The 115,343-nt window shown below is 40.1% G+C and carries 105 protein-coding genes and 3 pseudogenes (1 of these 108 only partly in view); 65 read left to right on the plus strand and 43 right to left on the minus strand.

Annotation, left to right across the window (positions count from 1 at the left end):
- Positions 1-43: 43 nt before the first annotated feature.
- From rutC to rutA, 3 genes are read right to left on the minus strand one after another with little or no spacing between them, the layout of a single operon-like run.
- Positions 44-424 (minus strand): pyrimidine utilization protein C, encoded by a 381-nt coding sequence (gene rutC, locus I2F31_RS07835; protein ID WP_195768773.1) that lies wholly within the window; start codon positions 422-424, stop codon positions 44-46.
- Positions 425-462: 38 nt separating this feature from the next.
- Entirely contained in the window at positions 463-1,185 is a 723-nt protein-coding gene (gene rutB, locus I2F31_RS07840) for a pyrimidine utilization protein B (RefSeq protein WP_195768772.1), read from the minus strand.
- Positions 1,182-2,300 carry a pyrimidine utilization protein A gene (rutA, locus tag I2F31_RS07845; RefSeq protein WP_195773706.1) on the minus strand — a complete coding sequence of 373 codons (1,119 nt, stop codon included), beginning with the start codon at positions 2,298-2,300 and terminating at the stop codon, positions 1,182-1,184. Before rutA ends, rutB begins: the two co-directional genes overlap by 4 nt.
- 266 nt (positions 2,301-2,566) lie before the next feature.
- Here rutA and I2F31_RS07850 point away from each other — a divergent pair, with 266 nt between their 5' ends.
- Together I2F31_RS07850 and I2F31_RS07855 are read left to right on the plus strand one after the other, a co-directional pair.
- The gene (locus I2F31_RS07850) at positions 2,567-3,199 is read left to right on the plus strand and encodes a TetR family transcriptional regulator C-terminal domain-containing protein (RefSeq protein WP_195768770.1); all 633 of its coding nucleotides are present in this window, start codon (positions 2,567-2,569) and stop codon (positions 3,197-3,199) included.
- A gap of 80 nt (positions 3,200-3,279) precedes the next feature.
- The gene (locus I2F31_RS07855) at positions 3,280-3,888 is read left to right on the plus strand and encodes a LysE family translocator (protein ID WP_195773708.1); all 609 of its coding nucleotides are present in this window, start codon (positions 3,280-3,282) and stop codon (positions 3,886-3,888) included.
- A gap of 98 nt (positions 3,889-3,986) precedes the next feature.
- On the opposite strand, the gene rutD is transcribed toward I2F31_RS07855, so the two are convergent.
- Complete coding sequence (gene rutD, locus I2F31_RS07860; RefSeq protein ID WP_195773710.1) at positions 3,987-4,760, minus strand: pyrimidine utilization protein D; 774 nt, start codon at positions 4,758-4,760, stop codon at positions 3,987-3,989.
- Positions 4,761-4,967: 207 nt separating this feature from the next.
- Between rutD and I2F31_RS07865 the strand changes: the two genes are divergently transcribed.
- The 4 genes from I2F31_RS07865 (at position 4,968) to elbB (ending at position 10,112) form a co-directional block, all read left to right on the plus strand.
- The gene (locus tag I2F31_RS07865; RefSeq protein WP_195768767.1) at positions 4,968-6,443 is read left to right on the plus strand and encodes a SulP family inorganic anion transporter; all 1,476 of its coding nucleotides are present in this window, start codon (positions 4,968-4,970) and stop codon (positions 6,441-6,443) included.
- A gap of 59 nt (positions 6,444-6,502) precedes the next feature.
- The gene (gene pgaB, locus I2F31_RS07870) at positions 6,503-8,503 is read left to right on the plus strand and encodes a poly-beta-1,6-N-acetyl-D-glucosamine N-deacetylase PgaB (RefSeq protein ID WP_195773712.1); all 2,001 of its coding nucleotides are present in this window, start codon (positions 6,503-6,505) and stop codon (positions 8,501-8,503) included.
- Positions 8,504-8,565: 62 nt separating this feature from the next.
- Positions 8,566-9,390 (plus strand): AraC family transcriptional regulator, encoded by an 825-nt coding sequence (locus I2F31_RS07875; protein ID WP_195773714.1) that lies wholly within the window; start codon positions 8,566-8,568, stop codon positions 9,388-9,390.
- An 80-nt stretch (positions 9,391-9,470) separates the two neighbouring features.
- Entirely contained in the window at positions 9,471-10,112 is a 642-nt protein-coding gene (gene elbB, locus I2F31_RS07880) for an isoprenoid biosynthesis glyoxalase ElbB (protein WP_195773716.1), read from the plus strand.
- Here elbB and adhP read toward each other — a convergent pair.
- From adhP to I2F31_RS07890, 3 genes and pseudogenes are all read right to left on the minus strand, one after another.
- Positions 10,036-10,932: pseudogene (adhP, locus tag I2F31_RS07885) on the minus strand (alcohol dehydrogenase AdhP); the annotation flags it as partial. The gene elbB and the pseudogene adhP overlap by 77 nt on opposite strands.
- A 25-nt stretch (positions 10,933-10,957) precedes the next feature.
- Positions 10,958-11,086 (minus strand): hypothetical protein, encoded by a 129-nt coding sequence (locus I2F31_RS13400; protein ID WP_266096543.1) that lies wholly within the window; start codon positions 11,084-11,086, stop codon positions 10,958-10,960.
- Between the two features lie 351 nt (positions 11,087-11,437).
- Positions 11,438-11,707, minus strand: coding sequence for a hypothetical protein (locus I2F31_RS07890; protein WP_195768762.1), 270 nt, complete (start codon positions 11,705-11,707; stop codon positions 11,438-11,440).
- A gap of 220 nt (positions 11,708-11,927) precedes the next feature.
- Here I2F31_RS07890 and I2F31_RS07895 point away from each other — a divergent pair, with 220 nt between their 5' ends.
- Both I2F31_RS07895 and I2F31_RS07900 read left to right on the plus strand, forming a co-directional pair.
- Entirely contained in the window at positions 11,928-12,353 is a 426-nt protein-coding gene (locus I2F31_RS07895) for a BLUF domain-containing protein (protein WP_195768761.1), read from the plus strand.
- A gap of 122 nt (positions 12,354-12,475) precedes the next feature.
- A complete protein-coding gene (locus I2F31_RS07900; protein WP_195768760.1) occupies positions 12,476-12,904 on the plus strand; it encodes a BLUF domain-containing protein in 429 nt (142 codons plus the stop codon).
- A 106-nt stretch (positions 12,905-13,010) separates the two neighbouring features.
- On the opposite strand, the gene I2F31_RS07905 is transcribed toward I2F31_RS07900, so the two are convergent.
- Positions 13,011-13,868, minus strand: a complete 858-nt coding sequence (locus I2F31_RS07905) for an SDR family oxidoreductase (protein ID WP_195768759.1) — start codon at positions 13,866-13,868, stop codon at positions 13,011-13,013.
- Between the two features lie 111 nt (positions 13,869-13,979).
- On the opposite strand from I2F31_RS07905, the gene I2F31_RS07910 reads away from it, so the two are divergent.
- The 5 genes from I2F31_RS07910 to I2F31_RS07930 all read left to right on the plus strand — a co-directional run bounded on the left by I2F31_RS07910 (position 13,980) and on the right by I2F31_RS07930 (position 17,515).
- Complete coding sequence (locus I2F31_RS07910; RefSeq protein WP_195768758.1) at positions 13,980-14,345, plus strand: winged helix-turn-helix transcriptional regulator; 366 nt, start codon at positions 13,980-13,982, stop codon at positions 14,343-14,345.
- A 302-nt stretch (positions 14,346-14,647) separates the two neighbouring features.
- The gene (locus I2F31_RS07915; RefSeq protein ID WP_195768757.1) at positions 14,648-15,436 is read left to right on the plus strand and encodes a transporter substrate-binding domain-containing protein; all 789 of its coding nucleotides are present in this window, start codon (positions 14,648-14,650) and stop codon (positions 15,434-15,436) included.
- A gap of 36 nt (positions 15,437-15,472) precedes the next feature.
- On the plus strand, positions 15,473-16,144 hold the full coding sequence (locus tag I2F31_RS07920) for an amino acid ABC transporter permease (RefSeq protein WP_195768756.1): 672 nt from the start codon (positions 15,473-15,475) through the stop codon (positions 16,142-16,144).
- Complete coding sequence (locus tag I2F31_RS07925) at positions 16,141-16,806, plus strand: amino acid ABC transporter permease (RefSeq protein WP_228285088.1); 666 nt, start codon at positions 16,141-16,143, stop codon at positions 16,804-16,806. The genes I2F31_RS07920 and I2F31_RS07925 overlap by 4 nt, the downstream gene beginning before the upstream one ends.
- Positions 16,784-17,515 carry an amino acid ABC transporter ATP-binding protein gene (locus I2F31_RS07930; protein WP_195773720.1) on the plus strand — a complete coding sequence of 244 codons (732 nt, stop codon included), beginning with the start codon at positions 16,784-16,786 and terminating at the stop codon, positions 17,513-17,515. Before I2F31_RS07925 ends, I2F31_RS07930 begins: the two co-directional genes overlap by 23 nt.
- A gap of 35 nt (positions 17,516-17,550) precedes the next feature.
- Here the strand turns inward: I2F31_RS07930 and I2F31_RS07935 are convergent, their stop codons facing one another.
- The gene (locus tag I2F31_RS07935; protein WP_195773721.1) at positions 17,551-18,438 is read right to left on the minus strand and encodes a LysR family transcriptional regulator; all 888 of its coding nucleotides are present in this window, start codon (positions 18,436-18,438) and stop codon (positions 17,551-17,553) included.
- 107 nt (positions 18,439-18,545) lie between these two features.
- Between I2F31_RS07935 and I2F31_RS07940 the strand changes: the two genes are divergently transcribed.
- The 9 genes from I2F31_RS07940 to urtE all read left to right on the plus strand — a co-directional run bounded on the left by I2F31_RS07940 (position 18,546) and on the right by urtE (position 29,039).
- A complete protein-coding gene (locus I2F31_RS07940) occupies positions 18,546-19,466 on the plus strand; it encodes an alpha/beta hydrolase (RefSeq protein WP_195768753.1) in 921 nt (306 codons plus the stop codon).
- A gap of 30 nt (positions 19,467-19,496) precedes the next feature.
- Positions 19,497-20,444 (plus strand): alpha/beta hydrolase, encoded by a 948-nt coding sequence (locus tag I2F31_RS07945; RefSeq protein WP_195768752.1) that lies wholly within the window; start codon positions 19,497-19,499, stop codon positions 20,442-20,444.
- Positions 20,445-20,610: 166 nt separating this feature from the next.
- Positions 20,611-21,543, plus strand: coding sequence for a dihydrodipicolinate synthase family protein (locus I2F31_RS07950; RefSeq protein ID WP_195768751.1), 933 nt, complete (start codon positions 20,611-20,613; stop codon positions 21,541-21,543).
- Between the two features lie 88 nt (positions 21,544-21,631).
- Positions 21,632-23,209, plus strand: coding sequence for an aldehyde dehydrogenase (NADP(+)) (locus I2F31_RS07955; RefSeq protein WP_195773723.1), 1,578 nt, complete (start codon positions 21,632-21,634; stop codon positions 23,207-23,209).
- Positions 23,210-23,415: 206 nt separating this feature from the next.
- Positions 23,416-24,717 carry an urea ABC transporter substrate-binding protein gene (urtA, locus tag I2F31_RS07960; RefSeq protein ID WP_195768749.1) on the plus strand — a complete coding sequence of 434 codons (1,302 nt, stop codon included), beginning with the start codon at positions 23,416-23,418 and terminating at the stop codon, positions 24,715-24,717.
- A gap of 82 nt (positions 24,718-24,799) precedes the next feature.
- Positions 24,800-26,434: an urea ABC transporter permease subunit UrtB gene (gene urtB, locus I2F31_RS07965; protein WP_195768748.1), complete on the plus strand. Its 1,635-nt coding sequence runs from the start codon at positions 24,800-24,802 to the stop codon at positions 26,432-26,434.
- A 3-nt stretch (positions 26,435-26,437) separates the two neighbouring features.
- The gene (gene urtC, locus I2F31_RS07970) at positions 26,438-27,508 is read left to right on the plus strand and encodes an urea ABC transporter permease subunit UrtC (protein ID WP_195768747.1); all 1,071 of its coding nucleotides are present in this window, start codon (positions 26,438-26,440) and stop codon (positions 27,506-27,508) included.
- A complete protein-coding gene (urtD, locus tag I2F31_RS07975) occupies positions 27,508-28,332 on the plus strand; it encodes an urea ABC transporter ATP-binding protein UrtD (RefSeq protein WP_195768746.1) in 825 nt (274 codons plus the stop codon). The genes urtC and urtD overlap by 1 nt, the downstream gene beginning before the upstream one ends.
- An 8-nt stretch (positions 28,333-28,340) precedes the next feature.
- Positions 28,341-29,039, plus strand: a complete 699-nt coding sequence (gene urtE / locus I2F31_RS07980; RefSeq protein ID WP_195768745.1) for an urea ABC transporter ATP-binding subunit UrtE — start codon at positions 28,341-28,343, stop codon at positions 29,037-29,039.
- Positions 29,040-29,102: 63 nt separating this feature from the next.
- Here the strand turns inward: urtE and I2F31_RS07985 are convergent, their stop codons facing one another.
- Together I2F31_RS07985 and I2F31_RS07990 are read right to left on the minus strand one after the other, a co-directional pair.
- On the minus strand, positions 29,103-30,137 hold the full coding sequence (locus I2F31_RS07985; protein ID WP_213014834.1) for an AraC family transcriptional regulator: 1,035 nt from the start codon (positions 30,135-30,137) through the stop codon (positions 29,103-29,105).
- Positions 30,138-30,183: 46 nt separating this feature from the next.
- Positions 30,184-31,014: an oxidoreductase gene (locus I2F31_RS07990; protein ID WP_195768744.1), complete on the minus strand. Its 831-nt coding sequence runs from the start codon at positions 31,012-31,014 to the stop codon at positions 30,184-30,186.
- 461 nt (positions 31,015-31,475) lie between these two features.
- Here I2F31_RS07990 and I2F31_RS07995 point away from each other — a divergent pair, with 461 nt between their 5' ends.
- The 7 genes and pseudogenes from I2F31_RS07995 (at position 31,476) to I2F31_RS08030 (ending at position 39,049) form a co-directional block, all read left to right on the plus strand.
- On the plus strand, positions 31,476-32,330 hold the full coding sequence (locus tag I2F31_RS07995; protein ID WP_195768743.1) for a MurR/RpiR family transcriptional regulator: 855 nt from the start codon (positions 31,476-31,478) through the stop codon (positions 32,328-32,330).
- 9 nt (positions 32,331-32,339) lie between these two features.
- Positions 32,340-33,644 (plus strand): Zn-dependent hydrolase, encoded by a 1,305-nt coding sequence (locus tag I2F31_RS08000; protein WP_195768742.1) that lies wholly within the window; start codon positions 32,340-32,342, stop codon positions 33,642-33,644.
- A gap of 62 nt (positions 33,645-33,706) precedes the next feature.
- Positions 33,707-34,510 carry an ABC transporter ATP-binding protein gene (locus tag I2F31_RS08005; RefSeq protein WP_213014835.1) on the plus strand — a complete coding sequence of 268 codons (804 nt, stop codon included), beginning with the start codon at positions 33,707-33,709 and terminating at the stop codon, positions 34,508-34,510.
- On the plus strand, positions 34,507-35,268 hold the full coding sequence (locus I2F31_RS08010) for an ABC transporter permease (protein WP_195768741.1): 762 nt from the start codon (positions 34,507-34,509) through the stop codon (positions 35,266-35,268). The genes I2F31_RS08005 and I2F31_RS08010 overlap by 4 nt, the downstream gene beginning before the upstream one ends.
- Positions 35,253-36,236 carry an ABC transporter substrate-binding protein gene (locus I2F31_RS08015; protein ID WP_195768740.1) on the plus strand — a complete coding sequence of 328 codons (984 nt, stop codon included), beginning with the start codon at positions 35,253-35,255 and terminating at the stop codon, positions 36,234-36,236. Before I2F31_RS08010 ends, I2F31_RS08015 begins: the two co-directional genes overlap by 16 nt.
- 209 nt (positions 36,237-36,445) lie before the next feature.
- Positions 36,446-37,650, plus strand: a pseudogene (locus tag I2F31_RS08025) (amidase).
- A 49-nt stretch (positions 37,651-37,699) separates the two neighbouring features.
- A complete protein-coding gene (locus I2F31_RS08030; protein WP_213014836.1) occupies positions 37,700-39,049 on the plus strand; it encodes an amidase family protein in 1,350 nt (449 codons plus the stop codon).
- Positions 39,050-39,061: 12 nt separating this feature from the next.
- On the opposite strand, the gene I2F31_RS08035 is transcribed toward I2F31_RS08030, so the two are convergent.
- Positions 39,062-39,787, minus strand: coding sequence for a class II aldolase and adducin N-terminal domain-containing protein (locus I2F31_RS08035; protein WP_195773727.1), 726 nt, complete (start codon positions 39,785-39,787; stop codon positions 39,062-39,064).
- Between the two features lie 178 nt (positions 39,788-39,965).
- Here I2F31_RS08035 and I2F31_RS08040 point away from each other — a divergent pair, with 178 nt between their 5' ends.
- Positions 39,966-40,835 (plus strand): ABC transporter substrate-binding protein, encoded by an 870-nt coding sequence (locus I2F31_RS08040; RefSeq protein ID WP_195768737.1) that lies wholly within the window; start codon positions 39,966-39,968, stop codon positions 40,833-40,835.
- An 80-nt stretch (positions 40,836-40,915) separates the two neighbouring features.
- The gene (locus I2F31_RS08045) at positions 40,916-41,866 is read left to right on the plus strand and encodes an NAD(P)-dependent oxidoreductase (RefSeq protein WP_195768736.1); all 951 of its coding nucleotides are present in this window, start codon (positions 40,916-40,918) and stop codon (positions 41,864-41,866) included.
- A 195-nt stretch (positions 41,867-42,061) separates the two neighbouring features.
- Here the strand turns inward: I2F31_RS08045 and I2F31_RS08050 are convergent, their stop codons facing one another.
- Complete coding sequence (locus I2F31_RS08050) at positions 42,062-43,783, minus strand: thiamine pyrophosphate-dependent enzyme (protein WP_195768735.1); 1,722 nt, start codon at positions 43,781-43,783, stop codon at positions 42,062-42,064.
- Positions 43,784-43,955: 172 nt separating this feature from the next.
- Complete coding sequence (locus tag I2F31_RS08055) at positions 43,956-45,254, minus strand: flavin-containing monooxygenase (RefSeq protein WP_195768734.1); 1,299 nt, start codon at positions 45,252-45,254, stop codon at positions 43,956-43,958.
- A gap of 240 nt (positions 45,255-45,494) precedes the next feature.
- Between I2F31_RS08055 and I2F31_RS08060 the strand changes: the two genes are divergently transcribed.
- The 6 genes from I2F31_RS08060 (at position 45,495) to I2F31_RS08085 (ending at position 50,974) form a co-directional block, all read left to right on the plus strand.
- Entirely contained in the window at positions 45,495-45,908 is a 414-nt protein-coding gene (locus tag I2F31_RS08060) for a RidA family protein (protein ID WP_195768733.1), read from the plus strand.
- Between the two features lie 15 nt (positions 45,909-45,923).
- On the plus strand, positions 45,924-46,598 hold the full coding sequence (locus I2F31_RS08065) for a DUF1028 domain-containing protein (protein ID WP_195768732.1): 675 nt from the start codon (positions 45,924-45,926) through the stop codon (positions 46,596-46,598).
- 28 nt (positions 46,599-46,626) lie between these two features.
- The gene (locus tag I2F31_RS08070) at positions 46,627-47,595 is read left to right on the plus strand and encodes a LysR family transcriptional regulator (protein WP_195768731.1); all 969 of its coding nucleotides are present in this window, start codon (positions 46,627-46,629) and stop codon (positions 47,593-47,595) included.
- Positions 47,595-48,737 carry an acetylornithine deacetylase gene (gene argE, locus I2F31_RS08075; RefSeq protein ID WP_195768730.1) on the plus strand — a complete coding sequence of 381 codons (1,143 nt, stop codon included), beginning with the start codon at positions 47,595-47,597 and terminating at the stop codon, positions 48,735-48,737. The genes I2F31_RS08070 and argE overlap by 1 nt, the downstream gene beginning before the upstream one ends.
- A 64-nt stretch (positions 48,738-48,801) precedes the next feature.
- Positions 48,802-50,436 carry a hypothetical protein gene (locus I2F31_RS08080; RefSeq protein WP_213014837.1) on the plus strand — a complete coding sequence of 545 codons (1,635 nt, stop codon included), beginning with the start codon at positions 48,802-48,804 and terminating at the stop codon, positions 50,434-50,436.
- Positions 50,437-50,662: 226 nt separating this feature from the next.
- On the plus strand, positions 50,663-50,974 hold the full coding sequence (locus I2F31_RS08085) for a cupin domain-containing protein (RefSeq protein ID WP_195768729.1): 312 nt from the start codon (positions 50,663-50,665) through the stop codon (positions 50,972-50,974).
- 3 nt (positions 50,975-50,977) lie between these two features.
- Here the strand turns inward: I2F31_RS08085 and I2F31_RS08090 are convergent, their stop codons facing one another.
- The gene (locus tag I2F31_RS08090) at positions 50,978-51,409 is read right to left on the minus strand and encodes a GFA family protein (RefSeq protein ID WP_195773800.1); all 432 of its coding nucleotides are present in this window, start codon (positions 51,407-51,409) and stop codon (positions 50,978-50,980) included.
- A gap of 339 nt (positions 51,410-51,748) precedes the next feature.
- Between I2F31_RS08090 and I2F31_RS08095 the strand changes: the two genes are divergently transcribed.
- From I2F31_RS08095 to I2F31_RS08120, 6 genes are all read left to right on the plus strand, one after another.
- Positions 51,749-52,414, plus strand: a complete 666-nt coding sequence (locus tag I2F31_RS08095; protein ID WP_195768728.1) for a paraquat-inducible protein A — start codon at positions 51,749-51,751, stop codon at positions 52,412-52,414.
- Entirely contained in the window at positions 52,411-53,178 is a 768-nt protein-coding gene (locus I2F31_RS08100) for a paraquat-inducible protein A (protein ID WP_195768727.1), read from the plus strand. The genes I2F31_RS08095 and I2F31_RS08100 overlap by 4 nt, the downstream gene beginning before the upstream one ends.
- Position 53,179: 1 nt before the next feature.
- Positions 53,180-54,841 carry a PqiB family protein gene (locus I2F31_RS08105; protein ID WP_195768726.1) on the plus strand — a complete coding sequence of 554 codons (1,662 nt, stop codon included), beginning with the start codon at positions 53,180-53,182 and terminating at the stop codon, positions 54,839-54,841.
- The gene (locus I2F31_RS08110) at positions 54,831-55,532 is read left to right on the plus strand and encodes a PqiC family protein (protein WP_195768725.1); all 702 of its coding nucleotides are present in this window, start codon (positions 54,831-54,833) and stop codon (positions 55,530-55,532) included. Before I2F31_RS08105 ends, I2F31_RS08110 begins: the two co-directional genes overlap by 11 nt.
- A 293-nt stretch (positions 55,533-55,825) precedes the next feature.
- Positions 55,826-57,910 (plus strand): OPT family oligopeptide transporter, encoded by a 2,085-nt coding sequence (locus I2F31_RS08115; protein WP_195768724.1) that lies wholly within the window; start codon positions 55,826-55,828, stop codon positions 57,908-57,910.
- Between the two features lie 434 nt (positions 57,911-58,344).
- Positions 58,345-59,880: an alpha/beta hydrolase gene (locus I2F31_RS08120; protein ID WP_213014838.1), complete on the plus strand. Its 1,536-nt coding sequence runs from the start codon at positions 58,345-58,347 to the stop codon at positions 59,878-59,880.
- Positions 59,881-60,311: 431 nt separating this feature from the next.
- Here the strand turns inward: I2F31_RS08120 and glmS are convergent, their stop codons facing one another.
- The 8 genes from glmS to I2F31_RS08165 all read right to left on the minus strand — a co-directional run bounded on the left by glmS (position 60,312) and on the right by I2F31_RS08165 (position 68,686).
- Entirely contained in the window at positions 60,312-62,153 is a 1,842-nt protein-coding gene (gene glmS, locus I2F31_RS08130) for a glutamine--fructose-6-phosphate transaminase (isomerizing) (protein ID WP_195768715.1), read from the minus strand.
- A gap of 26 nt (positions 62,154-62,179) precedes the next feature.
- A complete protein-coding gene (glmU, locus tag I2F31_RS08135) occupies positions 62,180-63,541 on the minus strand; it encodes a bifunctional UDP-N-acetylglucosamine diphosphorylase/glucosamine-1-phosphate N-acetyltransferase GlmU (protein ID WP_195768714.1) in 1,362 nt (453 codons plus the stop codon).
- 25 nt (positions 63,542-63,566) lie between these two features.
- Positions 63,567-64,079, minus strand: coding sequence for a phosphatidylglycerophosphatase A family protein (locus tag I2F31_RS08140; protein ID WP_195773729.1), 513 nt, complete (start codon positions 64,077-64,079; stop codon positions 63,567-63,569).
- Positions 64,057-64,980, minus strand: coding sequence for a thiamine-phosphate kinase (gene thiL, locus I2F31_RS08145; RefSeq protein ID WP_195768712.1), 924 nt, complete (start codon positions 64,978-64,980; stop codon positions 64,057-64,059). The genes I2F31_RS08140 and thiL overlap by 23 nt, the downstream gene beginning before the upstream one ends.
- Positions 64,981-65,000: 20 nt before the next feature.
- The gene (nusB, locus tag I2F31_RS08150; protein WP_195768711.1) at positions 65,001-65,444 is read right to left on the minus strand and encodes a transcription antitermination factor NusB; all 444 of its coding nucleotides are present in this window, start codon (positions 65,442-65,444) and stop codon (positions 65,001-65,003) included.
- A gap of 3 nt (positions 65,445-65,447) precedes the next feature.
- Positions 65,448-65,918, minus strand: a complete 471-nt coding sequence (gene ribH, locus I2F31_RS08155) for a 6,7-dimethyl-8-ribityllumazine synthase (RefSeq protein ID WP_092746576.1) — start codon at positions 65,916-65,918, stop codon at positions 65,448-65,450.
- A 9-nt stretch (positions 65,919-65,927) separates the two neighbouring features.
- Positions 65,928-67,049, minus strand: coding sequence for a bifunctional 3,4-dihydroxy-2-butanone-4-phosphate synthase/GTP cyclohydrolase II (gene ribBA, locus I2F31_RS08160; protein WP_195768835.1), 1,122 nt, complete (start codon positions 67,047-67,049; stop codon positions 65,928-65,930).
- A gap of 407 nt (positions 67,050-67,456) precedes the next feature.
- A complete protein-coding gene (locus I2F31_RS08165; protein WP_195768710.1) occupies positions 67,457-68,686 on the minus strand; it encodes a hypothetical protein in 1,230 nt (409 codons plus the stop codon).
- A gap of 270 nt (positions 68,687-68,956) precedes the next feature.
- Here I2F31_RS08165 and serB point away from each other — a divergent pair.
- The 3 genes and pseudogenes from serB to I2F31_RS08180 form a co-directional block, all read left to right on the plus strand.
- Positions 68,957-69,856, plus strand: a pseudogene (gene serB, locus I2F31_RS08170) (phosphoserine phosphatase SerB); the annotation flags it as partial.
- 401 nt (positions 69,857-70,257) lie between these two features.
- Positions 70,258-70,575, plus strand: a complete 318-nt coding sequence (aciT, locus tag I2F31_RS08175) for an AciT family ciprofloxacin tolerance protein (RefSeq protein ID WP_195768708.1) — start codon at positions 70,258-70,260, stop codon at positions 70,573-70,575.
- A 164-nt stretch (positions 70,576-70,739) separates the two neighbouring features.
- The gene (locus I2F31_RS08180; RefSeq protein WP_195768707.1) at positions 70,740-71,219 is read left to right on the plus strand and encodes an SCP-2 sterol transfer family protein; all 480 of its coding nucleotides are present in this window, start codon (positions 70,740-70,742) and stop codon (positions 71,217-71,219) included.
- 7 nt (positions 71,220-71,226) lie between these two features.
- Here I2F31_RS08180 and dtd read toward each other — a convergent pair whose 3' ends face one another.
- A complete protein-coding gene (gene dtd, locus I2F31_RS08185) occupies positions 71,227-71,670 on the minus strand; it encodes a D-aminoacyl-tRNA deacylase (RefSeq protein WP_195768706.1) in 444 nt (147 codons plus the stop codon).
- A 135-nt stretch (positions 71,671-71,805) separates the two neighbouring features.
- Here dtd and pncB point away from each other — a divergent pair, with 135 nt between their 5' ends.
- The 8 genes from pncB to I2F31_RS08225 all read left to right on the plus strand — a co-directional run bounded on the left by pncB (position 71,806) and on the right by I2F31_RS08225 (position 79,502).
- Positions 71,806-73,011, plus strand: coding sequence for a nicotinate phosphoribosyltransferase (gene pncB / locus I2F31_RS08190; protein ID WP_195773731.1), 1,206 nt, complete (start codon positions 71,806-71,808; stop codon positions 73,009-73,011).
- A gap of 72 nt (positions 73,012-73,083) precedes the next feature.
- Positions 73,084-73,932 carry a sulfurtransferase gene (locus tag I2F31_RS08195; protein WP_195773732.1) on the plus strand — a complete coding sequence of 283 codons (849 nt, stop codon included), beginning with the start codon at positions 73,084-73,086 and terminating at the stop codon, positions 73,930-73,932.
- Complete coding sequence (gene asd / locus I2F31_RS08200; protein WP_195768703.1) at positions 73,929-74,780, plus strand: archaetidylserine decarboxylase; 852 nt, start codon at positions 73,929-73,931, stop codon at positions 74,778-74,780. Before I2F31_RS08195 ends, asd begins: the two co-directional genes overlap by 4 nt.
- A gap of 241 nt (positions 74,781-75,021) precedes the next feature.
- Positions 75,022-75,327, plus strand: a complete 306-nt coding sequence (locus I2F31_RS08205; RefSeq protein WP_195768834.1) for an ArsR/SmtB family transcription factor — start codon at positions 75,022-75,024, stop codon at positions 75,325-75,327.
- Positions 75,328-75,364: 37 nt separating this feature from the next.
- Positions 75,365-76,435, plus strand: coding sequence for an alkene reductase (locus I2F31_RS08210; RefSeq protein WP_195768702.1), 1,071 nt, complete (start codon positions 75,365-75,367; stop codon positions 76,433-76,435).
- A 157-nt stretch (positions 76,436-76,592) separates the two neighbouring features.
- Positions 76,593-77,447 (plus strand): DMT family transporter, encoded by an 855-nt coding sequence (locus I2F31_RS08215; protein WP_195768701.1) that lies wholly within the window; start codon positions 76,593-76,595, stop codon positions 77,445-77,447.
- A 67-nt stretch (positions 77,448-77,514) separates the two neighbouring features.
- Entirely contained in the window at positions 77,515-78,801 is a 1,287-nt protein-coding gene (locus I2F31_RS08220) for a 3-deoxy-D-manno-octulosonic acid transferase (protein WP_195773802.1), read from the plus strand.
- Positions 78,798-79,502, plus strand: a complete 705-nt coding sequence (locus I2F31_RS08225; RefSeq protein ID WP_195768699.1) for a 16S rRNA (uracil(1498)-N(3))-methyltransferase — start codon at positions 78,798-78,800, stop codon at positions 79,500-79,502. The genes I2F31_RS08220 and I2F31_RS08225 overlap by 4 nt, the downstream gene beginning before the upstream one ends.
- Here the strand turns inward: I2F31_RS08225 and I2F31_RS08230 are convergent.
- Both I2F31_RS08230 and I2F31_RS08235 read right to left on the minus strand, forming a co-directional pair.
- Positions 79,475-80,398: a mechanosensitive ion channel family protein gene (locus tag I2F31_RS08230; RefSeq protein ID WP_195768833.1), complete on the minus strand. Its 924-nt coding sequence runs from the start codon at positions 80,396-80,398 to the stop codon at positions 79,475-79,477. The genes I2F31_RS08225 and I2F31_RS08230 overlap by 28 nt on opposite strands.
- A 194-nt stretch (positions 80,399-80,592) precedes the next feature.
- On the minus strand, positions 80,593-81,993 hold the full coding sequence (locus I2F31_RS08235) for an amino acid permease (RefSeq protein ID WP_195768698.1): 1,401 nt from the start codon (positions 81,991-81,993) through the stop codon (positions 80,593-80,595).
- A 343-nt stretch (positions 81,994-82,336) separates the two neighbouring features.
- Here I2F31_RS08235 and I2F31_RS08240 point away from each other — a divergent pair, with 343 nt between their 5' ends.
- A complete protein-coding gene (locus tag I2F31_RS08240; protein WP_195768697.1) occupies positions 82,337-82,987 on the plus strand; it encodes a response regulator in 651 nt (216 codons plus the stop codon).
- 7 nt (positions 82,988-82,994) lie between these two features.
- On the opposite strand, the gene I2F31_RS08245 is transcribed toward I2F31_RS08240, so the two are convergent.
- The 7 genes from I2F31_RS08245 to phoB all read right to left on the minus strand — a co-directional run bounded on the left by I2F31_RS08245 (position 82,995) and on the right by phoB (position 93,757).
- On the minus strand, positions 82,995-86,477 hold the full coding sequence (locus tag I2F31_RS08245; protein ID WP_195768696.1) for a PAS domain-containing hybrid sensor histidine kinase/response regulator: 3,483 nt from the start codon (positions 86,475-86,477) through the stop codon (positions 82,995-82,997).
- 131 nt (positions 86,478-86,608) lie between these two features.
- Positions 86,609-87,685 (minus strand): omptin family outer membrane protease, encoded by a 1,077-nt coding sequence (locus I2F31_RS08250; protein ID WP_195768695.1) that lies wholly within the window; start codon positions 87,683-87,685, stop codon positions 86,609-86,611.
- Positions 87,686-87,842: 157 nt separating this feature from the next.
- A complete protein-coding gene (locus I2F31_RS08255) occupies positions 87,843-89,246 on the minus strand; it encodes a surface lipoprotein assembly modifier (RefSeq protein ID WP_213014839.1) in 1,404 nt (467 codons plus the stop codon).
- Positions 89,247-89,329: 83 nt separating this feature from the next.
- Positions 89,330-90,799: a Slam-dependent surface lipoprotein gene (locus tag I2F31_RS13505; protein ID WP_195773736.1), complete on the minus strand. Its 1,470-nt coding sequence runs from the start codon at positions 90,797-90,799 to the stop codon at positions 89,330-89,332.
- A gap of 503 nt (positions 90,800-91,302) precedes the next feature.
- The gene (locus I2F31_RS08265) at positions 91,303-91,653 is read right to left on the minus strand and encodes a hypothetical protein (RefSeq protein ID WP_195773737.1); all 351 of its coding nucleotides are present in this window, start codon (positions 91,651-91,653) and stop codon (positions 91,303-91,305) included.
- A gap of 20 nt (positions 91,654-91,673) precedes the next feature.
- On the minus strand, positions 91,674-93,038 hold the full coding sequence (phoR, locus tag I2F31_RS08270) for a phosphate regulon sensor histidine kinase PhoR (protein ID WP_195773738.1): 1,365 nt from the start codon (positions 93,036-93,038) through the stop codon (positions 91,674-91,676).
- An 11-nt stretch (positions 93,039-93,049) separates the two neighbouring features.
- On the minus strand, positions 93,050-93,757 hold the full coding sequence (gene phoB, locus I2F31_RS08275) for a phosphate regulon transcriptional regulator PhoB (protein ID WP_195773739.1): 708 nt from the start codon (positions 93,755-93,757) through the stop codon (positions 93,050-93,052).
- 257 nt (positions 93,758-94,014) lie between these two features.
- Here phoB and I2F31_RS08280 point away from each other — a divergent pair, with 257 nt between their 5' ends.
- Positions 94,015-94,485 (plus strand): GAF domain-containing protein, encoded by a 471-nt coding sequence (locus I2F31_RS08280; RefSeq protein WP_195768689.1) that lies wholly within the window; start codon positions 94,015-94,017, stop codon positions 94,483-94,485.
- Between the two features lie 23 nt (positions 94,486-94,508).
- On the opposite strand, the gene I2F31_RS08285 is transcribed toward I2F31_RS08280, so the two are convergent.
- The 4 genes from I2F31_RS08285 to I2F31_RS08300 all read right to left on the minus strand — a co-directional run bounded on the left by I2F31_RS08285 (position 94,509) and on the right by I2F31_RS08300 (position 99,058).
- The gene (locus tag I2F31_RS08285; protein WP_195773740.1) at positions 94,509-95,873 is read right to left on the minus strand and encodes an MATE family efflux transporter; all 1,365 of its coding nucleotides are present in this window, start codon (positions 95,871-95,873) and stop codon (positions 94,509-94,511) included.
- Between the two features lie 28 nt (positions 95,874-95,901).
- Positions 95,902-97,059 carry a methionine aminotransferase gene (locus tag I2F31_RS08290; protein WP_195773741.1) on the minus strand — a complete coding sequence of 386 codons (1,158 nt, stop codon included), beginning with the start codon at positions 97,057-97,059 and terminating at the stop codon, positions 95,902-95,904.
- A 101-nt stretch (positions 97,060-97,160) separates the two neighbouring features.
- Entirely contained in the window at positions 97,161-98,471 is a 1,311-nt protein-coding gene (locus I2F31_RS08295) for a DUF445 domain-containing protein (protein WP_195773742.1), read from the minus strand.
- 23 nt (positions 98,472-98,494) lie between these two features.
- Positions 98,495-99,058: a CC0125/CC1285 family lipoprotein gene (locus I2F31_RS08300; protein WP_195768685.1), complete on the minus strand. Its 564-nt coding sequence runs from the start codon at positions 99,056-99,058 to the stop codon at positions 98,495-98,497.
- A gap of 398 nt (positions 99,059-99,456) precedes the next feature.
- Between I2F31_RS08300 and gshA the strand changes: the two genes are divergently transcribed.
- The 5 genes from gshA (at position 99,457) to parE (ending at position 104,375) form a co-directional block, all read left to right on the plus strand.
- Complete coding sequence (gene gshA / locus I2F31_RS08305) at positions 99,457-101,037, plus strand: glutamate--cysteine ligase (protein ID WP_195768684.1); 1,581 nt, start codon at positions 99,457-99,459, stop codon at positions 101,035-101,037.
- A 19-nt stretch (positions 101,038-101,056) separates the two neighbouring features.
- The gene (locus tag I2F31_RS08310; protein WP_195768683.1) at positions 101,057-101,548 is read left to right on the plus strand and encodes a disulfide bond formation protein B; all 492 of its coding nucleotides are present in this window, start codon (positions 101,057-101,059) and stop codon (positions 101,546-101,548) included.
- Between the two features lie 118 nt (positions 101,549-101,666).
- Positions 101,667-101,825, plus strand: coding sequence for a hypothetical protein (locus I2F31_RS08315; RefSeq protein ID WP_195773743.1), 159 nt, complete (start codon positions 101,667-101,669; stop codon positions 101,823-101,825).
- A gap of 48 nt (positions 101,826-101,873) precedes the next feature.
- Positions 101,874-102,491, plus strand: a complete 618-nt coding sequence (locus I2F31_RS08320; RefSeq protein WP_213014840.1) for a YqiA/YcfP family alpha/beta fold hydrolase — start codon at positions 101,874-101,876, stop codon at positions 102,489-102,491.
- Between the two features lie 3 nt (positions 102,492-102,494).
- Positions 102,495-104,375, plus strand: a complete 1,881-nt coding sequence (parE, locus tag I2F31_RS08325) for a DNA topoisomerase IV subunit B (RefSeq protein WP_195773745.1) — start codon at positions 102,495-102,497, stop codon at positions 104,373-104,375.
- Between the two features lie 71 nt (positions 104,376-104,446).
- Here parE and I2F31_RS08330 read toward each other — a convergent pair whose 3' ends face one another.
- The 6 genes from I2F31_RS08330 to alc form a co-directional block, all read right to left on the minus strand.
- On the minus strand, positions 104,447-105,271 hold the full coding sequence (locus tag I2F31_RS08330; RefSeq protein ID WP_213014841.1) for a carbohydrate ABC transporter permease: 825 nt from the start codon (positions 105,269-105,271) through the stop codon (positions 104,447-104,449).
- Positions 105,271-106,176 (minus strand): carbohydrate ABC transporter permease, encoded by a 906-nt coding sequence (locus tag I2F31_RS08335; RefSeq protein ID WP_195768679.1) that lies wholly within the window; start codon positions 106,174-106,176, stop codon positions 105,271-105,273. Before I2F31_RS08335 ends, I2F31_RS08330 begins: the two co-directional genes overlap by 1 nt.
- Before the next feature lie 12 nt (positions 106,177-106,188).
- The gene (locus I2F31_RS08340; protein WP_195768678.1) at positions 106,189-107,457 is read right to left on the minus strand and encodes an ABC transporter substrate-binding protein; all 1,269 of its coding nucleotides are present in this window, start codon (positions 107,455-107,457) and stop codon (positions 106,189-106,191) included.
- Entirely contained in the window at positions 107,454-108,572 is a 1,119-nt protein-coding gene (locus tag I2F31_RS08345; protein WP_195768677.1) for an ABC transporter ATP-binding protein, read from the minus strand. Before I2F31_RS08345 ends, I2F31_RS08340 begins: the two co-directional genes overlap by 4 nt.
- A gap of 377 nt (positions 108,573-108,949) precedes the next feature.
- Entirely contained in the window at positions 108,950-109,447 is a 498-nt protein-coding gene (locus tag I2F31_RS08350) for an ureidoglycolate lyase (RefSeq protein ID WP_195768676.1), read from the minus strand.
- Between the two features lie 12 nt (positions 109,448-109,459).
- Entirely contained in the window at positions 109,460-110,467 is a 1,008-nt protein-coding gene (alc, locus tag I2F31_RS08355) for an allantoicase (protein ID WP_195768675.1), read from the minus strand.
- A gap of 163 nt (positions 110,468-110,630) precedes the next feature.
- Here alc and hpxO point away from each other — a divergent pair, with 163 nt between their 5' ends.
- The 4 genes from hpxO to I2F31_RS08375 all read left to right on the plus strand — a co-directional run.
- Positions 110,631-111,788 carry an FAD-dependent urate hydroxylase HpxO gene (hpxO, locus tag I2F31_RS08360; RefSeq protein WP_195768674.1) on the plus strand — a complete coding sequence of 386 codons (1,158 nt, stop codon included), beginning with the start codon at positions 110,631-110,633 and terminating at the stop codon, positions 111,786-111,788.
- Between the two features lie 310 nt (positions 111,789-112,098).
- The gene (locus I2F31_RS08365) at positions 112,099-113,214 is read left to right on the plus strand and encodes a BMP family ABC transporter substrate-binding protein (RefSeq protein ID WP_195773749.1); all 1,116 of its coding nucleotides are present in this window, start codon (positions 112,099-112,101) and stop codon (positions 113,212-113,214) included.
- A gap of 312 nt (positions 113,215-113,526) precedes the next feature.
- Positions 113,527-115,131: an ABC transporter ATP-binding protein gene (locus tag I2F31_RS08370; protein WP_195768672.1), complete on the plus strand. Its 1,605-nt coding sequence runs from the start codon at positions 113,527-113,529 to the stop codon at positions 115,129-115,131.
- A 35-nt stretch (positions 115,132-115,166) separates the two neighbouring features.
- Positions 115,167-115,343 carry the 5' end (the start) of an ABC transporter permease gene (locus I2F31_RS08375; RefSeq protein WP_195768671.1) on the plus strand. It continues 912 nt past the right edge of the window, so the window shows 177 of its 1,089 coding nt (coding positions 1-177); the start codon lies at positions 115,167-115,169; the stop codon falls past the right edge of the window.

Here is a 115,343-nt window from a genome sequence, read left to right on the forward strand (position 1 = left end):
GTTGAGTGCTACTGTATATACTATTTTTAATAAAAATAATCGTTTATAGGTGTGCAATGGATGAGATTTCAATGAGTGCATCAGGTTTTACCAGCCCACACTGAATGCAGTAGCGTGCAGGTTTGTCACCGGGGAAGTATTCGGCATAGACCGCATTCACAGCTGCATAATCAGCCCAGTCTTTAATAAAGATTGAATTGAACGTGACATCATCCATCGTGCCACCTGCAGTTTCAATCACGGTTTTAATGGTGGTGAGTACGTGGTGTGTTTGAGCGGTTGCATCGCCCACGTGAACCACTTCTGCATTTTGATCCAGTGGCAGTGTGCCAGATACATATACAATGTTGTCTGCTTGCGTGGCAGGTACATAGGGTGCAAGTGGTTTGCCTGTACCTTCTGGTAAAATAATTTTCTTTGGCATGATGTTGTTATCCTTTTTAAATGCGTTGAATGATCAGCTTATGCCTTTTTTGTAAAGGTTTCGACAAAGTTTTGGGTATCGGAGACCCAACCAAAAAAGGTTTTAACATTAAACAATGTGGCATCGTGTGCGGACTTAGGGCCTGCTTGGTAGCATGCATCATCTAGTAGTACACCAAAGTATTCTAAGAAGAAGCCATCTCTGAGTGTAGATTCGACACAGACGTTGGTGGCAATGCCGGTAAACACTAAATTGCGAATACCCTGAGCACGTAAAATGCTGTCAAATTGAGTATTGAAAAAACCGCTGTAGCGTGGCTTTGGTACAACAATATCTTGTGGTTGTGGTTTTAATTGGTCAACCAATTCATAGTCCCAACCGCCTTTTGCAAGCAATGTCCCTTGTAACTCTGGGCGTTTACGCATGGTTTTGAGGGCGTTTGATTTGTGAAAGTTCGGTGAGCCTGCACCCCCTGCTTCTACGTATTGGTTGTCCCAGCCATTTTTAAAGAAAATGACTTGAATACCTGCTTCATGGGCAGCATCAATTGCCTGTTGAATCTTTTCAATCACAGGCTGTGTGGTAGAGACATCAAAGCCTGCTAAATCTAAGTAACCGCCAATGGTGGAGTAGGCATTTTGCATATCAACCACAATCAGTGCAGTTTGTTTTGGGTCTAAACGAATTGACTCAGGTTCTGCGTGAAGTACGGGGCTTGTTTCTGCGGTGAAGTCGGCAGAAATGATGGTTTTTTCGCTCATGCAGTCACATCCTCTTTAATATTTTTGACTTGGCTTGGTACGGGGCTATCTACATCAATACGGCTTTTCATGAGGGGTTGGATTTTTTCACCAAAGTCATTTACGCCTTGGACAAAATCATCAAAAGTCAGCAAGATACCCTCTGTGCCTTTGACTTCGGAAATTTCATCGAGCATGCCTGCGACTTTCTCAAATGAACCAACCAGTGTCCCCATGTTAATATTTACAGGTGAAACACTTGAAGTCATGCTTCTGACATTGGTGTCTGCACCTGAAGTTTTATCTTTTGCCCCTTGGTCTTGTAACCATGCAATGGCATCTAGGTCTGCACCTTCGTTATAACTGGTCCATTTTTCCATCGCTTCTTCATCTGTTTCGGCTGTAATCACCATGAACAATGCCAGTGTCGCTACATTACGGCCAGTTTGGTCTGTATATACTTTTAGGCGGTCATTGATTGGCGCAAATGCCGTAGGGGTATTGAATCCTTTACCAAAAACAAAGTTGTAGGTGGCATATTTTGCAGAGAATTCTAAACCTGCATCTGACTGACCTGCACAGATAATACTTAACTCTTTTGATGGTGTGGGCTTGACTTGGCAGTCATCCATTTTGAAGAATTCACCTTTAAAGTCAGATGATCCTGTGCCCCAAAGGTCTTTGAGTACTTGTACGTATTCTGAAAGGTATTGGTAGCGTTTGCCAAAGAATTCATCACCCGGCCACATGCCCATTTGGCTGTATTCTGGGCGTTGCCAGCCTGTGACCACATTTAAGCCAAAGCGGCCATTTGAAATAGAATCAAGTGTCGTTGCCATACGTGCCACAATGGCAGGAGGCATCACTAAAGTAGCCGATGTGGCAAAAATTTTAATTTTAGAGGTGACTGCTGCTAGGCCAGACATGAGGGTAAAACTTTCTAAGTTGTAGTCCCAAAATTCGGTTTCACCGCCAAAGCCCCGCAGTTTAATCATAGATAATGCAAAGTCGAAGCCGTATTTCTCGGCACTTAGTACAATTTCTTTATTAAGTTCAAATGTTGGTTTGTATTGAGGCGAATTTTTTGAAATTAGCCAGCCATTGTTTCCGATCGGACAAAAAACACCTACTTGCATGTGACACCTCATTTGTTATGTGGTTTGAGTTTTAATATTTTTATTAATGCATAATGTATGCCAATATATTTTTGTGAATAAAAGCAATAGTTTATTTTATTTTTTAAAATTTATTAGTTGGACTAAGTAGTCTAATAAATGCACTTAAATAAAACATGCACTATTTTTTGCACAGATTTTATGCAAAAAGTGCTACTGTGTGGCAAGGTTGCACCGAGGCAACCAAAGTATCTATGGTAAATAAAGAAATGGTTGTGTGAGTAAACATGAGTCGTGGTAAAAAAACTGATTTAATCGAATCTAAAGAACAACATATTGTTTTGGCAGCATTGTCGGTGTTCTCGCAATATGGCTTGCAAGGTGCAAGCATGGAAAAAATTGCAGAAGTGGCAGGTGTGTCTAAGTCAAACCTATTTTATTATTTTAAAAATAAAGAGCATCTCTATATAGAAGTGTTGTCTTATGTATTGACGGAATGGTTAGAGCCACTGAATTATTTTTCTGAACAAAGTGACCCTCGGCAGGTGTTAGAAAGCTATATTGAATTGAAATATGAAATGTCTAAGAAGAATCCGCAAGCTTCTCGTTTATATGCATTAGAAATGATTCAAGGCTCGCCGTACTTAATGAAAGTACTAAAAACGGCTTTAAAACCATTGGTCATGAAAAAAGTACAGATTATTGAATACTGGATTGCACAAAAGAAAATTAAACCTGTGTCGCCGATTCATCTTATTTTTCATATTTGGGCGGTGACACAACACTATGCAGATTTTGCGACCCAAGTACAGGTGGTCACAGGTAAAACACTGAGTAATAAAGCCTTTAAGCAAGAGGCAATTGCCACGACAAAACAGCTACTATTGGGCAGTGTTTTATTGTTTGATGCCGAGCATTGAAATAGATGTAACAAACACGCATTTGAAAAAGGCACAAAAAAAATTATGCTATGTACTGATAATAACCAAGAGTATTTTTTATGATTTCTTTGAGTGTCGTTTTCAGTATTTGTTTGGCTTTATTGCTTGGTGCAATGAGTCCAGGACCTACATTCATTGCGGTTGTGCAAAACGCTGTGATTAAGTCTAGAAAACACGGTGTTGGTACGGCTATGGGGGCGATGCTTTTTGGTCTTTTCGCTGTGATAGGCTTGCAGGCCATTTTACTTGCTGTGCCATCTCTTTATATTTTACTGAAAGTTTTTGGTGGTTTATACCTTATTTGGTTAGCAATTAAGGTATTTAAAGGTGCAAATAAAGCGGTTTCATTTGCAGATAATGACCCGAAGACAGGTTCTATGTTTACGTGTTTTCAACAGGGCATATTTACGCAACTCAGTAACCCTAAAACAGCAGTTATTATGGCCAGTATCTTTACTGCTTTACTGCCTAAAACATTAACGATGGGTTATATTATTTTAATTCCAGTGTTATGTTTTATGATTGATTTTGCTTGGTATGCTGTCGTCTCAATGTTATTTTCGTCGAAAAAACCTAGAGAAATATACTTGAGATTTAAGACAGTATTTGATTATTTGTCATCAGGGATTTTATGTTTTTTAGGCATAAAACTTTTAATCAAAAACTAAATTACAAATAAGCATGTTGAGTGAAAATATGGTGGTTAGCACGATTTTACAGACAGACCGCTAGCTCTAACCACCATGACATGGAATATGGGTGAAGCTTAGTCGACTAAAAATTGTTGTAGACAGGTATTGATTTGCTCAGTTTCTGTGACAGTCGAGGCATGAGCACCGGTTTTAAATAACTTAAATTGACTGTGAGCAATGGCTTTAGACAAGGCAAGTCCACGTTGCCACGGCACTAAAAAGTCATCTTCGTTGCTAATAATTAAGCATGGCATAGTGACATACTTAACGGATTGTAGTGGCTCGTAGCTTTTTAAAGCGTTGACACGGGTTTTGATATTGGCTTCGGTACAGGCATGTTCAATCATGTGCTGTTCTTGTTGTTTAAGCTGTTGGTCATGTGCTGAAATCCACGCAGGTGGATACAAAAACAAGGCTTGAGCTTGAATATATGCGGCTGTTCCTGCATGCTCTAGGAGTGTTAATCGTGTTGTAAAACAGCGTAGGGTGTGTGGGTCGAGCTGTTCCCACGGGTTAATCATAATCATTTTTTCAATGCATTTTGGTGCGATTTTTGCCAACTCCATACCAATAAATGCACCGAGTGCATGACCAATAAAGTAGCATTGGTCGATGTGTGCAGTTTGCATGATCTGATGTAATTCAGTGGCCATGTCTGTCAGGCTGTAGCCATTGGGTAGGTCTGCACTGTTGCTAGTAATGCCAATGTGGTCATAGGTGAGTACATGAAAATGTTGGCTGAGGGCTTCAATTTGTGGCTTCCAAAATTGAGCATGGCCGCCTAAACCTGAGCTCAACACAACGGTTTTGGCATGGGTGTTTTGACTTGGATAAATTGTATATGTCATGGTTAAATCAAAAAATAAAAAAGGTGTTATTCTTTTAAAAGCAAAAATTATACCCATTAACAATCGCACTACAGCAACGGTTATAGATTAAGTAAATTTTAATGGCTTTATGGCAGTATAAATACTGCACATATTCGATGATGTTATTTTTATTTAAACCTTTAATTTTTAAAATCTTTTATTGTCTTTATAACAACATGGTTTTTTATGTTACTCAGTTATCAAAAACAGTGGTTTGGTCATGTCCGTAAAGACATTTTAGCAGGGCTTGTGGTTGGGCTTGCTTTAATTCCAGAAGCCATTTCTTTTTCAGTCATTGCAGGTGTTGACCCAAGTGTGGGGCTATACGCAGCCTTTTCTATGGCTGTTGTGATTGCATTTGTGGGAGGGCGTCCCGCCATGATCTCGGCGGCCACAGGGGCAATGGCATTGCTCATGGTCACGTTGGTGAAAGAACATGGTTTACAGTATTTATTTGCCACCACCATTTTAACGGGTTTGCTACAAATTACCATTGGTAAAATTCGTTTGGCTCGACTGATGCGTTTTGTACCGAAGCCTGTAGTGATTGGCTTTGTGAATGCTTTGGCGATTGTGACATTTATGGCACAGCTACCACACTTAATACATGTGCCTTATGCGGTGTATGGTTTGGTGGTGTTGGGGCTTTTGATTATTTATGCGTTTCCTAAAATTCCCAAAGTGGGGCAGATGTTACCCCCTTCGCTGGTTTGTATTATTGTCCTGACGTTACTGACCATCTTTTTAGGGCTGTCGGTTAAAACAGTGGGTGATATGGGGCATTTGCCACAGAGCTTACCTGTTTTTCTCATGCCTGATATTCCATTTACATGGCAAACCCTTGGCATTATTTTTCCTTATGCGATTGCCATGGCTTTTGTAGGTTTGCTTGAGTCAGTGATGACGGCTAAGTTGATTGACCAAATTACCCATACTGAAAGTAATAAACACCAAGAATGTATCGGGCAGGGCATTGCCAATATTGTCACAGGCTTTTTAGGAGGCATGGCAGGCTGTGCCATTATTGGTCAGTCAATGATTAATGTGAAGTCGGGTGCAAGAGGTCGATTATCTACATTTGTGGCAGGTGCATTTTTACTGGTATTGGTGCTGTTTTTAACGGGGTGGTTAAAAGTCATTCCTATGGCTGCATTGGTGGCTGTGATGATTGTGGTGTGTATACATACCTTTGATTGGCAGTCGATCACACAATTTAAAAACCAACCTACAAGTAATAATGTGGTGATGATTGTGACAGTCGCCGTGGTACTGCTGAGTCATAACTTAGCTTTAGGTGTATTAGCAGGTGTACTGGTGTCAGCTTTGTGTTTGGTGGCACAACTTGAACAAAGTATTCAGGTGAAAGCACTGCCCATCTTGGAGCAAACCCAAACGTATCAAGTGACAGGACAGCTATTTTTTAGTTCGTCTGACATATTTCTTAAAGCCTTTGATTTTAATATAGAAGCTGTTCATCATGTCGTGATTGACTTAACAGCAGCAGATGTGTGGGATATTAACGCAGTAGAAGCATTAGATTTGGTGGCACAGCAATATCAGTACCGTCAAATCACGTGTACTGTGGTGGGATTAAATGAAAGAAGTTTAATGATGATGCAGCGTTACGGTCGTGACAACACCCTTGTTGAATCTCACGGGTGAGTGAAGCGGTATGATATTGATAGACATTGTAATGGGCCAATTGGTTGTATAGGAAAGATATGCTAAGCCACATTTTAAAAAAAACACGTCGCAGTTGTATTGCTATGGCAATACTGGCCACAAGTGCTGCCCTGCATGCACAAACGCCGTCAAATACGGCAGATCCTTTAACAGTCATTGGTTACCATGAGGTCACGAATGCTGCAAATGATGCTGTGATACCCATGTATGCAGTGACCACCACGAACTTTGAAGCACAAATCAACTATTTGAAAAATAATGGTTTCCATTTTATTTCTACCGACCAGTTGATTAAAGCACATGCAGGTCAAATCACATTGCCACCTAAGCCTGTGCTACTAACAGTCGATGATGGCTATGAGTCGTTTTATAGCAACATTTACCCCTTTGTAAAAGCCAATAAAATTCCAATTGTATTGGCGATAGTCGGTTCTTGGGTCGATACACCAAGTAACCAAGAAGTACATTTTGGTGATAGCGAAGTGGCACGTAATAAAATTTTAACGTGGGCACAAATTAAAGAAATGAGTGACAGTGGCTATGTCGAAATTGCCAGCCACAGTTATGACTTGCATCATGGTGTATTGGGTAATCCGCAAGGTAACTCACAACCTGCGGCCACAACACGCATATATAATCCAACGACTAAAGGTTATGAAAATGACCAGCAGTATGCACAGCGTATTTTTCAGGATTTGAAAAAGAACAATGATCGCATGAAAGCCAATGGCATACCGTCCCCACGTGTGATGGTTTGGCCGTATGGTCGTTATAATGCACAAACGGTGGCTGTTGCAAAGAAACTTGGCATGCCAATTACCGTGAGTTTGGACGATGGCCCTGTGTTTGTAAATCAGCCACTGAGTGCAATCAACCGTATTTTAATTGAAAGCAAAATGACGGTCGATGATTTGGGTAAAGAGATTTATAACCGTCAGCACGACTTAGGTGATAACTACCGTGCACAAAAAATTATGCATGTCGATCTTGACTATATTTATGACAAAGACGAAAAACAAGAAGAAAAAAATCTTGGTTTGCTGTTAGACCGTATTCAGCAAATGAATGTCAATACCGTGTATCTACAAGCATTCTCAGATACAGACGCCAATGGTTCAGCCGACATGGTGTATTTCCCGAATCGTTATATTCCAATGCGTCAAGACCTGTTTAACCGTGTCGCATGGCAAATTGAAAAACGTACACAGGTAAAACGCGTTTATGCATGGATGCCACTTTTAGCATGGGAGCTACCGAAAACTAACCCTGTGTCTAAAGACCTGGTGAAAACTGAGCAACCAAAAGCCAGTGATCATTTAAATATGGGTTACATTCGTTTGTCGCCGTATTCTGCACCTGCTCGTAAAGTGATTGAAGGTATTTTTGAAGATCTGGGTAAATCTGCGACATTTGATGGGGTATTATTCCATGATGACACCACGTTGTCAGACTATGAAGATGCGAGCCCTGAAGCATTAAAAGCCTATGCCAAAGCAGGGTTATCTACCAACCTAGAAGCAGTTCGACATGATGACCAGCAATTACAAAAGTGGACCGCATTTAAGACCAAAACTATTGATGACTTTGCAATGCAAGTGGCCAAAGATGTTAGACAATATCAGCCTGCATTATTAACAGCACGTAATATGTATGCTCAAGTGGTACTCAGCCCGTATGCAGAAAATTGGTATTCGCAGTCGTTAGAGCAATCACTCAACCGTTATGACTTTACGGCCATTATGGCCATGCCATATATGGAACAAGCCAAAGATAAAGATCAGTTCTATACAGATATTGTGAATCGTTTAAAGCAGTATCCAAATGGTTTACGTAAAGCGGTGGTCGAGTTGCAAGCCGTGAATTGGCGTAAAGACAATGCCCCAATTCCATCACAAGAGTTGGCTGATACCATTACTTCTTTATACAATCAGGGTGTAATTCATGTGGGTTATTATCCAGATGATCCAATTAAAGGCCACCCAGACCCTGCCGTTTTGCGTAAGGTCTTTGACTTGAAGCCAAACCGTGTTCAGCAATAATCTTTAAAGCAGTAGAACAAGCGAGGGAATCCTCGCTTGTTTTTTTATAGGAGTAGGCTATTGTGAAAGCAGAGCTTATAAGTTTAGCCAAGCATGTCTTGGAAAATTCTTTCGCCGTAGATCCCCCATTTTCTATTTACTCAGCACATCAGGTTCAAATTATTCAGAATGTGCCAATTTTGAAGCCATTACTTATTTTTGTTCTCAGCGGTTTGAAAGCATTTGGAAAACATGGCGACATTCAGTGCTTGGCGGGTGAATTTATTCTATTATCTGCAAGTACACAGATGGATATGCGAAACATTCCGCATCAAGAAGAATATTTTGCAGTACTGATTGATTGTGAATATGCAGACTTTCATGACTTACCACAAGGTTTTGGTGTGCCTAAACCCTATGTGAAAGGAGAAGTTGATCCTGCTTTAGCACTTGCTCTCAAACAGTTTATAGAAATTTCTTCTGTTGCACCTTTAGTAGTAACATCAGATCGAAAAAAAGAACTTTTAAAGCTCATTTATCACGCAGGTTATTCTGATATCTCTAATCTTTATAAGCACTTAACCATCAGTGAAAAAGTACAATCCTTGTTGTGTGAAAATAGATTACAAGATTATACGGCAGAGCAGATTGCATCATCATTATTTATGAGTGTGTCTACACTAAGACGAAAGCTGAAAAGAGAATCTGATTGTCTGTCTGAAATAAAACATCGGGTACGTTTAGCACATGGCTTACACTTAATTCAGACCACGCATTGGAGTATTGGTCATATCGCGAGTGAATGTGGTTATGTATCCGCCTCTAGATTTACTGAACAATTTAAACATCGCTTTGGTATGACCCCACGAGCCATTCGGAAAACAAAATTGCATGTTGAGAGCGAATAGTTGACGTTTAAACGTATAAATATTTCTGCTTAAAGCCACTATAGTTATATTTTAAATGTTAGAAAGTTTGGTCTATGACAATGAAGAAAATCGCAGTGGTTTTATCGGGTTGTGGTTATTTAGATGGGGCAGAAATCAGAGAGTCTGTTTTAACATTATTGGCTTTAGATACTGAACAAGTGACCTATAGTATTTTTGCTCCTGACCAGCAACAACATCATACAGTGAATCATTTTACACAAGATGTAAATGCTTTAGAGTCTAGAAATGTTTTACAAGAGGCGAGCCGAATCGCACGAGGAAAAATTCTTCCACTTACAGAATTAGATAGTACGCTTTTTGATGCACTGATTATTCCAGGTGGTTTTGGTGTTGCTAAAAACTTATCTAATTTTGCTTTTCATGGAGCAGATGGGCAGGTAAATACGCATATGGTTGAAATTCTTAAATCATTTCAATCCAGTAAAAAACCAATTGGGGCAATTTGTATTGCACCCGTTTTATTGGCCTTGGTTTTTGGTCATTTAAATCCAAAAATTACATTGGGGTCAGCTGTAAATATTGCCCAAGAGATTGAAAAAACTGGGGCAATACACCAAGTATGTGAAACAGTCAGTTGTGTGGCAGATGAAGAGCAGTTATTTGTTACAACGCCTGCATATATGGACGATGAAGCAAACTTGACTGACGTATTTCAAGGTCAATCACCATACGGCCTGTAATTTTACCTTGTTCCATTTCAGTAAAAATCGCATTAATGTCTTTCAGTGGGCGCTTAGTGACTTTAGGCACAACTTTACCTTCAGCGGCAAATTGGAAGGCCTCTTTTAAATCTTCACGTGTGCCGACTAAAGAACCCACCACTTGAATACCATCAAGCACTAAACGTGGAATATTTAAGTCCATAGACTCAGGCGGTAAACCAACAGCAACCAAACGCCCACCTGCACGTAGACAATCTACTGCAGCGTTAAATGCAGAGCGAGCTACAGCAGTGACAACCGCAGCATGAGCACCTCCGCATTTTTCTTGCATGATTTTGGCGGCATCTTCTTGTATTGGGTTAATGACTAAATCTGCACCCATAGATTTTGCCAATTCAAGTTGTGACTCATTGACATCTATAGCAACTACTTTGGCATTAAAGACATTTTTTGCATATTGTAATGCTAAGTTACCCAAGCCACCTAAGCCGTAAATGGCAATCCATTGACCGGGTTTAATCTCAGAGACCTTAACGGCTTTATAGGTTGTTACCCCTGCACATGTGATACTGCTTGCAGCAGCAGGGTCTAAATTGTCTGGTACTTTTACTGCATAGTCAGCAACGACAATACATTCTTGTGCCATGCCACCGTCGACAGAGTAGCCTGCATTTTTCACATTTCGGCAGAGTGTTTCATTGCCACTATTGCAGTATTCACAGTGGCCACAACCTTGAAAAAACCATGCCACACTGGCGCGATCACCGACTTTAAGTGAAGTTACACCTGAGTATACTTCTTTGACAATACCAATGCCTTCATGCCCTAAAGTTGTGCCTGTGACATCACCAAAATGTCCTTCTTTAACGTGTAAGTCGGTATGGCATACCCCGCAACTCCATACTTAAAAGTGCTTCACCGTACTGTAAAGGACGTAGTTTTTTATCTTGAATGTCTACACCATGATCTTTTTTCACAACTGCTGCTTTCATGAGTTTGCTCCAATTTACGTGTAATAAATTAACCCTGTTGCCGGTGCTATTTTGTTTTGTCTATGCATTTTAAATCTTTGTTGGCAACAGCTTTATATTACTCCCCTTACTTAAAAAATGAGGGTGTTTTTTTAATTTTTTAAGCTATTTTTAAGGCGTGAAAAATGGTATAATTAGCATATTGAATCCCGTGATTTTTAGTCGGGATTTTATTGTTATATGTTTGTTTTTTAATAAAAATATAAATTAAATATAGAGTGTATTAAAAGCCTTTGGGGTTTACCTAAAAATGATTACTTTTATTGTTGTGCTATGCATATTGTGAGGGATGTGTCAGAAGCAAAAAAATGCTTATATATTTGGTGACTGTGTTTTTAGATCTAAGGATTTATTGGTTTGAGTGACGGTAAAGGATTGGTCATTTATTAATATTTTCTGGTTCACTTGAGCTGTATCTAATAGCGGATACAGTTGAATATCAATTAATAGGTCATTTTCAGTATCGATCCAAATCCGATTTGTATAAACCTGACCCTGATGATCTGTGAAAGACTCTTCAATGCACTGTAGTTGCAACAGGTTAAGGTTTTCTGATTGTAAAAAGATAGATGAGTTGAACATCAAGTACCTAATAATTAAAGATATGAAGGCAGATTCTATTATTTCATTGGGGTACTGACAAAATGAATATTCTATTTTTTGTTACAAGTGGGCAATATTTGTAAGCCATGGCTTACAAATATTGCTTATTTTTCAAGCTTGTGGTTTGATTGTTGAGTAAGATGCTTTCAACTTTTTGTAAATTTAAACATACTCTACAAATCTGATCTGGATGATTAATGTGAAATTGCATTTTTTATGTTATTCGAGCATTCGTACAGGAAATCATGAAAATTTATTGGATGAAATTTCTGATATTTTAACAGTGGCACATACATTTAATAAAAAGCATCGGATCACAGGGGTATTATATTATTCACAAGGACAATTTTTTCAATATATTGAAGGTCTTGAGCAAGTCATTGAAGACCTATTCGACCATATTGCCGTAGATTCAAGGCATCACTATATTCACTATTACGGTACATTTCCAACAAGCGAGCGTCGCTTTAAAGATTGGTCTATGAAATACGTTCAAGACAACTCCCAAGTAAGTATGCTTTTTGAGCAACGAAAAAAATCCCTAATCCTCTTTGATCATTTAAGTGAAAATAGCCTCATGAAATTGATAGATGATTTAATGAATACTGATGAAACGACTCGCTAATCAAATATTATTCGGTATATTTGATGGCAGAAAAATAATGGTATTTGATTGCTTATTACACCTTTTTTATAGGGGTTACGACACAAGTGAAAATTAAATATTGTTATTTTGGCTTGGTAAAGTTGAATGAAAAAGAGACATTAATTGATCATTTATTTTCTATTCAGAGACTGATTTTAAAGTTTTCACAGCAATACGAAATTAATGGTGTTTTTTACTATGCGCACCAATCTTTTTTTCATTGCCTTGAAGGCGATGCAGATGTCATTGATATTCTGCTCTCAAAGTTAGAACAATTACAAATACTGTATTCCTGTAAGCATGTAAATGCAGTAGACACCGTGAGTTACAGTTCATGGAGTATGCGATATGTTACGAAAGACTCTGAAATATTTGAATTCTTAAAAGCAAGAAATTTAAATAAGTTTCAGCCACTAGCGCTTGATTCAAGCGATCGTGAAAAGCTCGTGACAGTGATTGAAGCTCAGTATACAACTAATAAAGTAAAATCCAAAAAAGGTTATAAAGTCAGAGGCTATAAAGCGTATTAACATGATTTTTAATATGTATGCCCTAAGTGTTCAAGCAACAAAGCCCTTTATTGAGTTAAGTTTATAAAGGGCTTTGTTTAAATAGTCACTCGTGAAATTGAATGAGTTAAGCTGTTTTGAGTTGTGTGATGAGTTGTTCTGGCGACATTGTTTCATGTCCAATCAGGGTGCTTAAATCATCTGATTCACTATACATGCCACCAAAGGTTGCTTGTACATCTGCATCTACAATCACATCAACTAAACCTTGTGGTAATCCAGCCTCACTGAGCGCATGGCTATAGTCTGTTGCTGTTAAGTTAATGTATTCGACAGTGGTGTTATATACCGTACTGATGGTTTGCGCCAATTCACTTAAAGTAAAAGCAGCTGATCCCGCAAGTTCATAGGTTGGGTTGTTTGATGGTGCATTGATTAATACATTGGCTGCAGCTTGTGCATAGTCTTGGCGTGAAGCCGCCCTAATTCTACCAATGCCTGCTGCACCATAAAGTTTTCCTTCAGAAACGATATGTGCAAGGTTGCCTAAATAGTTTTCGATGTACCAGTTATTACGTAGAAAAGCATATGCTAGCCCACTGTTTTGAATGATTTCTTCAGTGGCTTTGTGTTCAGTGGCTAAGCCAAGTGCACTGGTATCTGCATGTAATAGACTGGTATAGGCAACATACGGTACAGATGCTTTTACAGCGGCACTTATCACAGCCTGATGTTGTGGCACACGTTGCCCAACTTCACTGCCTGAAATCAGTAATAGGCGATCTACCCCTTCTAACGCAGGCTGTAAAGTCTCTATTTGGTTATAGTCAAATAGACGTACTTCAATGCCTTGGTCTGCAAAGTGTTCGGCTTTATGTGTATCACGCACTAAAGCAATAATATTTTTTGTAGGAATCTGTTGGCTTAAAGCCTGAATAACCAAAGTGCCGAGTTGACCTGTTGCACCTGTAACTGCAATTTTCATATAAACCTCTTGTGAAATGATGGGGTATTTACTGCACAAGATTTATGCTATGCTATTTACTAACTAAATGTAAGTACTTACCTAAAAGTAAGTATTGTAAAAAGGTAAATTATGTCAGCAACGCCATTAAAAGGTTATGTATTGTCAAGCCAATGTCCCTCTCGGCAGATTTTAGAGCACTTGACCAGTAAATGGTCGGTACTGATTTTACGTTGCCTAAGTCAACATCATGTATTGCGATTTAGTCAGTTGAAGCATCATATTGATGGCGTGAGTGAAAAAATGCTGTCACAAACTTTAAGAATGTTAGAGCAAGATGACTTTATTACACGTAAAGTCTATGCAGAAATTCCACCAAAAGTAGAATACCGCCTGACTGAGCTTGGGCAACAAGCGGCAGAAAAAATAGACCATTTGGTGTTTTGGATTGAAGAGAATCTTGAGGATATTTTAGCAAGTCGTCAGCAAGCACCATAAAAGTGACAGATTTTGTGTTGGTGTTGGTATATAGCACTCAAATAGATATATTTTAGCCATGAGAATGTATTGAGTGCTATTTTAGTGCGTTGAGGTGAGTCGTAATGGCTCCTTTTTTAGATTCATTTAAATTGCTTTATAAAAAGACGATGGAATCTCATCATCATTGCGTTCTATTTTTAATGATAAAAATAAATATCAATAATTTATTGTTTGTGTCTGCTGGGTTTTAAGGTCATGGCATGCTTATTGCTTACTAGTGAATATCTCTTTTTTCACTGTCACATACGCTTGGGGTCATTATGCTTAAACCTTCTTCTTTGTTGTTAGCACTTTCCGTTCTCACATCTGTGGCAGTGGTTCCAACATTTGCCAATGCCGATGCACTTGCAGATATTAAAAAGTCTGGTGTGATTAAAGTTGCGATTCCACAAGACTATCCGCCGTTTGGTTCGGTGAGTAAAGACTTACAAGCACAAGGTTACGACATTGATGTTGCAAAACTTATTGCCCAATCTTTAGGGGTGAAATTGGTGTTAGTCCCTGTGACCAGTGCAAACCGTATTCCATTTTTAACCACGAAAAAAGTAGACCTTGTGATTTCAAGTTTGGGTAAAACACCTGAGCGTGAGCAAGTGATTGACTTTGTGGGCCCATATGCACCGTTTTACTTAGGGGTTTTTGGACAAAAAAATGAATCTGTAAAATCTTTGGCTGAGCTTGCAGGTAAAACAGTTGGTGTGACTCGTGGTGCGATTGAAGATATTGAGCTGACTAAACTTGCACCTGCATCAACCACCATTAAACGCTTTGAAGACAATAACTCAACCATTTCATCGTTTTATTCAGGTCAGGTGAACTTAATTGCAACAGGTAACGTGGTTGCGGGTACACTCAGCAAAAACTTTACTAAAAAACCACTAGATACCAAATTTATTATTAAAAACTCGCCGTGTTACATTGGTTTAAATAAAGGTGAACCTGAGTTACACAATAAAATTAATGCCATTATTAGTACTGCAAAAAGCAACGGTCAGCTGAACCGCATTTCTGTGCAATGGTTGAATGCACCACTACCAAAACAGTTTTAATGATCGCATTGTGACCAATATGTAGAAGAGGGTGTAATGGCGTATCAGTTTGATTTTTCGAGTGTATTGCCTTATAGCGATATGATTGTTGCAGGTTTAGGTCGCACACTTGTGCTCACGGTCGTGGGTACGGTGTTTGGTTTGGCCTTAGGTATTTTTGCAGGGGCATGTCGTGCATGGAAAGTACAGCCATTGAGTGCAATTTTTCGTGTGTATGTTGAACTGATTCGTAATACACCTTTTTTAGTACAGTTGTTTTTCATCTTTTTTGGTTTACCTGCCGTTGGTGTGACCATGAATGCATGGACTGCTTCTATTTTGGCGATGGTGATTAATTTAGGTGCATACAGTGCAGAAATTGTACGTGCTGGTATACAAGCAACCGCCAAGGGGCAAATAGAGGCTGCTGAGTCATTGGCAATGACCCGCTTTCAAGTATTGCGGTATGTGGTTTTACCACCATCGCTTGGGCGAGTTTGGCCTGCATTATGTAGTCAAATTATTATTGTCATGCTTGGCTCATCTGTGTGTTCACAGATTTCCATGGAAGATTTAACCTTTGTGGCTAACTTTATTCAGTCACGTAATTTCCGCAGTTTTGAAATTTATATTGTGATTGCGGTGTTGTATCTGATGCTGTCTATCATCATTCGTGCCTTACTTTTACGTTTAGGTCGCATCTGTTTCAAAGGGAGTGACAGTGTATGATGATGCAAGAATTTACCCTTTGGGACATTATTCATAACCTACTCAATGGTTTTGGTTGGTCATTGGTGTTGTCTTTGATGGTGTTTGTACTTGGTGGGCTATGTGGGCTCTTGGTACTGATGTTACGCATTAGCAACGACCGTATCTTACAAAAAATTGCGATTGTTTATATTGAGTTCTTTCAGGGTACGCCGTTATTGGTACAACTTTTCATGACCTTTTTTGGTTTGGCACTTTTAGGTTTTGATACTTCTGCTTGGGTGGCGGCATCATTTTCATTGACTGCGTATGCGGCGGCTTATTTTGCAGAAATTTGGCGTGGTTGTGTACAGTCTGTACCTGTGGGGCAGTGGGAAGCTGCCAGTAGCTTGGCACTTACTCGCTTTCAACAGTTTCGTTATGTAATCTTGCCACAAGCACTACGTATTGCGATTGCACCGACGGTCGGTTTTTCTGTGCAAATTGTTAAAGCCACCGCAGTGACCTCAATTATTGGCTTTACTGAACTGACTAAAACAGGGTCTATTTTAGCGAATGCCACATTTGAGCCATTTTTAGTCTTTGGCTTAGTGGCTGTGGGTTACTTTATTTTATGTTTCCCATTGTCTGCACTCGCATCTTATCTTGAGAAAAAACTTCATGGCACTACTTCACATACATAATTTACATAAGCACTTTGGTGAAAACCATGTTTTAAAAGGCATAGATCTAGATGTAGAAGCAGGGTCTGTGGTGTCTATTATTGGGCGTAGTGGCTCGGGCAAGTCAACCTTATTACGTTCAATTAATGGTTTAGAAACCATTGATAAAGGCTACATTCAAGTCGATGGTACGGTGTTAGATGTCGACCGTACAGACTTAAGAGAATTACGCTTAAAAGTTGGCATGATTTTTCAGCAGTTTAATTTATTTCCACATTTAAGTGTGGTGCAAAATGTCATGCTTGCAGTACAAGTGGTGAAAAAAGTAGACAAAGCCACCACCCATGCTTTGGCATTAACCATGCTAGACAAAGTGGGTCTAAAAGCCAAAGCAGATGCTATGCCAAGCCAACTGTCTGGTGGGCAACAACAACGTGTTGCGATTGCTCGGGCACTTGCCATGTCACCAAAAATTTTATTGTGTGATGAAATTACCTCTGCACTTGACCCCGAGCTAGTCAATGAAGTGTTGGCCGTAGTACGTGACTTGGCACATGAGGGCATGACTTTAATTATGGTCACTCACGAAATGCGTTTTGCTCGAGATGTTGGTGACTACTTATTGTTTATGCATGAGGGACGTGTACATGAGTACGGCAATGCCAAGACCTTATTTGCTGAACCACAAACCGAAGAGTTACGCTCATTTATTCGTATGACGCAAGGCTAAAAGACCTGCTTAAAAGCAATGAAACAATATTGCTTTTAAGCACCTTTCAGTAAATTTTTTACAATTTCAAAAGCGGGCGAAAGTAGATTTCGGCTCGTATAAAATAAATACAATGGTGGTAAAGAAATACAGTACTCGGGCATTAAACGTTGCACCTGACCCGACTCAATGGCTTGTTTTGCAAGATCATACGGCAAATAACTAATTCCACAGCCTTGTATGGTCGCATCTAACATCTGCTCTAAATCATTCATAATTAATTGTGCTTTGCCTTTGAAGAAAATATGTTTTTTAGCAACATTTAACTCCCAAGGCATAATGGCATTTTCAGTCATTAATTGAATATAAATACATCGGTGTGACTGTAAATCACTTATATTTTTTGGCACGCCATGCAAATTTAAATAACTAGGCGAGGCCAATAGTACAAACTCAATTTCTTGGCTGATTGGAAAAGCGACCATATCTTTTTCGACCAAACGTCCCACACGTACGCCTGCATCATAGCCTTCTTTGGCAATATCAATACGTCTATTTTCAGACACAAGTGCTAAGCAAATATCTGGGTACTGATGAATCAGTGGTTCGAGTTTTGGCCATAAATGATATTTAATGGTGTAGCTGTCGGCTGAAATACGTACATGCCCACTGGGCTGATTTTTCATAAGGCTGAGTTGTTCTAAGCCTTGTTGAATATGCTTAATGTTTTGATCGATGCGTTCAAATAACTGCTCACCTGCCTGAGTTAGTCGTAAGCTACGGGTTGTTCGGTGAAATAACTTGAGCCCGATACTTTGTTCTAGGTGTTGAATACTTTGGCTGACTGCAGACTGTGTAATGCCAAGTTTTGTAGCAGTACGCGTGAAGTTTTGTTGATGTACCACTTCGCTAAAGATATTCAGATCATTTAAATTTACTTTCATAATTCATAAGAAATACTAATGGATGCTATTGAACTATAGCATCTAATCAATGAAATAAAATCTTGCTATTTTGTATTTAAGCCATAAAACAGATACAGGAGTCACACATGAACAATGTAAAAATACAAGCACCCTATTGGACGATTGCAGCAAATATCTATTATCCACCACAGTTTGATGCGAGCCAAAAATATCCAGCAATTATTGCAGCGCATCCGATTGGTAGTTGCAAAGAGCAAACCTCAGGGCAGATCTATGGTCAGGCTTTAGCTGAATCTGGTTTTGTTGTGATTGCCTTCGATGCAAGCTTTCAAGGCCAAAGTGGTGGTGAGCCACGATTTGTAGAAAACCCTACATTAAGAGTTGAAGATTTTAGAATAGTGACAGACTACCTTGTCACGCTTGATTATGTAGATGAACATAAAATTGGCGTACTTGGGATTTGTGGCGGTGGTGGTTATGCATTGAATGTGGCTTTAACCGAAAAGCGTATTAAAGCGGTAGCAACAGTAGATGCGGTGAACTTTGGCCGTTTATCTCGAGAAGCTTTTAGCGGTTGGGATCCACTCACTAAGCTAGAGCAAATTGCGACCCAACGCACAGCAGAAGCACGTGGTCAATGCCCTCGTGTAGATGATTTACTTCCACCATCTGTTGCTGATGCAAAAGCAGCAGGTTTGACAGACATTGATGTACTCGAAGCAACAGATTACTACAAAACTGCACGTGGGCAGTCACCACAAGGTCAGGCCAAAGTATTATTCTCACAGTCGGCTGTTTCAATCGGGTGGGACGCATTTCATTTGGCAGAAGTATTACTTACACAACCACTGCTAATCATTGCAGGAGATCGTGTGGGTGGTTTTGGTGCTTACCGAGACAGTTTAGAAATTTATGGCCGTGCATGTTCAAAGCAAAAAGAACTCTTTATTTTAGAAAATACATCACATTATGCCTTATACGATCAAGACAAGCCTGTGACAGAGGCTTTAGAAAAACTGATTCCTTTTTATCAAAAAAAATTGTAAGTCACAGGGTATATTCAGAGGTTAATACAGATGAAAACAGTTCGCTTTTTAAATACAAATGGTCAAAATATTACCATTGCAGCCAATATTTATTATCCAACATCATTTGATGCCAGTAACAAGTATCCTGCTATTGTTGTTACCCACCCAGGTGGTGGTGTGAAAGAACAGACTGCAGGAGTCTATGCAGAAAAACTGGCACAGCATGGTTTTGTAACCATTGCTTTTGATGCGTCGTATCAGGGCGAAAGCACAGGTTTTCCACGCCAACTTGAAAATCCATATGTACGCACTGAAGATATTAGTGCCGTGATTGACTACCTTAGCACGCTTGATTATGTCGATGCCGAGCATATTGGGGCGATGGGGATTTGTGCAGGGGGTGGCTATACTGCCAATGCAGCAATCAATGATCGCCGTATTCAAGCTATTGCAACGATTAGTGCTGTGAATATTGGCGCAATGTTCCGTAATGGTTGGGATAATAATGTTGAAGACCAAGATGCTTTAGCTTATATACAAGCCGGTTCAAACATACGTAGTGCAGATATCAAAAGTGGTGAGTTTGCACAGATGCCACTTGCACCAAGCAATGAAGCAGATGCACCGAATGAAGAACTACGCCAAGCGTGGGAGTATTATCATACCTCACGTGCACAGCATAAAAATGCACCAGGTTATGCCACTATGCGAAGTTTAACGCAATTAATTGCTTATGATGCATATAACAAAGCTGAAGCATTTTTAACTCAGCCTATATTGGCAATTGCAGGTGCAAAAGCGGGCAGCAAATGGATGAGTGAGGACTTGATTGTACGTGCGGCAAGCTCGGAAAAAAGTCTTTATGTGATTGAAGATGCAAATCATATGCAGTTATATGATGTTGCGATGTATGTTGAAAATGCAGTATCACAACTGAGCATATTTTTTAACAGTACCTTTAATAATGCTTTAGTTAAAGTATGGCCATCAATATAGATGGTCATACTTTTTTAGTGGGTCATCACGAAGAGCAATAAGAACCTATAGGGTTGGAACTTTTAGTATTTGAGTGAAATTGAAATCACAAATACTTTACCTTAAACCGCTTTCATTTTTATTTCGTATACGATATATTAAAATTAATCTTAAAAAGGACACAACAATGAATAATATTTTTACAGGTACTATCCCAGCCCTTATGACGCCATGCACAGCAGATCGTCAGCCAGATTTTGATGCTTTGGTAAAAAAAGCCAAGCAACTGATTGAAGCAGGCATGAGTGCAGTGGTGTATTGCGGTTCAATGGGGGATTGGCCACTTTTAACAGAACAACAACGCCAAGAAGGGGTGGCACGTTTGGTTGAAGCAGGGATTCCAACCATTGTGGGTACAGGTGCAATTAACAGTAAAGAAGCGGTTTCACATGCAGCTCACGCACAAAAGGTGGGTGCACAGGGTTTAATGGTGATTCCTCGTGTATTGTCACGTGGTAGCTCACCTGCAGCACAAAAAGCCCACTTTTCGGCAATCTTAGCGGCGGCACCCAATATTCCTGCGGTGATTTACAACAGCCCATATTATGGCTTTGCAACACGTGCAGATTTATTTTTTGATTTACGCACAAGCTTTCCAAACTTGATTGGTTTTAAAGAATTTGGTGGGGCTACCGATATGCGTTATGCCTCAGAATTTATTACCTCACAAGATGATGTCACGCTTATGGCAGGTGTAGACACACAAGTGTTTCATGGCTTTGTGAACTGTAATGCTACAGGAGCAATTACAGGGATTGGTAATGCCTTACCAAAAGAAGTGTTGCACTTGGTAGAACTGAGTAAAAAAGCTGCTGAAGGTGATGCGTTAAGCTACAGATTGGGGCAAGAATTATCTGTCGCTTTAAATGTGCTTTCATCATTTGATGAAGGTTGTGACTTGGTATTGTATTACAAATATTTATTGGTACTTAATGGCGATACCGAGTACGAGCTACACTTTAACGAAACAGATAAATTAAGTGAATCACAGCGTAAATATGCCGAGCAACAATATAAGCAATTCCGTGTTTGGTATAAAAATTGGATTGCAGAACAATAAACATATCTCATACTTTAAAGGTATATATACACGCATATCTTTAAAGTGAACGTCTTTTATCTTCAATATTTAAACATACAGGTGTTACATGACTTTAACGGGTGAAATGCAAATTGGTCAGCAACGTGTTGCAGGTACAGGTGAAGCAATTCAGGCGGTAAATCCAGCAAATAATCAAAGACTTGAGCCTACTTATTTGGGTGGAAATAAAGATCATGTAGACCATGCATGTACCTTTGCATGGCAAGCATTTGATGACTACCGTACTCGACCATTTGAGCAACGTGCTGTTTTTTTAGAAACCATTGCCACAGAAATTGAAGCACTTGGTGATGTACTTATTGAACGGGCTATGCTTGAGTCGGGGTTGCCTCGTGCGAGATTGGAAGGCGAGCGGGGACGTACCTGTGGGCAATTACGCTTATTTGCTAAAACAGTTCGTGATGGACATTGGTTAGATGTACGTATTGACCATGCACTGCCTGATCGTGCTCCATTGCCTCGAGCAGACTTACGCCAACAACATATTGCACTTGGGCCTGTTGCTGTGTTTGGCGCAAGTAACTTTCCTTTAGCATTTTCTGTGGCAGGCGGTGACACTGCATCTGCACTGGCGGCGGGTTGCCCTGTAGTTGTCAAAGCCCATAGTGCCCATCCTGGTACAAGTGAGCTTGTAGGAAAAGCCATTCAAAATGCTGTAAAAATCTGTGCTTTGCCTGAAGGTGTATTTTCCCTGCTATTTGGTGCAGGTGCGATTGTGGGGTCAAGCCTAGTGCAACATCCTGCGATTAAAGCTGTTGGCTTTACAGGCTCGCGCCAAGGTGGAACGGCATTGGTACAACTTGCGCAGCAACGTAAAGAGCCGATCCCTGTATATGCAGAAATGAGTTCAATTAACCCAGTCTATTTATTACCTAACGCTTTAAGTACAGATCCTGCCCAATTGGCTCAGGCTTTTGTGTCTTCACTTGCCATGGGTGCAGGTCAGTTTTGTACCAACCCCGGTTTAGTGATTGCCCTAGAAAGTGATGCATTAACACAGTTTAAAGACGTTGCAAAACAACGTTTGGCACATGTTCAACCACAAACCATGCTTACCGCAGGTATTTGCACAGCATTTGAGAAAAATATTGCCTTGGTGACTGAGCAAAGCAATGCTGAAATACTTGCAATAGGTACAAATCAAAGTGAGCATCAAAATCAGTGCATCGGGCGTTTATTTGCAGTCAAAGCAAATGAGTTTTTAAGTAATGATGTGCTACAAACTGAAATGTTTGGTGTGGCTTCCATTATTGTGAGCTGTGACAGTCTTGAGCAAGTGAAACAGGTGACGGAACATTTAGAAGGGCAGTTAACAGCAACCTTACATATGCAACCGCAAGATACTGCTTTTGCACAAGCGTTATTGCCAATTTTAGAGCGTAAAGTCGGGCGTATTTTAGTGAATGGTTGGCCAACAGGGGTAGAGGTGTGTGATGCTATGGTGCATGGTGGGCCGTATCCATCAACCTCAGATTCCCGCACGACTTCTGTGGGTACAGGGGCAATTTCTCGCTTCTTACGCCCTGTATGCTATCAAAACTTTCCTGAAGACTTATTGCCAACTGCTGTTCAGTCAGATAATCCGCTCGGGTTCATACGTTTGATCGATGGTCAAAAAGAATAAAAATATTATGCGTACCTATGTTTTTTGAAGCATAGGTATTTTTTATGTCTTATTGTTGAGATGACTTGCTTAAAATATCACTGTAGTCAATATAAAAATAAAACAAGGAGTAAATTGATCTCTTGAGACTTAAGTCTATAGTGATAATGGTTGGCACATAAATTGCTCAAGCCAGTATATAAAGCGATCATATACTGGAGTACAACATGCGCTTGACGCAAAATATTTTATCTAAGAGTTTATTGGCAGTAACAATTCTTGGGGGTATTGCATTAACAGGTTGTTCAAAACCTGCCGAAGCACCTGCAGAAAGTAAGCCTACACCTGCGGCATCTGAGGCGAAAACAACTACACCAAGTGGCGATACCATTAAAGTGGGTATTTTGCACTCATTGTCAGGTACGATGGCCATTTCAGAGACCTCTTTAAAAGATACCGCACTCATGACCATTAATGAAATTAATGCCAAAGGTGGTGTGTTAGGTAAAAAACTAGAACCAGTTGTGGTTGACCCTGCATCGAACTGGCCATTGTTTGCTGAAAAAACCCGTCAGCTGATTACTCAAGACAAAGTGGCTGTCATTTTTGGGTGTTGGACATCGGTATCTCGTAAGTCAGTATTGCCTGTGGTTGAAGAGCTCAATGGCTTACTGTTTTACCCTGTGCAGTATGAGGGTCAAGAGCAATCTAAAAACATTTTCTATACTGGTGCTGCACCAAACCAACAAGCCATTCCTGCGGTGGAATACCTCATGAGTGACGAGGGTGGTAAAGCTCAGCGCTTTGTTTTATTGGGTACAGACTATGTTTACCCACGTACCACCAATAAGATTTTACGTGCATTCTTAAAGTCAAAAGGCGTGTCTGATGCAGACATCATGGAAGAATACACGCCGTTTGGTCACAGTAACTATCAAACCATTGTGGGTAATATTAAGAAATTTGCTGCAGGTAAAAAGACGGCGGTGATTTCGACCATTAATGGTGACTCAAACGTACCATTCTACCGTGAGTTGGGCAACCAAGGTATTAAAGCGTCAGATATTCCTGTCATGGCATTCTCTGTGGGTGAAGAAGAATTACGTGGTATAGACACCAAGCCATTGGTCGGTCATTTGGCATCTTGGAACTACTTCATGTCGGTGAAAAACCCTGTCAATGCAGACTTTATTGGCAAAATGAAGCAATATGCAGTGCAATATAAATTGCCAAATGCAGATAAATTGGTGACCAATGATCCAATGGAAGCAACCTATGTTGGTATTAACATGTGGAAGCAAGCTGTTGAAAAGGCAGGCACAACAGATGTAGATAAAGTGCGTGATGCAATGGCCGGTCAAACCTTTAATGCACCGTCTGGTTATACTTTGAAAATGGATGAGAAAAATCATCACCTTTATAAGCCAGTCATGATTGGTCAGATTCGTGCAGATGGTCAATTTGATGTGGTATATAAATCACCAACCACGATCGAAGCACAACCGTGGAGTACTTATATTCCTAAGTAAATCAGTTGATTAAAGCCCATTACTTTATGTGATGGGCTTTTTCTTAGCTGTTTGATGGGCATATAAAAGAGGAGTACTGCCGATGTCAGTAAAAACAAGCGTTGCAACCATTTTCATGTTGTTGGCACAACTGTGTTGTCTTCAGTATGTGTATGCAGAGTCGACCACCAATACAAGTAATGGGCAACAGGTGATCTCTGCTGACGATGCAATTCAAAAGTTTGTGAAAGCAAACTTTTCTGAACGCCGTAATATGCTGAATCAGTGGACAGCAAGCACAGAACAACTTGAAAAATTGGCAGATTATTTAGAAAAAGAACAGCTCTACACAGACAGTGCAGGGCACACCTACATTATGAAGTCTGCAGATGAAGTGTTTAGCTATCCGCAAGATCAGCAAGTGAAACCTATACCTGCTGACTTAAATCAAGTGACTTTGGTCAATACCTTACAAAAAGCGTTAAGTTTTGGTTTAGCCAAAGCAAAATTAAAATCAGACAGCACATCACAACGTTTAAAAGCCATTGATATCTTAGAGTCAAATGTGAGTGAACTTGACCCCAATATGGTCAATCAACTGTATGCACATGAGTCAAATGATCAGGTGAAAAACCGTTTCTTGCTTCTCAAAGCCAGAATGGATTTGTCGAGTACAGATGTAAAAACCAAAATACAGGCCGCAGACATACTCAAAGCCTCTAATCGCCCAGATGTATTGGCAGATATTGACCAGCAGTTAAGCCAAACGCCGTTAGATGCACAGCTAAAACAAGCCCTTGAGCAAGCGAAAAAAGATATTGCATGGCGTTTAAAAATGAGTGAGTGGAGCGGTTATGTGTTCTCTGGAGTGAGTACCGCCAGTATTTTACTGCTTGCTGCATTAGGCCTTGCCATTACCTATGGTCTGCTTGGGGTCATTAATATGGCACATGGTGAATTGATCATGATTGGTGCATATACCACCTATGTGGTGCAAGGTTTATTTAAAACTTATTTGTCACACTATATGGATTGGTACTTAATTGCTGCTATTCCTGCTGCATTTTTGGTCAGTGCCTTGGTTGGTATGTTGATTGAACGCACCGTGATTCGTCCGCTCTATGGTCGTCAGCTTGAAACATTATTAGCTACCTTTGGGGTGAGCCTGATTTTAATGCAGTTGGTGCGGATGATTTTTGGGGCACAAAATGTCGAAATTTCTAATATCTCGTGGTTGTCTGGTGGGTGGTCAATTACGCCATCACTGATTTTACCGTATAACCGTATTGCGATTATTGGCTTTACAGTGGCTATTTTATTGTTGCTTTTATATGTACTGAATAAAACCCGTTTTGGTTTGTTTATTCGTGCTGTGACACAAAATCGCCAAATGGCACGAGCTGTGGGTATTCGTTCGGCTCGTATAGACATGATGGCCTTTGGTTTAGGCTCAGGTTTGGCAGGCCTTGCAGGCTGCGCTTTGGCACAGGTAGGTAATGTTGGCCCAGATTTGGGGCAAAATTATATTATTGATGCCTTTTTAGTGGTCGTTGTTGGTGGTGTGGGTCAAGTATGGGGCGCGGTGTTGGCAGCACTTGGTTTAGGTGTGAGTGGTACGGTGCTCGAAATCGGTTTGGGTGCAGTATTGGCAAAAATTATTTTATTGGTGCTTGTTGTGTTGTTTATTCAAAAACGCCCGCAAGGTTTATTTGCCATTAAAGGCCGTTTTGTGGAGTAATTTATGAAAATTCAAGCATTACTTTCAGACCGCCCAGTCAGTGCAGTACTGATTGCACTGTGTTTTGCAGTGTTACTGCTTTTACCGTGGCTACATGTGCTGTCGCCAAGCTCAAGCTTTTATTTGTCAGCCTATTGGGTGACTTTACTTGGCAAAATTATGTGTTTGGCACTGGTGGCGTTAGCCCTCGATTTGGTGTGGGGTTATGCAGGCATACTCAGTTTAGGGCATGGTTTGTACTTTGCTTTGGGTGGCTATGCGTTTGGTATGTACCTCATGCGTCAGTCATCGGGCGATCAGTTGCCTGACTTTATGCGTTTTTTGAGTTGGACCGAACTGCCGTGGTATTGGGTCGGTAGCAACCATTTTTTATGGGCGATGTTTTTGGTGGTCGCAGTGCCCGGTCTTGTGGCACTGATTTTCGGCTTCTTTGCCTTTCGTTCGAAAATTAAAGGTGTGTATTTTTCGATTATTACCCAAGCCATGACATTTGCTGCCGCGTTATTATTTTTCCGCAATGAAACAGGTTTTGGTGGTAACAATGGCTTTACTGGTTTTAAAACCATTTTAGGTTTTGATATTACTTCTGCACCTATGCGTGCGACCTTATGCTCACTTACTGCATTGGTATTGTTGCTGTGTTTTATTGGTTTACGTAGTTTAATGAACCGACCGTATGGCCGTGTGTTGGGTGCGATTCGTGACAGTGAAAACCGTTTGCAGTATTTAGGCTATCGTACTTTATGGTACAAGCTGTCTGCTTGGATTTTATCGGCAGTGATTGCAGGTATTGCAGGAGCATTGTATGTACCACAGGTGGGGATTATTAACCCGAGTGAAATGAACCCTGTGAACTCGATTGAGATTGCTGTATGGGTTGCATCGGGTGGTCGTGGCACACTCATTGGGCCAATTTTAGGTGCAGGGATCATCAATGGCATGAAAACCTATTTTACCGTGGCGTACCCAGAAGCATGGTTACTCATTTTAGGTGCATTGTTCATTGTGGTTACCATCTTTTTACCCAAAGGCATTATTGGTTTATTTGAGCGTTTTAAAAAGGGAGACCGCTAATGTCAAATATAGAAAAAGACATCGAACATGGTGGTCAAGTTGGTGAGAATTACGCTCGCCCGAAACAAACGGGGCCTGACTTCACCCATGGCGTGGCATTATATTTAGAAAATGTCAGTGTGTGGTTTGATTCATTTCGTGCTTTAAATGACTTATCGCTATACATTCAAGAAGGTGAGTTACGCTGTATTATTGGCCCTAATGGGGCAGGTAAAACCACACTGATGGATGTGATTACAGGAAAAACACGCCCAACAGAAGGCAGCGCTTTTTTTGGACAAAATTATAACTTAGCCAAAATGAGTACAGAGCAAATTGCAGAGTCTGGTATTGGGCGAAAATTTCAAAAACCAACTGTATTTGAAAATTTTACTGTCATGGAAAATTTACTCTTAGCAGCACCTAAAGATAAGCGGGTGAAGAAAAGTTTATTTCGTAAGCTCAGTGCAGATGCACAACTGGCATTAGATGAGTCCTTACAACAAATCCGCTTGCAAGAGTTTATTCACAAGCCTGCAGGGCTGTTATCACATGGCCAAAAGCAGTGGTTGGAAATTGGTATGTTGCTGATGCAGCGCCCAAAACTCATTTTACTCGATGAACCTGTGGCAGGTATGACCGATGCCGAAACAGAACGGACCGCAGAGTTGTGTTTAGAGCTGAAAAAAAATCACACTTTGGTGGTGGTTGAGCATGACATGAGTTTTATTGACACCATTAGTGAAAAAGTGACCGTACTTGCACAAGGGGCAATTCTTGCCGAAGGCACGTTGGCTGAAGTTCAAGCCAATGAAGATGTCATTGAAAAGTACTTAGGGCGTTAGGAGCGATCATGCTAGAAGTAAAACAAATTAACCAGTTTTATGGTGGGAGTCATATTTTAAGAGATGTCTCTTTTACTGCCCCGATTGGTGCGTGTTCTGTGGTTTTAGGCCGAAATGGTGTGGGTAAAACCACTTTTCTCAAGTGCTTGATGGGGATTTTACCCATTAAGTCGGGTGAAATATTACTTAATGGTAAAGACATTTCTAAAATGAGCCCTGAACAGCGTGTACGAGCAGGATTGGCGTATGTGCCACAAGGGCGTGATATTTTTTCAACACTCACGGTAGAAGAAAATATTTTAATTGGCATGGCTAAATTTTCAGGGGCAAAGACTAAAAAAGTGCCCAGCCATTTGTATGAAATTTTCCCTGTGTTAGATGAAATGAAGCACCGCCGTGGGGGAGATTTGTCCGGTGGGCAGCAGCAACAACTTGCCATTGCTCGGGCGTTGGCTTCTGAACCAAGTGTGCTGATTTTAGATGAGCCAACGGAGGGAATTCAGCCATCTATTATTAAAGACATTGGCCGAGTGATTCGAAAATTGGCAGACAATGGTGATATGGCGATTGTATTGGTAGAGCAATTTTATGACTTTGCCGAAGAAATTGCAGACCACTATACCGTCATGTCACGTGGGCAAGTGGTCGCAGAAGGTTTAGGTGCAGAGATGCCAGCCAAAGGTATTAAAGACTTAGTGGCGATTTAACTGAAGATGCCTATCCCATGCATAGGTTTGTTGGTTTAGAATGGTTCTGGCACACCGTCCATTCTAGTCAACAAATATGGCATGGGAATGTCTATTATCACTTGAATATTTTTGTCTATAGGTATTGGGCGACTCTTTTGTCCATTGTTTAAATGCTCTAAAGAAAGAGTTAACTTCTTGAAAGCCCAGTAAGAATGAAATTTCGTTGATACTGATTGGGGACTGTATTAAATAATACTGAGCAAGTTCTTTTCGGGTATCGTCTAATATGGTTTTGAAGTTGGTTTGTTCATCTGCAAGTAACCTTTGTAGTGAGCGTTTACTCAGTGCCAATCTTTGTGCAATTTCATCAATATGGGCGATTCCTGCGGGTAGACTTTCCAATAAAATGGCTTTAACTTTTTCATGTATTTTTACACGATGATCAAGCTCTGCGAGATTTTGTATTAAATGAGGCTCGAAAAAAGACCACATTTTTGAGTTAGATGTTAAAAAAGGTCGCTCAATGTCTGTGTTAAAGAAATGAATTGAAATAGATTGGCTTTTTTGGAGTTTTACACCTAAAAAGGCCTCATATTTTTCAGTATGATCGGGTAGCTTTGGTACGTAGATGGCTTTAGGAATAATATGAACACGGGTACATATCCGTGCTAATTGTATAAAAAAGACCAGTTCGGTGAGGATGAGGCTTTGGGGTACTTCTATATCTATATTGCAAAACTGAAGCTCTAAACATAATCTATTTTCATCTATATCTAGTTGTAATGCCATTGGCCCAACCAGACGTTTGAAATGTGATAATCGTTGCAATGCTATATTTAGATTTGGGCTGCAAATACAAGCAAATATGGCAGGATCAAAGAGTTCAACGGTAATCATTTGCCCGATTTTTAGTGCCAAGTGGTCAACCTTTGCCAAGGTCTCTATGGCTCGCCAAAAGTCAAAATATTGAGAGGCTGTTACACTGAACTCTTTGCGACTAAATGCATCTAAAGGCAAGCCTGCTAGACGTAAAGCATCTTCAGGTTTGACTGAGAGGTCAATTAAAAATAATGCCCAGTTTGGTTGTAATATAAACTTTTCAGCATGCTTTATCATAATGCTTGACCTGATAATTTGAATATTATGAGATTTTTCTAGCCCGTTATTTAACGATAGACATCACCATTTTGTCGAAAATACGATCGCCAAACCATTTCCTAACAAAAATCATCAGCTTTGCATATTTTCCACCGACATAGCGTGTTTTTGGTGTATTGGCCTGTATTGCTTGCATAAACATATCTACGACGACTTGTACATCAGATAAATTTCCTTTTTCAACAGATTCATGTGTCGCATCTGCAACAGCATTTGCTATTTTACTGTAAGCACCTGACCCAGAACGTTCAAGCAGTGGTTTGACCATCACTGCTGCAAATTCGGTTGCAATCGCACCTGGTTCAATGACTACAACATCAATATTGAACGGGGCAAGCTCTAAGCGTAAGCAATCAGACCAACCCTCTACAGCATGTTTACTGGCATGGTACCAGCTACCCATTGGAGTATAAATTTTTCCTCCCATTGACGAAATGTTGATAATTCGTCCTTTGTTTTTATGACGCATGAAGGGAAGTACTTGTTGGGTTAAGTAAGCCATGCCAAATAAATTAACTTCAAATTGATAGCGAGCATCTGCAAGCGAGGTGTCTTCCATCGCACCATATAAGCCAAAACCTGCACAGTTCACCAATATATCTACGCCATGGCTGTGTTTTTCAATATGTTGTATGGTGTCGTCAATATCTTGTTGCTTGGTTATATCCATTTTTAACGTATGTGCACCAAGAGAAGCTAAATCTGCCATGGCATCTATACGTCGTGCGACAGCATATACGACCGCACCCTGATTAAGGAGTGCTTTTGTAAAAGCTTTTCCCATGCCTGACGAAGCACCTGTGATGAGTACAACTTGGCCTTTAACTTGATTCATTGTGATACCCTCTATCATGGTTATTTAATATTGCTTAAGTTTATTTTAGGATAAATCTATTGTTTTGGATGAATCGGATAATGACAAAGTATATTCAAATGACGACAAGTCATTAATAGCAATGTAGATTATTCTAGACAGAACGATGAACAGTATTTCTTACATTTTACCGTTTTAGCATTTATAAAAAAGAGTGCCTTTAATTTCCTAAAATATAAAGATAATCCCATAGCTTGTTCTTAAGCCATGGCAGATATGTTATGGCTCATGATTTACTCATAGGTACTATTTTGTGCATTATTTGCTCAGTTGGTGCTTTATTTTTATACATTGTATTTTTGTTTATAGAAATATTATTTATATAAGTTTTTGATAATTAAAGATTAAATTTTAAAATTGTGTCTTGGCACATATGTTGCAAATTAAAAGAATATGAAATAAATATTTCAAATAGGCTGTGTATGACACAGACCAAAGTGCATCAAAGAATTGTGAATGTAGGGCAAGTTTTGACAGAGAGTGAATCAAAACTTACACAAGTCATTTTGGAAAATATCAATCAGCTCTCTTCGTATTCTGCGACAGAGTTAGCTCAGTTAGCACACGTTTCAAAAGCAACGACCGCCCGATTTTTTAAACGATTAGGGTATGCCTCATTTCATGAATTTCGTTTAGAAGCACGAGAGTTACAAGATACCGCATCGCCATTGTATGAATTTATACAGCAAAAACATGTCGATGGTGGTTTTGTTGGTGTTGAACAACATGTGAAACAAGAGCTAAAAAATATTACCCAAACGTTTGAGCAGTTTGATACACAAGCGTTTCAGCAATCTATTGATATGTTAGGCCATGCTCACACCATCTATATCGTTGGTTTTAGAAATAGTCATCATCTTGCCCATTATATGTGGCTTTTACTTGCACAAATTTGCCCCAACGTTCGGTTGGTTTCAGGGCAAAGTGCACTTAACTTTATTGAAGAGTTGGTCGATTTGAACCAAAAAGATGTCCTCGTCATTATGGATTATCGTCGTAGAGTCCATTTGATGCGCCAAATCACAGATCATGCAGCCATGGTAAAAGCAAAGATATTACGTTTTACCGATCTATCTCTCCTCGAGCAACCAGCAAAAGCAGATGTCACTTTAAGAACATTCACTAAAAGTACCGCCATGTTTGACTCTTATAGTGCGGTTATTTCCCTGATTCATTCATTGTGTACACAACTGGCGATTGCACAAGAAATAAATACTCAAAGTCGTTTAGGCCATATCGAACAATTACATCAACATTATAAAGATCTTGATCTATAAGGAAAAAATATGAATACGCATCTTAAAGTAACTGAACAGCAACACCTGCCATTAAATTTAACAATCAATAAAGAACGTCTTTTAAATCGAATACATACGCTTGCACAAGTGGGGGCACTTGAAGGCGGAGGTGTCTGCCGATTAGCACTCACTGATGAAGATAAGCAAGGTCGAGATTTAGTGATTCAGTGGATGAAAGAATTAGGCCTAGAGATACGTATTGATCAAATCGGTAATGTGGTGGGCTTACGTCAGGGGTTAGAAGATTTACCGCCAGTCATGACAGGTTCGCATATTGATACAGTTGCGACAGGTGGAAAGTATGACGGCAACTTAGGTGTTTTGGCTGGATTAGAAGTCATAGCGACATTAAATGATCATAATATTCAAACTAAACACCCTATTGCAGTGACTTTTTTTACCAATGAAGAAGGTGCTCGGTTTCCGCCAGACACCATGGGAAGCTTGGTTTTCCAAGGCGATATGAGTTTAGAAACTGCCTATAACATTGTCGGTATTGATGGCACTACAGTCAAAGAAAATCTACAACGCATTGGCTATATTGGTACAGCTCCCGTTGGCTCGCAAAACATACATGCATTTATTGAGCTACATATTGAACAAGGGCCTGTTCTAGAACATGAACAGATCATGATTGGTGCTGTGACTGGGGTTCAAGGTATTCATTGGATTGAATTTACAATACAAGGCACGTCAAATCATGCTGGTACAACACCAATGGCACTCAGACATGATGCTGGTATTGTAGCCATGCAAATTGCAACCTATGCAAGAGATTTGATTAAAAAAACTGGGCAAGGACAACTTGCAACCATTGGCCAAATGAAACTGATGCCTAATTTGGTCAATGTTATTCCACATACGGCAGTTTTCACTTTAGATATTCGAAATACTAACCAAACCATTTTAGATGAAACCTATCAAAAGATTCTCAAATTTGCTCAACAAGTTGCACAAGATGAAGGTGTGAAATTATTACATCGAGACATTGCCAAGTCAGCTCCAATTGCTTTTGATTCTCGTATTGTTGATTGCATTGCAACCATTGCACAGCAACAAGGGGGCAGTGTGAAAAGAATGCCGAGTGGGGCTGGGCATGATGCACAAGTGATTGCGGACATTTGCCCAACAGGCATGATTTTTGTGCCGAGCGTTAAAGGTTTATCTCACAATATTAAAGAATTTACACATGATCATGATGTGGAGCGTGGTGCAAATATTTTGTTACATGCCTTATATCAGCTCGCTAATGGTCATGTGATTAGCACAGTGAATACTGAAGTACATAAATAGTAGATGAATGAATTTTTGTAAATGCTGTCAGTATCAGCAGTGATGATTAAAAGGAGTGAGCATTGAAGACACAGTTGGAAATTAATCACCTTAATCATGCTTTTATGATGGAAGATGGTAAAGCCGTAAAAATCTTTCAAGATCTTAATTTTAAGGTAAAAAAAGCTGAAATTGTGGCCGTTGTTGGGCGAAGTGGTTCGGGGAAAAGTACATTATTTAATTTGATCTCGGGATTGTTGGCACCGACGGCAGGGGAAATTTCTTTAGGGAAAAAGCCAAATGGTGAGGAAGGCAGTATTGCCTATATGTTGCAAAAAGACCTGCTATTGCCGTGGCGAACCATTTTAGAAAATGCAGTCTTAGGCATTGAATTACAGTGTAATGTGGTTGCAGCAGACCGAGAACGTGCTCTTAGCATGTTGGCACGTTACGGTTTGACGGAGTTTGCCTATGCATACCCACATGCCTTGTCTGGTGGGATGAAGCAACGTGTGGCACTCACACGAACCTTACTCTCTGACCCAAGTGTTGTTTTATTAGATGAGCCATTTTCTGCATTAGATTATGAAACACGTTTAATGTTGGAAAATGATGTGATTCAACTGACACAAACTGAAGGAACAAGTGTCATTTTGGTCACTCACGACATTGATGAAGCCATTGCCATGAGTGATCGAGTCATTGTCTTGGGTGGGCGTCCTGCCAATATTACGCTTGAAGAACAAATTATTTTGTCAGTGGATGGGCCACGAAATGCAGTCACGGCACGGGGTGCACCTGAGTTTCATCAGTATCATGCTCGAATTTGGGATGCACTAAGAGCGAGTGATGTTGCCCACGCAGCCGTTGAAGGAGGTTCATCATGAAATATATAAAAAGCACCTCCATGATTGTGACCGTTATTTTGCTTGTATTAATCCTACTATGGCAAATGGCTGCACAATTTCAGTGGATTAATGGTCAGTTATTAGGTTCACCATTGGGTATTTATAAATCTGCTGTGTTTGGTTTTTCTGAGCAGGGCACACTCATTGAAGACACTTGGGTGACTTTAGTTGAAACTGTCATTGGCTTGGTCGTAGGAAGTAGTTTAGGGATTCTGATGGGGTTGATGTTGTGGTTTTACCCGAAGGTCTCTGATGTTGCAGAACAGTTTTCTATTTTATTGAACAGTGTACCTAAAATCGCATTGGGCCCTTTAATTATTATTTGGTTCGGTTCAGGGATGAGTTCAAAAATTTGGTTAGCTGGGATATCAACATTTGCAGTGGCCATGATTTCTGCATGTGCTGCGGCAAGAGAAGTTGATTCCGATTTATTAAATTTATTTAAATCTTATAAAGCAGATTCAATGAAAATTTTTAAGAAGTTGATTATACCCGCATCAATTCCTTGGATTTTTTCAATTTTTAGAATCAATATTGGTTTTGCTTTAATTGGTGCAGTGGTTGGGGAGTTTATTGCATCGCAAAATGGCTTGGGGCATTCGGTATTTGTTGCAGGTTCTTTGTTTGATTTAAATACGGTGTGGTTGGGCGTTATTGTATTAACTTTAATGGCTGCAATATTAACTTGGGTTGTACAACGAATTGAAAAAAAGGTGATTTTATGGAAAGTAAAGTAGTAAAAAAACTTCGTAAACTGGCTGTATGTTCATTCATGTTAGGTTCTGTCATGCTGTCTACTTCAAGCATTGCAGCAGAAAAAGCCACAGTGTATCAGGCATTTCAATCTATTTTATATTTGCCTTTATATGTGGGTATGAATGAAGGTATTTTTGATAAAGAAGGTTTAGAGGTTAAAAAAGTGACGGCCAGTGGGGGAGCTCAGGCGGTGGCTGCTGTTGTGGGAGGCAGTGCAGACTTTTCTTTAGGTGATCCGATGACTGCTGTTTTAGCCAACTTAAAAGGTGGCTCGACCAAAGCAGTTGCAATGGTGGTTTCTGGTGTACCTGCATGGGTTATTGTACCCAAAGACTCGCCAATTAAGTCTTTTGCAGATATTAGCAACCAAACCTTTGCGACAGCTATTCCACCCTCTACAACTACATATTTATTTCAAAATACCTTGAAAGAGCATAAGTTAACCAATGTGAAGTTAAATACAGTTCAGGTTGGAACAGAGCTTGCTCCTGTACAAGCAGGTCGAGCAGATGGTGCAGTGGTGTATCAGCCACAATTAGAACAGGCGGTTTCACAGGGCTACCGTATTGTGTATGACTATGCGAAGCAGTTTCACGGTGTATATGAGTTTTCTGCAATCGTGACGAAAACAGACACGATTAAAAACAAACCTGCAATGGTACAAAAGTTTGTGACTGGTTTAGCTAAAGCAGAAAAACTGATGCAATCGAATCCAAATCTTGCACGCAGTATTGCTCGTAAAGAGTTTCCAACCTTAGATCCGAAAGTGGTTGATGCGGCTGTTGACCGTATGCTTGCTCAAAATATTTATCCTGCAACGCCTGAGATTTCACAAGCAGCGTTTAATAATGCGATAAATCTACAAATCTCTATTGGTAACATTAAACCAGGTCAGGTGGCATATCACGATGCGGTAGATAACAGCTTTGCTCAAAAAGCAGTGAAGTAATCATGATGTGTAGCTGGCGCTTTAAGGAATAGGGCGTCAGTGCTTTTACTTTAAATAATAAGAAATAATATACGAATGTATGGTTTGAGTTTTTCCCATTGAGTGACGGTGAGTGCATTGGCCTAATGTATATGATCTGTTGCGTGGACTATTTTTATCAACATGGATAGACAATGACACATAAAATCAGTTTAGAAACAACACTTGAAATGATCACTCGTGATGAATCAACCATTAAAGCATTTAGTTACGTACCTAAAAAACAAGACTGGTGTGAGGTTTTAGAGAGTCCATTGAATGGTGTGACGGTTGCAATAAAAGATTTAATCGACACTGCTGACTGGACGACAACCTATGGCTCAAAAGCATTTCAGAAAAATATTCCTAAAAAGATGCATGGATTGTAGATTGTTTAAAAAAAAGCGGTGCCATTATTGTGGGAAAAACGGTGACCACCGAATTTGCATGGCGTGATGCTGGCCCGACCACGAATCCATGGAATGTAAAGCATACACCAGGTGGGTCTTCAAGTGGTTCTGCAGCGGCTGTTGCGGCGGGTATGGTCGATATTGCTGTAGGAACGCACACACTGGGTTCAGTGATTCGGCCGGCATCTTATTGTGGCTGTGTTGGCTATAAACCAACATTTGATCTTATCTCGCGTGAAGGGGTGTATCCACTTTCTTCTACATTAGACCATGTTGGATTTTTAACCTCATCTTGCTATTGGGCTGCTGCGACTTATATGTTGGGTCAAGACATGAAAAGCAGTAAAGATGTATTGAAAGGCTTTGATCGAGGTGAAAAACCATTAAAAATAGGTATATATCGTTCATCACAGTGGCATTGGGTAGAAGATGAGGTTAAAGCGAATTTTGATGCAGTGGTTCGGCATTTAACAAGGTTTGGTATTGCATTTACATGTGTTGACTTAGACTTGGATATTTTAGATATCACTCAGCAAGCCATTAAAACCACCTCTTATGAGGCAAATCAAGAGATCTATCCAAAGGTTTGTGATCGGCTTGATGAGATTGGCCCATACAGTTTAAATCTAATGTTAGAGGGCCAAGAAATTACTCCAGAAGCATACCAAGCACTGCTTAAAACAAATCAAAAGATGCGTGAACATCGTGATGATTTATTTCAAGACATTGATCTCATCATGTCTATTACCTCTCCGACAACGGCACCAGAAGATTTATCTTACACAGGCGATGCGATGTTTTGTACACCCTGGACTTATTTGGGTCTCCCCACGGTCACCATACCATCGGGACTTTCACGGGATTTTTTACCCATTGGTTTGCAATTGATTGGTCAGGCTGGGTGTGATTTAAAGGTGTTGAAATTTGCACAGTGGATATCTAACCGCTTACCTGAGTTTAAGCGTGCAAGTGTTGCCTTTGAATAGAATTTAAATTGTTGTTCATAATTATTTTATGTATAGGCGGTGAGTAAATATGGTAAATATTAAAGATGCTGTTGCTTTGTCGCAATGTTTTCAAAAGACTCAGACCACGCCTTTAAAAGTTTTAGAGGAGAGTTTGAGTCAAATGAGCTCAACCTCATCTGTATTTATACAGTCTTGCCAAGATAGAGCGATTTTAGAAGCCAAGCTGGCAACCGCACGCTGGCAGGCAAATAGCCCATTGTCTTTATTTGATGGTATTCCTATTTCTTGGAAAGACCTTTTTGATTTACGTGGCTATAGAACCACCGCAGGGTCAATAGTATTGGCAAACAGTGAACTTAAAACAGCCGATGCCACCGTTGTTGCACACATTGCCCAAAAGGGTTTGGTTAGTGTTGGCAAAACCAATTTGTCTGAGTTTGCTTATTCGGGGTTTGGTTTAAACCCACATTTTGGTCATCCAAAAAATATATATGACGCGAAATGTATTTCAGGAGGCTCTTCTTCTGGTGCGGCACTGTCTGTTGCACATGGTTGTGTGCCACTTGCTATGGGTACAGATACTGGCGGGTCAGTACGTATTCCTGCGGCTTTAAATGGCTTGGTTGGTTATAGAAGTAGTCATCATCGTTATTCACATCAGGGTGTATTTGAGTTATCTAAAACCTTAGATACACTCGGGCCTATTACACACAGTGTAAGAGACTGTATTGTGTTAGATGAGTTGTTAACAGGCCATCATAGCCTTGATTTTCCTCAAGTCACTATTCCTTTAAATGAGCTTACTTTTGTTGTAGATCCTAGAATCACCGATATGATTGCTTTAGATGACTCGGTACAAAATAACTTTCAACGTAGTGTAGATCGGTTAAAAATGTTGGGTTGTCGAGTGGTTGAAAAGCCTATAGATGCGTTTACTCAAGCGATGGCATTGATTCAACAGGGGCTATGGTTAGGTTCAGCCGAAGCATTCACAAAACATGAGTCATTACTTAATTCTCCACAGGCCAACGAGATTGATCAACGTATTCGCCAAAGAATGGAAATGGCTCGGCATTTTCCTGCATCGAAACAAATTAGGCTGTATTTTGCACAGCAACAACTGATGCAAGATTTGCCAAATCAGCTCAAAGGTTGTGTTTTACTCACACCAACTGTTGCCCATACAGCACCAGAAATTGAGCCGTTAGAAAAGAGTACTGAACTGTTTTTTGAAACCAATATGAAAACTTTGGCTTTAACCATGCCCGGCAGTTTTTTAGATATGCCAGCTGTCACCTTACCAAATGGTTTTTGTGAGCGTGGTCTACCAACAGGGTTGCTGGTATCTACATATTCGGGAAATGATGAATATATTTTATCGGTTGCCCATGCCATTGAGGCATCCATTCGTGCATAAACTTTCATTGCATTATATGGTCGTTAACAGAGTATTCTCTTGTATTAGCATCATTTTCATTTCTTCAAAATGGGCTTCACTAAAGTCTTCAATACTGTCCCAATCGAGGGCAGTTTTTTCGGCCACATCATCACTGAGTATTTTGAGTGGTTGTTGTGTGGCATAGGCAATCGATAAAATTTGGCAAGCACGTTCTATGGTGTACATATCATCAAAAGCGACACCAATAGAGTGTGAGCCGATCAGTACACCATGATTTCCCATCAGTAGGCGTTTTTTATCTTTTAATAAGTTGGCTAGCCGTTGCCCTTCCGCTTTTGAGTCTGCCATACCACCGTAGTGTTCGTCATAGGCAACACGGTTGAAATAACGGGCGGTATTTTGGTCAATAGGTAAAATCTGTGGATTTTTTAGGCATGCAATGGCGGTGGTATAGATGGGGTGCAAATGAAGTACCACGCGAATATCTGGGCGTAATTGGTGAATTTGCCCATGTATAGCCAATGCAGTGGGGTCAATATGTGGATGATCAAGAAGGGTCTCATCATCTGCATTGACTAAAATTAAATCATTGGGCTGAATGGTTGAAAAATGCTTCCATTTGGGATTAATCAGAAAGGTTTTACCATCTTCTGACACAGCCGCACTAAAGTGATTGGCAACCGCTTCATGCATGCCAAGTTTTGCAAATAACTGAAAGCAGGCTGCTAAATCAATGCGTATTTGTTTTTCGTCCATTTTTTCTGTTTCCGTTTCATATTGCTTATTAGTTTATGTACTTTTTGATGAAAGTTTGCATCGGATTTTTCATAACCCTACATAAGAATTTCAAAATTACTTTTTTAATTGAGATGACCTATAACTTGAGATACGGGGTCGGGTAATTCATTGAATAAGAATTTTGGAGAGTCTTTTTATGCATATTTTGAGTAAGCGTTTAAGTCCGTTATGGGCAATACTTTTTGTCAGTGGGTTAACAGCATGTGGAAAAACAGAAGTGGCCACACCACAAGAAACCAAGCCTGATGTCGCACAAGCACAGGTTTTAAAAGTGGGTTCAGATATTACGTTTCCTCCATTTGAATATATGGTTGATAATAAACCTGAAGGTTTTGACATAGATCTGATGAATGGCATTCTTAAACAATCCAATGCCAGTGCAGATTTTATAGATACGCGTTTTTCTAACCTGATTTCAGGTTTAGAAGGCAAGAAATTTGATGCAGTGATTTCAGGTATGTATATTACTTCTGAACGCTTGATGAAAGTAGATATGATTCCCTACTTTAAGTCGACAGAATCGGTGGTGGTACTGAGTGACTCTATATACAAACCAAAAGTGCGTGATGATTTATGTGGTAAAACCATTGCCACACAAAAAGGCTCATTGTTCCCCGATCAACTGAACCAAATGTCCAAAGAAAGCTGTCTTGCCAAAGGCAAAGCTGCCATAACCGTCAGAGAGTTTGATACTTCACCACAAGCCATTCAAGCGGTACTTGCTAAGGCAGCAGACGCACAGTATGACGACACCAGTGTGGCCAAAACAGCCGTAAAAAAACTCAATAACCGTGTAGAAATTACATCGACTGAGCCATTCTTTCCATTTATTGGGGGGATTGTGGTACGTAAAGGGGATACAGAAACATATAACCGTGTTTATGATGGCTTAGAAAAAATGAAAGCCTCTGGTGAATATGATGCACTGATTCAAAAGTATGATTTGATTGCACCAACCGCCGATGAAATTAAAACATTTATGGCACAAGTTCAAAAAAAATCATAATGACAAAGGAACTATTCATTCAACTTATGGTATGAAATACTGCCAATAAGTTGAATTAAAAAAAATGAGTTGATGTTGCGATGACCCCCTTGAAAATAACATGTGTAGAAAAAGATATTCTGCTAGATCAAGCTTTTCATTTTGATTTTCCAGTTGAATATACCGAGTATGGTTGCTTAACACAGCAGGAGTTATATGACAAAGTGCATCAGCAAGATGTGATTATTGTCAGTGACTTAACTGTAGATCAGCAGGTGCTAGACAATAACCCTGATTTAAAATTAGTGGCATTATGTTCTACAGGTTTTGATCATATAGATGTCCCTTTACTGCAATCGAAAAATATAAAAGTGTGTAATATTCGTGGCTATGCAGGTGATGCAGTTGCTGAGCATGCTTTTTTAATGATGATGCATTTAATTAAAAACTTTTCATCACAAATCAACGCAGTAGGTACGGGAGACTGGTCTAAAGGTCAAACTTCATTTTATTTAGCAGCCCCCATTCGTGAGCTCAAAGGTAAAACGTTAGTGATTTTAGGAAAGGGTGAAATTGGTCTGGCTTTGGCAGAAAAAGCACATGCGTTTGGTCTGCAGGTGGTTTTTAGTGAGCGTCAGGGAGCTAAAGTGTGCCGTGAGGGCTACGTGCCCTTTGAGCAGGCAATCACTCAGGCCGATATTTTGTCACTGCACTGTGAGTTAAATGCTCAAACCTCAGGTTTAATCAATCATGAGGTACTCAGCCGACTCAAAAAAGGCTGTATTTTGGTGAATGTTGGGCGTGGTGGTCTGCTCAATAACAATGATGTCATTGAGGCATTAAATAACAATACACTTGGCGGTTTGGGGGTAGATGTTTTAGATGTTGAGCCACCGCCAGAGCATCACCCACTCCTTACACTGCAGCACCCAAATGTGCTGATAACAGCACATATTGCTTGGGCAACCGATGAAGCACAACAGCGTTTATTTGCCATCTTACAAGACAATATCAACTCAAATATTGCAGGCGTTGCTAAAAACTTAGTTTAGATCTTTGATCTATATTGGCATACCAATCATGTGTGCATAGATTTTTTATGCACACGTTTTGCCATGTATTTATATTTTGAGTGACATGATTTTGATGCTGAATAGCTATCAATATTCAATTTTCCCAGCGTGAGTCCATTTTAATGATCTCAATATCTATGAGCACTCATATGAATGGACGCACATAAAATCATTTTATTTAATGAAATTATTGACCAACAAGTCTTTAACATCACCTGCACGACCAGAGAGTAAAGCTTTAGCCGCATATAATGATGTCGATGAAACTTGACTCAAGTGCGGGTCGGGTGGCATGACTAATTCAACAGGGTTGGTGTGTACATCTAGCAATGCAGGGCCATCATGTTTTAAAAACGCTTCAACAATATGCTCGAGTCCTTCACCTTGTGTGACTGTTTGCCCATACAGACCAATGACTTGTGCCAATTGGCCAAAATCAGGGTTGATTAAATCTGTATAATGGTCTAGCAAGCCTTCAACTTTTTGTTCTAATTCAACAAAATTTAAAGAGCTATTGTTAATGACCACAATTTTGATGGGGAGTTTTTCTTGAATTGTTGTGAGCAGGTCACCGAGCAACATGGCAATCCCACCGTCGCCACATAACGCAATAATTTGACGTTTAGGGTAGGCTTTTTGTGCCCCTAGAGCTTGTGGCATGGCATTTGCCATTGTGCCGTGTAATAAGCTAGTAAACGTCCGACGTTTGCCATTTACGTCAATATGGCGCAATAACCACACCATGGGTGAACCGCCGTCAGCAAAAAATACAGCATCTTGATCGGCATATTTATTAATTAATGACACCAAATATTGTGGATGGATTAATCCATTTTTTCCTATACGCTCTTCTTTACGTCGCGTTTCTTCACTGGCTTGTTTTAAGGTTAAACCATAATCTAAAAAGTCTTGAGTTTTTCGAACATCAAGTAAAGGGATTAATGCACGCAAAGTCGATGAAATTTTACCAACTACACCCAAATCAATTGGATGACGGCGACCAAGGTGGGTAGGATCTAAGTCGATTTGTAAGACTTTGGCATGGTTGGGGTAGTATTGTGCCCACGCAAAATCGGTGCCCAATAAAATTAATAAGTCGCAATCCATCACGGTGTGATAGCCTGCTTTACTCCCAAATATTCCTGTCATGCCCATATTGTACGGGTTGTCATATTCAATAAAATCTTTGGCACGTGACGTATGAGTAATGGGTGCTTTGAGTACTTCAGCGAATTTCACCACCTCATCATGTGCATCTTCACAGCCAGCGCCTGCGTAAATCGCAATGTTTTGATGCTGTGAAATGAGTTTTACAATCGCTTGAAGTTCAGTTTTATTGGGTAAAATATCAGGGCTTGCACGATGTGGAACAAAGGGTAGCCCAGATGCTGCAATGGCTTGGCTAATATTTACAGGAACAATCACTACAGCAACACCACGTTTATTCAGTGCTGTTTGGCACGCCAGTGTCATAATATGCCGTGCTTGAGAGGCTTGAGTGATCTCCTCACAAAAGACAGATGTACTGGCATAGACAGATTTAAAATCAACATATTGTGGAAAATCGGTAAACCCTGCGCTCTCCGTTGATAATTGGCTTGCAATAAGAATAACAGGGGCACGATTGCGATGCGATTCAAATAACCCATTGATAAAATGTAAACTTCCCGGACCACATGAGCCAGCACATGCAGTGAGTTGTCCGGTCAGCAATGCATCCGCACCAGCAGCGAAACCACCCACTTCCTCATGTCGTACGTGAATCCATTCGATATCACTTTTACTCATGGACTCTGTCACGTAATTGAGGGTATCACCCACGATACCATAACAACGCTTTACGCCTGCTTGTTGCAAGACTTCGATGATAACATCCGCGACTTTATGATCACTCATGAGACTGTCTCCTTGTATGACTTCCTTTTGAAAAGGACTATTTTTATATTTATTTCATCATTCACCTATTGAGATGGGATAACTAGCTTTATTTTGTATTGTTGTATAGAGATCCTGTAAATTGTCATCAAAAGTGATACATAGGCGGTACTGAAAGTGATACCAATCCACTTTAGCCTCTGCCTTTGAGTGCTTTACTGCTGAGCATGTCAGATGAATCTGTGTGCGGTGGTTGGTACTGTAAGTAGCTTTTTTGAATGGCAATATGGTCTGCAATGCGTTTGGCATCATGCCATACCCCCCAAATAAAGCTAGAGCCTCGGCCTGTCAGGTACGGTAAGCCTAGAAAGTACACCCCAGAGACATCAGTCACACCGTTACGATGTTTCGGACGTGATAATTCATCTAAGACATCTATATCTAACCAATCATAGTCATAATGAAAGCCCGAAGCCCAAATGATACTGGTAATATTTTCTTTGGCTAAATCGAGCGATAAAATAGGGTGGGTGACACACGCAGGGTCATCTAAAATGATCCGTGCTTCAGGGTCTTCAGGCAAAGAGAGTCCATTGTTTTGAATAAAAAGATCCGCTTGATCAAGTAGTTCTAAATAGCATTTTTCACCTTCATGAATGTGAGTTGCCAAATCTTCTTGGAAGGTGACGGTATTGTTTGTAAATTCCTTAGTCATTCCTACAAGGGTAATGCCTTGCTGTACTAATTTTTTAAAGTCAACGGTATGTCCACCATGTGCACCACTCACAGCAAAGCCTTTTAATGGGCCATTGTTGGGTTTTTCTACATCCCAGCCACCAAGTACCCCTAACCACCATACATTGTCACGTCCACGATAACGCCGTGGTGGACGCTCATGTTTACCCACAGATAAAAACACTTTTTTACCTGCACGGTTTAGTTCATCGGCAATTTGTACGCCCGATGAACCTGCACCCACCACCAATACTGCACCTTCAGGCAATTGCTGGGCATTTTTGTATTGGTCTGAGTGGATTTGGTATCGCGTTGAATCTTTGGGTGCAATGGGTGGAATGCTTGCTTTTTGAAATGGGCCTGTGGCAATCACAATGCGTTTTGCAGTGAGCGAACCTTGCGAAGTTTTGATGTTGTATTTGGGTTGATTTTTTACTTTTGAAACTTTTAACACTTCAATATTGGTGAAAATAGGTGCATCAATCTGCTTGGCATAGGCTTCAAAATAGTCAGCCACTTGGTTATGAGGTACAAATTCATCACCTGCATTGGGAAAATCTAAATGTGGAAAGCGGTCATGCCAACACGGGCCATTGGCCACCAAAGAGTCCCAACGGCGACTACGCCATGCTTCGGCAATACGTGCTTTTTCTAGCACAATGTGCGCTGTACCTGATGCCGTCAGATGCTCGCTCATGGCAATGCCAGCTTGCCCAGCACCAATCACGACTGTGTCTATACTTTGGGGTAATTGCATCTATTTATCCTCAATGACTTACTTTCTATTTTCTTTGATTCCGATATTAGAAATTTGTGGCATAAAATGAAAATCACATATCCAAAACAGTTGCATCAAAAAAAACGAAGCGGAAGTCTTCGACTTAAATAAAGTGCTAATACGGATTAACCGAAGTATAGGCACGGAAAATATAAATTGTCTTACCGTGACAGCATTGCATACTAAGAAAAACAGTGATGAAAATAAAAGGATCGCCCCATGAAACACACACGGATTCGTCCATTTAATACTAAAACAACTTATCCAGAACAAAAGTTAAATAATGACCTCTGCCAAGCCGTGGTCGCCCGTGGAAGTATGGTCTTTTTAAGAGGACAAATTGGGCAAAACCTAGATACTTCGGAGAGTGTCTGCATTGGTGATGTTGAAGGGCAGGCCGAGCAGGCCATGTACAACATAGACATGTTGCTCAAAGAGGCAGGCGGGGAATTAGAAGATATTTGTAAAATCACCATTTATATTATCGACCCACGCTACCGTGAAGCGGTGTATGGTGTGGTTGGGAAATGGTTAAAAGGGGTCTTTCCTGTGTCTACAGGGATTGTCGTATCTGCATTGGCACGTCCTGAATGGTTGGTTGAAATTGATGCTACAGCGGTAATCCCTGACTAATTTGGATATAAAAATATGACATTTTCAATTGTTGCACGTTGCCAAAAAACAGGGCAGATGGGTGCTGCCGTGAGCTCTTCATCCCCTGCAGTGGCTGCCAGATGTATTCGTGCCAAAGCAGGTGTTGGGGTGGCTGTCAGTCAAAACATTACCGACCCAAATTTATCAGAAGTTTTACTTAATTTAGTGCGTTTTGATATTGAGCCAGAAAGTGCTATACATGAGTTAGTGGCAAACACTGAATTTATTGATTATCGGCAACTTATGGTACTCAATACACAAGGGCAAGTTGCCACCTACAGTGGTGAAAAAACTTTAGGCATTTATGCCACACATACAGGTCATCAAGTCGCTTGTGCAGGCAATATGCTCAAGCATGCAAATATTCCTGAAGTGATGTGCCAAGCTTTTGAACACAGTGAGGGCTCTTTAGCTGAGCGACTGCTATTGGCCATGCAAGCAGGAGTAGATGCAGGTGGTGAAGCAGGGCCTGTGCATTCGGCAGGCGTATTGGTGGTCGATAAAGTGGATTGGCCAATTATAGATTTACGGGTAGATTGGTCTGAGCATGACCCCATTGCTGCGCTGTATCAGATTTGGAAGCTGTATGAGCCACAAGTGGAAGACTATGTGATACGTGCTTTAGATCCGTCATCTGCACAAAGTTTTGGAGTCGCTGGCAATTTATAAAAATTTTAATCTTTGGATATAAACACACGTGCTAAACCGTATTTCACTGCGTCAAATTGAGTATTTTGTGGCGACCGCAGAAAGTGGCAGTATTATTATTGCTTCTGAGCGAATCCATGTGTCATCGCCGTCTATTTCAGCGGCCATTGCCCATATTGAATCTGAATTACAAGTACAACTCTTTATACGCCAACATGCCAAAGGGCTGATCTTAACCAATGTGGGCGAGCACCTGATGAAAGAGTGCCAAGAGATTTTAGCCCGTGCAGGTAATTTATATGCTTTGGCTGCCAACTACTCAGGTTCAATTCGAGGGCCACTCAAGCTTGGCTGTTTTTCTGCCTTTGCACCGATGCTGTATGCCGAAATTATTCACGGGTTTGCGCATTTATATAAAAGCGTTCAGTTAGATGTCTGTGAGGGAGACCAAGAGGTTTTACTCAGTGGTTTACTGCGTAATGTGTTAGATGTGGTGCTTACCTATGATTTAAATATAGACCATGATCTGATCCACTTTGAGCCACTGGCAAGTTTGCCACCGTATGCTTTATTTAGTAAAGAGCATCCTTTGGCAGAGGCATCTGCGGTGACAATGGAAGAGTTAGCTGAGCATCCAATGGTATTGTTAGATATGCCATACAGTAGTGACTATTTTATTTCTTTATTTAAGCAAAAAAAACTCAGTCCAAATGTTGTCAAAACTTCTAAAAGCTCGGAAGTGATTCGTGCCATGGTCGCCAATAATATTGGTTACAGTATTTTAAATGTAAGGCCAAAAATCAATTACTCTTTAGATGGTAAGCAACTGGTACGTGTACGTATTTCTGGTGAGCAGCGTCCCATGCAAATTGGTCTTGCTACGGCAAAAAATGCGGTACTCAATACGGTTGCTCAGGCATTTATTAGCCGATGTCGTGCCTTTATTTCTGACCAATATATTTCAGGAATGGATGCCCCACATTTTTATGATCCACACATTCGTGTAAAGGACAGCTAATGTCAAATACAGTCTCTCAAGCACTATTAAAACAACTGATCTCTTTTGATACCACATCATATAAAAGTAATTTAGATTTAATTTATTTTGTGCAACAGCAGTTTGAACAACATGGTATTCGTGTTCGGGTAAAGTTGAATGACCAAGGTAATAAAGCTTGTTTATTTGCCAGTGTAGGGCCACAAGATGTCGCAGGTGTTTTATTGTCTGGACATAGTGATGTGGTGCCTGTAGACGGCCAAGACTGGCATAGCCCACCATTTGTTGCTTTGGAAAAAGACAATAAAATTTATGGGCGTGGTACCGCCGACATGAAAGGCTTTATTGCCTGTGCCATGGCAGTGATGTTGTCTGTAGAACAAGCACAGTTAAAACGACCACTGCATTTGTGTATTTCTTATGATGAAGAAATTGGTTGTATTGGCGTGCGAGATATTTTGCCTCAGCTGGCTGAATATTTGGTCACGCCGTTATTGTGTATTGTTGGTGAACCGACTCTAATGCAAATGGCTTTGGGGCATAAAGGCAAATCAGTTTTTAAAGCGCTGTGTCATGGGCAAGAAGGACACTCTGCATTAGCACCCCATTTCAGCAGTGCCATACATGCCGCCAATGCACTGATGAATGCCATTATAAACATGCAACAAGAGATCACACAGCAACATCCACAAGATGCAGACTATGATATTCCGTATACCACGTTGCATATTGGGAAAATTCATGGGGGACAAGCACTTAATATTGTGCCAAATGAATGTATTGTCGACTATGAAATTCGCCATATTGCACAAGACAGTAGTCATCACATTCAACAAAAAATAGCTGCTTCTTTAGAACACAGTACATTTAAAAAATTTATTCATATTGAAGAAGTAAACAATTATTCAGGTCTTGCCACCGCAAAAAATACACCGATTATTCATAGCGTAAAAAAACTCTTACCTGAAAGTACCACAATAGGAAAAATTTCTTTTGGTACAGAAGGTGGCTTGTTTTTTGATGCACTTGATTGTCCTGTATTGGTGTGTGGGCCTGCGTCCATTGAAGTCGCACATAAACCCAATGAATATATTGAGCTGAGTCAGCTACAACAGTGTGATGTTTTTTTAGAGAAGTTGGTGCAGTTTTTGAAATCTGCTTAAAATATGTATTATTATCGTCAAATTAATATATTAATAACAAACAAAATACAGTGGATATTTATTCATGAAAAAGAAATACACATGTGTGATTCCGTTCATTTCTTTAGCTGTTTTAGCTTCGTGTAGTAGTACAAACGATATAAACCATCATACGATTTCTAAAATTCCAAATAAATCGACGTGTACATGGAATACAGCAGTTCCACTCAGTTACGAAGAACGTCGTCTTGAAACTCCTTTACCTTATTCTGGTGAGAATGTTGTTGGTAAAGATTCAACAGCATTGGCAACACGTATTATCAATGGCGCGGGTTTTGAAGATTTTTCCCTAGTATTTAAAGCCTCTCTTTGTGGTACAGATGGCACAACAAATGTCAGCAACTTTAATCAAGCCATGCAAGTGGTGACTCAGTCAGGCCATGCACTTTGGCGTGCTGCTGTAGATCGTGCTCAGGGTAAACGAGTGAGTAAAGCCACTGAAACCCTACCTGCCAGTGAAGATCGTATGTTGTATTGGACACGTGTTGAAATGACGAAAATTTTACGGCAATGGCAACCGAGCTTTACGCTGAGTCATTCACAAAAAGAGCAACTACAATGGCAATTTGAAAAAGCATCACGTGGCCAAACTGACATTCAATTGCCTCAAGGGAAGACCGAGAGCGGTAAAGTGTACCGCCGTATGATTATTAGTGGGTTCGATGTATTTACACTGGGGACACCAGATCATGCCAATACAGGATTGAGAAATGGCAATCCAACAGGTGCAATTGCATTGGCTTTAGATGGCAAAGAATTTACCCTTTCAGATGGTTCTATTTTACATATCGAGTCGTATATTTTACCTGTAAGTTATGATCCATTTACCAAAGGTATGCAAGAAGACACATTAGGCCCATGGTTCAAACAAGGCCCTCAACGTGTTGATGCTTCGATTACCCTAAGTCAGGGTGCCAGTAATATATTTTGGCTTGAACAATACAATGGTCGCTACCACGGCACATCAGCAGGTAATGATGGTGTGATTTACTGTCAACCGAATGGATTACCAAAAGATACCTTTGCAGTTGGTACACAAGTGGGGCTGAGTGCTATGCCAATCACGCAAGCAGGAGCAGGCTGTAATATTGTTGTGCAAAAACGTTGGTACGGTTCGAACACGCTGTCGCAGTGGATAAAAAATTCACCGCCACAGTTTACTCAAGCCTCTTTTCCTTATGAAAAAATCCTAAAAAGCCATACGCAAAGTGGTATTGTTCGTCCAATTGGTGCAAAAAGTGAAGGTTTGGAAGGCTTTGATGTCACATGGCATACCAATTATACGTACTTCCCAAATTGCAGTGTATCTAGCACACTTACTCAGCCATGGCATGGTGTAGTGAATAAAATGCCAGATCTTTCTACGGTAAAAGACCCTGATCCTACGTGGTGTGCTCGACGAGGTGGTGGCGGTGATTATCTATCGAATGAGTCTGGGTATAGAAATACCTTGTTACGTGATGTCATGGGGCTTCATATTCCAGCAGGTCATATACACGTACCTGTGATGAACTATTATTACGATGGTACAGCAGAAAATGGTGGTGGTGTTCGTGATGATAACGCCATTACAGATGCACGATACGAAAGTTATCGTACTGCTATTATTGGACAAAGTACGAACTTGCTCAAGGTGATTGGGGAAAGCTTGGTTCATTAGTCTAGCCTTCCTCCTCGTTTGATATCACTTACCTTAAGGCCATCGAGTGCGTGAAATAAAGAGATCATATTGCTGTATCTTCGGTGGTATTGAAGGCGATGTAAGTACGATTCAAAAGAATGATGGGTCATCATCGCAGTATTTAAATTTACGTGCATCGTAGATTCAGTAACATAGAAATGAATAACGGCTACTTTCTTCTTCAAGCCACTTGGAATGCATATACATGAAAATTACTCAAAGTAAGACATTTACAGGAAATAAAGCATGGGATGCACTCGATATTGCAAAGTTTGATGCTACGACGATTCGCTTACATTGGACCAATCAGCCATATATTTGGCATGTGAATGATGGTGAGGAAGTATTTGTTGTACTTGATGGTGTGGTTGATATGCATTATAAAGAAGATCACTTCATAAAAAATGTACGTTTGCATGTGGGTGATATATTTTTTGCCAGTGTAGGTACAGAGCATGTTGCTCACCCTCAAGGTGAAGCAAGAGTACTGGTGATTGAGAAAGAAGGTTCTATTTAGTCGTCAAAGCGAGCGAAAATAGTGTTCTAGTTCTTGCTGTGTAGGTAAATCAATATATTCTTGATCGAAAGAAATGATAGGCGCCCAACTGCTTTTTGAATGCAGACAGAAACCTAATCGTTGAGTTACTGTTGGAATTTCATCTAATAATCCTAATGGAATCCACACAAATTCAGTATTTCCAACTTTATTTGGAACAGGTGAGCCACAGTATTTGCAAAAACAACAAGTAAAGCCTGTGTTCTTTTTAAAAGTTTTAATGATCTCTGTGTTACAATACCATTCGAAGTGCTTTTCATTGATCAGTGTCGCTGCATTTGCACCTGTGCCACTTTGCTTACGATATAAACTACAATGGCAGTGATAGATCACTTGAATCTCTTTTTTTATTAAGAATTGAACCTCACCACACAAACAACGTCCTATGTGTTTCATCATTTATGGTTCATTTAAACGTTTTAGATATTTTAATCTAACACACTACATACTCATGAATAATCAGATACTGAGTAACTTTTTACTGAAGATGTTTATTCGATCTAATCAGTATATCTGTACCTCGTTTTATATGAGTGTTGAAGTGACAGCCAATATTTACCCTACTATCTTATAGACTTTATATATCACTGAATGATGCTTAATTTTTGGATAGTGCCAAATCTATGCATTGTGCAAAAAAGTCTTCATAATCATCAACTGTCTATAAATGTGTGTTTAAATAAAACACATAACAATCTCTTAATGAAAATAAATTAATCGGGGTGTATCTATTATATGACCCAAACGTATCAGCAAGACACATCAGCAAGTGAAAACAGCCCTCAGGTGTTAGAAGATTTAACGCAACTTTCCAGCTGTGAGGAATGCGACACGCTCTATTTAAAAGTGCCTTTAGCTAAGGGCGAAAAAGCATGTTGCTTATGCTGTGGTGCTGAAATTTATAAAGAAATACAACCTTTTAATACGATTATTGCTTTAGTCTTTACTGCACTGATTATTTTTATTGTGGCCAATAGTTTTCCAATTATAAAAATTGAAGTACAAGGCCATAGCATGCAAACCACTTTGCTCGGTGCAGCGTGGACCATGTTTCAAATAGATCGTGCCATTGTGGGTATTATTTTAATGGTGACCACATTTATTGTGCCACTCATTAACTTAATGTTGCTTTTGTATGTCTTTTTAAATGTGAGTTGGCTCAAGCGACGACCATATTTTATGGTTTTTGCACTCAGAACATTGTTCCTATTTAGAGTATGGGCCATGGTAGAAGTCTTTCTTATTGGTATTTTAGTCACTTTAGTCAAACTTATTAGCATGGTGATTGTGATTCCAGAAATTGCCTTGTGGGGTTTTGCATTACTGAGTTTATTTATGGTCTATTTAAATGACATTAAAGTACAAGACACATGGAATGCCATAGATAGGTATTTACCATGAAAAATAAGCAGACCTATTACCCCCGTGCAAGTGATTTGTCTTTAATGAGATGCCACTGTTGTGGGCAATTAAGCCATGCAAATCAAATCAATGATATAACAGATGAGAACCAAAGCGCTGAACCACAGTATTGTCCAAGATGCCACTCCGTTTTACATTTTCGTAAGCCACAAAGCCTACAAAAAACATTTGCCTTTTTAATTGCAGCGAGCATTTTATACATTCCTGCAAACGTATTGCCCATGACCATTACAAACTCAATTTTTGGGAGTCAAAAAGACACCATCATGAGTGGTGTGATTTATTTTTGGCAAACACATGACTACCTCGTGGCAACAGTGATCTTTCTTGCCAGTATATTTATTCCGTTACTCAAGCTATTTATTCTGAGCTTTTTATTATTTAGTATTTACATGCAATCTTTAAAACAGTGGAATTTTAGCCCAAAACATTGCAGTATTTTATACCGAGTTGTAGAGTTTATTGGTCGTTGGTCAATGATTGATGTTTTTGTGGTTAGTTTGCTGACCGCACTCATTCAAATTCAATCATTGGCCACAATTTTAGCAGGCCCTGGTGCAGTTGCTTTTGGGGCAGTGGTCATTTTGACCATGCTGGCCTCTTTGAGTTTTGAGCCACGCATGATTTGGGATAACTATCACGCAAATGCTCGTACATCTGAGCAAAATAATACACAAACCCACGCAACAGATACCACATTACATGCTGAAGCCCCCCATTCCAAATCATTGAATGAACGATAATATGTCTGAAAATATAAATACTGATCATGGCCTAGATTCGACCAGCAATGCACAGCATCATACTGAGCAACCGCAGATTCCTGAGCCTAAAAAAAAGAAACCACGCTATAAAATGTCATGGATTTGGCTCATTCCAATCGTTGCCTTATTGATTGCACTGTCATTGGCGGTTAAAGCGGTGTGGGAAAGAGGCCCAACCATTGATGTCAGTTTTAGAACAGCAGACGGATTAGAAGCAGGAAAAACCAATGTACGTTATAAGCAAGTGAATATTGGGCTTGTACGCCAAATTAAACTTGCGCCAGATAACACACATGTGATTGCTCAAATTGAGTTGAGTAAAGACAGCAGTAACTTTGCTGCAAAAGATTCACGTTTTTGGGTGGTACGCCCACGCATTGGTACAACAGGCGTGTCGGGTATAGATACATTGTTGTCTGGGTCATATATTGAAGTCGATGGTGGTAAAGCATCTGATGAGCAAACCAACTTTGTAGGGCTAGAAACACCACCCGTTGTACCTTCTGATGTGCCGGGTAAAGTATTTTTTCTTACCGCAGACAATTTAGGTTCTTTAGATATTGGTTCACCTATTTATTATCGAAGAATGAATGTTGGACAAATTACCGCTTACAACTTATCTGAAGATGGTAAGCATGTTGAAATGCAAACCTTTATTCGAAGCCCTTATGACAAGTTTGTCACCACAGATGCACGTTTTTGGCAGGCCAGTGGTGTTGATGTCAGCCTGAATGCTTCAGGGTTTAGCTTAAATACACAATCTTTAGCCAGTATTGTGACGGGTGGTGTTGCGTTTGGTTATCCAGATAACTCAAATGCTCAGATTGCTCCAAAGAATAGCCAGTTTACGCTATGGAATACCAAAGTAGATGCCTTAAAAGTACCCGATGGTAAACCGCATAAAATTGTGATGTATTTTGACACCTCACTACGTGGTCTGAGTGCAGGTGCACCAATTGACTTTATGGGTATTAATATTGGTGATGTGACAGCGATTAATGTTGAATTTGACCCCGATTATAGCAAGTTGCGTATGCGCGTGGATGCTGTGCTTTATCCATCTCGCTTAGCACATGGTAAAGAGCTAGACCCTGCAGGCACAATTTTCAAACGCTTTATTCAGCAAGGCTGGCGTGCCCAAATGCGTACGGGTAACTTACTTACAGGGCAAAACTATATTGCATTTGATAAGTTCGCTAAAGCTAAACCTGTCACACTCATACACCATGACGATGGTTTGGTTGAAGTGCCGACAATACCGCCTGAGCTGAATAGTTTGCAGGCACAAGTATCTGAAATTGCAGGTAAAGTCAGCAAATTCCCAATAGATGAAATTGGTGCAGATGTTCGTAAAACTTTAAAAAGTATGAACAATACTATTGATTCAACAGACAAGTTGGTGAAGCAACTAGACAGCAAAGTTGCCCCTGACTTTCAAGCGACATTAAATGATGCACGTAAAACCATGCAGTCTACAGAATCTGTATTGTCGAGCGATGCCCCAATGCAACAAGACTTACGTAAAGCATTACAGCAAGTTACGCGTACAGCAGCCTCATTACAGCTCATGGCTGATTATATTGAAGAACATCCTGAAGCCTTGATTCGTGGTAAAAAAGGAGAAGTTAAAAATGCCAAATAAAATAAACCGCCACGTAAGAAAGGGAAGTTTAGGCTTTCATATGACATTGCCTATGTTAAGTATGTTTATGCTTGCTTTAACAGGGTGTACCAGTTCAGTTGTCCCCAATTACTATACGCTTGCCCCACGGGTGACAGCAGTACAAGGTGCAAGCTTACGTGTGATTGAAGTTTTACCTGTAAGTTTACCCGACCGCTTAGACCGTCCCTCTATTATGGTGAATACAGAGCAAGGGCAGTCTAAGATTTTAGACAATGACAGATGGACATCTCCTCTTTCTGCCGAGTTGCATGACAGCCTGTCTTCAGGGCTTCAACAGCAACTTGGAGCCGTCGATCGTTATAGTAGTGGCTTGCCAAGTACCAATACGGTGTATCGGATAGGTGTTAATTTTTCACGCTTTGATATTGTTAAAGCCAATACAGCACAAGACAATAGTGAGATTGTAGTAGAAGTAACATGGATAATTAAACCAATTGAGCCAGCTCAAGCAACGACTACAAAACTACAGAATCACCGACCACTGAGTTGTCGTATGGCTTTTAATCAATCTATTGCCAATAAAGCAGAAGTGCCAGATATGGTCAGTGCATCTAAAGTCGCACTTGGACGAGTAACCACAGCCATTTCAGATACAGTGCTTGCATCTGAACAAGGGACTTTACAGGTGAAAGATGCGGTGTGTTCTTAATTACGCCGTGTCGTGTGGCTTTATGTTTTAGAGAAATGTAGAGCCATAATGATATTTAAAACCTGCCTGTATCACTTCATATTAAAAAGACTAAAACTAAATAATCTATTAAATCGTTGCTGGTTTGGTTTACTTTATAAATGCAAAGTGAAAAGATGAATTGAAAATAAAAAACGTCATCACTTGTTATAAGTATTACTTAGTCTCAAGATATTTAAGAAATAATACAATGATTTACAAGATTAGATTAAGACTAATCATTTAAATTTAAATAAAAATAGAGGTCAAATAGAATGCTCAATTCATCAAAATATACAGACCCTTATTTAGGGTATAAAGAGTTCACACTTCGTGGGGTTATTCTTGGTATTTTAATCACGATTATTTTCACGGCATCTAATATTTACTTAGGTCTAAAAGTTGGACTGACCTTTGCATCATCTATTCCTGCTGCAGTCATTTCAATGGCGGTACTCCGCTATGCGAAAGATTCAAACATTCTAGAAAATAACTTTGTACAAACTCAGGCTTCCGCTGCAGGTACCTTGTCATCTGTTGTTTTTGTCATTCCCGGTCTATTAATGATGGGGTATTGGCAAGACTTTCCATTTTGGCAGACCACACTGTTATGTTTAAGTGGTGGTATTTTAGGTGTTATTTTTACAGTACCGCTTAGACATGTCATGGTTGTTAAAAGTGACCTACCTTACCCTGAAGGTGTTGCAGCTGCTGAAATCTTAAAAGCAGGTGCAGTCGGGCGTGTTGCAAATCAGCAAGGTGAGTTATTGCAAGATAGCCATCAAAAAAACACTGAATCAAAACAAAATCATGCCAAAGAAATTCTATTTGGTGGTGTTTTAGCTGCAGTAACCAGTTTATTCAACAGTGGTTTTAGGGTTATTTCAGACAGTGCCAGTTTTTGGTTTAAATCAGGTACAGCAATCTTTCAACTGCCTATGGGCTTTTCTTTAGCACTTCTTGGTGCGGGCTCACTCATGGGTCTTGCCGCAGGCTGTGCCATATTTCTAGGAATATTTATTGCGTGGGGAATCGCTGTTCCTGTGTTGAGCAGTATTGTGCCACAACCCGAACACATGGAAATGGCAGCATTTGCCAAGCAATTATGGGTGTCTAAAGTTCGTTTTATTGGTGTGGGAACCATTGGTATTGCAGCAATTTGGACGTTACTTATTTTGTTTAAGCCAATGGTTGAAGGCATTCGTTTATCTATTTCAGCATATACTTCGGTTAAACAGTCACAGCAAGATGTAGTACGAGCAGATCGTGATTTAAGTCCAAAATATATGTTAGCCATCACAACTTTGATGGTCGCTATTTTATTTGCCACCTTTTACTCTTTTGTTGCAACCTCAGGCTTAGACCTAAAAATGGCATGGGCACTGGTATTGCTCATGACGCTCATTACATTTGTCATTGGTTTTTTAATTGCGGCTGCATGTGGTTATATGGCAGGTTTAGTGGGCTCATCTTCAAGCCCAATTTCAGGGATTGGTATTTTATCCGTTTTAGTTTTTGCCGTGATTTTACTCATGGTGGGGCATGTTGAAAATTTAACTGCATCTGCCAATGGGGTGAAGTTTCTTACAGCACTGACTTTATTTGGTACGTCAGCTGTATTGGCTGTGGCAACCATTTCTAACGATAACTTACAAGATTTAAAAACAGGTTATCTTATTCATGCTACCCCCCAACGCCAACAGGTTGCTTTAATTATTGGTAGTATTGTGGGTGCATTGGTGATTTCTCCTTTATTGGAATTGCTATATCACGCATACGGTTTCTCTGGTGCGATGCCACGTGCCAATATGGATCCATCTCAAGCATTGGCAGCACCACAAGCACTCTTAATGACAACCATTTCACAGGGTATTTTTTCACATCAACTGCAATGGAATTATATTTTTATTGGTGTCATGATTGGTGTGGCGTGTATCGTAATTGATTTAGTTTTAAAAAGAGTTAGCCACAATAAAATCGGTTTACCTGTGTTGGCGATTGGCATGGGCATTTATTTGCCACCGAGTGTAAATATGCCTTTGTTTATTGGTGCAGTCATGTTTTGGCTGATTAAAAAGTATGTGAAAAAACGTACAGCCCTAGAACAGCAAGAACACACAATGAAGCAACTAGAACAACGAGGCACGTTATTTGCTGCGGGGTTAATTGTGGGTGAAAGCTTAATGGGCGTGATTTTAGCCATCCTGATTGTGATTTCAACAGGTACAGGCGGGTCAGATGCACCGCTTGCGATTCCATTAAAAAATTGGGATCACATTGCAGATTATCTTGGTTTAGCATTGTTTATGGTTGCTATTTTTATCTTTGTACAACGCTGTTTGAAATTAAAACAAAACTAAAAGCACTTTAAAGAGGCGATTTAGGATGAGTTGAATGATCCTAAATCGTCGAAATACTATTTCTCATAAATTTATTCTATTTAACCTGAATAGGTCAAAAGGTTTATCTAATAAGTCGTAGAACCAGCCCATAAATATATCGTGTCATGACTTTAGATAAATATTTTGCCTACAAGTTGCTGTAAAGTAGGATTTGTACATAATGGTTTTTTCCATTTATGATGATTGTGCTATGAAAAGCATGTCATACCCAAAAAATCGCTACAAGTTTCAGAAAAAAACATCGTCTATACAAAAAAAGGATTAATATCCTATATGCTGATAAATATTTAGGCCAGTGTCATTATATTGTGCAAAGACCGTAGAAGCTTTACTTTTCAACCGCTGTGCTTATCTGTAATTCAAATTAATATATTGATGAAGTGGTGATATATATGGCGAATATGAAAATTAGACTGAGCGATTTTACAGGCATTTACGCACGCTCTGTTTTGTCTATATTTCTTCTAGCGATAACAGCTCCCACCTATGCTAAAGTAGCTTCATCAAACAATATCTCCATTGAACCTAATATTCATTGGCAATCTTGTCGCAGTGATCAATTTACACATTGGTTTGATGAAAAGCCTCCACGAAATTTACGCTGTGGCTTTTTAGATGTACCTTTAGCTTACTCCCAATCTTCTCTTCATCCGTCACAAAGAAATACCCGTAGAGTCAAACTTGCACTTACATTACTCCCTGCCACAAAAGTGAAAAAAGGGAGTTTAGTAATGATTAGTGGCGGGCCAGGTGAGTCAGGTATAAACCCTTCTCTAGGTGAAGACCCAAGTGTACGAAAATTGCGGGAGTCCTACGATATTATTGGGTATGACCCTCGAGGTGTTGGTGAGTCTATACCTCGAATCTCTTGTGAGGTGAATGCGACAAGTGAACAACAATTAAAATATAATGATGATATCGCTGATGCTGAGCGACAAACACGGAATTTAATATCGAGTTGTATTCAGCAAACAGGTGCAGATGTACTACAACATATTGGGACTGAAGAAGCCGTCAATGATTTAGATATGATTCGTCAGGCTTTAAATGAACCTAAGTTGACAGCGGTTGCATACTCTTATGGTACAAAAGTAGCCGCATTATATGCTGAAAAATTTCCAGAAAAAACACGTGCTTTGGTACTCGATGGTGTTGTTGATCTTGCTGAAGATGATTTTACTCAGCGACTTAACCAAGAAAAAGCATTTAAACAAGGGTTCAAACGCTTTGCACGGTACTGTGAAAAAACAACTCACTGTGCGATCAGTGGGAAACCAGATCAAGCCATTCAACAATATCAAATGCTATTACGTCACTTACATGATCATCCATTAATTGCTGAAGATGGTTATGAGATTACCGCAGATAAAGTTTTGAATACGACTTATTCTTTACTGGTTTTGAATGATCGCTGGTCTGACTTAGTGATGATGTTGTCAGATATAAGTGATGGTATAGCAAGTCAAGAATTATCTGATCTCATTCAAGAATATAATTCAGAAGATGTCGATAGTACGCTCAGCGTGATTACTTGTGCTGATGTTTCAAACCCTTCTGCAGATATAAATGTATTGCGAAAACAACGCCAAGAAATTAATAAGGCATCGCAATTTGCAGACTATTTACCCAATCATAAATATCCATTAGAGATGTGTGACCTGTGGCCCTATCGTGGAAAAGATAAACCACATACCCCCGTGGCATCATCGGCTTTGCCAAAGTTATTATTCGTTGCACAACGCTATGATCCAACAACACCTTACCGAAATGCAGAGGTCATGGCAAAAGCGTTTAATAGTTATTTAATTACTCGTGAAAATGATGGGCATACGTTTGTACTTAGTGATGTCGATCCTTGTATTGATAAAAAGGTGGTGAATTATTTACTTTACCCAGAAAAAATTTTAAATGATAAGACGTGTAATTAACTGTATTTATAGCGAGGCAGTTTCTTAAAAATGAGGACACGCCCTAGTTAGCTTAATGCCTCTAATGAGGGTGTGGAATAAAGGTTAACTCGGTAATTTTTTCTATTCGGAGAGGAAGTTGTTTTCGTTTATCTTGAATCAAGGGATTCTATTCTAAAATGAAGAAAATAGTGAGCCCTAAGTCTGAACGTAGATGATGTGTCCACTTCGTTTTATGGTTATAAACTTGATGATAGATCACGAACAGTGAGCCAAGGCTTATACGATGACAACTCACCATTACCTCGGCCATCTTTGATCCATTTCTGTTGTTGGATTAAAAGCATAAAAAAACACCTGTTGTGTTCATTTAAAATGAGCATAACAGGTGTTTATAAAACAAATAATCTAGTGTGATACTTTCATACAAGAATCAATTTCACCGATAAAACCTACTCAACGGTAACAGACTTCGCCAAATTACGTGGTTGGTCTACATCTGTACCACGTAGTACAGCAACATGATATGACAGTAATTGCACAGGTACACTATAAATAATCGGACTTAACCAGTGGCTAATGCTAGGCACTTTAACCACATGCTGACGGTCTTTATCTGAAATACCGCTGTTTTCATCTGCAAATACAAACAGTTCACCACCACGCGCTTGTACTTCTTCCATATTTGATCTGAGTTTATCAAGCATGTCATCTTTCGGTGCTAAAATCACCACAGGCATGTCATTGTCTACCAATGCCAATGGGCCATGTTTAAGTTCACCTGCAGCATAACCTTCAGCATGAATATATGAAATTTCTTTCAGTTTTAAAGCACCTTCTAAAGCGATAGGATAATTCGTTCCACGCCCTAAAAATAAACAGTGTTGCTTTTCTACAAATAGCTCAGATAAATGTAAAATTTCAGCATTGTGTTGTAATGTGTTGAGCAAGACTTTTGGACAATGCCATAAATCTTCAATCATTTGTGCTAAGTCAGACTCAGTAATACGCCCTTGTACTTGACCAATTTTTAAAATAAATAGCATTAAAGCGGCCAGTTGAGTCGTAAATGCCTTCGTTGATGCTACTCCAATTTCAGGCCCAGCCAATGTCAGTAAGTGATAGTCCGTTTCACGTACCATAGAAGACGTTGCTACGTTACAAATTGCCATACTTGAAATACGTAAGCCTTTTGCTTTAGCACGTTTTTGAGTATCACGAAGCGCGGCTAATGTATCTGCTGTTTCACCCGACTGAGAGATACACACATACAACGTGTCTTCAACAATGACAGGGTAGCGGTAACGGAATTCACTAGCGATTTCAACCTGACACGGTAAGTCAATCAGCTGTTCAAACCAGTATTTAGCAATTAACCCAGAGTGATAACTTGTACCACAGGCAATAATCTGTATTTGCTTAATCCCTTTTAGATCAGCTTCAGCATGTTGTAAAAAATCGTCACGTAATGCATTACCATTGAGTGCTTGAGAGATGGTTTGTTGTAATGCTTCAGGTTGCTCAAAAATTTCTTTCAGCATAAAGTGTTTATATTCACCTTTTGAGGCATGACTTACAGTGGCATCTAACTCTTTGATTGGGCGCTCTACTTCATGCTCACCATCTGCAAAAACACGTACTTCTTGACGTGTAATATAGGCAATATCACCTTCTTCAAGATAGATAAAACGATTGGTAATTGGAAGTAATGCCAATTGGTCTGAGCCAATAAAATGCTCGCCAATACCTACACCTACGACTAATGGTGAACCTTCACGGACCGCAATCAGTTCATCTGGGTAGGCTGCATGTACAATACCTAAAGCAAATGCACCTTTGAGTTTTGGCACAACAGATTGCACAGCACTTAATAGGGTTGCATGTGTTTTTAACGCTTCAGTGACAAGGTGAGCGACGACTTCAGTATCTGTTTGTGATGAAAACACATAGCCTTTTTCTAAAAGTGCATTTTTTAGTGCTTCAAAGTTTTCAATAATGCCGTTATGAACAACCGCCACTTTTTCTGAAAGGTGTGGGTGAGCATTGTGTTCAGTTGGTTTACCATGGGTTGCCCAACGGGTATGTGCAATGCCTAAGCTACCAGTAATTTGACTGGTTGTTACGGCATCTTCTAAGTTAACCACTTTACCAACACGGCGTTCACGTAACACGTGTTGTTGATTAATGAGTGCTAAGCCTGCAGAGTCATAGCCACGGTATTCTAGGCGTTTTAAGCCTTCAATTAAAATTTCACTAATATTACGTTCTGCAACGCCACCAACGATTCCACACATATCATGTACCTCTAATTCTTTAATCTTTATTTGCTTTTTTGCGGACGTTGATAATTTGGCTTTTCAACTTGAATTGCACGTCCAATGGCTAGGGCATGGTCAGCGACATCACGGGTGATGGTTGAGCCTGCAGCAACGGTTGCGCCATGTCCTACTTTAATTGGAGCGACCAAAGCACTATTTGAACCAATAAAGGCGGCTTCACCAATCTCAGTTTTATGCTTGTTTACACCGTCGTAGTTGCAGGTAATTGTGCCTGCACCAATATTAGTGTCTTTGCCTACCGTTGCATCACCTAAATAGGTAAAGTGGTTGGCTTTGACCCCTTGGGCGAGTACGCTGTTTTTCACTTCAACAAAGTTACCAATATGGACTTGGTCTGCCAATACACTGCCAGGACGAAGTCGAGCAAATGGGCCAATGATGTTGGTTTGTCCAACAATCGCTTGGTCAAATATGCTATACGGTTGCACCTTGGTGTATGCTGCAATTTTTGTATTTTTTAAGATACAACCTGTACCAATTTCAACGCCGTCACCAAGTTCACAGTCGCCTTCAATAATTACATTGGTATCTATACGTACATCACGGCCAACTTTAAGTGAGCCACGTAAGTCAAACCGGTTTGGGTCTGCAAATGTGACACCTTCACGCATTAAATGCAGTGCTTGGTGTGATTGATACGCACGTTCAAGTGTTGCCAACTGTACTCGGTCATTTACACCTTCAACTTCAAATGCCATTTCAGGTTGAATAGAGGCGACTTCTAAGCCATCTGCAACAGCCATTGCAACAATGTCGGTTAAATAGTATTCGCCCTGTGCATTGTTATTTGATAGGTGAGGTAACCATTCATGTAGTTTTTGGTTGCTCACACAGTAAATACCCGTATTAATTTCTTGGATACGCTGTTGTTCTACAGAGGCATCTTTGTGTTCAACAATGGCTTGAATTTTGTTGTCATGGCGTACCACTCGGCCATAGCCTGTAGGGTCTGCAACATTTAAGGTAATCATGCCTATACCTGTTTGTACCGAGGCATCGAGTAAACGCTGTAACGTATTTGCACTGACCAATGGCACATCGCCATATAAAATTAAAGATGTGCCAGAGGTTGCCAATACAGGCAATACCATTTGTACGGCATGGCCTGTACCAAGCTGTTCTGTTTGTTCAACCCAAGTCAGGTTCTCGGTTGCAAAAGTCTCTTTAACGAATGTGCCACCATGGCCAAAAATTGTAATTATATCTTGTGCTTGTAATTGTTTGGCTGTTTCAATCACATGAGCAAGGAGCGGTCTGCCTGCAAGAGGTTGTAACACCTTGGGCAATAAAGAACGCATGCGAGTGCCTTTTCCCGCAGCTAAAATAATAACGGTTGTTGACATAATCACCCTACAAAGTTGTATGTAGTTAAATTGATAAATAAAGCACAATACACAGTGCAGCCCATATACCTGCCAGTAGGTCATCAAACATAATACCAAACCCACCTGACAATTTTTTGTCAGCTACACAAATTGGCCACGGTTTCCAAATATCAAATAAGCGAAACAGTGCAAAACCAACCACTAACCATTGTACACTCATGATATTAAAATAGATTAAAGGCAAAAAGGTAATGGATTGACCCGCGAATTCATCCCAAACAATGCGACCATCGTCATGCACCTGCATAATTTTGGCTGTTTGCCCACAAATGGCAATCCCTAAGACTGACATGATAATAATGGCGAGCAAAGATAAGTTAAAACCAATGCTGTACCAGATGGGTATAAATAATAAAGCAAATGCTGAGCCAAATGTGCCAGGGGCTTTAGGTGCAAGCCCTGAACCGAGTCCAACACCTAAAAAAACAACCAAACGTTGTGGCCAAGACAGGCGACTAAAACGAAGTTCAGGTTTATGCAAAGTGTTGGTATCCATGTAAATCTAATGTTTGTCGTTGTTTTTGGTAATGTAACCTAAGCCCGAGCTGTTCTTCTATACGTCCAATCACTGTGATAGGGGTAGATAAATTTTGTTGTTGCAGTATTTGATAGTGTTTTTCTGAGATTGTGAAACATAGTTCGTAGTCATCGCCACCTGCCAATGCATATTGCCACTGCTGTTGTTGAGGTTGCTTTTGTAGTACAGGGTCTAATGGCAAATTTTCTAAGTCGAGTGTCGCCCCAACATTTGATGCTGTTAAAATATGCTTTAAATCTTGAATCAGGCCATCTGAAAGGTCAATCATACTCGATGCCAGACCTTTGAGTTGTTGGCCGAGCGTACAACGAGGGCTAGGGTAATCTAAGCGTTGTTGTAGAGGGTGTCCAAGATGCTGTAAGCCAAAAGCGGCATCACCAAGTTGTCCACTCACCACAATATAATCACCGATACAAGCCCCTTTTCGGGTAATGGCTTGGCCTTTTTCAACCCAACCTAATGCTGTGACAGACACAGTCAGTTGGTTGCCTTGGGTGGTATCTCCACCAATGAGGTCAACGGCATAAGGTGCACAACAATCAAATATGCCTTGTGAAAAGTCTTTGAGCCATGCATGGTCTATTTGAGGGAGTGTGATTGCCAGTAGAATACTGTGTGGGGTTGCGCCCATTGCAGCCAAGTCAGATAAATTGACTGCAACACTTTTCCAACCCACGGCATGTGCTGCCGTCGTGGTAGGGAAGTGCCGTCCTTCAACCGATGTGTCGGTACAAATGACCAATTCATGATTTGAGGGCGGGGCAATAATGGCTGAATCATCGCAAATGCCCAGTACAACATTGTTTTGGTACAAGCGCGCTTGCTTGAAGTACTGTTCAATTATTGAAAATTCAGCCATAGATGATCTTTTTTTCTGTATTAAGCTTGTTTTTCAGCTTGGCGTAATGTTTGCGCCAAGCGGTCAAGTACACCATTAATGTACTTGTGGCTGTCTGCACCACCAAAGTGTTTTGCTAGCTCAATCGCTTCGTCCAAAACCACACGGTAAGGAATTTCGGCATGATCACGCAACTCGTAAGCACCTAGACGTAAAATTGCAAGCTCGACACCATCTAAAGCTGAAAGTTCACGGTCTAATACGCTCAGTAAAAGTTGATCTAATACTTCATGTTCTGTTACCACTTGTGTGAGCAGTTCATGGTAGTAGTTTAAATCTACTTTATGCATAGCATTGTCTGCACGTGTACGTGCTTCAATTTGATGCGATGGATTGTGGCTCATTTGCCACTCGTAGATACCCTGAACCGCAAAGCGACGTGCTTTGCGTTTTGCAGCATACACTGCCTGTAATGTTTGTGACATCGATTAAATTGCCTTTAACAAGTTAACCATTTCAATGGCTGTCAAAGCAGCTTCGCTGCCTTTGTTGCCCGCTTTAGTACCTGAGCGTTCGATGGCTTGTTCAATGCTGTCGGTGGTGAGAACACCATTAATCACAGGTAAGCCTGTGTCTAAACCAACCACACCTAAACCTTTAGCACATTCACCTGCAACAAAATCAAAGTGAGGTGTGCTTCCACGAATTACGGCACCAAGCGCAATAATGGCATCATAAGTTGATGTTGTTGCTAGTTTTTTAGCCACAACAGGAAGTTCCCATGCACCAGGTGCATGAACAACTGTAATATTTTCTTCTGCAACACCATGACGTTTAAGTGTGTCAATTGCACCTTCTAACAGGTGTTCAACCACAAAACTGTTAAAACGACCAACAACAATTGCATAATGGCCTTCACCTGCCAAATGCATTAAACCTTCAATACGGCGAATAGCCATAATAACCTCTTATTTTTCAGTCGACTGATCAGCAGAAATATATTCTACCACTTCTAAGTTAAAGCCAGATAGTGCATTAAAACGTAGCGGTGAGCTGAGGAGTTTCATTTTCTCCACACCTAAATCACGCAAAATTTGTGCACCCACACCTGTGGTTTGGTACTGTCTAGACAGCTCTGAACTTGACTTTGCCGCTTTAGGTAAGTTCAGTGCATTGAGTGCTGGGCCTAAGTCTAACAAGTGATTTTGTCCAATCCATACTAAAACTGCACGCTCGCTGTCGGCAATATATTGTAAAGATCGGTCTAAACTCCAACCTGTTTCACCCGTAGGTTTTTTAAGTTTGAGTAAATCACGTAGTGGGTTAAAGCCATGCACACGTACCGTCGTCACGCCTTCTTTTGGCTCACCTTTAACAATGGCCAAATGTGTTTCTGCACTGCCGTGTTCTTTGTAGCGAAAAAGCTCAAAAGAACCGTATTCTGTATTGATGGTTTCTTGGCTTAAACGTTCAACAGTTTGTTCACTGGTCATACGGTGATGAATCAGGTCGGCGATTGTACCAATTTTTAAGCCATGTTTCTCGGCAAATTTCTCTAAATCTGCACGACGTGCCATTGTGCCGTCTTCATTAATGATTTCACAGATGACAGATGCGGGCTCTAAACCTGCAAGACGTGACAAATCAGAGCCTGCTTCGGTATGTCCTGCACGGTGTAATACACCACCTGGCTGTGCCATGAGTGGGAAAATGTGGCCTGGTTGTACAATGTCTGTCGGTTTTGCTTGTGGTGAAACCGCTGTACGAATGGTATGAGCACGTTCAGCAGGAGAAATTCCTGTGGTAATGCCTTCACGTGCCTCAATAGACAGAGTGAAGTTGGTACCGTGTTGTGCGCCGTTTTGGTCGACCATGAGCGGAAGTTTTAATTGTTGGCAACGCTCTTTACTTAAAGTGAGACAAACTAAACCGCGTGCATGGGTAATCATAAAGTTAATGTCTTCAGGGCGAACATGTGTTGCTGCCATGACCAAGTCACCTTCGTTTTCTCGGTCTTCATCGTCCATTAAAATAACCATTTTTCCAGCACGGATATCTTCGATGAGTTCTTCTACAGTATTGAGTGGCATTTCTTTTACCTGCACCCATTGCATTGTTTGGCCAATGCCTTGGGCTTGTTGTTAATCCGTCGTGGTTTTTGTACTTACAAGTTATGGGTAAGTCGCATGGGTCTATGAAGCTACAATAAAGTAAATTGTAAGCGATGAAAAGAGATAAGCCGTATTTTGATGGTATCTGGAATAAATCATCCTGTGCTTTATTTATTGTCCAGCTTCAATCATATCTGCTTACTTCACTCAAAGCATGCGTACATTGGTGTAAAAACGATGTATTTATTTATAGCTTTGTATAGAAATAGAAAGATGGTTTGAAGTAAGTTGTCGCTTAGAAGGGGACGTTTCTTTTTAGTATGAAATAGCTTTTATACAATGCCCCAATATGTAGAAATTGGGGCATTGGTCTGATTGAAAGTAGACTATCCCTTTAAAATTTGTGTTCGCATACGCTGTGCTAACTCTGCACACTCATGGTTCATGCCATTAATTAAATAGGCATGTCTCGTTAAAGCATTGGTTGGGTGGGGCAGTGTGACGAGCTGATAGCACTGTGTCATGCTTTGTAAAAACTTATGGTTGACATACACTGCACTTTCTTTACTGCTTAAAGACTGCGTTAAGCGCTTAGATGCAGCAGTCGCATCGAGTTGCATGTCCTTTACAGCACTTGAAATGGCACAACGTGTTTGCAGTACAAAGCGTTTTTCCTCTCTGTAGCGTCTGTAGAGGACATCTGAGAGCATTTGGAATACGGCAGAAATCATCATTAAACATTCTGCATCTTTGTATTTTTCTGCATCTATATAAATAGTTGCCCCCTCTGCATCAAAACTTTCGCTAATAATAAAGTCATCAACGGCAATATTATAATGTTGTGAGCACTGGGTAATGGCTTTATTTAAAAACATTTGACACAAATTAAAATAAGACTGGGCGACAGATTGACTGACGCTATCTAGTAATCCTTTAGGGTCATAAAATTGAATGTTTAAACAAATGGTTTTTTCATTCAGGAGATGGTCTGTACTTTGCTGTACGTCTTCTTCGGGCTCTGGGCTGACGACCGCTTGTGGTGTAGCCGTTGTTTGCTCATTATTTTCAAGAGCCTGTTTTAAAGTATCTATTTGTTGTTTTAGCTCGTTTTCATGCTGTACACGGGTTAAATATTCACTGCGTGTTGGTCGTGCAATCAGGCGGTAGGCAAGCCATAGAAAAATATACAGTAGTAAAGATAAGGTAAGGGCTAACCATTCACTACGTAAAATTTCCCCCATGCTTGGTTCAATGAGCGTGAGTTCAACTTGCCCAATTTTACGGTCGCCTTGTAAAATATCTCTTGAGAACACTTCACCTGTGCGGGTACGCTCTAGACCAGCAGTGGCTAAAACTTGTTGGCTGGCATCCAAAATACGTAAAGAGGCCACACTTGGATTAGTGGCATAGCGATTACTAATCAGTGCCAAAGACACCGTATTCGGTGGAGTCATTTCAGGCAGACTGTCGGTAATGAGCTGACTGGTCATGAGTTGGCCTTGGCTCGCACGATTTTCTTTTAATTGGTGGGTTGTTGCAATCACCAATAGCAGTGTTTGCAGTACAAAACATACAATAAGTAGGCTGGCAAAAAGCCCTTGTCTAGGTGCGTTCAAGATATATTTCCAAATCAGAGTCGTTTATTTTATGCTCATTTTATGACTACAATAGCGTCTGCCTATTACAGCCGTAGTACAGCGTGTTTTTATTACCAATCATAGGCATATGTTTGATTTATATACATGACCTTCTGTTTTCGTGCAACATCAGGTTGTATCTACCCATAAATCAAGCTAATTTTAACATAAGAAATCATAGCGATTGCTTGATTGAAACCAATTTGTAACGCAGAAGATAGATAAATGACAAATTCAGAGCACAACGCGCGTTATGTCGTGACGTTATTCGGCCGTGAATCACTCAGCACGCATATAGATGCTGTGACCAACATGCTGACGCAACAAGGGCTTGATCTTAGTACAATCACTTGTCGTACATTGTCTGAGGGAACGCCGTACTATGTGCAGCAACTAACCATTGCATCACCCCAAACGCACAGCATAGAGCCACTCCGTCAAGCGTGTTTGGCCTTGTCTGCACAGATTGGTATTGATGTGACTGTACAAGACTTTGAAGCCACGCAAGTGAGTCGTCAGCTGATTTGTTTTGATATGGACTCGACTTTAATTGGCCAAGAAGTCATTGATGAGCTGGCAAAAGAGGCGGGTATTGGCGAACAAGTGGCTGAAATTACCGAACGTGCCATGCAAGGTGAGCTAGATTTTCAGCAGAGTTTTCGTGCACGTGTAGCATTGCTTAAAGGGCTTGATGCCAGTGTACTTGAGCAAATTGCAGATCGGCTGACCATCAATGAAGGGGCGGCCCGTTTAATTAGCACCTTGAAAGCTCAAGGCTATCACACGGCTATTTTTTCAGGTGGCTTTGTATTCTTTGCCAACTATTTAAAAGATAAGCTTGGACTACACGAAGTACATGCCAATGTTTTAGATGTTGTAGATGGTGAAGTCACGGGCAATGTGGTAGGCACGGTTGTTGATGCACAGCGTAAAGCGGTATTACTTCAGCAACTGGCAGAGCAACACGGCTTAACTTTGGCTCAAACTGTGGCTGTGGGCGATGGTGCAAATGATTTACCGATGTTGTCATTGGCAGGGCTTGGGGTAGCATTTCATGCTAAACCTAAAGTACGAGCTGCTGCGCAACAGGCCATTTCACACGTTGGTTTAGATGCCGTGTTGTATCTTTTAGGTCATAGCGATATTTAATTTTGGTGTGGTGTATGGCAGGTGAGTGGTTTAAAAAGCCATTTCATGCACCACTATCTGGCATTGCCAAAAACCGATTAAGCACAACATTTTTTCTCATAAAAAATAATACGACTGTTTTTTTGCATGGTATGTTTTTGTAATGACAGCCTAAGCTATGTTGCACCACGCTTTTGTACCAAAGAGCAAAAAAAAAACTGTAATGACAAAATACTATTGCGACAAGCTGTGTCGTTTCATAAAAAAAAGGCACTGTTTTTTTCATTTTTTTTTTGCATAATGGCTCAAGTGCTGAACGCAGATCTTATTTAAAAGCTTGAGAGATTGTGTAAACAGCAACAAATTGCTTGATTACTCGATTGTAGCTAGATCACTCGTATAGAGTGTTTTGTGGAGGTTATATGCTAACAGCAAATTTTGCCATGATGCTTGGTGTAGGGTTAATTATGACCGCCTTAGTCGTGGTGTTTTTCTCACCATATCGTCAGTGGCTTGGTTTTATGTTTGCGGGTATGGTGTTTTGGGGTAGTGTCGAAATTTTACGTTTAGTGGTACAACAGGTTACAGAATGGCCAACATTGTATGCCTACCTCACCGCCATGAGTGTGATGATGTTAGGGCTGATCTATATTTTATTACGCTTAGATGCAACAGAGCAGCGTGATATCTCAAGCAGATCACTGATTGAACACACACCAATATATGATGATGAACGCTAAACTGAATACATAAACACACTGTTAAAAAAAGGCGTACTATATGTATGCCTTTTTTAATGCATATTAAAAAAAGTTACAAACTTAGCCATCTTAAATCTAGGGCTATGTATGAGCTGTGGTAATATGTATGGTTAGTTTATAATTAAGCATACATAGGCCTTTTCATGAATCTTTCTTCAATTCCTGTGGTAAAACTACCGTTAGTCGATGTGAGTACAGATCCTTTAGATCTTGCGGTTACAGGCATTGTGTTACGCATGAAACAACTGGCTAAAACCAGTCCTAAATTTATAGAACTGACCCACGACCGTAAGGTGCGTATTCAAATGAGTACACAAAAAGGCTTTGCACGACAAATTATTATAGACCAAGGCAAAGTCGAAACCGTATCGGGTCAAAAAGTAGAAGCAGATTTTAATCTGATTTTTCAAGACAGTGACCACGGGGTGAAAACACTGCTCAAAGGTGACCCAAGTGCATTTATGGCAGGATTAAAAGATAACAGCATTGCCGTTGATGGTGATCTAAAACTATTGGTGTTGTTTAGTAAAATCATGCAGCTATTACCACCAACAATGCCAAAATCTGTAGAACAAAAAGTGAATCAAGCACGCGTATTTATTCGCCGTAAATTTGGTCGTTAAACGTTGTTTAAATGGTGCATTCTAAGTTGAAGGTGACAGGGCCATCGTTGACTAAATGCACCTTCATATCTGCCCCAAAAATACCTGTTTCTACGCCTGCATAGGTTGCATGAGTGTAATCAATCAATGCATCGTAGAGTTGTTTTGCTTCACTCGGTGGCATTGCAGGGCCAAAGTCAGGGCGTAGGCCTTTTTGTGTATTGGCCATGAGTGTAAATTGAGAAACCAATAGCACTTTGCCCTGTGCTTGGTTCACATTCCAGCCCATTTTGCCATCTGCATCTTCAAATATTCGGTATTTAAAGACTTTATCAATCAGCTTTTTTGCTGTGTCTAAAGTGTCTGTTTGTGCAATGCCAATAAAAACCAATAAGCCGTGTTGAATTTCGGCAACAGTTTGTTCATCGACCACCACTTTGGCCTCTTGAACACGTTGGATTAATGCTCGCATTGTTTGATCTCATGTGATTTTTTACACAAAATTAAATCAGTTTTAAAAAGACTTTTCTACACTTTTAGTTCATTGTATCGGCTGAACTCATAAAAAATATGCTTTAATGCATCAGGCTAAAATATTTCGACTGATATGAAACCAATAATACGCTCATTGCTCGATACAGATTTATATAAATTTACTATGCTACAAGTGGTGCTACATAAGTTCCCACAAACCCATAGCGTGTACCAATTTCGTTGCCGTAATTTGCAAGATACGGTGTATCCGTTGCCTGAAATTTTAGCGGATTTAAACCATCAACTTGATTTGCTTTGTACTTTACGTTTTAGCCAAGATGAGTTGCAGTATTTACGTGGCTTACGTTTTATTAAAAGTGATTTTGTTGACTATTTAGAGTTATTTCAGCTCAAACGCCGTTTTATTGTTGCAAGCATAGATGCCGAGGGGCGTTTAGATATTCATATTGAAGGCCCAATGGTACAGGCCATGATGTTTGAAATATTTGTACTTGCGATTGTCAATGAGTTGTACTTTACGCGCTTGCATTCAGATGTGGTACTTGCAGAGGGTGAAAAACGCTTACAACAAAAAATTGCCACGTTAAAATCGCTACAGCAACAACAAGATGCATTAGAAGAACCCTTTTTAATTTCTGATTTTGGCACCAGACGCCGTTATAGCTTGGCATGGCATCGTCATGTGGTTGAGCAGTTTACACAGCAGGTACCACAGATGTTTAGAGGTACAAGTAATGTGTTATTGGCCAAAGAGTTAGGTATTACCCCAATTGGTACGATGGCTCATGAGTTTTTACAGGCTTTTCAGGCACTTGATGTACGTTTGCGTGACTTCCAAAAAGCAGCTCTTGAAGCATGGGTACAAGAATACCGTGGTGATTTAGGCATTGCGCTGACCGATGTGGTCGGTATGGATGCATTTTTAGATGACTTCGACCTGTACTTTGCTAAGTTGTTTGATGGTTTACGCCATGACAGTGGTGACCCGTATGTCTGGGGTGATAAAGCTTATGCTCATTACCAAAAACTAAAAATTGACAGTAAAACCAAAATGTTGACCTTTAGTGATGGGCTGAATTTAGATATGGCATGGAACTTGTATCAATATTTTAAAGATCGCTTTAAAGTGAGCTTTGGTATTGGCACCAATTTAACCAATGATTTAGGTGTCACACCACTCAATGTGGTGCTGAAATTGGTTGAGTGTAATGGCCAGTCTGTGGCAAAAATCTCTGATAGTCCAGGGAAAACCATGACTGATAACAATACCTTTTTAGCTTATTTACAGCAGGTTTTTGATAAGCCACGCCAACATTAACCGTGATGCTATGACCCATATTGCAAGTTGTGATATGGGGTATAGACGCACATTTGCAAAAATTGATTTCCCATGACGTGTTGTGACCTTTCCCTCGATTTATTGATAGATGCAGAACAGCTTTTACCGCATTTAGATCATTCAAAATTACGCATTGTTGACCTGACACGTGCATCTGTATATCGGCAATTGCATCTTCCGAATGCGGTGCATGTCATGCCCAAACAGTTGGTGGCACAGCATGACTTTGCAACAGGTAAGCTACCTGATCAAGCCAAATTACAAGCCCTTATTGAGTATTTAAACCTCTCACCAGAGCATCATGTGGTGGCATATGATGATGAAGGTGGTGCATGGGCAAGCCGTTTATTGTGGAACTTACACTGTGCAGGTTTTCAGCGGACGAGCTTACTCAATGGTGGAATTCATGCATGGTTGGCTAAAAAGTACCCTGTAACGACGGTTGTTCCAGAAATTGACCCCGTGAGTCATTTTTATCAAGTCTGCTTAGATGGTTGTCAAAGCCATCAGATTGATTATGAAATACTCAAGCAAGCTGTTGAAAAAAAACAAATTCAAGTATGGGACTGCCGCTCCTTTGATGAATATACAGGTCAGCAACGTGCAGCACGTAAAGGCGGACATATTCCAAATGCACTACATTACGCATTTGATGATGCTTTAGATCGTGAAAATCATTTAAAATTACAGCCTTTAGCCAAGATTCGGCAAAATTTACAAGATATTGGTTTTGATTTAGATCAGCCTGTGGTTGTCTATTGCCAGTCTCATCACCGATCAGGTCTTGCTTATGTGATTGCACGTGTATTGCAATGGCAGGTGAGAGCGTATGATGGTGCATGGAGCGAATGGGGCAACATGACCAATAGTCCGATTGTTATGGGAGAGAAGCCACTTTGAGCCTCGAATCATTAAAGAAAGATGTGTTTTTAAAAGCACAGCGTTTAGTACCACAGCACAAACTCAGCCGTGTGGTTGGAAAAGTTGCAGCCAGTGAAAACCCAATTGTAAAAAATTTGGCGATTCATGCATTTAAAGCTAAATATGGCATTGATCTGTCGATTGCTGAAGAAAGTAATGCTAGTAAATACAGCTCATTTAATGCATTTTTTACGCGTGCGTTACAAAGCAATATTCGCCCTATTGATGACAACCCCAAGCATATTGTTTGTCCTGCCGACGGTGCGATTTCGCAAATTGGCGATATTGTAGATGGCGATGTTTTTCAAGCCAAAGGACAAAAATTCACAGTAGAACAGTTGGTGGCTGACCCTGTGTTGGCAGCCCCATTTAAGCAAGGTTGCTTTACGACCATTTATTTGTCACCGAAAGACTATCACCGTGTACACATGCCATTTGATGGTGTACTCACAGAAACCTTGTATGTACCAGGTGAGTTGTTTTCTGTAAATCAGGTAACGGCTGAAAATGTACCAGGTTTATTTGCCCGTAATGAACGCATGGTGTGCTTGTTTGATACCGAGATTGGCCGTATGGCTGTGGTATTGGTGGGTGCAATGATTGTGGCAGGCATTGAAACTGTAGCAACGGGTAAAGTGAAGCCCTCAGGTCGTTTAGAGTTGCAAAAGCATGACATTACTTTGAAAAAAGGTGATGAGCTAGGGCGTTTCTATTTGGGTTCAACAGCCATTGTTTTATTTGAAAATGACAAAATGGCATGGGATAACGAATTTAAAGCCGAATCATCTGTGGTGATGGGTGAAAAGCTAGGTGCATTATTGCCTTAAATAGCTAACATGATCTGATGAAAAAAGGCGTGCAGAAATCACGCCTTTTTTATGGTTAAAATATGGTATATCTTTGATAAGTATAGTTTTTATTTTAAATTTAAACAGTGTGATATGATTGTTTTTCAGGGTGTATGCTCTATTTATGTATATTTATCGTAATTATACGATCTAAATATCGAATAATTACGATATATTGGTTTAACTCAAGGCAAGCTTCAATATGACTACAAAAACTGTGATGGATATCGATTTAATTAGTAAGGCTTTAGCTAATCCCTTACGCCGACAAATTCTATTGTGGCTAAAGCACCCCGAACAGTATTTTTTAGAGGCGAGTCCAGCGGTTGATTACAGCCGAGAGGGGATTTGTGCCGGTCATATTGAAAAGCGTGGCAATGTTGCACAATCGACCATGTCTAACCACTTGGCTGTGTTACAAAACTCAGGTTTAGTGAACGTACGAAAATATGGCCAATGGTCATATTTTTCTAGAAATGAAGCCTTGATTGAGCAATATGTCCGTTATTTGCAAGACACACTTTAAGTGTAGTTAAACCCTAAATAAAGCAAAAGAGAACATGATGACAACACTCAATTCACCACTAAAAATGGGCGATCTTGAACTGAAAAACCGCTTGGTTTTAGCACCACTGACTCGCTCTCGAAGCACAGATGAACGTATTCCCACTGAACTCATGGTGGAATATTATCGTCAACGTGCCAATGCGGGTTTAATTCTAACTGAAGCCACGGTCATTTCTGAAGATGCCGTTGGCTATAAAAATACCCCGGGGCTGTGGAATAAAGAGCAAGCCACCGCATGGAAGAAAATTACTCAGGCAGTACATGAGCAAGGGGCAAAAATTGTCACGCAATTATGGCATGTAGGCCGAATTTCTGACCCTGAGCTATTGGCAGGAAAAACACCTGTTGCACCCAGTGCTATACAGCCTGAGGGTCATGTGAGTTTGTTACGTCCAATGCGTCCATACGTTACACCAAGAGCATTAGCTATTGATGAAATTAAAACCATTATTGCGCAATATAAAGAAGCGGCAATACATGCCAAAGAAGCTGGTTTTGATGGCGTAGAGCTACATGCAGCCAATGGCTATTTGGTTGACCAGTTTTTACAAAGTGGGACGAATCAACGTACAGATATGTATGGGGGTACATTAGAAAACCGAGCAAGATTATTGCTTGAAATTGTAGATGTACTGATTGAAGTTTGGGGTGCAGGGCGTGTCGGTGTACACATTGCCCCTCGTGGTGATTCGCATGATATGCATGATGATAACCCTGCCCAAACGTTTGGTTATGTGATGCAACAGCTCAGCCAACGCCACATTGCCTTTGTATTTTCGAGAGAGTATGAGGCTGAAGACAGTATTGGTTCTGAATTACGTCAACAATTTAATGGTGCTTGGATTGCCAATGAAAAGCTAACGGCAGCGTCGGCAAAAGCATTATTGGCAGAAAATAAAGCCGATGCGGTGGCATTTGGTCAGTTGTTTATTGCTAATCCAGATTTGTTGGAGCGTTTAGAGCATGACTTACCTTTAAACCCAGTCGATTACAATACGCTGTATCCATCAGATGGTACTGATCTAAATAAAGGGTATACCGACTACCCAGCCATTAGTCATCATTAAAAATTGATATGTGCAAACGTCTTGTTATAGACGTTTGCAGTCTAAGCACTAAGAAAATTGTTATAAAAATATAAAGCTTTTTTAATTATATTAAAACTTATTGAGCATTCGCATCTAAGAATATGAGATCTATCATATTTGAAAGGAATAAGATTCTATGAAAAATATAGGTGCTATTTTAGTGGTACTAGGGGCAATATCTTATGCCACTGTAGGGGTTATTCTGGCATTAGCTAAACAGAATGGGTTTTCTATACAACAAATAATTGTGCCAATGTATTTTTTTGCTTTTCTTACTTTATTTATCTTATTTGTTTTTAGTGAAAAAAATAACTTATTGTCAAAGTTCGAAAGCTTATCATTTCTATTAGCTGGATTTTTAACTGTTTCAACAACGTACTGCTTTTACCAAGCTCTAACCTATGTCGGTGTACCGCTTGCTACATTGTTTTTAATGCAGTCATCATGGATGACCCCTCTTCTGTCACATTTTCTTAGAAAAAATATTCCTTGTAAAAATAGCTTAATCACTATGTTGGTTGTGACGATTGGTATTTTTATCTCTTGTTATACGCCAGATTTAAGTTTCTCATTTTATGGCTTAATTTGGGGCGTAGGTGCAGCGTTTAGCTATAGTCTCATGTTAACATTTTCAGCAAACGTTGCTAAGAACAAAAACATTTTTGAAAAATCAGCAATGACCAGTTTGGGTGCATTATTGGTATCTGTTGTGTTATTTTCAGATCATGCCACTATCAATATCATGAGTCCTAATGCATTTTGGGCATTAATTTATGCCTGTTTTTCTACCGTGCTTCCTTTAATTTTTTTAACGATTGGTACGCAAAAGACACCTAGTCACTGGGTTGGGCTTTTAATTGTGTCAGAGATTCCAGCAGCTTATATATTGTCTTATTTGTTTTTGTCTGAAAAAATATATTTTAATCAGATATTTGGGTGTATTTTTATTATGTTTGCTATAATATATCCTAAGAAAAAGCCTCTTCTATAAAAACAGCCCTTTATTTGGCAAGATTGTTTTATAATATGGGTAAATGACCATTGTTATAGGACTTCTCTTGCGCCCTCCGTTTTGGTATCAGCTTGCTTTAAAAGTCATTCAGCCGTTATATCGCTCTCGTATACGCAAACGTGCAACAGATGAAAATGCACTACAACAAGAGTTGTTGCAACGCTTTGGCCCATTTTCTTCGCCTAAACATACACATAGCTTATGGTTTCATGCGGTATCTGTGGGTGAAACCAATGCCGCACAACCGCTTATAGAGCACTACTTGGCACAAGGGCAATCTGTACTGGTGACCAATACCACTAAAACAGGTCAAGCCAGAGCCAAAGCATTGTTTGAAAAAAAATATCCTGATCTATTTCAAGCGGTTTTTTTACCTGCCGACCTTCGTGAAAATATCTTACAGTTTTTAGCGTGTTATCAACCAAAATTGGTTTTGCTGATGGAAACGGAGTTGTGGCCAAACTTATTATCTTGTTTGCATGAGCAGGGCATTGCAACGTTATTACTCAATGCCAGATTATCGGCAAAATCTGCTCAAGGTTATGCGCGTTTTAAGCGTTTGACTGTACCGATGCTCCAACAATTAAATTGGATCGCGGCTCAAGATCAAGCCACGCTAAAGCGTTTCGAAAGCTTAGGAAAAGACGCACAGTGTATGCAAGTTTTGGGTAATATTAAGTTTGATATACATGCACCTGAATGGGTCGCCGAAAAAGCACGCACCTTGTATACAGCATGGCAATTACAACAGCGTAAAGTGTTGGTGCTTGCTAGTACACATGCACCAGAAGAACAGCAACTTGTGCAGGCACTATGTGAACATTTTAAGCAAGACCAAAGCCTATTGTGTATTGTTGTACCTAGACATCCCGAGCGGTTTGATGCTGTTTTTTCAGAGATTACACAGCTGGGCCTTTCGGTTAAACGTCGTAGTTTACAGCAGGTTGTCGATGCCGATACGCAAGTCTATTTAGCAGACAGCATGGGTGAATTGTGGTTGTGGTATGCTTTGGCACAGGTGGCTTATGTAGGTGGTTCACTCAATGAACCTGGGGGCGGGCATAATATTTTAGAGCCAATTGCTTTGGGTGTTGCTACGGTACTTGGAAAAAACTATTTTAATTTTCAGACCATTGTCGATGAGTTTGTTGAAAAAAAAGCGGTAGAGGTGGTCGATACACCGACTCAAGCAGCTGAGCGTTTTATAGATTTGTTGCAACAGCAAGCACAGGGTATAGAAATGATGGCACAGGCGGATGCGGTATTTAAGCAAAATCAGGGCTCATTACAACGTCATATTGCACTGATTGATCGATTCTTGGCACAGTCATGAATATTGTCCTTTTACCTCAAGATACACCCATCGCTTCAACAATATCCATTACAGAACCTCGCCAAGTTCAGCATATTCAAACCCATTTAAAGCTGGGTGTTGGCGATACGCTTAAAGTAGGTATTCGAAATGAGCTGCGTTATTTAACGCAAATTACTGCTGTGTCTGCACAAACGATAGATGTACAGATTTTAAAACCTGAAACCATACCACGTAAACGTACAATCACATTGGTGTTGGCATTGCCGAGACCCAAGGTATTACGCCGTATCATTATGGATGCGGTGACGCTTGGGGTAGAAAAAATAATTTTAATACACAGCTATCGTGTAGATAAAAGTTATTGGCAAAGCCCACTGCTTGCTCAAATAGATGATTATATTACCCTTGGTTTAGAACAGGCGGGGGACACTGTTGCTCCTCAGGTCGAACTGCATAAGCGCTTTAAACCCTTTGTGGAAGATGTTTTGTCTGGCATGGTTTGTCCTGAACAGCCTGTATATGTCGCACACCCTTATGCAACCACTACACATGAACACATGGCTGAACCTTGTTGTTTGGTGATTGGGCCTGAAGGTGGATTTATTGATTATGAAGTTGAGTTGTTTAAAAAAAACGGCTGCCAAACTGTGAGTTTAGGCAACCGAATTTTGCGTACTGAAACAGCAATCCCTTATGTTTTAGGTTCGCTTTCTATTTGAACCGGTGGTGCTTGTGTAATTTGCTCTTGAATAGGATATGGAATACTAATCCCTTCTTTAGCAAATGCTGTCACAATTTCTTCGTGTACCATGCTTGCGGCGTTGAGTAGTGTCACGTTACTGGTATCAATCCACCAACGAATATTTAGGTTAATGGCAAAATCACCCAGTGCAGTCACGTTTACTAAACTTGCAGGTTGGTTCAAAATATCTTTGTGGTTTTTCAAAATATCGAGTACAACCGCTTTGGCTTTTTGTACGTCATCATCATAGCCAATGCCCACATTAATTTCACAACGGCGTTGTGTATAGGCAGTTACTACAGTAATTGAGCTGGTATAAACAGTTGCATTGGGAATCACGATACGACGTCCGTCATAAGAGCGTAGTGTGGTTGCTCGAATTTGAATGTCCTCAACCGTTCCTTCAAGTCCATTACAAATAATGGCATCGCCAATACGAAATGGTTCGCCTAATAAAATTAAAATACCAGACAGTAAGTTCTGGAAAATATCTTTAAATGCAAAACCAATTGCAACCGAACCAATCCCTAAAGCACTCATTAATTGACCGGGTGAAAAACCTGGAATGGCAATCACTAAGGCAATTAAGAAACCAAAAAATATAATAAACGTACTACCTACACGGTTCAGTACCAATACAAGGTTTTGCTTGGCATATGATCGGTTAGATAAAGCTCGAACCACAAATAATTTAAAAAATTTGGATAAGAACCAAAAAATAATGAATACAATTATGGCAATACAGAGATAGGGTACACGCTCCCAAAAGCTGGCCACAATTTTATCTATGGTTTGGTAGGCATCATGGTACTTGCTATTTTCATTAAATATGGCGTGTGTTTGTGTACTGACATTGTTGGCTAAATTTGCCATTGAATTTGTTTTTTCTTCTGCCACAGTCAAATTCCCAAAAAATGAAAGTAATATTGTGCCTTAAATTCTAAATAAACTTAAACGCTTAATTACATAAACGCTATGAAAATGATCATGATATGTGAAATGTAAATATTCAAAAGGGCGACTGTTTCGCCCTTTTGAAGATATCTATTTATTCAACTTAAACAGTTTTATTGGACTTCAGTATCTGCTTTTGTGGTGCTTTGCGTGCCCCAATTAAGCTTTTGTGCCAACATGCCAATACAAACAATAACCAACGCTAAAATGGTGGTGTAGGTGACTTCTTTAAAGTAAGTGCCTTCGATCAGCATGGTGACCAAAGAGCCAATAATGAAAATAATCACTAAATAGGTCAGCCATGGAAATAACCACATTTTGAACGTTAACTCTTGGCCTTGAGCTTGCATTTTTTTACGCATGCGTAACTGTGAAAAAGCAATCGCTAAGTAGACATAAAGTGCTACTGTACCTGTGGTGAGCATTAGAAAGTCATATACGTCCATGCTTTGCGTTGCTGTTAAATATACCGCCACAACAGAAAATAGGCTTGAGAAAATTACTGCAAATTTAGGACTGCTGTGCTCATTGACCTTTGCAAATGCTTTTGGCGCATCGCCACGTTTTGACAATGAAAATAGCATACGTGAGCAGGTGTATAGTGCTGAGTTAAAACAGCTACATACAGAAGTAAGTACCACAAAATTTACAATATGGCGTGCTTCGGGGACTCCTAGTGCGGAGAGTACCACGCTGTAAGTACCCCATGTTGGGTCTTTAAGAAGAGGGTTGTTATACGGAATAAGGCAGACGGTAATAAGCATAGAACCGACATAAAACAAAATAATACGCCAAACAATTGAATTAGATGCACGGCGAATTTCAAATGATGGGTTTTTAGATTCAGCGGCTGCAACAGTAATAATCTCGGCCCCCATATAGGCAAACATGACCCCAAGTAAAGCAGTGACTACCGAAGAAAAACCATTTGGCATCAGTCCTTGGTCTGTTAAATGGCCAATGCCTTGTGCTGTTGGCTCGGTTGCCCAAGGCCAAAAATGCATCACAGCAAGGCTACCAATGATAAGAAATACTACAATTGCAACGACTTTAATTAAAGCAAACCAAAACTCAAACTCGCCATATTTTTTAACATTTTGTAAGTTCACAGCAACCAGTGCCACAATGACTAACAGCATATAGCCCCAAATTGGAAGAAACGGGAACCAACTGTGCAAGATTTTTCCTGCCACATAGGCTTCCCAGCCCATGAGTAAAGTCCAAAATGACCAATATAACCAACCTATAGTAAAGCCTGCCCATCGCCCAATGGCACGGTCTGCATAGGTTGAAAATGAGCCACTGTCTGGGTGAAGTACAGCCATTTCCCCAAGCATACGCATAATTAAAAAGACCAATAAACCGCCCAATGCGTATGCAAAAACAGCTGCAGGTCCTGTGGCATAAATCACACTACCTGACCCAATAAATAAAGAACCACCAATCACACCAGCAATAGAAATCATTGCTAAATGGCGGGACTTTAACCCGCTTTGTAAATCTTGTTTAGCCATTCATTTGGCCTCCATACCTGATTATTTATTATGAATTACTGTATGAATATGACCGATTTGTGACCGATAAAAAGAGCCAATTTGCTAGTTTCTGACAAGACCATTTTAAAAGATGTATATCGTCGTTTAATTTAGCGCTGTAATGTATAAGTAAAATTTGGGATTAAAATGCGTGTTTTTTTAAGTTTTATTGAACTAAGTCATTGTTTTAGCCCTTTAAACTAAAAAAAATTAAAAAAATAAATACAGCATAAGAAAAAAATGTAATATTCAATACATTAAGTAAACTTTTGATCAGAAAATGACATGACTGATCGTTTTGAATAGGTATGGCCAAGCGCTTATGAATATATTAATCGTTGATGATCACCCATTATTTCGCCATGCGCTCATTCAGGCAGTGCGACAGGGCTTTCCATTGGCGGACATTAAAGAAACGGCTACAGTGAAAGAGTTTTATGCCCACTTAGAAAGTGGTACAGAACCAGATTTAGTTTTACTTGATCTGAATTTACCGGGTGCTTCAGGCTTTTCTGCATTGGTTCATGTTCGTGCCCAGTATCCGAGTATTCCAATTGTTGTGGTATCTGCACATGAAGAAGTCAGTATTATTCAACGTGCGATGGAACATGGTGCAATGGGCTATATTCCAAAATCTGCCAATCCACATTTAATTAGTGAAGCAATACAAGCTGTTTCGGATGGTGATTTGTGGTTGCCACCAAACTTGCCACATCATAATCATGTCGAAGTCTGTACTGCTGATGAAACAGCACTGGCAGCCCGTATTCAATCACTGACACCACAGCAATTTAGAGTGTTGATGATGGTGGCAGAAGGCTTGTTAAATAAACAGATTGCTTATGACTTAGATGTGTCAGAAGCAACCATTAAAGCCCATGTGACAGCGATTTTTAGAAAACTGAATGTTCAAAACCGCACGCAAGCAGTGTTAGCGATTAGTGTATTGAACATTCAAGAGAAAAAAATGTAGAGCCGTTTTAGTCAAGTTTTAAGCCAGATAACCAAGCACGCATAGATGCGGGCTTGAGTGGTTTTTTCAGCAAAGTGATTTGCTGCTGTTTCAGTTTTTGTGGCAAGTCAGGGTCTGAGTCGGCGGTAATGAGTGCAACGGGGACATCGGCTTGGCGATTTTTTTCAATAAAATCTAAGCCACGTTTATTTTGGTTTAAGTGTTGGTCAATCAACCACACTTGAATGTCATGTTGTTGAATCAGTTGTTCTGCTTCTTCAGGCTCTCTGGCTTTATACACCGTGTGCCCCCATTTTGTCAGTAGGGTGAGCATGCCTTCTAAAATGGCTTCGTCGTTATCTAAACATAAAATACGATAACAAGCGTTAGGTGCCACACTGCGTGCCATGGGTTGCGTATTGGCTTTAGGCGGTTCTATCAGTGGCACTTCAACCATAAAACATGAACCACGTGCTAGTGTAGAGTACACATAAACTGGGTAGTCAAGCATACGCGTCATACGTTGTACAATTGCAAGCCCTAAGCCTAAGCCCTGTTCACCCCATGGTGAGGTGTGACCACAGCGTTCAAACTCTTGAAACAGTTTCATACGTTGTGCTTCGGCAATACCGGGGCCTGTGTCCCATACCCCAATTCGAATATGATTGGCTTTAGAGGCGGAACGTAACACCCCAACAATGACTTTACCACTTGCGGTATAACGTAATGCATTACTCACAAAATTTTGAATAATACGGCGAATCCATTGCTGGTCTGTATCAATCCAAAACTGTGCATCACGTACTTTAAACTGAATATTTCGCTGTGCTGCAATGGACTTAAACTGCATTTCTAAGTCACTGAGTAAGTCATGTAATGGATAGGCTTGGCGTTGTGGTTGAATACTTGCCCCTTCTAAGCGGGCAATATCTAGCAGTGCCGACAACATACTTTCAGCACCATGCAATGCTCGGTCAAGTTGTTGTAAGGTATGCTGATCTTCTGTGGTGTGAATACTTTGTTCAAGTGCGGTACTAAATAAACGTGCCGCATGCATCGGTTGTAATAAGTCGTGACTGGCTGCTGCAATAAATCGGCTTTTCGATAAATTGGCTGTATCGGCTTGTTGTCGTGCAAGTTTTTGCTCTGCTAAAGCATTGGCTAACTGTTGGGTGCGTTCTTGTACACGAGCCTCAAGTACAGCTTCATTTTCACGAAAGGCCGTAATGTCGGCAAAGGTGGCGACAAAACCACCACCTTCAATGGCATTGCCTCGAATCTGAATGACTCGGCCATCTTTTCTGACCCGTTCAAATTCATGGGCACTGCCAACTTGCATCCAATGAATACGTTTTCTGACATGTTCTTCGACCGAACCCGGCCCACAATCACCACGAATGGCATTGTAACGAATCAGGTCGGCAATTGGGCAACCGACATAAATCAGCTCTTTTGGATAATCAAAGAGTTTAATATATTGGTTGTTCCATGCCACAAGGCACATATTTTCATCGACCACGCTGACCCCTTGTGTCATGTGGTTAATCATGGTCATAAGCAAGTTTTGGTGAAAGCGTTGCCACTGTGATGCTTGGTCTAAAATATTCGCCACTTGTGCCACGCCAAGTCCATTATGTGCAAGGGCTGTTTTTAACAGTGTACGTGCCGATGCTGCACCAATACTACTGGCAAGGTATTGTTCGGTAAAATTCCACCACATGCCGTTGGCCACTTGGTTGGTATTTAACACCAGTGCATTGTGTTTACAAAATTGTTGGAAAGCCCGTTTGGTATTATCTTCCCCGGTAATTCGACTGGCGAGGGTAAGTAAGTCACCAATTTTGAGTCGTGCACCATCTTGGTGGGTATAGAAAGAGTCGCTCGGTTGTGTAGAAGCCTGTAGTTTTTGGTCATAATAAAAAAAACTTTCTGCTTGAATTTGTTCAGCAACACTTGGGCGGTAGTGCCGAGAAACCCAAATATAAAACACAATATTTAAGCCCAAAGACCACATCACGCCGTGGGTGAGGGGAGATAAATATTCAAAGCCAAGCAATGCTTCAGGGCGTAGTAAATAAATACCAAAAAGGCCATCATTGAGTAATGCCGAGTGGTCACTAGGGGTATTTAAAAAAACATATTTAATGAGTGTAGGTATAAATAAAGTGTAGGTCCAGAGTAAAAAGCCAATGCCTAACCCTGCATACACGCCTTGTTTACTACCGCCACGCCAATACAAACCACCAATGAGTGCAGGTGCAAATTGTGCCACAGCACTAAAGGCCAATAGGCCTAAAACAGACAGCTGGGTTACGTTGTCAAAAACATGATAAAAAGAAAAACCCAGCAACATCACAAAAATAATGCACAGACGGCGAGCAATTTTAAGTACGGCAGGTAGTTTTTTATGGTGCCGTGAAATAATACCAAACCGCCACAGGGCAGGCATAATAAGGTCATTGCTTAACATGGTAGAAATAGCCACAGAAGAGACCAAAAGCATACCTGTAGATGCAGAAAATCCACCTAAAAATGCCAGTAAAGACAGCCATTCATTTTGGTAGCTGAGTGGCAAAGTCAAGACTGCTAAGTCGCCAATACCAATGTGCTCATATTGGTGGTGTAAGGCCCAACTTGCGATGGGGAAAATGGCAATTGCAGTGACGATGAGGTATGCCGAAAACCATTTTCTTGCCCCTTTAATATGCGTTTCATCACGTAGTTCGACCACTCCCACATGAAACTGGCGAGGTAAACAAAACATGGCAAGCGCGGCTAGAATGGTTTGTACCCAAAAAGTGCTTGGTAGGCCTGTATTTTGAATATGTGTATATTGTTGTTTTAAATCAAGGCTAATTTGAAGCAGGCTTTGAGGGTCTTGCAGAATAAAAAATAGAGCAACACACAGTAATGCCACCAATTTCACAAAAGATTCAACCGCAACGGCAAGCATGAGTCCACCATGCTGTTCAGTATTGGAAATTTGCCGTGTGCCAAATAACATCGACAGCATCACTAAAATCGCCGTCAAAAAAAGCACAATATTGGTGGTGTTTTGAATGGTATGGGTTTCAGGCAAAATGGTGGCGGTACTCATGGCAATGGCACGCAGTTGTAATGCCAAATAAGGCACTGTACCAATGACAGAAAGTATTGTAATAAGCGATGCTAAAGTGGCACTTTTGCCGTAACGTGCTGAAATAAAGTCAGAAATAGAAGCAATGGCATGATATTGTCGAATATGGCCTAAACGTCGCCAAATATCGTAACCAAAGGCAATAAAGAGTAAAGGCCCTAAATAGATTGCAAAATAGTTAATACCTTCTACGACAGCATCACCTGTTGCACCATAGAATGTCCAAGAGGAACAATACACACCTAAAGTCAGACTAAATAATAAGACACGACCTTTTGAGTTTAAATGTGATGCATATTTTTCACCAAAAAATGCACATAGAAATAAAAAAACAATATAGAGAATGAGGATTGCAATAATGAGCCAGCTATTCATGTGCACGATGTGTAGAAGGGAGTCAATCTATGATAACTGAAATATACTGTTTTACTGATTTTTATATCAGTTTGAGGTGGTAAAACCACGCGAAAAAAAATCTAACTTTTATTTTTTCGCGTGAAGAGGGCTTAAAAAATGTATTGTGCACCAAGGCCTAAATTATAGTAGCGAGAGGATATACCACCTTTACCTTCGTAATCTGAATGCTTAATGGTGACGGTTCCACCTGCAAGTTTGTAATCACTCCATGTGATTTCGGTAAAGAGCTTAATACGAGGTGAAATGTAGTAACCAGCATTGAGTGTCACTGCATAGAATTCGGAATCTTCAGCTTTTTCATAAATGGTCAGGTCACGCATATAGTGTTCATCTTGAGATTTAGATTTCACCCATGGACTCATTTTTGCAGTGGCGTTAATTTCATAGTTGTTATATCTGTAATTTGCTGTTAAACCTAAATAGTACAAACTAAATTTTTGTTTATAACCAACGCCCATCGCTTTGTCTGGAAAATGGCCTTGATACATCAGTGCAGTATCTTGCATGTAGTTTCCATATTGGTCAGATAAACCATACTGGTAACTTCCACCACGAGCAGTCCAACTAAATTGGCTGTGTTCATAGCCAAAAAGTAGGCCAACATTATAACTTGGTTTTTGTAGCAACCAATAGGTGAAATTGAGATCTATTTTATTTGCTGAGTTGAGCGAAGTATCTGGGTGGTTTGACCAATCTGTGAGTAGTGAACGGTTATTCATATCACGCCAGTCATAATCATTCATGGTCAGCGTTTTTTTGCCGACTGTTGTCCAACCGTTCATGTTAAAACTTAAATTGGGTGAAATGTTCCATGTGAAGTCGGTTTTGATAATAGGTACATTTTTAATCTCCCAAGTTAAAAGGCTGATTTGATCTGAGTAACTGTTGGTAAATAAATACTCTTTGCCTTGACCACCTGTGAGCATAGATGGGGTGATGCTTAACGTGACAGTAGGTTTTTGCGTAATAATTTCAATCTCTTCATAAGAGGCTGTCTTGGGCTGTCGCTCAATGGTGACTTCAGCCTCTTTTGCAATTTCAATTTCTTGTAAGTCTTCATTTTGTTCAGCTGACATAGATGGAGTGATTTGTTCTGCAACAGCAGAACTAATATTACACAGCCCCAAAATCATAAAATAATTTAATGCTTTGATTTTAAAATACATTGTATTTTTTACTCAAATTATAAATGAATAAATTTTAACAAAAAATAAACAGTTTGGATATATTTTATAACACGATCGTGCTGAGCATCTTTAGGTAATAATGCAAGAGCAACCCCAAAAAAACACTATATTTTTGATTGGGGGAAACTTTTGATGGTTAAAATGAACGTTCTACAGTCATAAACCATGAGCTATTGTGGCGATCATAGAGTGGTAAGTTGCTTTGTGTTTTTTGATATTTATAGTTGAGTTTAGGTATAAAGCCTTTCCATTGCCATTGTTGACGCCAAGTGGTGGTTGTCAAAGCATATTCATGGTCTTTTCGAATGGTATTATACCAAGTATTGTTGGCAAGAAATTGTCGTTGTGAGTAATTTAGATTTGTTCTCAAACTGGTGAGTTGTCCTGAATATAAAAAACCGAGACGAAGCCCTTGACGTACCGATGACTCACTACGATCTGCTAAGTGATCTTGTATGAAGCTCACGCCACTGTATAGTAAAAAGTTGGGTTTTGGCTGGTACATGATAACCACAGCTTGACTGTTGCTGTACCCATCATAGTATTTAGCGGTACTCGATTGATGGTAATTTTTTTCAATATATGAAGTATTTGCTGAAACCTTCCAACGTGTGGACAACTGTTGGCTATATTCTAAGTTTGTACCATAGTTCTGACTATAGCGATTATTTCCTAGAATATTCTGTTGAAGAAATGGCGTGAAAGCCCAAGAATGGTTTAAGTTTTTATATGAATAGCCTGTGCTGGCACGGACAGTTTGTTCACTATAGTCTTTGTTATCCCAGTAGTAAATGCCATCTAGAGATACGCCCATATTGACATAATGATGTCCCACTATATTTTTTTCACGAGATATTCCCATACTATAGTTCATCCCTTGTGCTTTTTTAGGTAGTGACTCAGTACTACGGATAAAATTTTTACCATTGATGGTTATTTCTTTTAAGCTTGAGGCTTGATTTACATTATTTGTTTTTTCATAGCTTGCATTTACGTCAAGTTGCCATTGTTGTGACTTTTTCATTTTTACGAGAATTTGCTCAACAAGTATTTGCATGGGTGGTGCAAGAAATGTTTTGACAGATTCAAATATAGGGGTTGCTTCAGCATAGCGTTGATCTTCAAACAGCATCATGGCTAAATCAAAACGTGGATAGTGTAGGTCTGGATTGTTTTCAGCAATATGTTGATAAAGCCGAATTGCATCATTTAATTTTCCCTGGTGTCGATACAATGCACCTAAGCCATAGTCATACAGTATTTGATCATAGACTTTACTGTGTTGATATTCTTGTAATAAGTGCTCTAAAGTTTCCCAATCTTTTTGAATAATGGCTTGGTTAATACTTCTTTCTAAGCTCAAATTTTGTATGTTCGCAATTTTAACTGTATTGTCTTGTGCAGGTATAAAAGAGACTTTTGGATAAATAGATGTTTTTTGTTCAAAAAATATGCTTTGATCGGGTGGGAGTTCCTGAGCAAATGTAGAGGACGAAAAAAATGCCCCAAGTATTGTGTAGTATTTAATATTCACTGACATGCAACCAATAAAGTGAAAAAACCGTCTGGAGGAAAAATTCAGACGGTTTTTTGAAAATTTAACAGAAGGGTATAATCATAGCGTTATTTGACATCGCCACGTGTACCACCAAAACCAATAGAGTCATTGTTGGTGAATACAATTTTACCTGCAACTTCTTCAGCATGTTTACCATAGAAACCGAGCGAATAATTCCCTGTGAGATCTGCTTGTTTTACAGTTGAACTAATATCTGTGCCAGAAATGGCACCTTTTTCAAGGGTAATGGCATTTCCTAAGCCTGTAATTGAACCTGAACCTGTACGCTCTGTAAAGTTTACGTTATAGCTTAGAGTTCCTTCATTGACGTTACTGGTCCAAGCTCCGCCTATGTTCTCTGGAATATCTTGAAAGGCTTTCCCGTTATAAGTAGCAGTACCTAATGTTGGTAAGGCATTAGAGTCGGTTTTTATGCCCAAAATAGAAATCTCTCCAGTTCTACCAATACTAACTTTTCTATTCATATCATAATTCATATCGCCTGTATAATTACCTAAAACAACCGAATAGTTTTGTTGGTAAGCTGCTGACTCGAATGCTATAGCATCTATTAGATCGCTAACTGTATCTAAATTTGAATTAGCTTTTTTTGCATTTTCTTTGTCTTCGGCAGTGGCATCTTTTGCTTTTGCTTTTTCATCTGCTTGAGTAGCAATTTTTTCCGCAATTAGATATTTATCTGCCAAATCTTTATAGGCTATAGATTTTTCATATAATTTTTTATAAGCATCTGCTTTGTCACGGGCAAATTTATATGTATCTGGCGATGCATCTTTATCAGTCTTACTGATTTCATCTAGTGCATTTATATAATTAGTTTGTGAAAAAACAACTTCATAATTTATCTCTGCTAGTCCCATTTTTTCAGCAGCAGCATCAGCAATAGCATCAGCTGCAGTAGTATCAGCACTAGCAGCACGTGCTGCTTGACCATTATTTTCTGCAATTTCCCATGCTTTGCGTGTCGCAATTTTTTCAGCTAAAGCTTGTTCAACGGTTATTTTATTTTCAGTCCCTATTTTATCTGCAACCGCTTTTTTCTCAGCAATGGCTTTATCTTCGGCGGCTTTTTTCTCAGCGATGGCTTTGTCTTCAGCAACTTTTTTCTCGGCGATGGCTTTATCTTCAGCAGCTTTTTTCTCGGCGATGGCCTTATCTTCAGCAGCTTTTTTCTCGGCGATGGCCTTATCTTCAGCAGCTTTTTTCTCGGCGATGGCCTTATCTTCAGCAGCTTTTTTCTCGGCGATGGCCTTATCTTCAGCGGCTTTTTTCTCAGCGATGGCCTTATCTTCGGTAGCTTTTTTCTCAGCGATGGCTTTATCTTCGGTGGCTTTTTTCTCAGCAGCGACTTTGTCAGCAGTAGCTTTATCTTCGGCGGCTTTTTTGTCAGCATCGCTTTGTTGCGGTGAAGTTGTTACATTTTGAGTGGTATGATTACCACCACTACTACATGCTGTGACTGTCAGGGAAATAATGATTGCTGAGACTATTTTCGGTGTATTTATTAGGGGCATCTTGTAATACCTTGGTTGATTTTAGGAGTTTTGCTTAAAGTGAAGCAAGAGAGTAATCTGATTTAAATGTATGAAAATTTATCAATAACCTTCTAGATAAACGCCAGACAATTTATTAGATTGTTTATATAATGTTAAATTATAAACTATTTTTGTTTGAATTTGTTTATCAATTATCATTTTTTAATATTATATTAAGCTGCTTTATATGTGTGTTCAGGATGATATTGGGGGAGGTTGAGCCTTCTTTATAAGTTGTTTTTATGAATATGAGGCATAAGGTACAGTGACTTACTATAAGTATAATTTCCTTATGCCAGTATTTAACTTTATTCTTTCACCATATAAAAATAATGAATTTTACAGTTACCAGCGAAGATCATCATTTTGACAAGCAGTTTATTGATCTTCATAACGGTTAAAGTCCTGTTTCTAATCAAACAATACAAAGCTTATTTTTTCCATTAGATGAGCTGAACACACCTTAGTTTTTGGAGGTGGATTTATAACCCCTGGAAAATACGATCACAGCTTTGGCGATCTGATTTTGCTTCTTGTTGCTGTTGTGGTGATAGACTTAAATAATAATGAATCATTTCATGAGCAAAGTTGTCATAAATTTTAGGTTTATTGAGTGCGTAGTCGGGTACGCCACCTTGTGCAACCTTATTAAAAAAGGAAATCAACGCTTTATCATCGGCTTGTATTTCTCGGTGTTCAATCACATAACACATGGCAATACGGTGGTAGGCTTTTTCTTCTTCTGATGGGTAAGTGTTGGTCACATAGATTAAACCCGCGATCAGTAAAAACACAGCGATAACCGCTGTGCTAAGGTATTGTTTTTTAGACATAGTATTTGCCTGTAAATAGACTAATTTTCATTTTGGCAAAGACGATCTTTAGGGAAAATCGCTTTAAAACAAGAACCTTGATTCACCTGAGACTCAATTTCAAGATATGCTCCATGTTGCATGAGCACATGCTTCACAATTGCAAGCCCAAGCCCCGTACCACCAGTTTGGCGACTACGTGCACTGTCGACTCGATAAAATCTTTCTGTGAGGCGCGGTAAATGTTTGAGGTCAATACCAATACCATTGTCTTGTACAGTAAAGTAGCCATTTTCTTGGTCGTCATGCCAACCAATGGTAATTGTACCACTACCTTTAGGCGTATACTTTATGGCATTGGTAATTAAGTTGCCAAAAGCACTGGCCAACTCCATGTCTGAACCAATCAGGTCGCTGTGGCTGTCTATGTCTAAATTAAGCATATGGCCATATTCTGTATTGTAAGCTTGTGCATCATCAAACAGCTGAGTCATGAGTGCAGGTATGTCTACAATCTGATTTTTTGCCATTTTACGGTCATTTTCAAGCCGTGAGAGTAGTAGTAAGTCATTGACCAAAGCATTCATACGTCGTGTTTGCGACTGCATTTGGTCAAAAGCACGTTGCCATTTCGGATTGAAGTTGTCTTGGTCGGTAAAGGTTTCTAAATAGCCACTAAGTACCGTGAGTGGCGTGCGTAATTCGTGTGAAATATTATCCACAAAGTCTTTACGCATTTGTTCTAAATTGTGTACACGAGTAATGTCATAGGCCACTAAAAGGTGACTTTCTGTACCAAAGCGGGTGAGTTTAATTTGTACGTGGTGGTCTTCAAACACAGACGATTTAATTTTAATGCCATCTGGGTGTTGTTCCATATTGTTAAAATATTCGACAAAAGCAGGTTGGCGTAAAATACCTAATAAATTATTATGTTTATCTTGTTGTTTAATGCCAAGTAGACGCTCTGCTGCAGGGTTCCACCATTCAATTTGGTGTAGTTCATCGGTAATAACGACAGCTTCAGTCAGTGCAAACAGTGACGATTGGGCACGGTCTATGAGTGTGACCATGTCTGCTTGTACAACCCGTTCTTGGCGTTGTGCCCGATAAATATTAAATGCCAATGCACCACACAAACCAGGTACATTGGGTGGCATGTCGTATGGTCGATGAGAAATCCAGTCATTGACCAAATACAAGGCATGTAGTCTAAAAGCAATACAAAGAACCACTGCTAAGCTGAGGCAAAACAGTAAGTAGCCTGTACCAAAACCAATCAAACCTGCAATGATTAAAAAAAAGCTCAGTAGTCTTATATCTTGTTTTGCATATTTCCAAAGACTACTGTAACGATAATTTTTATACTCTCGGCTGATTTCTGGCGTTGGGTAGTGTTCATACATAATTTTGAATCTTAGCTGAGTGCATCTGTGCGAGTGGAAAAGCGATACCCTGTACCACGTACAGTTTGCACAAATTTATCTACACCAAATGGTTCTAAGATTTTACGCAAACGGCGAATATGTACGTCAATGGTACGGTCTTCAATATATACGCTTCCACCCCACACATGGTCAAGCAGTTGTGCTCGTGTATAAGCACGTTCTGAATGGGTCATAAAAAAAGCCAGTAAACGATATTCAGTCGGCCCCATGTCAATAATATTGTCATTGAAGCTCACACGTTGGCTCACTGGGTCTAAAATTAGACCATTGGCATCAATAACTTTATCGCCACTGAGTGCATTTGAGCGTCTAAGTACTGCTTTAATACGTGAAATAAGCTCTCGTGTAGAAAACGGCTTGGTCATGTAGTCATCTGCACCTGCATCTAAGCCTTGTACTTTGTGGTCTTCTTCACCACGAGCAGTGAGCATAATGACAGGAATTTCAGACAGTGTTTCATCGCGTTTTAAGCGGTAACATAATTCAACACCACTTAAGCCACCAGGTAGCATCCAATCGAGTAAAATCAGTGATGGTCTGCGATCAACAATCATTTGGTGTGCTTGTTTGGCATCTTCTGCTTGTAGACATTGAAAACCAGCCATGTCGAGTGAGGTATGAATCATCTCACGAATGGGTAGTTCATCATCGACAATTAAAATGTAATCCTCTTTCATGGCTGCAATATCCTATATGAATTTTTTATGAACTGTGGGCTATTACAAAGATTTATTATGACAGTATTATTGCAATAAATCCGTCATTTAAATTTTACGCTGTTTTTTTGTGACAAGATGAAGTCGTTTTGGTGAAATTCAGGTGAAATTTGAGTAGCTGTTTTTAAAAAGATTGAACTATATCTATGATATTTATATTTTTTATTTTATAAAACAGTGGTGGGTGTTGTTTTTTAGTGTTTTAAAAGGAAAAAGTGATGGCTGAGCATTTAAATGTAGTGGAAGGCGATAAAATTGAGCAATATGAAAATATCTTGCCACAAATTCGTGGTTTGATTGATGGTGAGTCTGACTTAATTGCCAATTTAGCCAATGTGGCTGCCGCATTAAAGTCACAGTTTGATTGGCTTTGGGTTGGTTTTTATTTGGTAAAGTCTGAAGAGTTAGTGCTTGGGCCATTTCAAGGGCCAATTGCATGTACGCGTATTGCCTACGGTCGTGGAGTCTGTGGCACAGCATGGCAAAAGCAAGAAGTATTAATTGTTGATGATGTAGAACAATTTAAAGGCCATATTGCATGTAGCTCAGAGGCACGTTCAGAAATTGTGTTGCCTATTTTTTCAGGCCAAGACTGTATTGGTGTGTTAGATATCGACAGTGCACATTTAGCCACGTTTGATGCCATAGATGAAAAATATTTGCGTCAAGTCGTGGCATTATTGGCATAGCATTTGTGTGGAGTTGACCGATTTTACACTAAGCGTTGAATCGGTTTTTTCTTCCACACAAGACGGTAGTAGCCATATTGTAATAGACTCAAACAGATAAAAGACAAGGCATAAGCCACCCAAATGCCTTGTAAGCCTAAAAAGTGGCTAAAGACATAAGCACAAGGCAATTCTATGGCCAAAATTGTGCCAATATTAATCAGCATGGGCACATTAACTGTACCCGATGCCCGCATAATAGAAGAAAAAATAGTACTCATACCAAAAAATAAAACTGACCACAGCACGGTGTAAAGTAAGGTTTTAGCCAGTGTAATCACATGAGGATCAGTCAAAAATAATTGAAGCAGATGATCTGCACACAAATAAGCAATCACCACCAAACTGCCTGTAATTGCTAAGCTGGTCAGTATTGCTGTTTTGGTCACTTGCTCTAGCTGCTCACTTTTTCCTGCACCAATGGCTTGAGATGCAAAAATAGAAGCTGCAATCGCTACAGATAAGGTTGGAAATTGAATATAGTTCATGACTTGATTAATTGCCCCGTAGGCCGCAGTGGCATCTGCACCAAAGGAGTTAATTAAACGTACAATGACTAGCCCAGACAATGATGTAGTAATCATTTGAATGCCTGTAGGAATACCTAGTTTTAAGACTTTAGGGCACAGTGTTTTGTGAAAACGAATGTCTTTGAGTAAGGCAAAATTGGGTTGAAGGGCATGGTTTTTGTAATTGAGATAGATGGTTAGAAATAATAAAACAGCAATATTACTTAAAATAGAAGCCACCGCAGGTGCAGTTGTGCCTAATTGCGGTAAGCCAAAATAGCCTTTAATCAGTGTTGGTGTGACCACAATGCCAATTAAACAGGTCATGATTAAAGCAAAAAGAGGGGTTAGGCTGTCACCCACACCCCGTAATAAAGAGGTGTAAATGATATAAATAAAAATCAGTGGACTTGCAAATAACATGGTACGTACATAAGGCACAGACAAATGCTGTACATCATTCGCTACGCCTAGAAATTGTAAGATATGTGGCGTAAAAGTACCGCCCAATACGGCAATCACTGTGCCTAAAATGAGGGTCATAAACAGTGTTGTACCCACCACTTGCCTGACTTTATCTAAGTCTTTTGCGCCCCATGCTTGCCCAACAAGCACACTTGCACCCGATGACAAACCAATAATAAATGCCATCATGCTAAATAAAATTGGAAAAAATACAGCAATGGCCGCCACTGCATGTACACCTAGCATTTGCCCCACAAAAATGGTGTTAATGGTTCCTGAAAGGTTTTGCAAAATATTGGTTGCAATCAAGGGCAATACAAACAAAATAAATGTTTGAAACAGTGGTTTGTTATTTGCCATGAGTGGCTTGCTCATTTTTGTACCCATTGCAAAGCGTTGATGGTTAGCATGTGGCTAAAATCTCTGTGGCATGTTGTAGTGTTGAGTTTTGTTTTGCAAAACAAAAGCGTAATAAGCGTAGTTGTTGTGGTGGTTTTTTATAAAATGCCGACAATGGAATCGCGACAATTTTATGTTGTTCTGCCAAATATTGGCACATTTCTACATCATTTAAATGCGGTTGAATTTGGCTGTAATCGAGTGTTTGAAAATAAGTACCCTGACTTGTGGTATAGGTGAAACGAGACTCTTTAAGGCCTTGTAAAAACAGATCTCGTTTGGCTTGGTAAAAGCTTGCCAACTGAGCTAAATGCTCTGGGTGCTGTTGCATAAACTGGCTGAGAGCCACTTGTACAGGAGCGACACCACAGAAACTGGCAAATTGGTAGACCTGTCTAAATGCTTGCATTATTTTGGGTGAGGCGGTGCAATAGCCTGTTTTCCAACCTGTGACATGAAAACTTTTACCAAATGAACCAACCACCATACTGCGGTCACGAAGCTTAGGAAAATCAAGAGCACTATAATGCTGTTTTTGGTCAAAGACTAAGTGTTCGTATACTTCATCTGATAAGACCATAATATTATGTTTTTCAATGATTTCTATGAGATTAAACCAGTCTTGTTTTGACCAAATTGCCCCTGTGGGGTTATGTGGTGTATTGACAATAATCATGCGAGTTTTCGGGCTAATCGCATCTTTCACCTTTTGCCAGTCCACACTAAAGTGCGGGGCTTGTAAGTGAACATGAATGGCTTTTGCACCCACTAAGGCAATAGAGGGCGCATAGCTGTCATAGCTTGGGTCAAAAACAATGACTTCATCACCCGCTTGAATAAAGGCTTGTATGGCACAGTGTAGGGCAATGGTTGCCCCTGAAGTAATGGTGACTTCTTGGTTTGGGTCTAGATTTAACTGAGGGTTACGCTGTTTAAAAATTTGGCATACTTGCTCACGCAGGGCAGGTAAGCCGTCACCTAGAGGGTACTGATTGTACCCTTGAGCAGTTGCATCTTGCAGTGCTTGAATGAGTGAAGGAGGTGGCGCAAAGTTAGGAAAACCTTGTGACAAATTTAGTGCATTTAACTGCTGGGCAAGTGCAGACATGGTAGAAAAAATAGTTGTGCCTGTTTGTGGTACTTTGTTATTGATATGAAACATGCATGATCCTTATGTGGTGTTTTAACCTTATTTATCTGTGCTATTTTTACTGAAGATAAGGTGTAGCAGCAATACACTTCAGTCTGTGGTCAATCTATACCTTAAAATGCGTAGTCGACCAATGCCCGAACTGTCCCTAGAGCTAAGCCAATACATGAACCAACAATTACGCCGTTGACGCGAATCATGTGTAAGTCGCCGCCGACTTCATTTTCAATTTTTGCAATCATGTCGGTAGAGTCCCACTCATGAATACGTTCGCTAATAAAGCGAATGACTTTGTCGCTGTAGCGGTCACTAAAATGTACCGCCAAAGTGCTTAAACGCTGGTTGAGTAAAGCGCCAACTTCTTGGTGTTGTAGTAGATTTTCTCCAAGTGTTTCAATGGCGGCTTGTACATTTTTAGCAATGCCTGAGTCTGTTTTTGCCAAGTCGCTTTTAATGGCATTAAATAAAATCACCACAGCACTGCTCATAAAGTTAACCAATTGAGGGCTATTTAATAGGGCATTTTTACTGTGGTTTAGACGCTCACTGGTTGTGCTGTGGTCTTGTTGTAATTCGAGCATGAGGCTCTTGCCATACTGTTCGACATACTGTCGCCATGGATGCTCACGGTCTTGTAGCACTTGTTCAAGCTTTTCCATAAAGCTGTCTACCGTGCGTTGTTGCATGTCTATACCCAAAAAACTCGCCCCTTTAGAGAGTTTTAAAATCCCCAGTTCTTTAAATAGGGTGGTGGTGATTTCTCTGACTTGTGTTGGGTGTTGTAAAACCCATTCGTGGGCACTGTCTAAACCTTGCTGTAGTAGCTCTTCGTGAAAGTCATTGTCTAAAATAGAGTGCAACATTTCACTGGCTAACTGGTTGACCTTGGTGTTTTCAAGCCATTGAAGGCTGTTGCTTTGAATAAACTGTGCAATTTTTTCTTGTTCTATAAAATCAAAAATTTTAGGTAAAATTTGTTGCATCACTTGCGTGATTTGTCCGCTATTTTTAGGGTTTTGTAGCCATTGCCCTAAGCTGTGGCTTAAATTGGTGTGTTGTAAACTTTTTTCCACCACCTGTGGCGATAAAAAGTTTTCTTGCACAAAATGCCCCATAGACTCAGCAATTCGCGCTTTATTGCGGGGAATAATTTCAGTGTGGTCACGTAAAAAACGTGGAATGGGAATCTGACCAAATGGGTTGCGAAACAGTACAGTAATGGCATACCAATCTGCTAAACCACCTACAACACCTGCTTCGGTAGACAGCATAAGTATGTGGAGTATATTGCTGTACTGTGGGAAAAACTTGGCACTAAGCATGAGTGCAACCCACGCAACCACCGCCATCATCAGTGCAATTGTGGCAAGGCGTTTACTGCGCTGTAAACTGTTGATTAAGCTTGGTTGCGTGTCTGAGGTCATATCCGCGTCCTAATGGCGAGTGATTATGATGTTTTTTTTACGTCAGGTTTTAATATATCACCATTTTCTGCCACGCCATATTTTGCCCCCAGTGATTTTAAAATCAAGGTTGCATTAAAGGCATCACTTGGTGCGTTTTGCATGTTTTTAAAGCAAGTAATGCTATAGGCCACTTCATTGGGTTCAATGTTAACGACTTGACCTACGTTATCCCATGGGTCATTCCAGAAAAAGGCAGGGCGAGGGCCATAAAAACCATACGGTCTAAACATTGGCGGTGGTGGTGTGTAAACAATAGCTTGTCTTGGGGGTTGGTTACGACTACTTGGGTCATTGAGTATTTTAAAGTAGGTAAAGCCATGTTGTATTGCAGTTTGAGCGGCTTTCACTAATGTAATTTCTTGGGTTGTGCCATAACTCATATTGGGTGATGTTTTTACACTCACTCTAAAGGTTTGTTCATTTAATTGATAGGTTGAAAAATTTGCAAGTTGGTTGAACGTTTGTGGCTGCAATGTACTACAGCCCGATGCTGTGACGAGCAACAAGGCACATAGACCTGAGCCGAGAAATTTTTTTGTATTCATGCGGGTACTCCAAAATGTGTATATTGAGAGATCAGAGATGAATGCCCTGAGTGTTGCATTGGCGTGATCTTTGTTTATGCCTACAGATATGATTGGTGTCCTAGATTAAATAGAGTTTAATTTTTACCATAATGCATTGTTCTAGGGAGATCATTTATTTTTCAGTTTCAACATAACTGAGCCATTTTATTAAAAAATGAATTTTATGCTGAAATTGTGTATCTTTAAGCAGAACATATTTTTTATACCGTTGGGTGTGTGTTAAATATGGCGGTTTTTCTATAATTTTCTTGATATTTGAGTGTTTTACCACAAAATGAAACAGTCAGTAACTATGCTATAAACTAACATAGGTAGGTACACGTGTTGTAACCGCATAAAATGAGTGAGTGAAGTCTATGAGTCAGCCCTATGCCAATACAGGCTTTGTTGTACCAACATGGTTAAATGCATCGTTATTAGAAGGTACATTACGCGGTATTGAGCGTGAAAGTCTACGTATGCAAAGTGATGGTTACTTGTCTAAGCAACCACACCCTGATGCATTAGGTGCAGCACTGACTCATCCCCACATTACCACGGACTATTCAGAAGCTTTACTTGAGTTTATTACCCCACCACACCCAAGTATTCAAAAAGCATTGAACGATTTGGCAGATATTCACGCCGTTGCACATGAGCATTTACCTGAAGGTGAGCGTTTATGGCCTATGTCTATGCCGTGTATGTTAGATAAAGAAGAACAGAACATTCCTTTGGCCCAATACGGCACATCTAATCTTGGACGCTTTAAAACATTATATAGACACGGCTTAGCAGTGCGTTATGGTCGCCGTATGCAAACCATTGCCGGGGTACATTATAACTTGTCTTTTTCAGATGCTTTGTTTGATGTATTACAACAGCACGAGCAAGATCCAAGTTTAAAAAGTTTGAGTGCACAAGATTACCGAAGCCAGCGTTATTTTGGCTTGATTCGTAACTTTATTCGTTATACCCCTATGGTCATTTTTTTGTTGGGTGCAAGTCCAACTGTATGTGGCAGTTTTGTATTAGATCGTGAGCACGACCTACAACGCCTTGTGGCAGGAGCACTGCATCTACCTTATGCTACCGCTTTACGTATGGGGAAATACGGCTACCAAAACTCGGCACAGAAACAGCTAGGTATTCGTTATGATGACTTAAATGGCTATTTATCTGGCTTGGAAAAAGCGGTTAAGCAACCGTATGCGCCATTTACAGCATTAGGTTTAGACAATGAACATGGCGAGCCTATACAGATTAATGACCATACACTACAAATTGAAAATGAGTATTACAGTCTCGTTCGACCAAAACAAACTCCAGAAGGCAATGAAACGCCGTCGCAAGCCCTGAAAACACGTGGTGTTGGCTATGTGGAGTTACGTTCGGTTGATGTAGACCCATATTGTGCGATTGGTATTACTGAGCACAGTGCAGCATTTTTAGAGGTATTGGCACTGTATTGTTTACTAAGCCCAAGCCCAAATATCTCTGAGCAAGAACAAGTTCGTATTGAGTTGAACCAAGCTAATATGGTGGCCAATGGCCGTGCAGCAGATGCGACTTTTGAAACAGAACAAGGGGCTGTGACTGTTGTAGACTGGTTAAATCAGCACCTAGAGCACATGCAAGGTTTAGCACAATTGTTTGACCAAAGTGTAGCGTCAACGTTATATACAGATGCTTTGGCTTTAATGAAAAGCCGTGTACAAGACCCAGAGCAAACGTTATCTGCACATGTGATTAAAGATATGCTAGAGCAAGGGGGTACATGGCGTTTAGGGGCACACTTAGCACAGCAACATGCACAGGTGTATGATAAGCATGAGCTTAGCCTTGAAAAACAGCATTATTTTGATGACTTGGTACATATGTCGAAACATCAACAGCATGCTTTAGAACAAGCAAATCTGATAAGTTTTGATGAGTACTTACGTCGGTTCCGCTCATAACTGAGCTAGAGAGTATAAAATGAAACTCAGCTATCGTTTAATCAATGCCTTTTTGGTGTTGGCTTCAGTCGCAGGCATGGCATTTGCCTTGTACTTAGAGCATTTTAAGGGCCTACAGCCGTGCCCACTGTGTGTATTTCAGCGTGTTGGCCTGATTTTTATGGGACTCTTTGCCTTTATTGCTTTATTACACAATCCAAAATCACGGATATTTAGAGGCATTTATGCCTTGCTTGCCACGCTGAGCATATTGTGGTCGGCTGCTGTGGCGGCACGGCATGTCTGGATTCAACATCTGCCTGCGAGTGAAGTACCCAGTTGTGGCCCTGGACTCAATTATTTGGTTGATGTATTGCCTATGAAAGAAGTACTTGCCCAAGTACTCACAGGCTCAGGTGAATGTGCAAAAATTGATTGGACGTTTTTAGGTCAGTCTCTGCCTGTATGGTCAGTACTATTTTTCGCGGTACTTTTGATCATGAGCTTTACGCAATTTTTCCGCAAGGCTTAAATGCGTGTATTGCCTACGCTAAAGAGCATACAGACCAGTTACATAACGGCTACAACACTTTATTGTGGCTACATAAAGCAGATTTAAGCTAGTATTTTTCTTCAAGTGAGTGCGATTGATGAAAACGCTCAAAATAATGCTTGCCAGTGTGCTGGTACTTTCTGTATTAAGTACCTCAGGTTGTATGTTGCTCGACCCATGGTGGTGGGGTGGTGGTGGCCCTCATGGTGGTCACGGCGGTGATGGTGGCGGGCCACATGATGGTGGTCCACGCTAAAAGATAAAGCCTTACCTTTTTCGGTAGGGCTTTTTTATAGGGGGAGTGATGGCACAGCCTATACATTTAATCTACTTTCATGGCTTCCAAAGCCAAGCCAACTCTGTGAAAGGGCAGTTATTACGCCAATATTGTGCACAGTACTTTCCGCATATTGATGTCTATTTGCCCGACTTAAACCGATCGCCACAGCAGGTGATTGAACATATACGGCATTATATGGCACAGTACCCAACGCATCAGTTTTTTTGTGTGGGGAGTAGTTTAGGTGGCTTTTACGCCAACTACATTGCGTGTTTATATGGCTTAAAATCTGTGCTGATTAACCCAGTGGTTGACCCTGCTTTAGTCTTTGCACAGCGTATAGGGATTGATCATTTGCCATATAAAGTGACTAAAACATGGTCATTACAGCAACACGACTTAGATGAATTAGCACAGATGCTAGACAGCATTGCGCTAAAACGCAGTGAAAAACTACTATTATTGCAACAAGGCGATGAAGTCTTGGATTATCAACACGCACAGCGTTATTATATGCAAAACCCATCACAGTGTATGATGGTGACAATGCATCATGGCAATCATGTGATGGATAATTTTGCAGACAAAATTCCAATGTTAATGATGTTCTTACTACGGTGTTTTACAGCAAGGAAAATATAAAACGTGTCACAATATACGGCTCAATCACTTGAAGTACTCTCTGGTTTAGACCCTGTTCGTCGCCGTCCTGGCATGTATACAGACACCACCAGACCAAACCATTTGGCACAAGAAGTTATTGATAATGCTGTAGATGAAGCACTTGCAGGTCATGCCAATAAAATTACTGTAACCGTATATAAAGATGGGTCATTGTCTGTGCAAGACAACGGGCGAGGTATGCCTGTAGACATACACCCCGAATATGGCCAAAGCGGTATTGAAATTATTTTAACCAAACTGCATGCAGGCGGAAAATTTAGCACCGATAACTATGAGTTTTCAGGGGGCTTGCACGGGGTCGGTATTTCTGTAGTGAATGCATTGTCTACACGGGTAGAGGTAGATGTGCAGCGTCAGGGCAACCTGTACAGTATGGCCTTTGAACAAGGTGTCCCTGTTGCACCGTTGGCAGTCGTAGAAGGGAAAGTTGCGAAAAAAAATACCGGTACAACGGTCCATTTTTGGCCTGAAGCCAAGTATTTTGACAGTCCCAAATTTGCTTTAAAAGCATTAAAACATAATCTAAAAGCCAAAGCGGTACTTTCGGCAGGTTTAGAAATTCACTATATCGATCAGATTAACAACGAAACCATACAGTGGCAGTTTGAAAATGGTTTGGTCGATTATTTAATGGACGAATTACAAGACCGTGAAATATTGCCAAACCCTGCGTTTGTGGCACAAGGTCAAGCCGAACGTGCAAGTTGTGAGTTTGCTTTAAGTTGGAATTTAGAAGGTGGTGAGCAAACCCAAGAAAGCTATGTGAACCTGATACCGACGGCACAAGGTGGTACGCACGTCAATGGCTTGCGTTCAGGCATTACCGAAGCATTGCGAGAGTTTTGTGAGTTGCGTAATTTACTACCACGCCAAGTCAAACTCTCTGCTGAAGATGTATGGGATGGCGTGAACTATATTTTATCGCTCAAGTTTCAAGAGCCGCAATTTTCAGGTCAGACCAAAGAGCGTTTATCTAGCCGTGAAGCTTCGAGTGTTGTGCTTAATATTGCTAAAGATGCGTTTACTCTATGGTTAAACCAACATTCAGACTTAGCATTACAGCTTGCAGAAACCGTCATTGCTAAAGCAGGGCGTAGACTCAAAGCGGCTAAAAAAGTCGAGCGTAAAAAAATTACATCAGGTCCTGCCTTACCCGGGAAATTGGCCGATTGTTCGGGGCTGACACGTGAAGAAAGTGAACTGTTTATTGTAGAGGGTGACTCGGCAGGGGGCAGTGCCAAGCAAGCGAGGGATAAAAACTTCCAAGCCATTATGCCAATACGAGGCAAAATTTTAAATACATGGGAAGTGGCATCTGATGAGGTGTTGGCTTCTCAGGAAGTACATGATATTGCCATTGCTATAGGGGTAGATCCTGGCAGTGATGATCTGTCTGAATTACGCTATGGTCGTATTTGTATCTTGGCCGATGCCGACTCAGATGGTCTGCATATTGCGACCTTATTGTGTGCATTATTTGTAAGACATTTCCCAACATTGGTGGAAGAGGGGCATTTATTTGTGGCGATGCCGCCGCTATACCGTATAGATGATGGTAAAGATGTTTACTATGCTTTAGATGATGCAGAACTTGAAGCGACGTTGAAAAAAGCCAAAAGTAAAACCCCGCAAATTACCCGCTTTAAAGGCTTGGGGGAAATGAACGCAGGGCAGTTGCGTGAAACCACAATGGACCCAAATACACGCCGTTTAGTACAACTTGATTTAGATGATGCACATTTAACCGCAAATCTGCTGGATAAACTTTTGGCTAAAAAACGCTCGGCAGACCGTAAGCAATGGTTAGAGCAAAAAGGCAATTTAGCAGATGTTGGGTTGTAGTTCTTTATTGCAAGATACGATAGAAAACCTTGCAATAAAGTGAGCATAGTGCAGTTTTTATGTGAGAGGCCTTAGCGAATGCCTGCTCGCATAAAAGACTGAACGAATTGTTTTTGGAAAAAGACAAATAATACCAAAAGAGGCAACGAGGTCATTAATGTGGCAGCACTCACAAGTGCCCATTGAACACCTTGATCAGGTGCTGAGAATAGCTGTAGTCCAACCGTTAATGGTCTTACATTGACAGAGTCTGTAATCACTAGAGGCCATAAAAAATCATTCCAATGCGTACTAATCGAAACTAAAATAAATGCAATATATACAGGGGTTGCGATGGGTACATAAATACGCCATAAAATAGTCCACTGGCTTGCACCTTCAATCATTGCGGCTTCTTCTAAAACGACAGGGATTCCTTTAAATGTTTGCCGTAGTAGGAATATAGCAAAGGCAGAACAAAAGTAGGGAAGTGCGATGCCAAGTAAAGTATCACGTAATCCCAATGATCCAATGGTTTGGTAGTTTTGTAGAATGAGTACGTCAGGACTAATCATTAACTGTAATAAAATTAATGAAAATAATAAACCTTTTATCTTTAAAGGAAACCTGACCAATGAATATGCGGCCAAAGTGGCTAAGACAACCTGTACGCAAACAATTAAAATGACCAATAATGATGTGTTTAAAAAGTATCTTGCAAAAGGAGCCGTATGCCATGCCTGAACAAAATTATCTATAGTGACTTGTGAAAATAGAATAAATTGTCCTTGTAGCTCTGCAGGGTGAAAGGCTGTCCATACGGCCAGTAAGAGTGGCAATAACCAAAGTAAAGCACCTGTCCAAATCAATGCCCAAAGCAAAATAGGAATAACCTTGTTTTTAAAAAAGTTTGGCATTATTGATACCATGTTTTTCTATCTAAAAAATAAAACTTTAGCCAAGCCAAAGTCGCCAATACAATCAATAAAACAATGGTCATTGCAGATGCAGAAGACGTATCCCAATAACTAAAAGCAGTTTGATAAATATAAAATAGAATAAGAGATGTACTGTTATCTGGGCCACCATTGGTCATGGCAATCACGACATCAGCTAAGCGAAAAGCATTCAGTGTGGCATTGATTAAAATAAAAATAGTGGTTGGCATGAGTAAAGGCCATTGGACTTTCCAAAAAAAGTGCCATGTAGATGCTCCCTCAATTCGTGCGGCTTCATATAGTTTGGTATCTTGTTGTTGTAATCCAGCAAGATAGAAAATCATAAAGAAGCCTGCTTCACGCCATATGGTCACTGTCATTAAGCTATACAGTGACACATTTGGATCACCTAACCAATTGATAGAAGAAAATCCTAAACTATTTAACCAGTGGTTAAGTACTCCAGTTTGAGGGCTGTAGAAAAATAACCATAGATTTGCAATCGCAATCATTGGCAACAAAGAGGGTAAAAAAAAGGCACTTCGCAGTAACCCTCGTCCCTTACAAGGGCGGTTAACTGCCAGTGCCATAAGTAAAGCTAAGCCACAAGATAATGGAATGGTAATCAATGCATAAAATAGTGTATTTTTCATCGACTGAATGAATACAGGATCTTGCATAAGACTTTGGTAATTTTCTAGCCCTACAAATTTAGCAGGGCTACTCCCGTGGCCAGCAAATAAACTTTGCCAAAATGTTGCAATGACTGGATAGTATGTAAAAGCAATTAAAAAAAACAATGCAGGTAAGATGAATAAGTATCCATACATCTGTTTGGTTAACATGGTTTTCCGAATAGTAATCGTTTTACTTGTTCCAGACATTATTAAAACCTCTTATTGATAAGGTTTTAATAGGCGATCTGCTTGTGACTGAGCATCTTTTAATGCACTGTCTGCAGAAGATCTACCTGTGATCGTGGCCTCAATGGCACGAGTAAGTAACTCTTTAACTTGTAAACTACGATACGTCGCTAATTCAGGCTGTGAGTATTTTAATTGCTCACGTGCAACCAATGCTTGAGGATATTGTTTTACATATTCTTGCATAGACTTGGTTTGCCATGCAGCAGGTGATGTTGCAATATAGCCTGTTGTAATACTCCAACGTGCAGCTTGTTCAGGTTCTGATAACCAACGAACGAATTTTAAAGCCGCTTTTTGTTGATCTGGTGTCATCCCACTGAATAAATATAGGCTACCACCACCCGTTGGGCTACCACGCTGGGTTTTTTCAGGAATCATACTGATACCAAATGGAAATTTTGCTTTTTCTCGGATTTCACCTAAGTTCCCTGTAGACATAAATCCCATGGCTGTTTTGCCATCGATAAAATCTTGTGGTGTTGTATTGTCTGCAATAACACCTTTAGGTGAGATATTATATTTCACGGATAAATCATGTAAAAAGGTTAGCGCCTCTACAGATTTTGGTGTGTAGTATGTGACAGCCGTTCCTTTCCCATTATCTAAATGCCCACCATTTGAAGCGACAAATGCTTGGTATGGCCAATAAGAACCCGGTGAATTTGAAGGGACTTCAACACCCCATTGGGTGACGGTATTACCTTGGCGAATGGTCAGTTTTTTGCCAAATTCGACCAACTCTTGCCAGTTTTGTGGTGGGTGTTCAGGGTCTAGACCTGCTTTTTTAAATGCCTCTTTATTCCAATACATGACATTAGTTGAACGCTGAAATGGTACACTCCAGACTTTACCATCGATATGACGGATAAAAGCTGGATAAAATTGACTTAACCATTTTTGCCCATCTGCGTCGCCTTTCACTAAATCAGATACAGGAATAATTGCACCTGAATCTTTTAAAGAGTAAACCTCAACATCTCTCATGACCGCAATTTGTGGCGCATTATGTCCACGGTATGCTGTTGAGGCCTTTGTAAATGTCGTAACATAATCACCAGTATAGATAGGATCAATTTTGATATCAGGGTTTTGCTTCATGAAGTCTTTGACAAATCCTTCAATCGTACTTTGTACTTTCCCACCAACAACAATTGGATAATACATTTGTAAGGTAACAGGTGCAGCATGGCTTGCTGAACCAATTGCTAATAATAATAGTGCCCCAAGACGCTTCATCATGAAACTTTCTCCTGAAATAATAGTGATATATTTTGATGTGTAGCTTGTTGTAATGATTTGCTGTGATAGCGATTTAATGTTTGACCTGTAAAAATATACTGAGCATCGTGCTTCCAATCTAAACCTATGGTTTGGCCTACTACATATTGGTGTAGACCATTCAGTTTAATTGTGACTTGGTTTTTGGGTTGGGCATCAATGTTGCAAAGTAAAAGTGTATCTGAACCTAAATACTCATAACTAATGACTGTTGCAGTCATTTTTCCTTGAGCTATAGGTACAACTTGAATTGCTTCTGCACGTAGCCCCATAGAAATATCTGTTGCATCAATATGTGGGATAAAGGCACTATGACTTAGGCCATAACCATGATTTACAGCATTTAATGGAATGATATTCATGGCAGGTGCACCAATAAACTGTGCAACAAATCCATTACATGGATTGTTATATAGCTCTGCTGGATGGCCAATTTGCTCAATATGTCCGTTATTCATGAGTACAATACGATCCGCCATAGTCATGGCTTCTGTTTGGTCGTGAGTGACGTAAATAAGCGTTAAGTTAAGTTTTTGCTGGAGTTGTCGAATTTCTCTACGCATGGTTTGACGTAGCTTTGCATCTAAATTGGATAGAGGTTCATCCATTAAACATAAGGGTCTTTTTGAAATGACTGCTCTACCTAAAGCGACACGTTGTTGTTGCCCACCAGAAAGTTGAGCGGGTAAGTGGTCTAAGAACGCATCGAGCTCAAGTAGTTTTGCAGTTTCATGTAAGCGATGTTCAAAGGTAGAGTGATCTTCTTTTCTTGCTTTTAATCCAAATAAAAGGTTTTCACGAATGGTTAAATGTGGAAAAAGTGCATAAGACTGGAAAACCATAGATAAATTGCGATCAGCAGGACCTAAATGACTGACCTCTTTTTCTTTTAATAATATTTCACCTTCATCGGCAGATTCTAAACCGGCAATTGTTCTAAGTAAGGTTGTTTTCCCACAACCTGATGGGCCAAGTAATGCAATAAATTCACCTTGATGAATATCAAAACTAATATTATCTAGTGCAGTTTTAGTGCCCCAGCTTTTTTTAATTTTATGTAGCGTAAGGTGGTTCATAATTGGTCTTTTTTATTTGAGAGCTGTAAGAATGAACAAAAAAAAAGACAGATTTATGACAAAAAAAAGACCTATTGATGACATCAAGTATCCGTTAAAACACGGATAAACATCAGGTGGTTTAATATTTTATGTTTATGGATTTAAACTTTTGGAGAAATTTTTCTGTGTAGTGAATAGGGACGTATTGAATGAGGCGTTATTGTATAGATCTACTCGATACAACCATTACCGTCTTTAAACTGAGCTGATTTGAATTGTATATGCTAAAAAATGGACAGTTTTTTGTTAAAATGAGATAAATATAACCAAGATAGTCGTCGTATTTATTTTATTATTGCATGTCACTTAACAAAAAAATTGTGACATGCAATATATTATTCACCAATCTGTATTGCCAAATCAAACTCAAACACATCGCAATTATGTCCTGTACCAATACGGTCAATCACTGCAAAATCACTTGGGCTTTCTAAGGTCAGTAGTGGGTGATGCCATGTATTGACGCTATAATTCACCCCTTGAGTACCATCAGACAAAAAAGCACGAATTTGTGAGAGATCAGGGCAGTCATCATTGAGTGCAGGGGCAACCACAATTAAAAAAGCTTGCCCAGACATTGGCACAAAAGCCTGAGAACCTTGTGGGTGTTTTTCTAGCATTTTAATGTTAAATGGTACTTTCGATGTTTTAATATTTCGAAAAATACTAATCCCAATCTCTGCTTGCCCATACTTTTGTGTGGTCACAATGGCGTTATAGCGTTCAGTATGGGCATCATTAATATGAAAAAAATCATGTCCTTTACAGCTAATCACCTCACCAAATGGGGCAAAGCCCGCAATGGTGAGTGGTTCAATACGAACAACTTGCATACACACTCCTTGTTAGGCTTTGGCTTTACCCCATAGACGAATACGGCTAATGCCTCCATCTGGAATCATATTTACACGAATATGAGATATTTTTTGTGTCGCTAAAATTTCAGTAATAAACTCGTGAATGTGATCCATCTGCATGTCTTGTGCTTCGAGTAAAAATGGCCAAAACATACTTTGAGGAATCAGTTGTGGGTCAGTGGCATCTTCAATATACGTGGCTTGAATAGACACTTGTGCAGGGTAGTTGCCTTTAAAATGTGCGGTATCAATATCAATTTTTTCAATTTCACCTGCTTGCCCAAGTGCCAAAACACACCAGTCAAAACCAGGAGCACGGCGACGTTTGGTTTCCCAACCATCACCCATGTTTACACCACGGCCAGGGTTAATGAGGTTACGTGGATGGCCATAGTGTGCATCGCTATAGGCAATGACACGCCCGCCGTTTTCAAGGGCAAGTAGGTCGATGGTTTCGTTGCTGTGCTGTGTCGGTTGTACTTGGCCATACACACGTAAACGGGCAATACCGCCATCTGGAAAAATGTTTAAGCGAATGTGCGTAAAGACTTCAGCCTGAGCGGTGGTATAAAAAATATGGTGTTGGCTTGGGCCTAAAATGCTGTTGCCTAAAATGGGTTGCCAAACAGCAGTAGATAGATCTCCTGTTGGTGCATAGCAGGCTTCAAGTGAAGCTGAGGCCGCGTAGTTACCTGTAAAAAAAGTGGTGTCGATATCTACTGCTTGAATAGAGCCTGCCACGCCCAGTTTAACAATACACCAGTCATAACCTGCATGGCGTTTGCGACGCGTTTCCCAACCGTCCATCCATTTGCCGTTGTCATCAAATTTATCTTCTATAAATATTGGGGCGTCAAATGCCAGCATACGCTTTGCTTCGGCAAAGAACTGGTCAGAACAGTCGATAATTTCTGCACCAATACGCAAATCCGCTAAATTTGTAAGAGTATTTAGGTCGTTTGGTTGTTCAAATGCGGGTGCAAGCAGTGTAGCCATGCGATAAGTTCCTTCATTATTTATAGGGTTTTTTCAGTAAAAGCAAATCTCACGCCAAATTAAGATTTTGCACAAAATAGGTATAAATTGCACCGAATATTCAAAAAATGGCACATTTTTGGCTAGGTAAAAACAGATAATTCTAAAATAAGTAGGAATCAAAATGAAAGTAGTCATTATTGGTGCAGGTATGGCCGGCTTAACTGTAGGTATCGCACTAAAAAAGTTCGGTCATGAGGTTGCAATCTATGAACAAGCCGAGAAAATTTTACCTGTAGGGGCTGCTATTTCATTGTGGTCAAATGGCGTGAAATGTCTGAACTACTTAGGCCTGACTGAGCAAGTGAAACGCTTAGGTGGGCAAATGAATGATCTTGCTTATATTGATGGTCACTCAGGTGACACCATGACAGCGTTTAGTCTAGCGCCGTTGGTCAAAGAAGTGGGGCAAAAGCCATATCCTGTATCTCGTGCTGAATTGCAAAACATGCTTATGGATGAATTTGGCCATGAAAACATTCATCTTGGTAAACGGATGACCCAGCTTACACAGCAAGGTGACAGTGTACAGGTTGAGTTTGCCGATGGTACGCAAGTAGAAACCACTTTACTGATTGGTGCAGATGGTACGCATTCCATCACCCGTGCCTATGTATTAGGTGAGCAAGTGGAACGCCGTTATGCAGGCTATGTGAACTGGAATGGTTTGGTCAAAGCTTCGAATGATGTTGCACCACTTGAACAATGGACAACATTTGTGGGTGAGGGGAAACGTGTGTCTGTGATGCCTGTGGCCGATAATCGTTTTTACTTCTTCTTTGATGTGCCATTGCCTGTTGGTCTAGAGAATAACCGTGCAACGTATAAATCTGATCTAAAAGGTTATTTTGATGGTTGGTGCCCACAAGTACAGCAACTGATTGACCAAATTGATGAGCAAACCACAAACCGTGTTGAAATTCACGACATTGAACCATTCTTACAGTTTTATAAAGGCTCGGTGGTGATTTTAGGTGATGCTGCTCACAGCACGACGCCTGATATTGGTCAAGGGGGGTGCCAAGCCATGGAAGATGCCGTGTATTTGGCACGCTCGTTACAAATAAATACCCTTGGTTTAGAAGATGCACTACAGCGTTACCAAGATAAACGTAATGAGCGTACCAAAGAAATGGTTTTACGTGCCCGTAAGCGTTGTGACGTGACGCATATGAAAGATGAGGCTGTGACCCAAGCATGGTATGAGTCATTAAAAACAGAAAAAGGGCCACATATTATGCAAGGCATCATTGGTAATATTGTTGGCAATGTTTTAGATTAATCGGATTTTTTTTTAGTAAATATTTGATTTTAAAATTAAAAGTTTGTTTTTCTTGTCGTGTACTAAGCCCATATTTGAGTGAACATAAGGGCTTAGTACATGACAATAAGATGATTTGGCGATTTCAACCCTAGCATAGATTTTAAAAAAGATTTCTAGTGTTGTAATAAAAGAAACTTTTTGACGTTTTTTACACAACTTGGAATAAGACTTGCTTTAGTTTTATAGAAACAATGCAGTAAATCAATTTAAACCTTTATTCAAGATTCGCTAAATTTTAAATATCATATTGAATTGGAGTATGAAAATTATGCAAGATACGGCTCAAACCCATCTTCCTAAGCGTAGTTTTAGTCTTAAAAAAATCACTCTTCAGCTATTGGCGAGTTTAACAATTTGTGGGGGCGTGTTTGCTCAAGCACATGCAGAAGATAAAGCAGCATTTGTTTATATTGGCCCAACAAGTGATCATGGTTGGACTTATGCACATGACCAAGGCCGTATTAAGGCTGAAAAAGCGTTAGGTGGCAAATTTAAAACGTCTTATATTGAAAATGTGTCAGAAACAGCAGATGCCGAACGTGTGATTCGTAATTTGGCACAGCAAGGCAATAAAATTATTTTTGCAACCTCATTTGGTTATATGAACCAAGTTGAAAAAGTGGCAAAACAATTTCCTAACACTATCTTTATGCATGCAACAGGCTATAAAGAAGCGAAAAACCTAGGTGTTTATGACTTACGTACCTATGAAGGTGCGTACTTATTGGGTGTGATTGCAGGTCAGAAAACTCAAAGCAATGTACTAGGTGTGGTGGGTTCTTTCCCAATTCCAGAAGTTGTACGTAACATTAATGCTTATACCCTTGGTGCACAAAGTGTAAATCCTAAAATCACTACCAAAGTGGTATGGGTGAATTCTTGGTTTAACCCAGGCAAAGAACGTGATGCGGCATTGGCACTGATTTCACAAAAAGCCGATGTGTTAATGCAAAACACAGATTCTCCTGCTGTGGTACAAGCGGCAGCACAAAAGGGTGTTTATGCATTTGGTTGGGACTCAGACATGACCAAGTTTGGGCCCGAAGCACACTTGGCAGCATCTGTATTGCATTGGGAAAAAGTGTATACCCCTGCTTTAGAGCAAGTGGCTAATAAAACATGGAAGCCAGGCGAAATCTGGTACGGCGTGAAGCAAGGTGCTGTGGGTGTTGAAAACTTTGGCCCTGCAGTCACTGCTCCAATGAAAGCCAAAGCTTTAGAGGTACAAGCTGAAATGTTAAAAGGTACCGTACATCCATTTGCTGGCCCAATTTATAAGCAAGATGGCTCATTGGTTACAGCAAAAGGCACGACTTTGTCTGATGCAACTTTGAGCAAAATGAACTATTACGTGAAAGGTGTAGAGGGTTCTTTACCGAAGTAATGGATCAGTCGTACTGATGTTATAAGGTGGTGGGTAGGTCAAACATGATGTATCCACCATTGCTTAGTTTAGACGTTGATACCAGCATAAAGTGCTGATCGATTGAATACGCTTCCTAAACGATTTAGATTTTACCTAAACCTCAGTGTGATGAGGTGACACGTTTAACAGCATCTATAGTTACACGGTTCTATTCTACTTTTTAGCTCCTTCTTACTTCTGCAACAGCATGTTCATCATCGGTTATTACTGTCTCGTTTTGGCGTTTTAAAAAGTCCAATCAAGACTTAAATTACATACAGAGTTTAGGTTATGCATATACAAGCTCCCACTGACGACACTCGCCATGATTTCGAGTTAAAAGAATCATCGCCTCATAATCTTCGGCTTGAGTTGTTGAATATTAGCAAAAGCTATAATCAGCTCAAGGCGAATGATCGTATTCACTTAAAAGTACATGCTGGACAAATTCATGCAATTTTAGGCGAGAATGGTGCGGGCAAAAGTACCTTAATGAAAATTATTTATGGTGCGACCAAAGCAGATCAGGGTCAAATTTTGTGGAATGGTAAAGAAGTGTCGATTGACAGCCCTGCAATGGCCAGAAAGCTTGGCATTGGTATGGTGTATCAACATTTTTCACTGTTTGAAACACTGACGGTTGCAGAAAATATTTTACTTGGTCTTGACCAAAAAATTGAGGCAAAAGCCTTACATGACAAAATTATTCAAGTATCCGAGCAGTATGGTTTAAAAGTTGACCCACAACGAGAGGTCTATTCACTTTCTGTCGGTGAGCGCCAACGTGTTGAAATTATTCGCTGTTTATTACAAAACCCCTCTTTAATTATTTTAGATGAACCAACGTCTGTACTCACACCGCAAGCCGTGAAACAACTGTTTAAGACTTTCAAGTTGTTGGCATCGCAAGGGGTTTCTATTCTTTATATTAGCCACAAGTTACATGAGATTAAAGCACTGTGTGACGAAGCCACAATTTTACGTAATGGGCAAGTGACAGGGCATGTTTTGCCAAGTGAAAACAGTACCAGTGATTTAGCACGTTTAATGATTGGGCGTGAATTACCTGTGTATGAGCATCAAGACTTTGAAGGTACAAAACAGAAGTGCTTTGAGCTATCTCAGGTTAGCCAGCAGTCAGATGACCCATTTGGTACGCATTTAGAACAGATTAATTTAAGCATATATAGTGGTGAAATTACAGGTATTGCGGGTATTTCGGGCAATGGTCAAGCTGAACTCTTGGCATTGCTTTCGGGTGAAAATGCCACCAAGCAAGGCCAAATTATTTTTGATGGGCAAGACATTTCTAAAATGACCGCAGGGCAACGCCGTGACCTAGGCCTTGGCTTTGTGCCTGAAGAACGTTTAGGGCGTGGTGCTGTACCCAATATGACGTTATCGCAAAACAGTTTGCTGACAGCATTTCGCCGTGGTCTGACTAAATTTGGTTTAATTCAGTTTGAAAAAACCAAAGCCTTTACGGCTCAATGTATTGAAAAGTTTGGTGTGAAAGCCAGTGGTGTTGATGCAGAGGCACGCTCACTATCGGGTGGTAATCTACAAAAATTTATTGTGGGACGAGAAATATTACAACAGCCAAAAGTATTAATTATTTCTCAGCCAACATGGGGAGTAGATGTAGGTGCATCTATGTTTATTCGCCAAACACTAATCGATCTGTCTCGCCAAGGGGTTGCCATATTGGTAATTTCTGAGGAGTTAGAAGAGTTGTTTGAAATTAGTGACAAAATTTGTGTTTTATCATCAGGCAAGTTGTCTGAGCCGATGTTGACCCAAGACACCAATGCCGAACAAATTGGTTTACTCATGTCAGGTATTGCCTCTGAAAAAATGGCAATAAAGTCGTCTAACAATGAAACCGCTCATGTCTAGCACGCATAGTGAAATGATGAAAATAGGGTGAAAAGATGCATTTATTAGAGCCAAGAGAACATCCCTCTCAAGTGATGAAGTGGCTTTCTCCTGTCATTGCACTGATTGCAATGTTAATTGTGGGTAGTTTTTTATTTATGGCGTTAGGCGTCAAGCCAACAGAAGCCTTATACATTTTTTTTATTGAACCACTCACAACAAGTTATAGCCTG

Source organism: Acinetobacter rathckeae (assembly GCF_015627125.1).
Lineage (GTDB): Bacteria > Pseudomonadota > Gammaproteobacteria > Pseudomonadales > Moraxellaceae > Acinetobacter > Acinetobacter rathckeae.

What these genes read in the sequence shown, in the direction of transcription:
- rutC (WP_195768773.1), bottom strand. Translation starts at nt 424, where the DNA reads ATGCCAAAGAAAATTATTTTACCAGAAGGTACAGGCAAACCACTTGCA.
- rutB (WP_195768772.1), bottom strand. Translation starts at nt 1,185, where the DNA reads ATGAGCGAAAAAACCATCATTTCTGCCGACTTCACCGCAGAAACAAGC.
- rutA (WP_195773706.1), bottom strand. Translation starts at nt 2,300, where the DNA reads ATGCAAGTAGGTGTTTTTTGTCCGATCGGAAACAATGGCTGGCTAATT.
- I2F31_RS07850 (WP_195768770.1), top strand. Translation starts at nt 2,567, where the DNA reads ATGAGTCGTGGTAAAAAAACTGATTTAATCGAATCTAAAGAACAACAT.
- I2F31_RS07855 (WP_195773708.1), top strand. Translation starts at nt 3,280, where the DNA reads ATGATTTCTTTGAGTGTCGTTTTCAGTATTTGTTTGGCTTTATTGCTT.
- rutD (WP_195773710.1), bottom strand. Translation starts at nt 4,760, where the DNA reads ATGACATATACAATTTATCCAAGTCAAAACACCCATGCCAAAACCGTT.
- I2F31_RS07865 (WP_195768767.1), top strand. Translation starts at nt 4,968, where the DNA reads ATGTTACTCAGTTATCAAAAACAGTGGTTTGGTCATGTCCGTAAAGAC.
- pgaB (WP_195773712.1), top strand. Translation starts at nt 6,503, where the DNA reads ATGCTAAGCCACATTTTAAAAAAAACACGTCGCAGTTGTATTGCTATG.
- elbB (WP_195773716.1), top strand. Translation starts at nt 9,471, where the DNA reads ATGAAGAAAATCGCAGTGGTTTTATCGGGTTGTGGTTATTTAGATGGG.
- I2F31_RS13400 (WP_266096543.1), bottom strand. Translation starts at nt 11,086, where the DNA reads ATGAAAGCAGCAGTTGTGAAAAAAGATCATGGTGTAGACATTCAAGAT.
- I2F31_RS07890 (WP_195768762.1), bottom strand. Translation starts at nt 11,707, where the DNA reads ATGTTCAACTCATCTATCTTTTTACAATCAGAAAACCTTAACCTGTTG.
- I2F31_RS07905 (WP_195768759.1), bottom strand. Translation starts at nt 13,868, where the DNA reads ATGAAAATTGCAGTTACAGGTGCAACAGGTCAACTCGGCACTTTGGTT.
- I2F31_RS07910 (WP_195768758.1), top strand. Translation starts at nt 13,980, where the DNA reads ATGTCAGCAACGCCATTAAAAGGTTATGTATTGTCAAGCCAATGTCCC.
- I2F31_RS07915 (WP_195768757.1), top strand. Translation starts at nt 14,648, where the DNA reads ATGCTTAAACCTTCTTCTTTGTTGTTAGCACTTTCCGTTCTCACATCT.
- I2F31_RS07920 (WP_195768756.1), top strand. Translation starts at nt 15,473, where the DNA reads ATGGCGTATCAGTTTGATTTTTCGAGTGTATTGCCTTATAGCGATATG.
- I2F31_RS07925 (WP_228285088.1), top strand. Translation starts at nt 16,141, where the DNA reads ATGATGATGCAAGAATTTACCCTTTGGGACATTATTCATAACCTACTC.
- I2F31_RS07930 (WP_195773720.1), top strand. Translation starts at nt 16,784, where the DNA reads ATGGCACTACTTCACATACATAATTTACATAAGCACTTTGGTGAAAAC.
- I2F31_RS07935 (WP_195773721.1), bottom strand. Translation starts at nt 18,438, where the DNA reads ATGAAAGTAAATTTAAATGATCTGAATATCTTTAGCGAAGTGGTACAT.
- I2F31_RS07940 (WP_195768753.1), top strand. Translation starts at nt 18,546, where the DNA reads ATGAACAATGTAAAAATACAAGCACCCTATTGGACGATTGCAGCAAAT.
- I2F31_RS07945 (WP_195768752.1), top strand. Translation starts at nt 19,497, where the DNA reads ATGAAAACAGTTCGCTTTTTAAATACAAATGGTCAAAATATTACCATT.
- I2F31_RS07950 (WP_195768751.1), top strand. Translation starts at nt 20,611, where the DNA reads ATGAATAATATTTTTACAGGTACTATCCCAGCCCTTATGACGCCATGC.
- I2F31_RS07955 (WP_195773723.1), top strand. Translation starts at nt 21,632, where the DNA reads ATGACTTTAACGGGTGAAATGCAAATTGGTCAGCAACGTGTTGCAGGT.
- urtA (WP_195768749.1), top strand. Translation starts at nt 23,416, where the DNA reads ATGCGCTTGACGCAAAATATTTTATCTAAGAGTTTATTGGCAGTAACA.
- urtB (WP_195768748.1), top strand. Translation starts at nt 24,800, where the DNA reads ATGTCAGTAAAAACAAGCGTTGCAACCATTTTCATGTTGTTGGCACAA.
- urtC (WP_195768747.1), top strand. Translation starts at nt 26,438, where the DNA reads ATGAAAATTCAAGCATTACTTTCAGACCGCCCAGTCAGTGCAGTACTG.
- urtD (WP_195768746.1), top strand. Translation starts at nt 27,508, where the DNA reads ATGTCAAATATAGAAAAAGACATCGAACATGGTGGTCAAGTTGGTGAG.
- urtE (WP_195768745.1), top strand. Translation starts at nt 28,341, where the DNA reads ATGCTAGAAGTAAAACAAATTAACCAGTTTTATGGTGGGAGTCATATT.
- I2F31_RS07985 (WP_213014834.1), bottom strand. Translation starts at nt 30,137, where the DNA reads ATGATAAAGCATGCTGAAAAGTTTATATTACAACCAAACTGGGCATTA.
- I2F31_RS07990 (WP_195768744.1), bottom strand. Translation starts at nt 31,014, where the DNA reads ATGAATCAAGTTAAAGGCCAAGTTGTACTCATCACAGGTGCTTCGTCA.
- I2F31_RS07995 (WP_195768743.1), top strand. Translation starts at nt 31,476, where the DNA reads ATGACACAGACCAAAGTGCATCAAAGAATTGTGAATGTAGGGCAAGTT.
- I2F31_RS08000 (WP_195768742.1), top strand. Translation starts at nt 32,340, where the DNA reads ATGAATACGCATCTTAAAGTAACTGAACAGCAACACCTGCCATTAAAT.
- I2F31_RS08010 (WP_195768741.1), top strand. Translation starts at nt 34,507, where the DNA reads ATGAAATATATAAAAAGCACCTCCATGATTGTGACCGTTATTTTGCTT.
- I2F31_RS08015 (WP_195768740.1), top strand. Translation starts at nt 35,253, where the DNA reads ATGGAAAGTAAAGTAGTAAAAAAACTTCGTAAACTGGCTGTATGTTCA.
- I2F31_RS08030 (WP_213014836.1), top strand. Translation starts at nt 37,700, where the DNA reads ATGGTAAATATTAAAGATGCTGTTGCTTTGTCGCAATGTTTTCAAAAG.
- I2F31_RS08035 (WP_195773727.1), bottom strand. Translation starts at nt 39,787, where the DNA reads ATGGACGAAAAACAAATACGCATTGATTTAGCAGCCTGCTTTCAGTTA.
- I2F31_RS08040 (WP_195768737.1), top strand. Translation starts at nt 39,966, where the DNA reads ATGCATATTTTGAGTAAGCGTTTAAGTCCGTTATGGGCAATACTTTTT.
- I2F31_RS08045 (WP_195768736.1), top strand. Translation starts at nt 40,916, where the DNA reads ATGACCCCCTTGAAAATAACATGTGTAGAAAAAGATATTCTGCTAGAT.
- I2F31_RS08050 (WP_195768735.1), bottom strand. Translation starts at nt 43,783, where the DNA reads ATGAGTGATCATAAAGTCGCGGATGTTATCATCGAAGTCTTGCAACAA.
- I2F31_RS08055 (WP_195768734.1), bottom strand. Translation starts at nt 45,254, where the DNA reads ATGCAATTACCCCAAAGTATAGACACAGTCGTGATTGGTGCTGGGCAA.
- I2F31_RS08060 (WP_195768733.1), top strand. Translation starts at nt 45,495, where the DNA reads ATGAAACACACACGGATTCGTCCATTTAATACTAAAACAACTTATCCA.
- I2F31_RS08065 (WP_195768732.1), top strand. Translation starts at nt 45,924, where the DNA reads ATGACATTTTCAATTGTTGCACGTTGCCAAAAAACAGGGCAGATGGGT.
- argE (WP_195768730.1), top strand. Translation starts at nt 47,595, where the DNA reads ATGTCAAATACAGTCTCTCAAGCACTATTAAAACAACTGATCTCTTTT.
- I2F31_RS08080 (WP_213014837.1), top strand. Translation starts at nt 48,802, where the DNA reads ATGAAAAAGAAATACACATGTGTGATTCCGTTCATTTCTTTAGCTGTT.
- I2F31_RS08085 (WP_195768729.1), top strand. Translation starts at nt 50,663, where the DNA reads ATGAAAATTACTCAAAGTAAGACATTTACAGGAAATAAAGCATGGGAT.
- I2F31_RS08090 (WP_195773800.1), bottom strand. Translation starts at nt 51,409, where the DNA reads ATGAAACACATAGGACGTTGTTTGTGTGGTGAGGTTCAATTCTTAATA.
- I2F31_RS08095 (WP_195768728.1), top strand. Translation starts at nt 51,749, where the DNA reads ATGACCCAAACGTATCAGCAAGACACATCAGCAAGTGAAAACAGCCCT.
- I2F31_RS08100 (WP_195768727.1), top strand. Translation starts at nt 52,411, where the DNA reads ATGAAAAATAAGCAGACCTATTACCCCCGTGCAAGTGATTTGTCTTTA.
- I2F31_RS08105 (WP_195768726.1), top strand. Translation starts at nt 53,180, where the DNA reads ATGTCTGAAAATATAAATACTGATCATGGCCTAGATTCGACCAGCAAT.
- I2F31_RS08110 (WP_195768725.1), top strand. Translation starts at nt 54,831, where the DNA reads ATGCCAAATAAAATAAACCGCCACGTAAGAAAGGGAAGTTTAGGCTTT.
- I2F31_RS08115 (WP_195768724.1), top strand. Translation starts at nt 55,826, where the DNA reads ATGCTCAATTCATCAAAATATACAGACCCTTATTTAGGGTATAAAGAG.
- I2F31_RS08120 (WP_213014838.1), top strand. Translation starts at nt 58,345, where the DNA reads ATGGCGAATATGAAAATTAGACTGAGCGATTTTACAGGCATTTACGCA.
- glmS (WP_195768715.1), bottom strand. Translation starts at nt 62,153, where the DNA reads ATGTGTGGAATCGTTGGTGGCGTTGCAGAACGTAATATTAGTGAAATT.
- glmU (WP_195768714.1), bottom strand. Translation starts at nt 63,541, where the DNA reads ATGTCAACAACCGTTATTATTTTAGCTGCGGGAAAAGGCACTCGCATG.
- I2F31_RS08140 (WP_195773729.1), bottom strand. Translation starts at nt 64,079, where the DNA reads ATGGATACCAACACTTTGCATAAACCTGAACTTCGTTTTAGTCGCCTG.
- thiL (WP_195768712.1), bottom strand. Translation starts at nt 64,980, where the DNA reads ATGGCTGAATTTTCAATAATTGAACAGTACTTCAAGCAAGCGCGCTTG.
- nusB (WP_195768711.1), bottom strand. Translation starts at nt 65,444, where the DNA reads ATGTCACAAACATTACAGGCAGTGTATGCTGCAAAACGCAAAGCACGT.
- ribH (WP_092746576.1), bottom strand. Translation starts at nt 65,918, where the DNA reads ATGGCTATTCGCCGTATTGAAGGTTTAATGCATTTGGCAGGTGAAGGC.
- ribBA (WP_195768835.1), bottom strand. Translation starts at nt 67,049, where the DNA reads ATGCCACTCAATACTGTAGAAGAACTCATCGAAGATATCCGTGCTGGA.
- aciT (WP_195768708.1), top strand. Translation starts at nt 70,258, where the DNA reads ATGCTAACAGCAAATTTTGCCATGATGCTTGGTGTAGGGTTAATTATG.
- I2F31_RS08180 (WP_195768707.1), top strand. Translation starts at nt 70,740, where the DNA reads ATGAATCTTTCTTCAATTCCTGTGGTAAAACTACCGTTAGTCGATGTG.
- dtd (WP_195768706.1), bottom strand. Translation starts at nt 71,670, where the DNA reads ATGCGAGCATTAATCCAACGTGTTCAAGAGGCCAAAGTGGTGGTCGAT.
- pncB (WP_195773731.1), top strand. Translation starts at nt 71,806, where the DNA reads ATGAAACCAATAATACGCTCATTGCTCGATACAGATTTATATAAATTT.
- I2F31_RS08195 (WP_195773732.1), top strand. Translation starts at nt 73,084, where the DNA reads ATGACGTGTTGTGACCTTTCCCTCGATTTATTGATAGATGCAGAACAG.
- I2F31_RS08205 (WP_195768834.1), top strand. Translation starts at nt 75,022, where the DNA reads ATGGATATCGATTTAATTAGTAAGGCTTTAGCTAATCCCTTACGCCGA.
- I2F31_RS08210 (WP_195768702.1), top strand. Translation starts at nt 75,365, where the DNA reads ATGACAACACTCAATTCACCACTAAAAATGGGCGATCTTGAACTGAAA.
- I2F31_RS08215 (WP_195768701.1), top strand. Translation starts at nt 76,593, where the DNA reads ATGAAAAATATAGGTGCTATTTTAGTGGTACTAGGGGCAATATCTTAT.
- I2F31_RS08225 (WP_195768699.1), top strand. Translation starts at nt 78,798, where the DNA reads ATGAATATTGTCCTTTTACCTCAAGATACACCCATCGCTTCAACAATA.
- I2F31_RS08230 (WP_195768833.1), bottom strand. Translation starts at nt 80,398, where the DNA reads ATGGCAAATTTAGCCAACAATGTCAGTACACAAACACACGCCATATTT.
- I2F31_RS08235 (WP_195768698.1), bottom strand. Translation starts at nt 81,993, where the DNA reads ATGGCTAAACAAGATTTACAAAGCGGGTTAAAGTCCCGCCATTTAGCA.
- I2F31_RS08240 (WP_195768697.1), top strand. Translation starts at nt 82,337, where the DNA reads ATGAATATATTAATCGTTGATGATCACCCATTATTTCGCCATGCGCTC.
- I2F31_RS08245 (WP_195768696.1), bottom strand. Translation starts at nt 86,477, where the DNA reads ATGAATAGCTGGCTCATTATTGCAATCCTCATTCTCTATATTGTTTTT.
- I2F31_RS08250 (WP_195768695.1), bottom strand. Translation starts at nt 87,685, where the DNA reads ATGTATTTTAAAATCAAAGCATTAAATTATTTTATGATTTTGGGGCTG.
- I2F31_RS08255 (WP_213014839.1), bottom strand. Translation starts at nt 89,246, where the DNA reads ATGTCAGTGAATATTAAATACTACACAATACTTGGGGCATTTTTTTCG.
- I2F31_RS13505 (WP_195773736.1), bottom strand. Translation starts at nt 90,799, where the DNA reads ATGCCCCTAATAAATACACCGAAAATAGTCTCAGCAATCATTATTTCC.
- I2F31_RS08265 (WP_195773737.1), bottom strand. Translation starts at nt 91,653, where the DNA reads ATGTCTAAAAAACAATACCTTAGCACAGCGGTTATCGCTGTGTTTTTA.
- phoR (WP_195773738.1), bottom strand. Translation starts at nt 93,038, where the DNA reads ATGTATGAACACTACCCAACGCCAGAAATCAGCCGAGAGTATAAAAAT.
- phoB (WP_195773739.1), bottom strand. Translation starts at nt 93,757, where the DNA reads ATGAAAGAGGATTACATTTTAATTGTCGATGATGAACTACCCATTCGT.
- I2F31_RS08280 (WP_195768689.1), top strand. Translation starts at nt 94,015, where the DNA reads ATGGCTGAGCATTTAAATGTAGTGGAAGGCGATAAAATTGAGCAATAT.
- I2F31_RS08285 (WP_195773740.1), bottom strand. Translation starts at nt 95,873, where the DNA reads ATGAGCAAGCCACTCATGGCAAATAACAAACCACTGTTTCAAACATTT.
- I2F31_RS08290 (WP_195773741.1), bottom strand. Translation starts at nt 97,059, where the DNA reads ATGTTTCATATCAATAACAAAGTACCACAAACAGGCACAACTATTTTT.
- I2F31_RS08295 (WP_195773742.1), bottom strand. Translation starts at nt 98,471, where the DNA reads ATGACCTCAGACACGCAACCAAGCTTAATCAACAGTTTACAGCGCAGT.
- I2F31_RS08300 (WP_195768685.1), bottom strand. Translation starts at nt 99,058, where the DNA reads ATGAATACAAAAAAATTTCTCGGCTCAGGTCTATGTGCCTTGTTGCTC.
- gshA (WP_195768684.1), top strand. Translation starts at nt 99,457, where the DNA reads ATGAGTCAGCCCTATGCCAATACAGGCTTTGTTGTACCAACATGGTTA.
- I2F31_RS08310 (WP_195768683.1), top strand. Translation starts at nt 101,057, where the DNA reads ATGAAACTCAGCTATCGTTTAATCAATGCCTTTTTGGTGTTGGCTTCA.
- I2F31_RS08315 (WP_195773743.1), top strand. Translation starts at nt 101,667, where the DNA reads ATGAAAACGCTCAAAATAATGCTTGCCAGTGTGCTGGTACTTTCTGTA.
- I2F31_RS08320 (WP_213014840.1), top strand. Translation starts at nt 101,874, where the DNA reads ATGGCACAGCCTATACATTTAATCTACTTTCATGGCTTCCAAAGCCAA.
- I2F31_RS08330 (WP_213014841.1), bottom strand. Translation starts at nt 105,271, where the DNA reads ATGCCAAACTTTTTTAAAAACAAGGTTATTCCTATTTTGCTTTGGGCA.
- I2F31_RS08335 (WP_195768679.1), bottom strand. Translation starts at nt 106,176, where the DNA reads ATGTCTGGAACAAGTAAAACGATTACTATTCGGAAAACCATGTTAACC.
- I2F31_RS08340 (WP_195768678.1), bottom strand. Translation starts at nt 107,457, where the DNA reads ATGATGAAGCGTCTTGGGGCACTATTATTATTAGCAATTGGTTCAGCA.
- I2F31_RS08345 (WP_195768677.1), bottom strand. Translation starts at nt 108,572, where the DNA reads ATGAACCACCTTACGCTACATAAAATTAAAAAAAGCTGGGGCACTAAA.
- I2F31_RS08350 (WP_195768676.1), bottom strand. Translation starts at nt 109,447, where the DNA reads ATGCAAGTTGTTCGTATTGAACCACTCACCATTGCGGGCTTTGCCCCA.
- alc (WP_195768675.1), bottom strand. Translation starts at nt 110,467, where the DNA reads ATGGCTACACTGCTTGCACCCGCATTTGAACAACCAAACGACCTAAAT.
- hpxO (WP_195768674.1), top strand. Translation starts at nt 110,631, where the DNA reads ATGAAAGTAGTCATTATTGGTGCAGGTATGGCCGGCTTAACTGTAGGT.
- I2F31_RS08365 (WP_195773749.1), top strand. Translation starts at nt 112,099, where the DNA reads ATGCAAGATACGGCTCAAACCCATCTTCCTAAGCGTAGTTTTAGTCTT.
- I2F31_RS08370 (WP_195768672.1), top strand. Translation starts at nt 113,527, where the DNA reads ATGCATATACAAGCTCCCACTGACGACACTCGCCATGATTTCGAGTTA.